109 protein-coding genes (1 of these 109 only partly in view) are annotated in these 115,343 nt (G+C 52.2%); 28 read left to right on the top strand and 81 right to left on the bottom strand.

Translation table 11 applies throughout. The features are described 5' to 3' along the window. Window positions 1-23 precede the first annotated feature (23 nt). From PGRAT_RS34665 to PGRAT_RS16715, 4 genes are all read right to left on the bottom strand, one after another. Entirely contained in the window at window positions 24-755 is a 732-nt protein-coding gene (locus PGRAT_RS34665; RefSeq protein WP_051424674.1) for a M15 family metallopeptidase, read from the bottom strand. 1,123 nt (window positions 756-1,878) lie between these two features. Next, window positions 1,879-2,235, bottom strand: coding sequence for a hypothetical protein (locus tag PGRAT_RS16705; RefSeq protein WP_025703353.1), 357 nt, complete (start codon window positions 2,233-2,235; stop codon window positions 1,879-1,881). After that, window positions 2,225-2,593, bottom strand: a complete 369-nt coding sequence (locus tag PGRAT_RS16710; protein WP_025703352.1) for a hypothetical protein — start codon at window positions 2,591-2,593, stop codon at window positions 2,225-2,227. The genes PGRAT_RS16705 and PGRAT_RS16710 overlap by 11 nt, the downstream gene beginning before the upstream one ends. 12 nt (window positions 2,594-2,605) lie before the next feature. Then, window positions 2,606-2,935 (bottom strand): hypothetical protein, encoded by a 330-nt coding sequence (locus PGRAT_RS16715; protein WP_025703351.1) that lies wholly within the window; start codon window positions 2,933-2,935, stop codon window positions 2,606-2,608. Between the two features lie 62 nt (window positions 2,936-2,997). Between PGRAT_RS16715 and PGRAT_RS34915 the strand changes: the two genes are divergently transcribed. The 3 genes from PGRAT_RS34915 (at window position 2,998) to PGRAT_RS16730 (ending at window position 4,923) form a co-directional block, all read left to right on the top strand. Beyond that, window positions 2,998-3,297 carry a hypothetical protein gene (locus tag PGRAT_RS34915; protein ID WP_025703350.1) on the top strand — a complete coding sequence of 100 codons (300 nt, stop codon included), beginning with the start codon at window positions 2,998-3,000 and terminating at the stop codon, window positions 3,295-3,297. 5 nt (window positions 3,298-3,302) lie between these two features. Further along, entirely contained in the window at window positions 3,303-3,719 is a 417-nt protein-coding gene (locus PGRAT_RS16725; RefSeq protein WP_025703349.1) for an ImmA/IrrE family metallo-endopeptidase, read from the top strand. A gap of 73 nt (window positions 3,720-3,792) precedes the next feature. After that, complete coding sequence (locus PGRAT_RS16730; protein ID WP_025703348.1) at window positions 3,793-4,923, top strand: site-specific integrase; 1,131 nt, start codon at window positions 3,793-3,795, stop codon at window positions 4,921-4,923. 118 nt (window positions 4,924-5,041) lie between these two features. Here PGRAT_RS16730 and glnA read toward each other — a convergent pair whose 3' ends face one another. The 14 genes from glnA to mutS form a co-directional block, all read right to left on the bottom strand. After that, a complete protein-coding gene (glnA, locus tag PGRAT_RS16735; RefSeq protein ID WP_020431139.1) occupies window positions 5,042-6,370 on the bottom strand; it encodes a type I glutamate--ammonia ligase in 1,329 nt (442 codons plus the stop codon). Between the two features lie 30 nt (window positions 6,371-6,400). Next, window positions 6,401-6,811, bottom strand: a complete 411-nt coding sequence (locus tag PGRAT_RS16740; RefSeq protein ID WP_019910684.1) for a MerR family transcriptional regulator — start codon at window positions 6,809-6,811, stop codon at window positions 6,401-6,403. A gap of 292 nt (window positions 6,812-7,103) precedes the next feature. Beyond that, complete coding sequence (locus PGRAT_RS16745) at window positions 7,104-7,319, bottom strand: hypothetical protein (protein WP_025703347.1); 216 nt, start codon at window positions 7,317-7,319, stop codon at window positions 7,104-7,106. A 16-nt stretch (window positions 7,320-7,335) separates the two neighbouring features. Continuing rightward, on the bottom strand, window positions 7,336-8,589 hold the full coding sequence (locus PGRAT_RS16750) for a methionine gamma-lyase family protein (RefSeq protein WP_025703346.1): 1,254 nt from the start codon (window positions 8,587-8,589) through the stop codon (window positions 7,336-7,338). 377 nt (window positions 8,590-8,966) lie between these two features. After that, complete coding sequence (hflX, locus tag PGRAT_RS16755) at window positions 8,967-10,256, bottom strand: GTPase HflX (RefSeq protein ID WP_025703345.1); 1,290 nt, start codon at window positions 10,254-10,256, stop codon at window positions 8,967-8,969. Window positions 10,257-10,316: 60 nt separating this feature from the next. Beyond that, a complete protein-coding gene (locus PGRAT_RS16760; protein WP_025703344.1) occupies window positions 10,317-11,288 on the bottom strand; it encodes an AAA family ATPase in 972 nt (323 codons plus the stop codon). Window positions 11,289-11,432: 144 nt separating this feature from the next. Continuing rightward, window positions 11,433-12,092: a YdcF family protein gene (locus PGRAT_RS16765; RefSeq protein WP_025703343.1), complete on the bottom strand. Its 660-nt coding sequence runs from the start codon at window positions 12,090-12,092 to the stop codon at window positions 11,433-11,435. 1 nt (window position 12,093) lies between these two features. Continuing rightward, a complete protein-coding gene (locus PGRAT_RS16770) occupies window positions 12,094-12,648 on the bottom strand; it encodes a ribonuclease FAU-1 family protein (RefSeq protein WP_020431125.1) in 555 nt (184 codons plus the stop codon). Window positions 12,649-12,848: 200 nt separating this feature from the next. Next, complete coding sequence (locus PGRAT_RS16775; protein WP_025703342.1) at window positions 12,849-15,548, bottom strand: transglycosylase domain-containing protein; 2,700 nt, start codon at window positions 15,546-15,548, stop codon at window positions 12,849-12,851. 138 nt (window positions 15,549-15,686) lie between these two features. Beyond that, window positions 15,687-15,926, bottom strand: coding sequence for an RNA chaperone Hfq (hfq, locus tag PGRAT_RS16780; RefSeq protein ID WP_025703341.1), 240 nt, complete (start codon window positions 15,924-15,926; stop codon window positions 15,687-15,689). 19 nt (window positions 15,927-15,945) lie between these two features. Beyond that, window positions 15,946-16,926, bottom strand: coding sequence for a tRNA (adenosine(37)-N6)-dimethylallyltransferase MiaA (gene miaA / locus PGRAT_RS16785; protein WP_025703340.1), 981 nt, complete (start codon window positions 16,924-16,926; stop codon window positions 15,946-15,948). Next, entirely contained in the window at window positions 16,916-17,695 is a 780-nt protein-coding gene (locus PGRAT_RS16790) for a class I SAM-dependent methyltransferase (protein ID WP_025703339.1), read from the bottom strand. Before PGRAT_RS16790 ends, miaA begins: the two co-directional genes overlap by 11 nt. Window positions 17,696-17,736: 41 nt before the next feature. Then, a complete protein-coding gene (gene mutL / locus PGRAT_RS16795) occupies window positions 17,737-19,827 on the bottom strand; it encodes a DNA mismatch repair endonuclease MutL (protein ID WP_042266908.1) in 2,091 nt (696 codons plus the stop codon). Between the two features lie 300 nt (window positions 19,828-20,127). Next, window positions 20,128-22,968, bottom strand: coding sequence for a DNA mismatch repair protein MutS (gene mutS, locus PGRAT_RS16800; RefSeq protein WP_025706560.1), 2,841 nt, complete (start codon window positions 22,966-22,968; stop codon window positions 20,128-20,130). Window positions 22,969-23,651: 683 nt separating this feature from the next. On the opposite strand from mutS, the gene PGRAT_RS16805 reads away from it, so the two are divergent. Both PGRAT_RS16805 and PGRAT_RS16810 read left to right on the top strand, forming a co-directional pair. Next, entirely contained in the window at window positions 23,652-23,849 is a 198-nt protein-coding gene (locus PGRAT_RS16805; RefSeq protein ID WP_025706561.1) for a GNAT family N-acetyltransferase, read from the top strand. A gap of 220 nt (window positions 23,850-24,069) precedes the next feature. Next, window positions 24,070-24,345: a hypothetical protein gene (locus PGRAT_RS16810; protein WP_042266910.1), complete on the top strand. Its 276-nt coding sequence runs from the start codon at window positions 24,070-24,072 to the stop codon at window positions 24,343-24,345. A 103-nt stretch (window positions 24,346-24,448) separates the two neighbouring features. On the opposite strand, the gene PGRAT_RS16815 is transcribed toward PGRAT_RS16810, so the two are convergent. From PGRAT_RS16815 to PGRAT_RS16850, 8 genes are all read right to left on the bottom strand, one after another. Beyond that, on the bottom strand, window positions 24,449-25,879 hold the full coding sequence (locus tag PGRAT_RS16815; RefSeq protein ID WP_052415719.1) for a putative amidoligase domain-containing protein: 1,431 nt from the start codon (window positions 25,877-25,879) through the stop codon (window positions 24,449-24,451). 187 nt (window positions 25,880-26,066) lie between these two features. Continuing rightward, window positions 26,067-26,624: an outer spore coat protein CotE gene (locus tag PGRAT_RS16820; RefSeq protein ID WP_025704568.1), complete on the bottom strand. Its 558-nt coding sequence runs from the start codon at window positions 26,622-26,624 to the stop codon at window positions 26,067-26,069. 224 nt (window positions 26,625-26,848) lie between these two features. Beyond that, complete coding sequence (locus tag PGRAT_RS16825; protein WP_025704567.1) at window positions 26,849-27,871, bottom strand: HD-GYP domain-containing protein; 1,023 nt, start codon at window positions 27,869-27,871, stop codon at window positions 26,849-26,851. Between the two features lie 229 nt (window positions 27,872-28,100). After that, window positions 28,101-29,096: an aromatic acid exporter family protein gene (locus PGRAT_RS16830; RefSeq protein WP_025704566.1), complete on the bottom strand. Its 996-nt coding sequence runs from the start codon at window positions 29,094-29,096 to the stop codon at window positions 28,101-28,103. A gap of 161 nt (window positions 29,097-29,257) precedes the next feature. After that, complete coding sequence (locus PGRAT_RS16835; protein WP_425311852.1) at window positions 29,258-30,052, bottom strand: ABC transporter permease; 795 nt, start codon at window positions 30,050-30,052, stop codon at window positions 29,258-29,260. Between the two features lie 38 nt (window positions 30,053-30,090). Beyond that, window positions 30,091-30,870 (bottom strand): ABC transporter ATP-binding protein, encoded by a 780-nt coding sequence (locus PGRAT_RS16840; RefSeq protein ID WP_025704564.1) that lies wholly within the window; start codon window positions 30,868-30,870, stop codon window positions 30,091-30,093. 116 nt (window positions 30,871-30,986) lie between these two features. Next, on the bottom strand, window positions 30,987-31,994 hold the full coding sequence (locus tag PGRAT_RS16845; RefSeq protein ID WP_025704563.1) for an ABC transporter substrate-binding protein: 1,008 nt from the start codon (window positions 31,992-31,994) through the stop codon (window positions 30,987-30,989). Window positions 31,995-32,187: 193 nt separating this feature from the next. After that, window positions 32,188-32,856 carry a hypothetical protein gene (locus PGRAT_RS16850; RefSeq protein ID WP_025704562.1) on the bottom strand — a complete coding sequence of 223 codons (669 nt, stop codon included), beginning with the start codon at window positions 32,854-32,856 and terminating at the stop codon, window positions 32,188-32,190. A gap of 138 nt (window positions 32,857-32,994) precedes the next feature. Between PGRAT_RS16850 and PGRAT_RS16855 the strand changes: the two genes are divergently transcribed. Next, the gene (locus PGRAT_RS16855) at window positions 32,995-33,234 is read left to right on the top strand and encodes a hypothetical protein (protein ID WP_025704561.1); all 240 of its coding nucleotides are present in this window, start codon (window positions 32,995-32,997) and stop codon (window positions 33,232-33,234) included. A gap of 98 nt (window positions 33,235-33,332) precedes the next feature. Here PGRAT_RS16855 and PGRAT_RS33750 read toward each other — a convergent pair whose 3' ends face one another. Beyond that, window positions 33,333-33,473, bottom strand: a complete 141-nt coding sequence (locus tag PGRAT_RS33750) for a hypothetical protein (protein ID WP_167337232.1) — start codon at window positions 33,471-33,473, stop codon at window positions 33,333-33,335. Window positions 33,474-33,802: 329 nt separating this feature from the next. Between PGRAT_RS33750 and PGRAT_RS16860 the strand changes: the two genes are divergently transcribed. Then, window positions 33,803-34,429, top strand: coding sequence for an FMN-dependent NADH-azoreductase (locus PGRAT_RS16860; RefSeq protein WP_025704560.1), 627 nt, complete (start codon window positions 33,803-33,805; stop codon window positions 34,427-34,429). Between the two features lie 192 nt (window positions 34,430-34,621). On the opposite strand, the gene rsgA is transcribed toward PGRAT_RS16860, so the two are convergent. From rsgA to PGRAT_RS16880, 4 genes are all read right to left on the bottom strand, one after another. Beyond that, window positions 34,622-35,713 carry a ribosome small subunit-dependent GTPase A gene (gene rsgA, locus PGRAT_RS16865; protein ID WP_025704559.1) on the bottom strand — a complete coding sequence of 364 codons (1,092 nt, stop codon included), beginning with the start codon at window positions 35,711-35,713 and terminating at the stop codon, window positions 34,622-34,624. A gap of 526 nt (window positions 35,714-36,239) precedes the next feature. Further along, window positions 36,240-36,911: an HAD family hydrolase gene (locus PGRAT_RS16870; RefSeq protein ID WP_025704558.1), complete on the bottom strand. Its 672-nt coding sequence runs from the start codon at window positions 36,909-36,911 to the stop codon at window positions 36,240-36,242. Between the two features lie 136 nt (window positions 36,912-37,047). After that, window positions 37,048-37,506 (bottom strand): DUF3939 domain-containing protein, encoded by a 459-nt coding sequence (locus PGRAT_RS16875; RefSeq protein ID WP_025704557.1) that lies wholly within the window; start codon window positions 37,504-37,506, stop codon window positions 37,048-37,050. 121 nt (window positions 37,507-37,627) lie between these two features. Continuing rightward, window positions 37,628-38,224 (bottom strand): DUF2087 domain-containing protein, encoded by a 597-nt coding sequence (locus tag PGRAT_RS16880; RefSeq protein ID WP_025704556.1) that lies wholly within the window; start codon window positions 38,222-38,224, stop codon window positions 37,628-37,630. 190 nt (window positions 38,225-38,414) lie between these two features. Here PGRAT_RS16880 and PGRAT_RS16885 point away from each other — a divergent pair, with 190 nt between their 5' ends. Both PGRAT_RS16885 and PGRAT_RS16890 read left to right on the top strand, forming a co-directional pair. Next, on the top strand, window positions 38,415-39,401 hold the full coding sequence (locus tag PGRAT_RS16885) for a YpdA family putative bacillithiol disulfide reductase (protein ID WP_025704555.1): 987 nt from the start codon (window positions 38,415-38,417) through the stop codon (window positions 39,399-39,401). A gap of 80 nt (window positions 39,402-39,481) precedes the next feature. Beyond that, window positions 39,482-39,925, top strand: a complete 444-nt coding sequence (locus PGRAT_RS16890; RefSeq protein ID WP_025704554.1) for a DUF441 domain-containing protein — start codon at window positions 39,482-39,484, stop codon at window positions 39,923-39,925. An 85-nt stretch (window positions 39,926-40,010) separates the two neighbouring features. Here the strand turns inward: PGRAT_RS16890 and PGRAT_RS16895 are convergent, their stop codons facing one another. The 3 genes from PGRAT_RS16895 to PGRAT_RS16905 form a co-directional block, all read right to left on the bottom strand. Beyond that, a complete protein-coding gene (locus tag PGRAT_RS16895; RefSeq protein WP_025704553.1) occupies window positions 40,011-40,565 on the bottom strand; it encodes a hypothetical protein in 555 nt (184 codons plus the stop codon). Next, window positions 40,562-40,981, bottom strand: coding sequence for a MerR family transcriptional regulator (locus PGRAT_RS16900; protein WP_025704552.1), 420 nt, complete (start codon window positions 40,979-40,981; stop codon window positions 40,562-40,564). The genes PGRAT_RS16895 and PGRAT_RS16900 overlap by 4 nt, the downstream gene beginning before the upstream one ends. Before the next feature lie 170 nt (window positions 40,982-41,151). Next, entirely contained in the window at window positions 41,152-42,951 is a 1,800-nt protein-coding gene (locus tag PGRAT_RS16905) for an ABC transporter ATP-binding protein (RefSeq protein WP_025704551.1), read from the bottom strand. A gap of 221 nt (window positions 42,952-43,172) precedes the next feature. Here PGRAT_RS16905 and PGRAT_RS16910 point away from each other — a divergent pair, with 221 nt between their 5' ends. Beyond that, complete coding sequence (locus PGRAT_RS16910) at window positions 43,173-43,688, top strand: hypothetical protein (RefSeq protein WP_025704550.1); 516 nt, start codon at window positions 43,173-43,175, stop codon at window positions 43,686-43,688. A 222-nt stretch (window positions 43,689-43,910) separates the two neighbouring features. Here the strand turns inward: PGRAT_RS16910 and PGRAT_RS16915 are convergent, their stop codons facing one another. Beyond that, window positions 43,911-44,228, bottom strand: coding sequence for a HesB/YadR/YfhF family protein (locus PGRAT_RS16915; protein WP_025704549.1), 318 nt, complete (start codon window positions 44,226-44,228; stop codon window positions 43,911-43,913). A gap of 532 nt (window positions 44,229-44,760) precedes the next feature. Here PGRAT_RS16915 and PGRAT_RS16920 point away from each other — a divergent pair. The 3 genes from PGRAT_RS16920 to PGRAT_RS16930 all read left to right on the top strand — a co-directional run bounded on the left by PGRAT_RS16920 (window position 44,761) and on the right by PGRAT_RS16930 (window position 50,122). Then, window positions 44,761-46,509 carry an ABC transporter ATP-binding protein gene (locus PGRAT_RS16920; RefSeq protein WP_025704548.1) on the top strand — a complete coding sequence of 583 codons (1,749 nt, stop codon included), beginning with the start codon at window positions 44,761-44,763 and terminating at the stop codon, window positions 46,507-46,509. Between the two features lie 109 nt (window positions 46,510-46,618). Beyond that, complete coding sequence (locus tag PGRAT_RS16925; RefSeq protein ID WP_156124069.1) at window positions 46,619-48,709, top strand: ABC transporter ATP-binding protein; 2,091 nt, start codon at window positions 46,619-46,621, stop codon at window positions 48,707-48,709. Window positions 48,710-48,868: 159 nt separating this feature from the next. Next, window positions 48,869-50,122, top strand: a complete 1,254-nt coding sequence (locus PGRAT_RS16930) for a winged helix-turn-helix domain-containing protein (RefSeq protein ID WP_025707808.1) — start codon at window positions 48,869-48,871, stop codon at window positions 50,120-50,122. Between the two features lie 13 nt (window positions 50,123-50,135). Here the strand turns inward: PGRAT_RS16930 and PGRAT_RS16935 are convergent, their stop codons facing one another. The 5 genes from PGRAT_RS16935 to PGRAT_RS16955 form a co-directional block, all read right to left on the bottom strand. Then, a complete protein-coding gene (locus tag PGRAT_RS16935) occupies window positions 50,136-50,600 on the bottom strand; it encodes a hypothetical protein (RefSeq protein WP_025707807.1) in 465 nt (154 codons plus the stop codon). Window positions 50,601-50,640: 40 nt separating this feature from the next. Then, entirely contained in the window at window positions 50,641-51,351 is a 711-nt protein-coding gene (locus PGRAT_RS16940) for a hypothetical protein (protein WP_025707806.1), read from the bottom strand. Next, window positions 51,348-52,316 carry an ATP-binding cassette domain-containing protein gene (locus PGRAT_RS16945; protein WP_025707805.1) on the bottom strand — a complete coding sequence of 323 codons (969 nt, stop codon included), beginning with the start codon at window positions 52,314-52,316 and terminating at the stop codon, window positions 51,348-51,350. Before PGRAT_RS16945 ends, PGRAT_RS16940 begins: the two co-directional genes overlap by 4 nt. Window positions 52,317-52,510: 194 nt before the next feature. Beyond that, window positions 52,511-52,858, bottom strand: a complete 348-nt coding sequence (locus PGRAT_RS16950; RefSeq protein ID WP_025707804.1) for a four-helix bundle copper-binding protein — start codon at window positions 52,856-52,858, stop codon at window positions 52,511-52,513. A gap of 92 nt (window positions 52,859-52,950) precedes the next feature. Continuing rightward, window positions 52,951-53,988 (bottom strand): CobW family GTP-binding protein, encoded by a 1,038-nt coding sequence (locus tag PGRAT_RS16955; RefSeq protein ID WP_025707803.1) that lies wholly within the window; start codon window positions 53,986-53,988, stop codon window positions 52,951-52,953. Between the two features lie 273 nt (window positions 53,989-54,261). Here PGRAT_RS16955 and PGRAT_RS16960 point away from each other — a divergent pair, with 273 nt between their 5' ends. The 5 genes from PGRAT_RS16960 (at window position 54,262) to PGRAT_RS16980 (ending at window position 58,726) form a co-directional block, all read left to right on the top strand. Further along, entirely contained in the window at window positions 54,262-54,777 is a 516-nt protein-coding gene (locus tag PGRAT_RS16960) for a MogA/MoaB family molybdenum cofactor biosynthesis protein (protein ID WP_025707802.1), read from the top strand. 221 nt (window positions 54,778-54,998) lie between these two features. Continuing rightward, a complete protein-coding gene (locus PGRAT_RS31700; protein WP_025707801.1) occupies window positions 54,999-56,039 on the top strand; it encodes an ArsR/SmtB family transcription factor in 1,041 nt (346 codons plus the stop codon). A gap of 30 nt (window positions 56,040-56,069) precedes the next feature. After that, on the top strand, window positions 56,070-56,873 hold the full coding sequence (locus tag PGRAT_RS16970) for an ABC transporter permease (RefSeq protein WP_025707800.1): 804 nt from the start codon (window positions 56,070-56,072) through the stop codon (window positions 56,871-56,873). Between the two features lie 15 nt (window positions 56,874-56,888). Further along, window positions 56,889-57,914, top strand: a complete 1,026-nt coding sequence (locus PGRAT_RS16975) for an ABC transporter ATP-binding protein (RefSeq protein ID WP_025707799.1) — start codon at window positions 56,889-56,891, stop codon at window positions 57,912-57,914. Then, window positions 57,911-58,726, top strand: a complete 816-nt coding sequence (locus tag PGRAT_RS16980) for an ABC transporter permease (protein ID WP_025707798.1) — start codon at window positions 57,911-57,913, stop codon at window positions 58,724-58,726. The genes PGRAT_RS16975 and PGRAT_RS16980 overlap by 4 nt, the downstream gene beginning before the upstream one ends. A 172-nt stretch (window positions 58,727-58,898) precedes the next feature. Here PGRAT_RS16980 and PGRAT_RS16985 read toward each other — a convergent pair whose 3' ends face one another. The 16 genes from PGRAT_RS16985 to PGRAT_RS17060 all read right to left on the bottom strand — a co-directional run bounded on the left by PGRAT_RS16985 (window position 58,899) and on the right by PGRAT_RS17060 (window position 79,620). Next, complete coding sequence (locus tag PGRAT_RS16985) at window positions 58,899-59,501, bottom strand: DUF1349 domain-containing protein (RefSeq protein ID WP_025707797.1); 603 nt, start codon at window positions 59,499-59,501, stop codon at window positions 58,899-58,901. Further along, window positions 59,498-60,697, bottom strand: coding sequence for an MFS transporter (locus PGRAT_RS16990; protein ID WP_042266920.1), 1,200 nt, complete (start codon window positions 60,695-60,697; stop codon window positions 59,498-59,500). The genes PGRAT_RS16985 and PGRAT_RS16990 overlap by 4 nt, the downstream gene beginning before the upstream one ends. Window positions 60,698-60,710: 13 nt before the next feature. Next, complete coding sequence (locus tag PGRAT_RS16995; RefSeq protein WP_025709120.1) at window positions 60,711-61,739, bottom strand: ROK family protein; 1,029 nt, start codon at window positions 61,737-61,739, stop codon at window positions 60,711-60,713. A gap of 137 nt (window positions 61,740-61,876) precedes the next feature. Continuing rightward, window positions 61,877-64,183: a thiamine pyrophosphate-dependent enzyme gene (locus PGRAT_RS17000; RefSeq protein WP_025709119.1), complete on the bottom strand. Its 2,307-nt coding sequence runs from the start codon at window positions 64,181-64,183 to the stop codon at window positions 61,877-61,879. Window positions 64,184-64,209: 26 nt separating this feature from the next. After that, window positions 64,210-65,220, bottom strand: a complete 1,011-nt coding sequence (locus PGRAT_RS17005; RefSeq protein WP_042266923.1) for a 2-oxoacid:acceptor oxidoreductase family protein — start codon at window positions 65,218-65,220, stop codon at window positions 64,210-64,212. A 525-nt stretch (window positions 65,221-65,745) separates the two neighbouring features. After that, window positions 65,746-66,978, bottom strand: coding sequence for a family 8 glycosyl hydrolase (locus tag PGRAT_RS17010; protein ID WP_238326925.1), 1,233 nt, complete (start codon window positions 66,976-66,978; stop codon window positions 65,746-65,748). Between the two features lie 410 nt (window positions 66,979-67,388). Continuing rightward, a complete protein-coding gene (locus tag PGRAT_RS17015; protein WP_025709114.1) occupies window positions 67,389-68,861 on the bottom strand; it encodes a nicotinate phosphoribosyltransferase in 1,473 nt (490 codons plus the stop codon). Between the two features lie 25 nt (window positions 68,862-68,886). Further along, the gene (locus PGRAT_RS17020) at window positions 68,887-69,420 is read right to left on the bottom strand and encodes a cysteine hydrolase family protein (protein WP_025709113.1); all 534 of its coding nucleotides are present in this window, start codon (window positions 69,418-69,420) and stop codon (window positions 68,887-68,889) included. Window positions 69,421-69,432: 12 nt separating this feature from the next. Beyond that, complete coding sequence (locus PGRAT_RS17025) at window positions 69,433-70,203, bottom strand: NUDIX domain-containing protein (RefSeq protein ID WP_411830761.1); 771 nt, start codon at window positions 70,201-70,203, stop codon at window positions 69,433-69,435. Between the two features lie 49 nt (window positions 70,204-70,252). After that, window positions 70,253-70,669, bottom strand: a complete 417-nt coding sequence (locus PGRAT_RS17030; protein WP_420329549.1) for a YlbF/YmcA family competence regulator — start codon at window positions 70,667-70,669, stop codon at window positions 70,253-70,255. A 60-nt stretch (window positions 70,670-70,729) separates the two neighbouring features. Next, window positions 70,730-72,337, bottom strand: coding sequence for a tRNA (N6-isopentenyl adenosine(37)-C2)-methylthiotransferase MiaB (gene miaB / locus PGRAT_RS17035; RefSeq protein ID WP_025709107.1), 1,608 nt, complete (start codon window positions 72,335-72,337; stop codon window positions 70,730-70,732). Between the two features lie 1,059 nt (window positions 72,338-73,396). Then, window positions 73,397-74,491 carry an NADH:flavin oxidoreductase gene (locus PGRAT_RS17040; protein ID WP_025709105.1) on the bottom strand — a complete coding sequence of 365 codons (1,095 nt, stop codon included), beginning with the start codon at window positions 74,489-74,491 and terminating at the stop codon, window positions 73,397-73,399. A gap of 178 nt (window positions 74,492-74,669) precedes the next feature. After that, window positions 74,670-75,515, bottom strand: coding sequence for a rhamnulose-1-phosphate aldolase (gene rhaD / locus PGRAT_RS17045; protein WP_025709104.1), 846 nt, complete (start codon window positions 75,513-75,515; stop codon window positions 74,670-74,672). A gap of 45 nt (window positions 75,516-75,560) precedes the next feature. Further along, window positions 75,561-76,817 (bottom strand): L-rhamnose isomerase, encoded by a 1,257-nt coding sequence (rhaA, locus tag PGRAT_RS17050; protein WP_025709103.1) that lies wholly within the window; start codon window positions 76,815-76,817, stop codon window positions 75,561-75,563. 160 nt (window positions 76,818-76,977) lie between these two features. Further along, window positions 76,978-78,441: a rhamnulokinase gene (gene rhaB / locus PGRAT_RS17055; protein ID WP_025709102.1), complete on the bottom strand. Its 1,464-nt coding sequence runs from the start codon at window positions 78,439-78,441 to the stop codon at window positions 76,978-76,980. A gap of 27 nt (window positions 78,442-78,468) precedes the next feature. After that, a complete protein-coding gene (locus tag PGRAT_RS17060; protein ID WP_025709100.1) occupies window positions 78,469-79,620 on the bottom strand; it encodes an iron-containing alcohol dehydrogenase in 1,152 nt (383 codons plus the stop codon). A 362-nt stretch (window positions 79,621-79,982) separates the two neighbouring features. On the opposite strand from PGRAT_RS17060, the gene PGRAT_RS17065 reads away from it, so the two are divergent. Next, window positions 79,983-80,738 (top strand): DeoR/GlpR family DNA-binding transcription regulator, encoded by a 756-nt coding sequence (locus PGRAT_RS17065; RefSeq protein WP_025709099.1) that lies wholly within the window; start codon window positions 79,983-79,985, stop codon window positions 80,736-80,738. Window positions 80,739-80,851: 113 nt separating this feature from the next. On the opposite strand, the gene PGRAT_RS17070 is transcribed toward PGRAT_RS17065, so the two are convergent. Continuing rightward, window positions 80,852-82,141, bottom strand: coding sequence for an L-cysteine desulfidase family protein (locus PGRAT_RS17070; protein WP_025709098.1), 1,290 nt, complete (start codon window positions 82,139-82,141; stop codon window positions 80,852-80,854). Window positions 82,142-82,377: 236 nt separating this feature from the next. On the opposite strand from PGRAT_RS17070, the gene fdhD reads away from it, so the two are divergent. The 3 genes from fdhD (at window position 82,378) to hydG (ending at window position 85,834) form a co-directional block, all read left to right on the top strand. Further along, window positions 82,378-83,196 carry a formate dehydrogenase accessory sulfurtransferase FdhD gene (gene fdhD, locus PGRAT_RS17075; RefSeq protein ID WP_025709097.1) on the top strand — a complete coding sequence of 273 codons (819 nt, stop codon included), beginning with the start codon at window positions 82,378-82,380 and terminating at the stop codon, window positions 83,194-83,196. A gap of 87 nt (window positions 83,197-83,283) precedes the next feature. Then, the gene (gene hydE / locus PGRAT_RS17080) at window positions 83,284-84,384 is read left to right on the top strand and encodes a [FeFe] hydrogenase H-cluster radical SAM maturase HydE (protein WP_081759047.1); all 1,101 of its coding nucleotides are present in this window, start codon (window positions 83,284-83,286) and stop codon (window positions 84,382-84,384) included. 34 nt (window positions 84,385-84,418) lie between these two features. Further along, on the top strand, window positions 84,419-85,834 hold the full coding sequence (hydG, locus tag PGRAT_RS17085; RefSeq protein ID WP_025709095.1) for a [FeFe] hydrogenase H-cluster radical SAM maturase HydG: 1,416 nt from the start codon (window positions 84,419-84,421) through the stop codon (window positions 85,832-85,834). A 325-nt stretch (window positions 85,835-86,159) separates the two neighbouring features. On the opposite strand, the gene hydF is transcribed toward hydG, so the two are convergent. The 11 genes from hydF to PGRAT_RS17140 all read right to left on the bottom strand — a co-directional run bounded on the left by hydF (window position 86,160) and on the right by PGRAT_RS17140 (window position 98,139). Continuing rightward, entirely contained in the window at window positions 86,160-87,473 is a 1,314-nt protein-coding gene (hydF, locus tag PGRAT_RS17090; protein WP_025709094.1) for a [FeFe] hydrogenase H-cluster maturation GTPase HydF, read from the bottom strand. Then, window positions 87,470-88,924 (bottom strand): aspartate ammonia-lyase, encoded by a 1,455-nt coding sequence (locus PGRAT_RS17095; protein WP_025709093.1) that lies wholly within the window; start codon window positions 88,922-88,924, stop codon window positions 87,470-87,472. The genes hydF and PGRAT_RS17095 overlap by 4 nt, the downstream gene beginning before the upstream one ends. Before the next feature lie 7 nt (window positions 88,925-88,931). After that, a complete protein-coding gene (moaA, locus tag PGRAT_RS17100) occupies window positions 88,932-89,996 on the bottom strand; it encodes a GTP 3',8-cyclase MoaA (RefSeq protein WP_025709092.1) in 1,065 nt (354 codons plus the stop codon). 48 nt (window positions 89,997-90,044) lie between these two features. Next, window positions 90,045-90,629, bottom strand: coding sequence for a 4Fe-4S dicluster domain-containing protein (locus PGRAT_RS17105; RefSeq protein WP_025709091.1), 585 nt, complete (start codon window positions 90,627-90,629; stop codon window positions 90,045-90,047). Beyond that, the gene (locus tag PGRAT_RS17110) at window positions 90,626-92,050 is read right to left on the bottom strand and encodes a [FeFe] hydrogenase, group A (RefSeq protein WP_042266927.1); all 1,425 of its coding nucleotides are present in this window, start codon (window positions 92,048-92,050) and stop codon (window positions 90,626-90,628) included. The genes PGRAT_RS17105 and PGRAT_RS17110 overlap by 4 nt, the downstream gene beginning before the upstream one ends. Then, on the bottom strand, window positions 92,050-92,694 hold the full coding sequence (locus PGRAT_RS17115) for a 4Fe-4S dicluster domain-containing protein (protein ID WP_042266930.1): 645 nt from the start codon (window positions 92,692-92,694) through the stop codon (window positions 92,050-92,052). The genes PGRAT_RS17110 and PGRAT_RS17115 overlap by 1 nt, the downstream gene beginning before the upstream one ends. After that, the gene (gene fdhF, locus PGRAT_RS17120) at window positions 92,691-94,835 is read right to left on the bottom strand and encodes a formate dehydrogenase subunit alpha (RefSeq protein ID WP_025707575.1); all 2,145 of its coding nucleotides are present in this window, start codon (window positions 94,833-94,835) and stop codon (window positions 92,691-92,693) included. Before fdhF ends, PGRAT_RS17115 begins: the two co-directional genes overlap by 4 nt. 133 nt (window positions 94,836-94,968) lie before the next feature. Beyond that, the gene (locus PGRAT_RS17125) at window positions 94,969-95,319 is read right to left on the bottom strand and encodes a Na-translocating system protein MpsC family protein (RefSeq protein WP_025707574.1); all 351 of its coding nucleotides are present in this window, start codon (window positions 95,317-95,319) and stop codon (window positions 94,969-94,971) included. Window positions 95,320-95,783: 464 nt separating this feature from the next. Next, window positions 95,784-96,680, bottom strand: coding sequence for a phosphogluconate dehydrogenase (NAD(+)-dependent, decarboxylating) (gnd, locus tag PGRAT_RS17130; RefSeq protein WP_025707573.1), 897 nt, complete (start codon window positions 96,678-96,680; stop codon window positions 95,784-95,786). 40 nt (window positions 96,681-96,720) lie between these two features. Beyond that, complete coding sequence (locus PGRAT_RS17135; protein ID WP_337588175.1) at window positions 96,721-97,464, bottom strand: glucose-6-phosphate dehydrogenase; 744 nt, start codon at window positions 97,462-97,464, stop codon at window positions 96,721-96,723. A 9-nt stretch (window positions 97,465-97,473) separates the two neighbouring features. Beyond that, window positions 97,474-98,139, bottom strand: coding sequence for a discoidin domain-containing protein (locus tag PGRAT_RS17140; protein WP_238326875.1), 666 nt, complete (start codon window positions 98,137-98,139; stop codon window positions 97,474-97,476). 119 nt (window positions 98,140-98,258) lie between these two features. On the opposite strand from PGRAT_RS17140, the gene PGRAT_RS34370 reads away from it, so the two are divergent. Continuing rightward, a complete protein-coding gene (locus PGRAT_RS34370; RefSeq protein WP_025707570.1) occupies window positions 98,259-99,116 on the top strand; it encodes an AraC family transcriptional regulator in 858 nt (285 codons plus the stop codon). Between the two features lie 5 nt (window positions 99,117-99,121). Here the strand turns inward: PGRAT_RS34370 and PGRAT_RS17150 are convergent, their stop codons facing one another. Both PGRAT_RS17150 and PGRAT_RS17155 read right to left on the bottom strand, forming a co-directional pair. Beyond that, the gene (locus PGRAT_RS17150; RefSeq protein ID WP_156124070.1) at window positions 99,122-99,364 is read right to left on the bottom strand and encodes a hypothetical protein; all 243 of its coding nucleotides are present in this window, start codon (window positions 99,362-99,364) and stop codon (window positions 99,122-99,124) included. Then, window positions 99,361-99,828: a hypothetical protein gene (locus PGRAT_RS17155; protein ID WP_025707568.1), complete on the bottom strand. Its 468-nt coding sequence runs from the start codon at window positions 99,826-99,828 to the stop codon at window positions 99,361-99,363. The genes PGRAT_RS17150 and PGRAT_RS17155 overlap by 4 nt, the downstream gene beginning before the upstream one ends. A gap of 249 nt (window positions 99,829-100,077) precedes the next feature. Here PGRAT_RS17155 and PGRAT_RS17160 point away from each other — a divergent pair, with 249 nt between their 5' ends. Next, window positions 100,078-101,184, top strand: coding sequence for a glycoside hydrolase family 88 protein (locus PGRAT_RS17160; RefSeq protein ID WP_025707567.1), 1,107 nt, complete (start codon window positions 100,078-100,080; stop codon window positions 101,182-101,184). A 368-nt stretch (window positions 101,185-101,552) separates the two neighbouring features. On the opposite strand, the gene PGRAT_RS34375 is transcribed toward PGRAT_RS17160, so the two are convergent. Then, window positions 101,553-101,912, bottom strand: a complete 360-nt coding sequence (locus PGRAT_RS34375) for a DUF4180 domain-containing protein (protein ID WP_025707566.1) — start codon at window positions 101,910-101,912, stop codon at window positions 101,553-101,555. Between the two features lie 16 nt (window positions 101,913-101,928). After that, window positions 101,929-102,468: a PadR family transcriptional regulator gene (locus PGRAT_RS34380; protein ID WP_238326874.1), complete on the bottom strand. Its 540-nt coding sequence runs from the start codon at window positions 102,466-102,468 to the stop codon at window positions 101,929-101,931. 679 nt (window positions 102,469-103,147) lie between these two features. On the opposite strand from PGRAT_RS34380, the gene PGRAT_RS33305 reads away from it, so the two are divergent. Next, entirely contained in the window at window positions 103,148-103,498 is a 351-nt protein-coding gene (locus tag PGRAT_RS33305) for a hypothetical protein (protein WP_156124071.1), read from the top strand. A 262-nt stretch (window positions 103,499-103,760) separates the two neighbouring features. On the opposite strand, the gene PGRAT_RS17180 is transcribed toward PGRAT_RS33305, so the two are convergent. Then, window positions 103,761-105,875 carry a glycoside hydrolase family 52 protein gene (locus tag PGRAT_RS17180; protein WP_025704726.1) on the bottom strand — a complete coding sequence of 705 codons (2,115 nt, stop codon included), beginning with the start codon at window positions 105,873-105,875 and terminating at the stop codon, window positions 103,761-103,763. 175 nt (window positions 105,876-106,050) lie between these two features. On the opposite strand from PGRAT_RS17180, the gene PGRAT_RS17185 reads away from it, so the two are divergent. Then, the gene (locus PGRAT_RS17185; protein WP_025704725.1) at window positions 106,051-106,968 is read left to right on the top strand and encodes a helix-turn-helix domain-containing protein; all 918 of its coding nucleotides are present in this window, start codon (window positions 106,051-106,053) and stop codon (window positions 106,966-106,968) included. 1 nt (window position 106,969) lies between these two features. Here PGRAT_RS17185 and PGRAT_RS17190 read toward each other — a convergent pair whose 3' ends face one another. The 8 genes from PGRAT_RS17190 to PGRAT_RS17220 all read right to left on the bottom strand — a co-directional run bounded on the left by PGRAT_RS17190 (window position 106,970) and on the right by PGRAT_RS17220 (window position 113,914). Then, complete coding sequence (locus PGRAT_RS17190) at window positions 106,970-107,224, bottom strand: hypothetical protein (protein ID WP_155990347.1); 255 nt, start codon at window positions 107,222-107,224, stop codon at window positions 106,970-106,972. Then, window positions 107,124-107,351 (bottom strand): hypothetical protein, encoded by a 228-nt coding sequence (locus PGRAT_RS34920; RefSeq protein WP_162165063.1) that lies wholly within the window; start codon window positions 107,349-107,351, stop codon window positions 107,124-107,126. The genes PGRAT_RS17190 and PGRAT_RS34920 overlap by 101 nt, the downstream gene beginning before the upstream one ends. Then, a complete protein-coding gene (locus PGRAT_RS17195; RefSeq protein ID WP_025704723.1) occupies window positions 107,281-107,547 on the bottom strand; it encodes a hypothetical protein in 267 nt (88 codons plus the stop codon). Before PGRAT_RS17195 ends, PGRAT_RS34920 begins: the two co-directional genes overlap by 71 nt. A 294-nt stretch (window positions 107,548-107,841) precedes the next feature. Beyond that, window positions 107,842-109,602, bottom strand: coding sequence for a glycoside hydrolase family 2 protein (locus tag PGRAT_RS17200; RefSeq protein WP_025704722.1), 1,761 nt, complete (start codon window positions 109,600-109,602; stop codon window positions 107,842-107,844). A gap of 58 nt (window positions 109,603-109,660) precedes the next feature. After that, a complete protein-coding gene (locus tag PGRAT_RS17205) occupies window positions 109,661-110,467 on the bottom strand; it encodes a carbohydrate ABC transporter permease (protein WP_025704721.1) in 807 nt (268 codons plus the stop codon). After that, window positions 110,467-111,357 carry a carbohydrate ABC transporter permease gene (locus tag PGRAT_RS17210; RefSeq protein WP_025704720.1) on the bottom strand — a complete coding sequence of 297 codons (891 nt, stop codon included), beginning with the start codon at window positions 111,355-111,357 and terminating at the stop codon, window positions 110,467-110,469. The genes PGRAT_RS17205 and PGRAT_RS17210 overlap by 1 nt, the downstream gene beginning before the upstream one ends. A 77-nt stretch (window positions 111,358-111,434) precedes the next feature. After that, window positions 111,435-112,796 carry an ABC transporter substrate-binding protein gene (locus PGRAT_RS17215; RefSeq protein WP_025704719.1) on the bottom strand — a complete coding sequence of 454 codons (1,362 nt, stop codon included), beginning with the start codon at window positions 112,794-112,796 and terminating at the stop codon, window positions 111,435-111,437. Between the two features lie 170 nt (window positions 112,797-112,966). Further along, entirely contained in the window at window positions 112,967-113,914 is a 948-nt protein-coding gene (locus tag PGRAT_RS17220) for an ArsR/SmtB family transcription factor (RefSeq protein WP_025704718.1), read from the bottom strand. Between the two features lie 170 nt (window positions 113,915-114,084). Here PGRAT_RS17220 and PGRAT_RS17225 point away from each other — a divergent pair, with 170 nt between their 5' ends. Together PGRAT_RS17225 and PGRAT_RS31705 are read left to right on the top strand one after the other, a co-directional pair. Continuing rightward, the gene (locus PGRAT_RS17225; RefSeq protein ID WP_042266937.1) at window positions 114,085-114,831 is read left to right on the top strand and encodes a YdcF family protein; all 747 of its coding nucleotides are present in this window, start codon (window positions 114,085-114,087) and stop codon (window positions 114,829-114,831) included. A 256-nt stretch (window positions 114,832-115,087) separates the two neighbouring features. Continuing rightward, window positions 115,088-115,343, top strand: the 5' portion of a protein-coding gene (locus tag PGRAT_RS31705) for a C39 family peptidase (RefSeq protein ID WP_162165062.1). Its footprint extends 320 nt past the window's final position; 256 of the gene's 576 nt are visible here — the first part of the coding sequence; the start codon lies at window positions 115,088-115,090; its stop codon lies off the right edge, out of view.

Raw genomic sequence — 115,343 nt, forward strand, 5'->3', positions numbered from 1 at the left:
AATCCCAAACGCTTGGGATTTTATTAATCTCCTTTCAGGCGGGCCAAGTCCAACCGGTACAATACTGTAAAAATCCGCGCCTCTGTTTTTGTTGCCTTGTCCGGTGTATCAATGACCGGATTACCGTTAAAAACAGAAGGCGTATCATGTAGCGCCTGAATGGCCTCCAAGGACCACTTTGGCGGGGTGGTATCTGTCAGCTCCAGGATTGCTCTACCCAATTCCTTAATCTCCCCAGCCTGCTGCAGAACCTGACCCTTTAGAGCATCCTTACTATTGGTCAGACCCGCCACAACTTCCGCCAGCTCCTTGATCTGCGTTTCCAGTACTTCAATTTTACTCATGTCTTCTTCCGCCTCTCCTTGTAATTTATCAATGACGGCATACGCCGCTTTTACCTGTGCTGCTGTTGGTTTTGCTCCAGATCGCAACGCGGACAGTACCAGTCCAAAGGTCATTTGAAAATGCGGATAATCCTTTATACTGGTCCAGTCTCCGCCCCACTCGAAACCCAGCGCCTTAGCTTGCTGGACAACCCCTTTCCAATCAGCTACCCTATCGCCGTTACCGTCCCGATTCATATCCCAGGAGACGTTACGACCATCCGGCTGCAGCAGCGCAAAATCTATAGCCAGACCGTAATTGTGATAGCTATGACCACCCCGGGCATTTGTGACAATTGGCCCCGGCTTCGTGCGGCCCTGCGCGTACAATGCGTCTTGCTTCGCGATGGTGCGCAGCCCTTGAGTAATCAATATATTGACTCCCTGGGCATAACAGTGTTCAATCATAAGATATTTAGTTGTATGCCAGTTTTCCGCGCGCCCCACAAGAGGTATATCCGCCGCCCATAGAAGCCTCCACTTTAAAGTAAAGAATAACCCTATTGTCTAGGTTGAAGGGCTTTGTAAAAGTGCCGCTCACCCCTATGTCAGTGTTACCATACCACCCTCCGTGATAATCGGAACCATCTTGACGGGTGGTTGAGGTTATCTGTCTGTTAATCCTATCGACAAACATACCGTCTTGTGCAGCAAACCAGCTTCCGCTAAAGCTTTCATATCCTCCTAACAATAGTTCATTGCCATGAATGTCCTGCAAGATTAAACTTTGCTTTTGGAAGATATTAGTGGAAGATTGATCTTGATTAATATATCCAGCATACGCTATATTTGTCCATCCGGCAGGTACTCTAAAAATTTCATAGAACCCTATAAGGGGGAGGGACACCCGGTCCTGGACTACTAAAGTTCACAACAAAAGCCCCGCCAAAGTATTCCCGAATATTCCCCGTCATATCACCGATAACGACCCCTGCACGAACATTATTGGGGACAAGACCCGGTACAGGTGCAGTCACCCAGGAATCTCCATTAAACCATCCTGCCGGCGGTCTGATGAAGAATCTGTCTCCTTACCATACAGTTACTGCGGTGCCTGGCATATGGTGGTTACGTGCTGAGTTATTAGCTATCCCTCCAGGAGTGCCAAATATATCTCCGCCCTCAAGAATGTAATTTGATCTAAGCCAGCCATCAACAGCTTGAAGTTGTGCTGTTGACACTCTTAATTCCCCTTCGCCCGAACCGCCTTTACGGTACCCCTTGCGCGGGTATACTGCCAAATCACCGTTACCCCATTTACCAGCTCCGAGCGCTGGGTCATTGTTTGATGTGATATGGGGCATCGTCCCCGTAAACTCGCCGTTATCGTTTGTAAAATTGTAGGGCTCTAGAACATGCGCGGGCTGGGCTGTACCATATCCCCCCGCGCTATCTGCCAAAAAATCCGGCCCTACTTTTCTAAAGGAATAAGGCTTGCCCGCCAGCAGGTTAAGGGTTGCCCCTTTGATCTTTCAAAGGTACTGCACCCAGCCCGTCAACGTTTAGTGTTGGGTTTGCTAGGTTGGTGTTCTGCGGAACTATCGTTACCCAAAAACCCTAAATACCCTGTGGGCTTTGGGGACAGCGACATTGTATAGTCTTTGTTACCTAAGGCGGGGCCGAAACCCGGCTGCCGAATGTAGTTGAGGTTTACTTGGTTAATAGACGCTTCAAGCCCCAAAACCCCGTTCTCAAGGTTATTCAGGTTCGCAGCATTCAACGGTGTTCCTGCCGCCAGTATCGTACCCTCTGCGGACACCAGCGTAACAGTGCCATCAGGGTTATTTTCTAGTGTATAGGTCCGGGGTGTCTCGACCTCTCGATCTTCCCAGGTTGTACGATTATAAGCCACAACGTTCCCTCCTATCCTTGATAATGCTGCCACAGCAGCAAAAGATTAAGTTCCCACCATTGGCATCGGCATACCCAAATAGCTGCTCTGGCGTCCACGGCAGATCTCTGCCTACCCATCCCACCGGTGTGTATGGCTGCCTTAATTTATCTAAGTTGCTTTTGATACGTTTAAAATCGTCTTCGAAGGGCACCCACCATTCATTTCTTGTTGTCACGCCGGGCATTATAGTTACTGCCACACCCTTCTCCTGCATGATAGAGACCATTTCTTTTATGTTGTTTTCTATCCTATCCATATCGTTGTAGGCGTAATAGTCACTTGGTTGCCAGTTGACTTTTGGTGTGAGCCAGGCCATCACCAGCCCCCCCTATCTGTACTTGGAAATCAGAATCTCAGCAGAAGCAAATTCTCCGCCCAGGTAACCGTAAACCCCGTAAGGCGTAAAGGTGGCGTTTATTGCGCCCATCTGTTTAGTGTTACCGTCAGGCAGCACACCACGAACGGCCACAATAAAAGTATTATCCTTCGTCCATGTGGTGTCGGGGTAGTTCATGTTAAAGTCTGTGGTATTGACAATATCCGCCTTCACTACGGTTATGTCAGGAATGCGACGCGCACCAGACCAAGCATGTCCATCAGAATCAACAGAAAATAATTTCTGTTCAAGGGCTTCAGAAATTCGACGAGATACAACCAATTGAACCGGATTACCTAGCTATTGATAGAGTTGCTAAGGCCCTCATTATGGAGCCAAAGGTATTGCGGAAAGCATTGAGTAGACAAGAACCACCAGGCTATGAGGGCCCAGAGGATGCTCGAAGCCTTGAAGAAATTTTCGCTAAAAATGATCTTAAAGAGCCATCAGTTCCTGAATGGGCTACTAAAAGGGACACTCGCGACTTTAAAAAGATGCTCGAGGAAGACACTCCTATCATGTTTGATGGCGTACCGATAAGCGAGGATGACAAAGAAAAGATCAAGCGCGTGATGGAGGCTATGTTTTGGGACGCGAAAAAGAAGAATAAAGAAACCTATGGACGTAAGACGAAGGGTGACTGACATTCATGGAGATAAATCGACTTATTCGAAGATTGCTTCGAAAGCATAAAACGAACTGTCCTTATCGCCTGGCCGCGGCTCTAAATATAGAAGTTTGGTTTGAGGATCTGGGTGAAGGCACACGCGGCATGTTCAGACGAACATTACGGCGCAAGTACATTGTTATCCACTCGGGGCTGTCGGAAGCTTGGAAACGGGTCATTTGTGCCCACGAACTTGCGCACCCCCTTCTCCATCCCGGGATCAGCCGTTTTTGGATAGACGAGCATACTTTTTTCTGTGTGGGACGCTATGAACGTGAGGCGAATTACTTTGCCGTTCGATTATTGACTTCTGGAGATACTGTAGAAGACGGGGATACGGTCTATAACCTATTTCACCGTAACGGAATCCCTGATGAAATGATTCAATTTTACATATAACCTTCGTGCTTTCCAGCTGTAAGGCTGTTTATTATACCATAAAATAGAACATATGTTTGTAGTGATGTAAATTATGGCAAGCTTTAAGAAGCAATCTACAGGATGGGAGTATCGAATACGTTACAAAGACCCTATCACTCAGAAATTTAAGGAGAAGTCGCAGCGAGGTTTTGAGACAAAGAAGGAAGCACAGGTCGCAGCAGCAGACGCAGAAAGTAAAATAGCAGAAGGCTACGAGCAAACAGACATCCCTCTAATCGTCTATCTTGAAGAGTATGTACAAGAGTATAAGGTCGGCACAGTCCGAAAAAACACATTAATCCAGCATCAGAATAACATTAAGAATCACATTAAACCGTATTTTCAATCAATTATGCTTAGAGAAGTAAAACCGATTGGATATCAAAAATTTTTAAATCATCTTGCAGAGAAATACAGCAAAAGTACCGTTGAAATTATCCATAATACCATGAACAGTGCATTGGAGAAGGCCGTGACTCTTGGGAAACTGGAAAAGAACCCGTGTAGAGGAGTTACAATTAAAGGGAGCGTCAAAGCGAAGGGTTTAAAATTCATCGAATCTGAGCATATACCCGCTTTTCTCCGGGCCGCTCACCAGTATGGTTACATCTATTGGATGTTTTATCGAATTTTGATTGAAACTGGCATGCGGAAAGGTGAAGCCGCCGCCTTGACATGGGATGACGTTGACTTGAAAGCCGGCACTATAACTATAAATAAGACATTGGATTTCAGCGCTGAAGACGAATCAGAACTTTTCGGGGATACCAAGACATTTAACTCGGAACGAACGATAAAGATTAGTCAGTCAATCATTCAGGATTTGAAACAGCACATAAAATATCAGAACCAAAATAAACTGGCCTGGAAAGGCTCTTACAAGCACAAGCTTAATCTGGTACTCTGCCGAGACGATGGTAATTTTATGCCGAAGTCATCATTATTCAATTCGTTTTCACGCATCCTGAAACGTGCCGGTCTTCCATCAATGCCGATCCACTCTCTGAGGCACACCCATGCTGTGTTACTCCTAGAGGCAGGCAATGATATGAAGTATGTACAAGAACGATTGGGACACGGTAGCATGAGAATTACTGCGGACGTCTATTCCCACGTTTCCAAAAAGATTGAAGAGAGCAGTATGGAGAAGTATGAGGCCCACATGAAATCCATCCTCGAATAGCTACCTCGAAATATTTGTGGGCATTTTGTGGGCACCATTAGTTTAAGGGTCCTTCACTACTCCCACGCCCACGCAAAGAAAAACCCTCAACGCTTAGAGCGTCAAGGGCTGCTTCATCCTAGTAAAGAGTCATGTACTGATCTCTTTCCCATTCGTGGACTTGGGTGCGGTAGATATCCCATTCAATTTCCTTCAGTTCGTAGAAGTGAGCCAAGGCATGTTCACCGAGGGCTTCGGTAATGACATGACTGCGGATCATTTCGCCCAGCGCTTCCTTCAGATCGGACGGCAAGCTTGGAATGCCTTCTTCGATCCGCTCTTCTTCGGACATCACATAGATGTTGCGGTCGATAGGAGCAGGAAGATCAAGCTGGCGTTTGATGCCGTCCAGACCTGCCTTCAACATGACAGCAAGTGCCAGGTAAGGGTTAGCCGCAGGATCCGGGTTACGGACTTCGATACGTGTGCTGAGCCCTCTGGATGCCGGGATACGGATCATTGGGCTTCGGTTGCTGGCGGACCAAGCCACGTAGCAAGGCGCCTCATAACCAGGCACAAGACGTTTGTACGAGTTCACTGTAGGGTTAGTGATGGCTGCAAAAGCACGTGCGTGCTTAAGAATGCCTGCCATGTAGTACCGCGCAGTTTTACTCAGACCAAGAGTGTCACTTTCGTCATAGAACACATTCTCGTTGCCTTTGAACAAGGATTGGTGTGCGTGCATACCGGATCCGTTCATACCAAAAAGAGGTTTAGGCATAAAAGTAGCATGCAGGCCGTGCTGGCGGGCAACCGTCTTCACGACAAGCTTAAAGGTTTGAATTTGGTCGGCAGCCTTGATGGCGTCAGCATATTTAAAATCAATCTCATGCTGGCCGGAAGCAACTTCATGGTGAGATGCTTCGATTTCGAAGCCCATTTCCTCCAGAGTCAGTACGATTTCACGGCGGCAGTTCTCCCCAAGATCCATCGGCGCCAAATCAAAATATCCACCCTGATCATTTAATTCCGTTGTCGGATTGCCTCTTTCGTCTGTTTTAAACAGGAAGAATTCCGGCTCTGGTCCAACATTCATCGCCGTGTAGCCCATTTCCTCGGCTTCCTGCAGACAGCGTTTCAGAATGCCGCGCGGGTCACCGGCAAAAGGTGTTCCGTCAGGCATGTACACATCGCAAATCAGACGTGCTACCCGGCTGTCCGTTACCCAAGGGAAAATAACCCATGTGCTCAGATCAGGGTAAAGGTACATGTCAGATTCTTCAATCCGCACATAACCTTCGATGGAAGAACCATCGAACATCATTTTGTTGTCCAGCGCTTTTTCCAGCTGGCTGACAGGAATCTCAACATTCTTAATCGTACCGAGCAAATCGGTAAACTGCAGACGAATAAAACGGACATTTTCATCCTTAGCGATACGCAGGATATCCTCTTTTGAGAAGCTCACTTTACCCTCTCCCTTTCACGTCTCTTTGTATTATTTATTAAAAAACCGGGATAGCTCGCCTTGAATAAGAGACACTTGTCCCGGTCTTTTACCGGAAACCAGTTCCTGCTTCAGTAAACGGTGCAGCTGTGAATCAGACAGCTCTCTACGTCTAACCTCTGTGTCAGGGGTAATGACTGTAGCTTCTTCGGATTCCTTCGAGACGGGATTCATTACCTGCTTGATGCCGGCAATATTAACTCCCTTCTCAATCAATGCCTTGATTTCCAGTAGGCGTTCCACATCATTAAATGAGAACAAACGCTGGTTGCCGGATGTGCGCGCGGGCACAATCAGACTGTGCTGCTCATAATAACGAATTTGTCTTGCCGATAGATCAGTTAGCTTCATTACGATTCCTATAGGAAATAATGCCATATTTCTGCGGATTTCATCACCCATGACTCATCCAACCTTCCAATGATCTTTTTCTCATCTCATTGTACATTTCCTTATTTGGCGTGTCAATGGTGTGTAAGATATTCTCACAAGATTTTATGTAACCTTAAGAATTCAAGTAAAGTGAGTGTAAGCTAAAACATAACACGACCTCCGAAGTATATCACAGAGAACGATGCACAAGCAAAAGATAAAGCGCTTAGAATAACCTTGATTCAGCAATAGTTCAGGAGACAAAAAAAGTCCCCACCGGCCAAGCCGGTGAGCAAAATTAGGTTCAGGGCAACCGAAGCTCTTAATATGTACCGTCTCTGTGAACGGATTCATACCGCTCCCTGATTTCAAGATTTTTGGCATGATTGTATAAATCCAGCGCGATAATCCCTCTGCGGGCCAGTTTTACCAACAGGACAAAAGCATAAATACCCAGCCCCACACTAACTATCAAAATCAAGAAAAACAGGATGCTAAAACCACCAGCGAAAAAAAATCCCGGTTGTTGGGTTACCATTATTTTATCCCCTTCTCTATAGCAATTTACGGTCTCTCATGCTCTGCAGCGCCATCAATACTCCATATTTCACGTGGGAATAGGTTAATCCGCCTTGCATATAGCCGATATAGGGTGCACGGATCGGGGCGTCCGCAGATAACTCCAAGCTGCCGCCCTGGATGAAGGTTCCTGCCGCCATGATGACAGGATGCTCGTAACCCGGCATATCCCACGGCTCGGGAACGACATGGCTGTCCACGGCTGCGGCGCGCTGGATTCCCTGGACAAATGCGATCAGGTGCTCTGGTCCGTCAAAAGACACGGCCTGGATCAGATCCGTTCGCGGCTCGTTCCAGCCCGGCTTAGTCGTAAACCCGCAGCGCTGGAAGACGGCAGCGGCAAAGATGCTGCCTTTGACTGCCTGCCCTACCGTATGCGGGGCCATGAACAGCCCCTGGTAGAGGCCGCGCGTTGTTCCCAGCATGGCGCCTACTTCACCACCGATGCCAGGCGCTGTAAGCCGGTAAGCCGCAAGTTCCACAAGTTCCTGCTTCCCGAGGATGTAGCCGCCGGTTTCAGCGATTCCGCCGCCGGGATTTTTGATCAGCGAGCCTGCTACCAGATCCGCGCCTACCTGTGGCGGCTCAAGCTTTTCGGTAAATTCGCCATAGCAGTTATCCACAAAAACGATGACATCCGGTTTCAGGGATTTGACTTTTTCCACCATTTCACCAATTTCAGCGACCGTGAAGGACGAACGCCAATCATAGCCGCGCGAGCGCTGAATGCCGATGACCTTGGTCTTGTCATTAACAGCAAGAGCAACCTCTGCCCAATCGATCTTCCCTTCAGCAGTCAAAGCTGTTTCGCGGTAGCCAATGCCGAAATCAGCCAATGAGCCTGTGCCGTCACCCGGTTTGCCGACCACCTTGTGCAGCGTATCATAAGGTCTTCCAGTGATGTACAGCAGTTCATCTCCGGGACGCAGCACGCCAAAAAGCGCTGTTGAAATCGTATGTGTGCCTGAAGCAAAATGCGGACGTACCAGCGCCGCTTCCGCTCCGAACACCTCGGCATAGACAAGATCCAGCACCTCCCTGCCCCGGTCATTGTAGGCATACCCGGTGGAGCCGGCAAAATGAAAATCACTTACCTGCTGACGCTGGAAAGCTTCAATAACCTTCCACTGATTATGATCCACAATCCGGTCAAGCGATTTCACTGCACTTTCAATCTCCTGCTCTGCGGCCTCTGCCGCCTGTAAAATATCCTCCGCAAAAACTGCCATTCCCAATGTTCTCTCCTTATCTGTACCCCTCTATATAAGTTGAACTTTAGTTTTACATTGAAGGGTATAGTCGTAACTGCGGGAAATGTTTGGACTTCCAGCCGCTGTTGTCGTAAGAATTTCTTGATTTGAACCGCCTTTTGCGGTTGAAATCCGGTGACTGATTATGCTTACGATGCGAGCTTTCCTACGGAAAGCTTTCAGGCGGCCGCCAACGCTCTTCCAGTTCCAAACTTCCCCTCCGCACTTCTACCCTTCCTATGAAATTTTCTAGTCCAACTTATATAGCGATGGAATCTATAACTGTCCAGCAAGAAGAAACGGCCGATACACAGCCGTTTCTGAAGGAAGTACCTTGGTTCAATACAAGCCCGGATCTATTCCTGCTCCACATATTCCGACAGCTTGTAGCTCCATTTTCCATAATCCTCTTTGTTCAGACGCACTTGATATAAAACGTCATTGTCATCCACATTCTGTTCCAGCACCTCTCCCACACGGTAAAGCAGTGAAGAAAGATCTCCACGGTCACCGGGAATACGAAAGGTCAGTGTATCTCCAGCCAGCTCGTCGGCAATCATTTCAGTGATCCGGGTCAAATCGTCCGGGTTAAAAGCGCTAATTTTCAAAAATCCTGGTCCCGAAGGCAGCATCTGCAGCTGCTCAGGCCGGCAAATATCACTTTTGTTAAAAAGTACGATTTGCGGTTTCCCTGCCGCCCCAAGCTCCTGCAGAATGGACTGCACAACCTCCATCTGCTCCTCCCTCATCGGAGAAGAAGCATCCACCACATGCAGCACCAGATTGGCCTCATTGACCTCTTCAAGCGTTGCACGGAACGAGGCTACCAGATCATGAGGCAGATTCTGTATAAATCCTACAGTATCAGTCAGGACGACTTCTTTGCCTGCGGGCAGCTGCAGCACACGCGAGGTAGGATCGAGGGTCGCGAACAGCTGGTTCTCAATATAAACATCGGCATCTGTAAGCTGCTTAAGCAGCGTTGACTTGCCGGCATTGGTATATCCGACCAGCGCAACCTGAACCGCGCCGCTCTTGCGCCGGCGTTCCCGGTGCAGCTCACGCGTTTTGACCACTTCGTCCAGCTGGCGTTTCAGTTCGGTGATCCGGTCACGGATATGCCGGCGGTCGGTTTCCAGCTTGCTCTCCCCCGGACCTCTGGTTCCGATTCCCCCGCCAAGCCGGGACAGATTTTTGCCATGGCCGGATAAGCGCGGCAGCAGATAGGACAGCTGTGCCAGCTCCACCTGAATAATGCCCTCCCGCGTTTTGGCCCGGCCTGCGAAAATATCCAGAATCAGCTGGGTACGGTCAATAATCTTCAGGTCCAGCGCCTCCTCCAGGTTCCGTACCTGTGCACCCGAGAGCTCCTGGTCGAAGATAGCCGTATTGGCCCCGAGTCCGTCAGCGGCCATCCGCAGCTCCTCTACCTTTCCTTTGCCAATGAACCACTTGGAATCCGGGGTTTCCTTGTTCTGGCGGAGAACATCCAGCACTTCAACGCCGGCTGTCTCGGCAAGCTGGACCAGTTCCTGCAGCGACAGCTCGGGATCAATGCCGGTGCGTTTGATTTTGTCTGTAACCAGACTGACCAGAATAGCCCGGTCCTGTATTTCTGTTTCGGTATCGTGGGTGGTGATTGCCATGAATTACATGCTCCTTGTCCTGTGCACTTAAGATGTGTATCGTCCGTGGTGAATAGCTGCCTACAGCTTAAAATCTTCTGTGCGGAGTGTCATCAGCTCCTGCTTGCCCGGGCTGTTGCTCTCATATTGATTCAGCAGCCGTACCGCTTGGGCACGCACTGCTTTTTCTATAGAGTTGCGAACATAACGCGCGTTGCTGAAAGCATGGAGGCTCTCGGTCTTTTCCAGCAGCAGATGCTGCTTTAGTTTGAGTATGGCCTGAGGCATCAGAATATAATCGCGTTCTTTGGCCATCAGCTCTGCAATCTGCAGCAGCTGGTCTATGGTGTAATCCGGAAATTCCACCTGAATGGGGAACCTTGAGGGCAAACCGGGGTTACTCATCAGAAAATAATCAATTTCACTGGAATACCCCGCCAGAATCAGCACAAATTGGCTGCGGTGATCCTCCATGGATTTGACAAGCGTGTCAATGGCCTCTTTGCCAAAATCCTTATCCCCGCCGCGGGCGAGACTGTACGCTTCATCAATAAAAAGAATGCCTCCAAGCGCCTTTTTCACCAGGTCCCTTGTCTTCTGGGCCGTATGCCCGATATATTCGCCCACCAGATCAGCTCTTTCCACTTCGATCAGATGCCCTTTGGTCAGCACCCCCATCCGCTGAAACAGCTTGGCGACAATTCTGGCTACCGTAGTTTTGCCGGTTCCGGGATTTCCTTTGAAAACCATATGATAGGCCTGGCCGCCGCTGGCAAGTCCCGCATCGCTGCGCATCTTGGCGATCTGCAGCAGGGCATAGATCTCGAATACCAGCTCCTTGATATTATCCAACCCAACAAGTGCATCCAGTTCGCGGTTAAGCTCCTGAAACAATTCACTGTGTCCGTTGTTTTTGGGGGGTGCGGCCTGAGCAAGACTGTCTGCAGCCGCGTGGCTTACCGCTGGTGTATCCTGATTCCGCAGCACAATATTAATTTGTCGTGACGGTCTGCCTTCCTCCCGTCCGCTTGCCGCCGCTACACGTCCGTTCACCTTGTTCACCTCATTATCCAGGGCTGACTTTACCTATACCTTATATCAAGTCTATTCCGCTAACTAAGGTCTTATTAGCAGTTTCAGAAACTTCTGGACAAATTAAGATGCAGGATTCTGGAAAGCTGCGCCCGGCTTGCTTTTTCACAGGAAAAGCTGCTGCATCTTCCATTTCGTATAAGCCAAAATCTCACGGGTCTTGTACTTTAGCATCGACATCACCTGTGAATCGGTGAGCCCCAGCTCAGGACGGTTGTAATTCAGCTCCTGGGCAATTTCAAGTGCACGCTGTCCGTGAAAAGTATGTGTAATAATGACTGCTGTATTGAAGCCTTTCGATTGCATTAGCTTTTGACTGAACTTGAGATTCTCATAAGTGCTGGTAGACTTGTTCTCGAGAATGACCGCGTTCTCCGGAACACCCTGCTCCACCAGATAGTTCTTCATCCCCTCTGCCTCGGTATACTTATAATCTGCCCGGTCCAGACCGCCAGATACAATAAACCGGGGGAATATGCCTTCCCGGTATAGTTTCAGCCCATAGTCAAGCCTTTCCTTTAACCCGGGACTGGGTTTGTCACCCCACATTGCCATGCCAAGAATAATGCCAACATCCGCTTTCTGCATAGGATTCGTCGTCGCAGCGCTATTAATGCGGCCAAACACTGACGCGCACCAGAGCAACCCGGCGGCGATACAGATTACCAGTAAAATGAGCAGATTTCGTTTCAGCCGGAAACGCCGGCCTCTGCGCGATACTTTGCGTATCGGGGATGAACCTCTTTGATAGACATACCAATCCATTTTATTTCCTCCTGAATTCTCCGTGATGGAACAATTCGGCACGATGCTTCAAGGAAAGAGAGAAATAAGGAAAAGCATGAGCATCTATGCTGCGAAGAATACTGCTTGCTGTAGCCCAGGCTAAATTATAGTCACTGTCCGTAATATCCTCACGTTCCAGGGCTTCCTCCAGCTCGTCCTCATCCAGCAGAAATACCTCTCCATTCCACAGCACCACAACATCCAGATACAGATCATCGAACCAGGGCACACCTTGGTCGGTAACCCCTTGAACCTTGCAGGTATCAATGTACCACTGCACGATGTTTTGCCGCTCGTCGAACATTGCCGTCACAATATAGTGGCTGTCCTTGGGAAAATACTGCAGCCATGAGTACCCTTTGTCCGCTATGCGGTATGTATGCCTGCCGTAGCTCTTCCACAGCGGTTCCTTCAGCCCGTAAATTGTATACAGGGTGATGTATCCGCTGAATTCCCGGCTCTCCACATAGCGGCAGGCAAAATGGCGGCGCGTAATCCGGCGCCAGTTGGCCCGGTCTCCGAATTTACGTTTCATATGAATGACCCTCTCAAGAAATGGTGTATTCAGCTTAACACATTTGCCAGATACACTCAAAACATCCCTTGTAAATTACGGCAGATGATGCTCTTGAAAGAGGTAATGTAAAAAGCCCCGCCAGCCGCAGTCTCCGCATCATCCAGGAGATTCACAGCTGCCGGGGCAGGTGCAGTTCATTTGTTTTGATTGAGATTCAATTACTGTGTGGCATTGCCTTCATCCACGAAACCCGAGGAAGGATCCGTGCCGGGATCTGTAGCCCCCTCGGTACCCGTGTTGCCGCTGCCTGCTCCGGTCGTGACAGCCGGATCAACCGGGGGAATAGTTGCCGGAGGAGGTGTCGGCGAAGCTTCGGGAGACTCGGAAGGAACCCCTCCGCTGCTGCCGTTACCACCGGGGTTGCCGTTGCCGGAGCTGCCATTTCCTTGATTCCCGTTGCCCTGGTTGCCATTTCCCGGATTCCCGTTCTCCCCGCCGTTGCCATTCCCGCTGCCGTTCCCATTGTTTCCGTCCGGGTTTCCATTATTTTGCCCGTTTCCATTATTGCCGCCATTCCCCGTCCCATCGGTTGGAAGATTCGGATCAATCGTTGCCTCCGGCTCCTGTGTCGGTTGTTCATCCTGCACCTCAACCGTGACGGTCGCAGAAGGCTCGCTTTCCGCATCGAGCGCCGGATAATAAGCCGTGACATAATACTCATAGGTCAAGCCGGGCATTGCACTGATATCCCCGACACTGGCCGAAACGGTATTCAGAAGCGGGCTGAACTCTGCTTCCGAAGTTTCGCGGCGGTAGATCCGGTATTCCACACCTTTGGCAGAGGCAGGCTCCCAGCTCAGGTTGACCGTCATGGTAGAGGCATCATAGGCTGCACTCAGACCACTGACAGGCTGTGCCGCTTCCGGTGTTGCTGTCGGTTCCGGCTTGCTGACACCTTCCGGCTGCGGGAACGACTTCGCCGGTACGCCTTCCAGAGCTTCCTCCATGACCTTGCCCCAGAATGCCGCAGCAAGCGGACTGCTGTTCTTCAGCAAATGTTTTTTGCTTGGTTTGTCATACCCCATCCAGACCGCAGCCGTCCATTCCGGCGTGTAGCCGACAAACCAGACGTCCCGGTTGGAGCTGATGCCGTCGTAGCCGCTTTGCGTGGTACCGGTTTTGCCGGCTACGGGACGGTTAATTTTAGCTTTTTTACCTGTGCCGTCTTCTACGACCTTCTGCATCATCTCAGTCATCTGGTAAGCTGTATTCTCGCTCATGACCCGTTCCGGTTTGGTATTTGCTTTGTAGACGGTATCTCCTTCGCTGTTGGTGATCGATTTGATCGAATAGGCCTCGCGCAGGTCACCGCCATTGGCAAAAGCGCTGTAGGCTTGAGCCATTTCCAGTGTATTCGTACCTTCACTCATCCCGCCAAGTGCCAGCGAGAGGTTTTTGTCCTCGTCCTTCAGCTTGATCCCGAGCTTTTTGGCGAACTGGAAGCCGGTATTGACCCCGATTTCGTTCAGCAGCCATACGGCCGGGATGTTCTCCGACTTCGTCAAGGCAGCCGTCATGCTGATGGTTTTCGAATAGCCGTGCATGTTGTTCGGGCAGTAAGTGCCGAAGCATTGCTTTTCGTTGCTAAGTACGGAATTATTGGTGAATTTTCCGGATTCGAGCGCAGGTGCGTATGCAACCAGCGGTTTGAAGGATGAACCCGGCGAGCGTCTGCTGCCGTCCACCCGGCTGTAGCCTTTTTTCTCATAATTCCGTCCGCCAAGGAGGGCCACGATGCTGCCGTTCTCCTGGTTGATAATCGTCATCGAGCCCTGCACCAGCTCATCGTCGGCGCTCTTCTCAAAGTTATCGCTGTCGGCAAAAGCTTTTTCCACCGTCTCCTGGGCATGTGCGTCCATGGTCGTATAGATTTTGTATCCGCCGATATTCAGATCATCCTCAGTCAATCCGAATTTGTCTTCCGCTTCATCAACCGCATAATCAATAAAGGCCTGGTAACGCTGTTTGCTTTCCGGCGGCTTATAGTTGTAGTTCACCGCTTTGGCCTCGTCCATCTGCTCCTTGGTAATGTAGCCTTGCTCATACATCAGCTGGAGCACCACACCGCGCCGTTCCTTCGAAAGCTCAGGATTACGCAGCGGGTTGTAGCGGGATGGCCCCTTAGGCATTGCAGCAAGCGTGGCCATCTGCCAAACCTTAAGTTTGTTCAGATCACTTTGGCCAAAATACCGGATGGATGCCGCCTTGATCCCGTAAATGGTGCCGCCGAAGTTGATGCGGTTCAGATATTTAGTAATAATCTCTTCTTTGGTGAATTTGTTCTCCAGCGCCACGGCGATCGAAACCTCGGTCGCTTTGCGGAAGAAGGTCTTATCCCGGGTAAGGAAAATGTTCTTCGCCAGCTGCTGGGTAATCGTACTGCCGCCTTCGACCATGCTTCGTGCAGCAATATCCTTCACTGCCGCCCGGCCGATCGACCATAGATCAACGCCGCTGTGTTCAAAAAAACGCTTATCCTCTGTAGCTACAAAAGCGTTGACCAGCAGCTTAGGTATATCGTCATACTCTACCGGTTCACTTTTCTCCAAAGCCAGCTCGCCGATCAGCTTCGCATTCCGGTCATAAATCTTCGTTGTCTCGTTAACCGTGAGCTTATCGATGTTCTCATCCAGCAGCTTCTCGCCGTTCAGCATGATGAACAAGTAACCGCCCAGCGCGCAAAAAATCGCCAGCGCCGTGGTAAAAAACAGCGTCCACAGCACACGCTTCTTGGTTAAAAACTTCTTCTTCTTGGATTTCCCTTTGGGATTGGGATTGGGATTTGCATTCGAACTCGTACTTGATGACTGTCCTCTGTTTCTATTGCGGTTCGTCCTGGATATATCGTCTCTGGACATGGTACCTCCTGACTCCCTCTCGGAACGTTCATGATATTGAGTGCACGAATGAAAAGAACAACCTTCACAGGTTGCTCTCTCGCACTCTCTATTCAAACGATTTATAAGCAAAAAGGTTTCGCTTTAAGACTGTAAATCTTATTCTTCGCTTCCATTGTCCTGCATGAGCGATACGCTGCGTTGCGGGGTAAAGGTGGAAATCGCATGCTTGTACACCATCTGCTGGCGGCCGTCACTGTCGATGACAATGGTGAAGTTGTCGAAGGCTTTGATGATTCCCCGGATTTGAAAGCCGTTGGTCAAATATACTGTAGCAGGGATATTCTCTTTGCGCAGTTGGTTCAAGAACGTATCTTGGATGTTAATGGACTTGTTCATATGACGTACCCCCAATGGTTCAATTAGATTGTTCAGAAGTATATTCAAGACCTGAGAGAAACTTTCCTGCTATTATAGCACGGATTTTTTCAAAATTCTCTGAAAAGTTTTGGCTCTCATCGACGTCGATCCACTGAATCTCCTTCATGTGGCGAAACCATGACAACTGTCTTTTGGCGAATCGGCGGGTATCGCGTTTGAGAAGTGTCACAGCCTCATCCAGCGTCATTTCTCCCGCGAGGTATGCGGCAATTTCCTTGTAGCCCAGTCCCTGCATGGACACAAGGCTTCTGCTGTAGCCGCGTTGCAGCAGTCCTTCCACCTCTGCGACGAGTCCGTCCGCCAGCATCTGGTCAATTCGGTCTTCAATACGTTTATATAGTATTTTCCGGTCCATTGTCAAACCAATCAGGCATAGTTCATAGGGAGATTCCTTTTTCTGGCCTGCATGGGATGCCGAAAGAGTGACCTTGGTCTGATGATGAATTTCCAGCGCGCGGATGATCCGGCGGCGGTCATTCGGGTGCAGTCTGGCTGCGCTGGCCGGGTCTACTGCAGCCAGCCTGGCATGCAGCGCCTCAGCTCCATGAGCCTCTGCATAGGCATCCTGCTCGCTGCGGAAGGCTTCATCCGCCACAGCTTCCGAGAAGCGGAAACCGTAGCACAGGGACTCAATATAGAGCCCGGTGCCGCCGACTATAAAAGGAAGCTTGCCTTTGCGGCTGATCTCTTCGATCAGCTTCGTCCCCTGCTCCTGAAATTCAGCAGCAGAATAAGCATCCCGGGGATCATGGATATCGATCAGATGATGGGGAATTCCCAGCATTTCCTCCGGTTTGATTTTGGCTGTCCCAATGTCCATCCCCCGGTACACCTGCATCGAATCGCCAGATATAATCTCTGCGTCATAGGCCTCAGCCAATTCAAGGCTTAACCTGGTTTTGCCGACAGCTGTCGGGCCAAGCAGCACCAGAACCCTGCGTTTTGTCTCAGTTGTCAATGGATATCACCCCGTACGATGTTTTGGCGCTGGCCCGCAGCAGCTCGGTAAAACCAAGCCGGGAGAATTCGCCGCTTAAGGCTTTTTCTTTCAAAAGCACGGTTTTGCGGGCGACCCGGACGGCCTCGGCGACGCTCTCCGCCCTCAAGGCAGCTGCATTCGCGAACTGGCGCAGAGGCGATATCGCTGCCGAATCCGTCAAAGGCACACGGAACATGGGATCAAAATAGACGATATCTATACTGTTGTCCGGCTGCTCCCGCAAGTAAGCAAGATGGTCGCTGTGCTCCACACGCACGCGGCGCAGTGCCTCATTCACTTTCTGCTGTCCCGAGATGTAGTGGCTCATTCCTTCAAGCAGCAGCGCACAGAGCGGCAGGGAGCTCTCCAGCGCAGTGACTATGGATGCCTCGCCACCGTACACCGCAAACAGCAGAGAATCGCTGCCAAGCCCTGCCGTGCAGTCCAGCACACTGTCGCCTGGAACCATCCGGGCGGCCTCCAGCATCGGGTCCGGCTCACCGCGGATAATCCGTTTGGCCCGGACAAAACCCATGCTGGGGTGAAATTCCATCGGCGGCATGCCCGGTGTAATCAGCCGTACAGCGTCCTGCAGCACGACCAGAATCTCCCCGTCACTGTAGCGTTCCGCCATCTTGGACATGGACAATTTGCCTCTTGGCGCATACATTGTACCGGTTCGTTCTGCAAGGCTTTTGGCCCGCATTTCGATTGCCGGGATCGGGTCAAAGCCCGTTGTTATAATCATGTTGCCTCCGTTCCTGCTCACAACAAATTCAGATAAATCAGTTACATTACCCGCTTGAACAGCTTCTCCAAATCATACGCGGAAAAGGATACTACAATCGGCCGTCCATGCGGGCAGGTATACGGCTGGCGGCAGGCAGCGAGCCGTGAGAGCAGCGACTCCACTTCATGCTCCGTCAGCTTCTGGTTAGCCTTGATCGAAGCCTTGCAGGAGCAGAGAATCGATGATTTCTCGCGCAGCTTCGCAAGGTCAATCGACCGCTCGCTGAGGACCCATTCCGCCATCTCTTCAATCACGGCTTTCTCGTCCCCCTCCGGGAACCAGTATGGCAGGGAACGGACCAGGAAGGTCTGGCCTCCAAAGTGTTCAAGATAAACACCTGCCTGCTGGAACCAGTGCAGCCGCTCGCTGAGCTGTTTGCTCTCCGAAGGTGTGAACTCCAGTGTAATCGGCAGCAGCAGCTCCTGCGAAGCGTCCTCGGGACGTCCGAATTTCTCATAATAATATTCGTAATTCACCCGTTCATGCGCTGCATGCTGGTCAATCAGATACAATCCGCTGTCATTCTGGGCAATAATATAGGTTCCGTGATGCTGGCCGATATAGTTCAGCTCCGGAAACTGCGGCAGCCCGGCTTCCTCATTGCCGGGAGGAGCATACAGCTCCTCCGCTGACGGCAGCTGTCCCCTTGCGGAATTCGCCGGCGGGTATTGGCGGTAGCTCTCGCTGCCCGCCCCCTCCCGCCGCTGTGCAGCGGCCTGTGGAGCGCTGCCGCTGTATGCAGCCGCCCGTTCCCGCGACTGGGGATTCAGGCCGGAGCTGCTGCTGTACGGCGCAGCTTCGCCTGCGGCTGCGCCAGGCAGCGGGGCGCCATTACCGCCGCTGCGGACCCCATCCAGGGACTGCTGCGGCAGGCTGCTGAGCGGCCCCGGGGAACGGGGCGGCTCACTGCTGCCCGCTCCAGCACCACCGGGCGCTGGAGCGGGCCCGGTCCGCGGATAGCCGGGCTCTGCGCTGCTCCGGCCCAAGGCCTCTTCCTGAGGCGGAGGCGGAACAGCGCCCTTGGGAAAGGCAAATTGCTCCTGGATAAAGGAGCTGCTGCCCTTGGCCCCAATGATTTCTTTGCCCGGCCGGGGAATAAGGCTCTGTCCCATCAGAACCTTGCGGATTTCCTGCTCAACGAAAGCGTAAAGCTCTGCCTCCTTGCTGAAGCGGACCTCCAGCTTCGCCGGATGTACATTGACGTCGACAAGAGAGGGGTGCATTTCCAGCTGCAGCACTAGCAGCGGGTAGCGGTTGATCGGCAGGAGCGTATGATAAGCCCGCATAATCGCCGCATTCAGCCCGTTGCTGCGGATGTAGCGCCCGCCGACAATCGTAGTGACCGCGTTGCGGTTCGAACGGGTCCACTCCGGGCGGCTGACAAAGCCGGAAATCCGGTAATCCGGGTCTTCCGCGCTAAGCGGCAGCATCGCCTTGGCCGCAGAGGTGCCGTACACGGCGGCAATGACCTGCAGCAGATCCCCGTTGCCCAGCGTATGCAGCAGCTGATTGCCGTTGTGATGCAGCGTGAAGGAGATGGACGGGTGCGCCAGTGCCACACGGTACATGGTGTCGGAGATATGCCCCAGCTCCGTTTGTACGCTTTTCATATATTTCAGCCTTGCCGGAGTATTGTAAAATAATTCCCTTACCGCAAGATCACTGCCCTTGCCGGAGGGCTCGTCCTCATTGCGGATCAGCTTGCCTCCTTCGATGTCCAGAGCCCTGCCCTTGCCGTCCTCATTGCTTGAAGTAAGCAGGGACAGCTTCGACACGGAAGCGATACTGGGCAGGGCTTCCCCGCGAAATCCGAGGGAGGTGATTTGAAACAAATCCCTGCCGTTTAGGATTTTGCTCGTCGCATGACGGTAGAAAGCCGTCTCGCAATCCTCGGGATCAATACCCGAGCCATTGTCCTTTACCCGGATGCTTTGCAGCCCGCCTTCCTCCACAGACACTTCTATGCGGGTGCTTCCGGCGTCGATGGCATTCTCCACAAGCTCCTTGACGACCGAAGCGGGCCGCTCCACCACTTCCCCCGCGGCAATCTGGTTGGCAATATGCTCATCAAGCACATGAATTTTGGCCATGTTCATTTCACCTCGCGATTTAGCTGTTATAGATCTCTTTTGTAACACCCGGTGATACCTATAAGTGCATTTTCAGCAATTAAAAGGATGCTCAAACTGATATTTTCAGTGATAAATGTACCCGATGCAGTTAAAATTGGCGAAAAGCCTTTTTTATTAGAACCATTTAATGGAAACCCAAGGGAAAGTCCTTAACTCCAGCATGAAAGTTAGCCTACCTGAACAAATTCCATGCATAAGAGATGATAAAAAGCCTGCAATCATAAAAAGATATAATCGGAAAGGATCAGCAGGAGCTCCTTAAAGCTCCTTGGCCTTCATCTTCAACTCGTTCAGCAAGCCCATCGCCTGCAGCGGCGTCATGTTCATGAGGTCTGCGCTTTGCACGGCGGAGATGAGCTCTTTAACCAGCGGATTCTCCTTGGCCGCCGGAGCGGCTGCCCCGCCCTTGCGGTTCTTGCGCGGTTCTTCCTCCCCAAAAATAGAGAGCTGGACAACCTCATGGTCCTCCTCCGCTGCGGAAGAGGCAAGCGAAACGGCCGTTTCTAACCGGACAGCCGCCAAGGCAGCATCGGACGAACCGCCGCCTGAATGTACTGAACCGCTGCGCGTGGAGGCATAGGCTTGGCCCCCGGCTGCCGGGCCTTCTCCGGAATCCGGCGGCACAGCCAATGCCTGATTCTCTTGAATACCCTGCCCGGTATGTTCAGTATAGCCTGAACCATAATTGAGCGAAAGCGTTCCCGGAGGGGCAGCCTGCTCAATACTCTGAAGCAGTCCATACGCCCGGTCAATAATGCCTTCGGGAAGGCCTGCCAGCCGGGCGCAATAAATCCCGTAGCTGCTGTCAGCCGCTCCCGGCACGAGCTTGCGCAGGAAGTTGACTTTGTCGCCGCTTTCCTGTACAGCCATCGAGTAGTTGCGCAATCCCCGGAGACTCTGCTCCAGGTGGGCCAGCTCATGAAAATGTGTCGAGACCAAAGCCTTGCAGGCGATGGTGTCATGCACATATTCGATCACCGCCTGGGCAATCGCCATCCCTTCGCTTGTTGAAGTGCCCCGGCCCAGTTCGTCGATGATGATCAGGCTGCGCGCCGTTGCTTTTTCGGTCATGACCTGGATATCCGCCATCTCCACCATAAAGGTGCTCTGGCCGCCGATCAGATCATCCGCTGCTCCGATCCGCGTAAAGATGCGGTCAATCAGCGGAACCTCCGCACTGCCTGCCGGAACAAAGCAGCCAATCTGGGCCAGGATGCAGATGAGGGCAACCTGGCGCATATAAGTGCTTTTTCCTGCCATGTTCGGGCCGGTGATCAGGAGAATATTGCCTTCTTCCTTGCTGAGCGTGCTGCCGTTGGCAATAAATGCCGCATCCTTCAGCACCGCCTCCACAACCGGATGCCGTCCGCCTTCCAGCCGCAGATCATAGCCTTCAGACAGCTTAGGCTTCACAAACCGGTGCTCGGCGCTGACCGCCGCCAGGCACTGGTACACATCGATCTCGGCCACCTTTTCGGCTAATGCCTGAAGACGGGGAATCTGCGCACTGATCCGGTCACGCAGCTCGATAAAGAGGCTGTATTCCAAATCGGTCATTTTGTCCTGTGCTTCCAGGATCAAGGCTTCCTTCTCTTTCAGCTCCGGTGTAACGAAACGCTCGGCGTTCGCCAGCGTCTGCTTGCGCTCATATCTTCCTTCCGGCAGGGAAGACAGGTTGGAACGGGTGATTTCAATATAATAACCGAAGATTTTGTTATAGCCGATCTTCAGGGACTTGATCCCCGTGGCCTGGCGCTCCTTGGCCTCCAGCTCGGCAATCCAGCGTTTGCCGCTGCTGCTGGCTTCCCTCAGCTCATCCAGACGTTCATGGTAGCCTGTACGGATAATTCCGCCATCCCGAACCGATACCGGAGCTTCTTCAACAATCGCCCGGTCGATATCCTCGCGCAGCTCGGCACATTCATCCATGCTGGCGCCAATCTCCCGCAGCGTCGCCGAGCCGGATGCGATACACATGTCCTTCAGCGCCGGAATTTGGGCGAGCGACAGCTTCAGGGCATTCATGTCACGGCCGTTGGCGCTGCCAAAGGCGATCCGTCCAACCAGCCGCTCCAGATCGTAGATCTCTTTGAGCGCTCCGCGCAGATCCTCCCGCACGATAAACTGGTTGTACAAATAATCGACCGCCTCCAGCCTCCGTTCAATCGGCGCACGCTGCAGGAGCGGCTTGTCAATTCTGCGGCGCAGCAGACGGCCGCCCATCGACGTTTCGGTACGGTCAAGCAGCCAGAGCAGCGAGCCTTTTTTGGAACGCTCGCGCACGGTTTCGGTCAGCTCCAGATTGCGCCGGGTGAACGGGTCCAGAATCATATAATTCCCCGGTTCATACGGCGAAATCTGGCTCAGCTGGCCCAGGGAGCGCCGCTGGGTTTCGCTCAGATAGGAGATCAGCAGTGCGAGGCAAAGGCCGCGCTCTTTCTCCAGACGCACCCAAGCGGCTTCACCGAACTGGCGGCGGGCCAGCTCTTCCTCGCGCTTCTCCCACGGAGTATAGACAACCGGCTTCGCAAGCAGCGAGGCTTCACTCCGCAGCATATCCAGCAGCGCGGCATCCCCGATAATCTCGGCCGGTTCATAAATGCCGATTTCATCCCTGAGCCATTCGGCACCCGAGAGCACAGAAGTGACATACAGCTCACCTGTGGTCAAATCACAGGCAGCGAGTGCCATCATCCCGTCCTCTTCAGTCACACAGACAAGGTAATTGTTGTTTTTATCGGAAATGATCTTGCCGTCCATCACCGTGCCCGGTGTCACTACGCGGACAATATCACGCCGGACCATCCCCTTCGTTACTGCCGGATCATCCAGCTGCTCGCAGATGGCGACCTTGTAGCCTTTTTCAATCAGGCGCTGTATGTACCCCTCGGCGGCATGGTAAGGCACACCACACATGGGAATGCGCTCTTCGCCTCCACCCTCGCGGCCTGTTAATGTGATCTCAAGCTCCTTTGACGCAAGAATCGCATCCTCAAAAAACATTTCATAGAAATCGCCCAGACGGAAAAAAAGGAAAGCGTCTTTGGCTCCTTCCTTCACTTTCAAATATTGCTGTATCATCGGCGTATAATTTGCCATCGTTAACCTCCATGCCTACTTCATACTGTCCTCTATTATAGCAGAAAGTGGTCCGGCAAAGTTACCCCGGCAATGCTCTCCATAAGAGCTGCCTTGCTGTGTATAGAAAACTGCCCTAATGAAAGACAGGCTGAAGACCACGTAAAATCAATGCAAGCTTAGGGCAGCACGGGTTATAAAGGCGTGCTTTTGATTCAGATGCAGTAAAATCACTTAGTATGCTGAATTCCTAAAATTGTCAAGCAGTAGCAGCCACACCGTCCTTTTGGATTAGATGAACTTGTAATTAAAAAGGGGGCGAAGTGCGGAGAAAAAATTAGGATACTTACGGAGCGCGGTAGCGTCCGTCTGAAAGCTTTCGGCAGGAAAGCTCGCATCGAAAGCATTAACAGTCTGCGGATCTCAACGGCAAACGGCGGTATAAAACAAGAAATCTGCAGATGGGCAGCGGCCGGAAGCCCAGACATACCCCGGAGTTACGACCATCCCCCGCAATGTAAAGCTAAAGTTGATCTTATATAGTATAAAATCATTGCAGCAGGATACAGTTGCGATTCCCGTAACAGGCCCCAATCTCTGGGACGTGCAGTGCTGAATCGCTATATGCATATCGCGTACCATGGCGGGCTGGTCAAGCCTGGTGCGCGTGATTGCCACAGCATCAGGCTATAGCAGAAAGCTCCATGTCAGCTATGGCCGTAGCCACACAACCCGCATACAGAGGGCAGGGATTGGCCAGCCAACGGGTTGCCCGCTTAAGTGCCGATATGCTGCATGAAGGCAGAACTCCCTGCCTGTTCTACAACGATCCGCAGGCCGCTCTGATCTACCGCAAGCTTGGATATCAGGATATCGGGTTCTGGACGATGCTGTATGTATGATTACCGGTAAAATCTGGCCGTAAAAAATGGGGCGGTCTTCAAATGGCATCCTATGACGGGCAGCCCCAGCCCTTACCATAGTCCGGAAGAGACGCATCAAAGGTAAAAATACCTTTGATTTGCCTGCAACGGGCGTTAAGGCACCATTCAAAGGTAAAAATACCTTTGATCTGCCCTGCAACGGGCGTTAAGCACCATTCAAAGGTAAAATACCTTTGATTTGCCAGTGACAAGCGTTGAGGCACCATTCAAAGGTAAAATTACCTTTGATTTGCCTGCAACGGGCGTTGAGGCACCATTCAAAGGTAAAAATACCTTTGATCTGCCTGCGACAGGCGTTGAGGCACCATTCAAAGGTAAAAATACCTTTGATTTGCCTGCAACGGGCGTTAAGGCACCATTCAAAGGTAAAAATACCTTTGATTTGCCACTGACAAGCGTTGAGGCACCATTCAAAGGTAAAAATACCTTTGATTTGCCAGGTGACAAGCGTTGAGGCACCATTCAAAGGTAAAAATACCTTTGATTTGCCTGCAACGGGCGTTAAGGCACCATTCAAAGGTAAAAATACCTTTGATTTGCCTTCAACGGGTCGTCTACTATGCCAATTCCCGCCCACTCGATCGCCATTTGCCGCACCACAGCCCGCGGATGTCGCGGGACTCATCCCAGGTCTGTTCCGCGGCAATACAGCTGAACAGCGGTTCTATATAACGCGCCGCCTGCGCATAGCCAGGCAGCGCGCGCAGCTGCGCCGCAAGCGGAGGCAGCGCGGCGCGCAGCGGCGGTTTGTCGCCGCTATAGTAGGCGGCATGCAGGTCTTCCCGGTCGAGCGGGCGCAGCGTGAGGTCTTCATAACGGCTCACAATCAGGTGAGCCAGGAAGACCACTCCTTTGGCGATGACCGGGGACACCAGGAAGCTCGGCAGGGTCCGGTATTCAAAGCCGCCATGCGGCTGAAGCCGGAAATCGCCGAGCCCCCCGTACCTCGGACGCCGTGCCGCCGCACAGTCGTCCTCCAGCAGCAGCAGCGGCAGCGCGAGATAGTTGTCGAGCGCGCGCAGAAGCGGCGCGCACAGCGTCACGCCGCTGAAGTGCAGATGGCCGCCGAGGGCCCAGCCCGGCAGCGGCATACCTCCCGCCCGCCAGTACAGCGAGCGGTCGGGGATGAGCCGGTCCGCCATGCGCGCGGCGGACATCAGCTGCGCCAGCAGCGCGCGCGGTTCCCCGCGCGGCGCAGGGCGCAGCTCGGCGACCGGGAACGCGCCGTGCGTTCCCGGAGGCCCGGCGTCGCAGCCGGCGACGCCGTCCATGGGCAGGTACCGCGACGCCGGCACGGCGCGGCCTGTGGAGGCCCGGAGCAGGAGGAACTCCGGGTCCATGCCCATCAGCAGCCCCGGACGGCCGGGCTGCTCCAGAGCCAGGGAGCGGGCCAGCGCCAGCGAGGCCGCGCGGTATGGCTCCGGCAGCACCCCGCCGGAGCCTGCCCGAAGCGGAGTAACCTTGTCGACCCTGTAGCGGCGGCCGCCCAGGGACTTCAGCAGCACCTCTCCGCTGTCGAGGCCGAGCGTATACAGCGCCCGCACCGCGGTATCCCGCATTTTTCCCGCCGCGCCGCGCTGGCGGCCGGGAGATGCCGGGACTTCGGATCGGCTATGCCGCACTCCGGTTCCCCCTTCGCCCTGGAGGCCGGGCATCCACTCTTGACCGTGCAAGGCGATATCCGCCGAGCCATTTCCCTCATCCGCTCCATTCCACCGCATCACACCCGCATGGATGACAGGAGGCAGAGCGGCCGGCTTCATCGCTGCCCCCGTTCCAAGCGGCTGGATTTCCAGCACCTCCAGGTTAAATACACGGACCCGGTAATACTGCTTGTACGAATGGGCCGACACAGACTCTCCGGCAGTATCCTTCCCCGGTCCCGAACCTTCTGCCGGCACCAGCAAGGTTACCAATCCGTTGCGCCTCAGCCTCTCTTCCCGCTGGGCAGCGGACAATAGCAAGTATGTAGGAAGCCCCTCATTCATAACTCCTTCTCCTCCTGGATTTTTTCCGCGGGCAGGACAGCATCGTTCTCTTCATTGTACCGCTGCCCCGCGCGGAAAAATAAAAAAAAATAAAAAAGGAGGGCATTCGCCCTCTTCGCCGCCGCCCCCACTACATATAATGGATTAAAACCCACCCGATATCAGTTGGCGGCGGCGATTCTCTTCCTTACAGCTCATCATCCAGGGCGTCAGGGTCCAGATCATCATAATCGAAGCTTTCACCGTCAAAGTCATAATCCTTGTCTTCCGGATCGTCACTTTGATCGCTGACATACACGCGGACCTTGGTTTCAGCCACCAATTCCGCCTCGAATTCCCGTTCTACGCGAAGCGTCACACTGCCGCCGCCCGGAGAGACGCCTGCTTCCACACAGTTGGGTTCCTGCGTTGCCTCCGCAGAGACCTCTACCGTAGCAGCACGGTGTCTCGGGTCCAGGTACGACAGCGGAATGAGCTCCACATAGGAGACCGTTTCCTTGGCTACCTCTGTCTGCTTGTTTTTGTCGTACGAGTACCAGATGTTTACATCGTAAGTACCGATTACTTCGATTCCGTTCCCGGCGGCAACCGCTTCGTACTGGTGGTTAATAATCCAAGCCCCCAGAATACTAGTCGGATGGTGTGGCGGAGTCACGGTATGGGTTGCTGTAGAGAACTTACGACCTTTGCCGCAAATTGCCTTCGTAATGATCTCCCTTGTTTGACGTTTATGGCTTAATGACATCTTTGAACCTCCTCCATACAATCATTCACTATCAAGTGTATGCACGTTCTGGGCATTTGTTGATTGTTAGAGTAGAAATAAATTTGGGTAAGCCCTCAGAGGAGCTTTTTTAACAAGAGTCATAGTTCATTTTATTGTGAAATTTGCCCGGATATGAATAGATCATTTAATCCTCTCGCAAACAGCCCCTGTAGATCCTCTACAGGGGCTGTTGCTGTTCTTGGTTATTGCGGGATTACACGCACAATTCCAAGGTGTCTGTTCTTGCTGAGATCAATGAATTCCTCCCCGATGTTTACCAAAGGGCGAAGCGGGTCATGCGCCAGAATCATGATGATTTTGCCCATTTGTCCGTCTGTTAACAGCACCTCGTTGCCTATCATTGACTGCATTAGCTTGCTAATAAAAACACCGCAAATATAAGGATCAAGCTTTCCGAAGGAGTAGTCCTCCATCTGGGTAAGAACTTCATAGAGCGGTGCCGCCTCGCTGTAAAACCGGTCTGAAGTCATCGCATGAAAAATATCCGTAACGGCTACAATTTTGCTGAAGTCCGTTATCCGGTGTCCCAGTACTCCGAACGGATAACCGCTCCCGTCCATTCTTTCATGATGCTGCAGCGCGACAAGCGCCTGCATATGTGTCGTGCCCGGTGTATCTCTGACCAGCTCGTAGCCATGCGTCGTGTGTTTTTTCATGATATCAAATTCTTCATCCGTCAGCGGCCCCGGCTTAGTTAAAATTTCAGCCGGGATCATAATTTTTCCGATATCGTGAAGGGTTGCAGCAATGGTCAGCATGCCCAGCTCCTCCGGGCCCAGCTTAAGCCACTTCCCCAGAAGTGTTGATAATATGCCTACAGCAACATTATGTCTGTATGTATAATCATCTTTGGTCTGCAGTGCAGCCAGGATTCCGAAGAAGTCATTCTTCTCGCTTACCTGCTGGATAAAAGGAATAACTTCATTTTTGAGTTCAAGCATCGGCAGCCGCTTGCTCTTGGTATAGCGCAGCTGATCAAAAATATTCTCCATAGCTGCCGTACAATCATCCACGGCCAGTTGATAGAATGCTTCGCTGTCCAATTGAATGACATCATGGGGCTGGAGGATAATCCGATGCTGGGTGATTAACCGGACATGCTCTGAGCTCAGAAGCGTCAATGCGGGCAGTACAAATACGCCGTTGTGATTAAAGAGGTTGTCTACTAGCTGTTTGCCGATATATTGTTCGTTGCTGTTGTTCACCTTCGTCACCTGCCAGTGCAGAATTCACACCCCGTGAATTAGCTGCTGTAATTGGAATATGTGCCGATCCGTTCATTATGATAATATAGTATATCCCGCTTTCCTGAAGCCTATATGAATGCAGCACAAAACAAACACTCACATGTTGTTCATATATCTCTTATCGTAATTTCACACGAAAAGATGAATACCTAATTCTTCCTTATTGCCATCATCACCTAATTTCTTTCTAGACACGGGAGTTTCCTTTTGCCGGCACAGGCCGTTTCACCGGTTTGATATCGACCGGCATCTTATATCTCTTGGCGATGTTGAGATATAACGAGAGCTCGCGGCATAATTGCAAAATAGCTGAACGCACTTCGAATTCCTCGCGGGTTTCCGGCAGCTCCATCCCCTGAAATTCCTTCTCCAGCGCATCAAGCAGTTTTTCGGTCCGCCCGGTATATTCCTCAGCCAGCACATCATTGCTCAGCTGATCGAACAAATCCGCAACCATGTCTCCGTGAGGGAGCTGACGGTAGACCTGCGAGAGGAGCTGCATCATGTTCTGGATCGATTCCAGCTGTTCCTTCCGCATGTAAAAATACACATTCCATGCCTCATCCGGATGAATGACATGGTTCTCCATTTCCCTGGCGGCTGCCGTAAGTCCCCGCTGGACCGCCTCCCCTGCGCCGATCAGTTCCTTGCCGTCCCAGAGATACCCTGGATCACGCAGCGTCCGCGCCATTTGCGTAAATATCACCGAAAAATAACCGTCCACTTCTTTGCGGATTCCAGCAATGACGCTGCCGGTCTGCGGCATATAGATCAGATTGACCAGACCGGCCGACCCCAGGCCTACGAACAACAGCTCTATCTGCTGCAGCAGAACATGTACAGACAGCTCGGCTTGTCCAAAAACCCGGAAAACAATAACGGAACTGGTCACGATTCCTTCCTTGTAGCCCGATTTTACAATCATTGGGAATCCTACCAGCACATACAGGCCCAGTACCCAATAATGAAATCCGAGGAAGAAAAACAAGATGCAGCCGAAAAAGAGTCCCACAAGAGAGGCCAGGAAACGCGCCGTGATGGTGCGCAGACTCCTTTTTCGTGTCGTTTCCACACCTAGAATCGCAAGCAGACCCGCACTTTGCGCGTTGGGAATGCCCACAGCGGCTGCCAGCAGGATCGACAACAGAGTCGCAGCCGCCGTTTTGATAATTCGAAATCCCATGTAATACCTCTCCTTGCGGGCTTGATAAGTCCTGTCTCCTCTGGTCAGCTTCCTTCGAAACATCAACTGGAAACACAGGCTTATAATGTTGGCTATAGTCTTCAGGTAAAGATATAGACATGGTACAAGATTTTGCGGACCGGCACAATATGACATAATTCTCACCGCCGCGACAAAAGCAGCTTTTCCACATAAACCACCAGCTGATACATAGCTGTAGCCACAGCCGCAATAATCAGCAAGCTGGACATCACCAGTGTGAAGTTGAACACCTGAAAGCCGTAAATAATCAGATACCCAAGCCCGGATTTGGCCACCAAAAATTCACCTACAATCACACCCACCCATGACATGCCTACATTGACCTTCAGCGTGGAGACCACAGTGGGAAAAGAAGAAGGCAGAATTACCTTGTTAAATACCTGCACCCGTGAAGCTCCGAATGACCTTGCCACTTTCACCAAATTCGGGTCAACACTACAAAAGCTGTTGTACACCACAAGGGTGGTTATAATCACCGTAATAGACAACGTGGTCACCACAATCGCCGTAAAACCCGCACCGAACATCACAATAAAAATCGGTCCCAGCGCTACCTTCGGCATACTGTTAAAGACGACCATATACGGATCGAGCACTGCAGATAAAAAAGGCGACCACCAGATGATAATGGCTAGAAGTGTGCCAAGCAGCGTCCCGAGCAGAAAACCCACAACCGTTTCCCCAACCGTCATGCCCAGATGCGGCCACAGACTGCCGCTGATCATATCGTTCCAAATTTGCCCGAAGACCTTGGTGGGATAGCTGAACAGCAGCTCATCGATCCAGCCCAGCCGGGCTCCGGCCTCCCAGAGAGCAAAAAACAGTACCAGCAAACTGCCGCGGACAGCCATGACCCGGTTGTGCCAGCGCCGTTTTTTCTTCTGGTGCTCTCCATGCTTCTCTTCCAGCCACAGTGCACGGGAGGCTGCGATTTCAATTTGTTCAACCGACTTCACAACTTTTCCCTCCCTGCCAGCTCCATTTCCTTCCATACCTCATGAAACAGCTCCGCAAACCCCGGCAAGTCCCGCGCGTATAGCGGGGGTGTGCTCCGGATCGCTTCGGGCACGGTAAAGATCCTGCGGATCTTTCCGGGATTCGGCTGCAGCAAAATCACCCGGCTGCTGACAGCGATTGCCTCGGACAGATCATGGGTCACAAGAATAGCCGTTGTCCCGCGTCTGCGCAGCGTTTCGGACACCAGATCCTCAAGCTGTAATTTAATTTGGTAATCCAGCGCAGAGAAAGGCTCATCCAGCAGCAGCAGGCCCGGATTGGTGGATAGTGTCCGCACCAGTGCCACCCTCTGGCGCATGCCCCCGGACAACTGGGCCGGGTAAGCATATTCTTTGCCGGCTAGCCCCATCTCACCCAGCAGCCCGATTGTTTTCTGCCGCGAGATTTCGTTCAGTCGTCCAGTGAGCTCCAGACCGAGCAGGGCATTGTCCAGAATCGTCCGCCACGGAAAAAGATAATCCTGCTGCAGCATGTAGCCCACTTCAGGCGAAGGGCCGCTGACCGTGTGTCCGCTCACGAACACCTCTCCGCGCGAGGGCTGCAGAAGTCCGGCGATGATCGACAGGAGTGTGGTTTTGCCGCAGCCGCTGGGGCCGACCAGACTGACGAACTCTCCGGCTTCCACGTGTAGGCTGAAATTCTCGATGGCAAGCGACGCCTCGCGGTCCCCCAGATAGGCATGCGTCACTTCCTTAAGCTGCACAATGGGAAGCATATCGCCCCTCCTAAAAGTTTTGTAAGCTTCTGCTCCGGTGATTCACTTCGTACAAAACTCGCTTCGGAAGCATCCGCTTAAGTTTTTTGCAAGCCTCAGCTCCATTACAGGTACGCTCATTTCACGCCGGCCCCTGCTTTCTCGGCAAAACTGTTGTCGACGATCCTCGCTTCCGGAATACGTTCCTTTAATTCACCGGCGTTATCCATCACATCCTGCAGATTGTTCCATTCTTTGCCGTCGATAACCGGATTTACTGCATAGGTATCCTGCTCTTTGTAGCGCTTAACCGAAGAGGCCAGAATATCCCGGTCGGTATTCTCAAAATAAGGCAGGATTGCATCGGCAATCTCCTCCGGGCTATGCTCCTTCACCCAAACCTGGGCGCGCTGGACGGCATTGGTGAATTTCTGTACCGTATCCCCGTTTTTGCTGATATAGCTCTGTTTGGACATAAAGACTGTATAAGGCAGATAGCCGCTTTCCACTCCAAAAGACGCAACCACTCTGCCGCGCTGTTCACGCTCAAAAATGGAGGCCGTTGGTTCGAAAAGCTGCACATAATCCCCCGTTCCGGAGGCAAAAGCACCGGCAATGTTAGCGAAATCAATATTCTGAATCAGCGTAAGATCCTTTTCGGCATCGATGCCTTTCTGCAGCAGCGTAAAAGCGCCGGCCATCTGCGGCATACCGCCTTTTCTTTGGCCGAGGAAGGTACTCCCCTTCAATTTGTCCCAGTTGAAGTTCGCATCCGCCTTCCGTGCGAACAGGAATGTGCCGTCACGCTGGGTTAACTGGGCAAAATTGATTACAGGATCATCTGCTCCCTGCTGGTACACGTAAATTGAAGTTTCCGATCCGACAAGCGCCACATCAATGGCCCCGGAGAGCAGGGCCGTCATTGTTTTGTCTCCGCCCGGGATTGTCTGCAGCTCTACCTCCAGCCCTTCATCCTTGAAGAAATTCTGTGTTAATGCCACATATTCAGGCGCATAAAAGACCGAACGGGTGACTTCACCGATCTTCACCTTCACCGCAGCCGAGTCACTGCCACAGCCGGCAAGGACAGACAGACACATGGTGAGGATCATGAGCGACAGTGAGATTTTTTTTCTGAGATTCATCCTTCATTCTCCTTTCTTCCCGGGTCTTCGCCCTTGCTTAAAGCATATGCTCCTGTCTAAAGATTGGTTAACTGACATGTAGTGCAGCGTTCACGATACTCCTAGCCGGACTGAGACACCGCAATTATGTAAGCGTTTTCATAATAATGCTTTACAAATTAGTTCGAACTCACACTTCCACCTTGCTCAACGGTTATTCTCCATTAGATACCTCTAAGGGCTGCAGCAGCCATCTATAAATGATGGAGCTTAGCTGAGGTCTGGTCAGCGGCACCGCAATCATCCAGTCTTCCGATTCCCTGCCGCTGACGCGCACCAGCCAGCTTCCGGAACTATTCTCCATATACGAGGCGCGCTGAAAAGACCATGCACCCTCATGCAATGAACAGAGCTTAAGCTCTCCCTCTGCCGTCGGACTCTTCATCACGTTGGCCAGCTGCGGGGAATTTACAACATCTCCTGTCTCGGCTGTCAGCCGTTCAGTCAACAGGAACAAAGTATAAGCATCCGCTTGCTCCTGGAGTTCTTCATACTTGTGTCTGGACATCAGCAATGCAGGCGAATCCGAAGGACTGCTGTATGTAAACTGAAAGCAATTCAGAAGATAAAAGGATGCACGCTTGATCTCTTCCGGAGTCTTTAATTCACAGTCGAAGGCATCCGTATCTTTCAGGTGGGATAACAGCACTGCATCTTTAAAAACCTGCAGACATAAATCCTGCGTATATTCCCCTTCGCTGAATTTCAATCTGCAAATCCTGTCCGCTGAGGCTGCCTTTTGCAGCACCTCTTCAACTTCTGTATTCCCTGATGTTTCAGGGAACAGAAAATGCGCTAAATATAACTTATCATTGTTATTCACATCCAAGTTTCCTTCCCGGAAAGGCTTCAAGCTATAAGTCTTGTAATCTTTATGTTATCATAAGCTAATTTTAAGGTAAAATTAAGAAAGTAAAGGTATGATCTATAACATGAAATACTTGTAGCGAGGTGATTTCAAATGAGAATGCTCATCACATTTCAGAACAAGATTGTACCTGTGTACTTCACTACAGAAAATAAACAGCCTACACAAAAAGTACTTCGATTGCTAAACAGCACGCTGGAACTTAAAATTCAAAAGGGCAAAAGCGCCCTGCAGAAATGTTTGAATTCTCTGATCAGTATCGAAATTAAAGGCTCTGAAGCTATATTGCACAGTTACAGTGAAAATGATTCATTGGCATTATCCCTCTATTAAATAGAGGGATATTTTTTTGCACAGGAAAAAGAGCACCTCCCTCCCAAAGGAAAATGCTCCATATATAGTGCCGGATCCTCACTTCACCAACGGGTTGGTCAGCTGATTCGCTCAGGGTATTTATTCTCTTGCTTTTCCGCCTTTTGAATCCGCAGCTTGAACAGCTTCACCAGATTTCGCCGGGTACGCTCTTCCTGACAGCTGTCCAATTTTTTAATGATGAACCGGTCAATGGACATGTCACTCGCTCCTTTTATTGTTGGATTCTGTTGCAGCCAGAACTGAGAGGAAATCCTTTCCTTATTCCTTGTAACACCTATATAACCGGGTCCCTGCCACGTTAAACCTGGGTGTAAACACAAAAATAACCGTGCGAAAACTGCGGAACTACATCTTGATCTTTCAAAGTAAAAAAGCTGCCATCTGCCCGGAGATATGGTATCTGCACAAAAAAAAGTGCTTTGGTGCAAGCAGATAATTTTTTTACCCGACGGATATTTACAAACAAATAATTAAATGCTATATTAATTATAGTTAATAAATATTATATATCTAAGGAGAAATCATAATGTCAAACGTACTGTTCGTTAAAGCAAATAACCGTCCGGCAGATCAAGCAGTGAGTGTACAACTTTACAACGCCTTCCTGGCAAGCTACAAGGAAACTCATCCTCAAGATGAAATTACAGAACTTGATTTGTTCGCTGAACAGCTTCCTTACTATGACAACACACTGATTACAGGGATCTACAAAGCCGCTCAAGGATATGAAGCTACTCCAGAAGAAGCTGCAGGCGCTGCTACTGTGAAGAAATATGTGGATCAGTTCCTGGCCGCAGACAAAGTAGTCTTTGCCTTCCCGCTGTGGAACATGACAGTTCCGGCTGTACTGCATACTTACATCGATTACTTGAGCCAAGCGGGTGTTACCTTTAAATACACCGCTGAAGGTCCGGTTGGACTGATAACAGACAAAAAAGCAGTGATTCTGAATGCCAGAGGCGGCGTTTATTCCGAAGGTCCTGCTGCCAGTGCAGAAATGGCTGTTAATTTTGTGGCAGGCATGTTGAACTTCTGGGGCTTCAAAGAAACTACCCAGGTTATTATCGAAGGACACAACCAGAATCCGCAGCAATCTGCAGAAATTATCGCTAAGGGCCTGGAATTGGCTAAAACTGCCGCTGCATCGTTCTAAATTGCCAGGAGCGCTAAAAGTCCGGTTCTTATTTAGTCATCCGCACTTTTTACAGACATCTCCTTTTTACATCAGCCGGACTTTTATTTATATATAGTTTGGCAGATTGCTTCTTCAAGAAGCTCCGCCGGACAAAAGATAAGGGACCCCCTGCAGCTATTATGGGCTGCAGGGGGTCCCTTTCTACTTCCCTCAATATTCGTCCAGTTCATGCCGCCAGTTTGAGTTTCGGGTACGCGGACCCGCAGACTTTGTAACAGCAGCAGCAGTTTTCCGCTTTTGCTTCACTTCTTTGCTGCTCTGATACTTCAGTTCCCGCTGGGTTTTCCGGTAATTCAAGAGCCGTTTCTCCTCCAGCTCACCGCTGGCTATAGCCTCAAGTACTGCGCAGCCATCTTCATGTTCATGCCTGCAATCCCCGAAACGGCATTCGGCTGCCAGCCTGGTGATGTCGCCGAAAGCAAGGTCGAGTCCCCCTTCATCCTCCCATAACTGCAGCTCGCGCATTCCCGGAGTGTCCACTATGATGCCGCCATCCGGCAGAACAAACAGTTCCCGGTGGGTTGTCGTATGACGTCCCCGGCTGTCATCCTCTCTTACATCCTGGGTAAGCTGAAGACGTTGGCCGCTGAGCCAGTTGACCATCGTCGATTTGCCGCAGCCCGAGGAACCGGTAAGGGCCACGGTCTGACCTTCGCCGATATAGGGCAGCAGGTCTTCCCGCCCGTCGCCCAAAAGCGCGCTAACTGCATGGATGGCTACACCGGGTGCCACGCGCTCCATCTCGGCGATTTTACGTTCTGCATCCGGGCTCAAGTCGGATTTGGTTAACAAGATTACCGGATTCGCCCCGCTGTTCCAGGCCATGATCAGGTATCGCTCCATCCGCCGGACATTGAAATCATCATTTAGGGCACTGACCAGAAATAAAGTATCCACATTGGAGGCAACGATCTGCTCCTCCAGTGTATTTCCTGCAACCTTTCGTGAAATCACGCTGTGCCGGGGCAGGACACCGTGAATGACGGCATGCTCCCCGCCATCCTGCATCGCCAGAACCACCCAGTCCCCGACGGCCGGGTATGCCCCGGAGTCTGTCAGTGAATGTCTGAGTTTGCCGGCCAGTTCACCCCATGTCTCCCCATTCTCCGCCATGACCCGGTACTTGCTGCCAAAGTCGCCCACGATTCTTCCCGGAACATACCCCTTCCCTTCATTCCCAATAATCCTTTCATTCCACTTGCTTTGCCAATTCATATTCCAGCCATATTGTTCTATTGTCATTATTGCCTCCTGAATTTTTAACTTTTTTTGGTAATTTCTGCATTACAACCTGTCTGCTTCTGATTCTGATTCTGAACCTGCTTCACGTTTTCCCGGAACACAAAAAGCCGCCGGAATCCCTCATTCCGGCGGCATCTCCTGCAGAACCAGTCTTCTGCCACAGGCAAAAGACAAGCTTGCAAAAGCATTGAACGAAAAGTACGGCCCCTTCCCGCATAGCGGGACAGGCCGGTATTTTCCGTATGTGCACAGGTACAGCTATACCTTACTGCCTCATGCACATGCAAAAAAGCCGCCGGAACCGATACGGTTCCCGGCGGCTCTAAAAGGCATCATAGAGCTGGCCCGCTAAGCTGCAATTCTTACACTGCAGCCGCTGTTCCCGGAAGACACGTATCACAAGCAGTATTCAACGATAACGAAATAACCGTATAAACTGACATATAACATCGTCTCCTTCCGAACTAATATGGTGTAATGATAAACGGAGCTGCATTATTTTGTCAACCCGCAAGTCTCATCCCGGCTATAAAATAGACTTCAGCTCATCAAGCTCATGAATGGTTTTCCACGGGTGTGCATCCAGCTTATCATCCCACGGATGGTTGCGCTTCAGCCAAATCGTCTCCATCCCTGCACTGGCTGCACCCCAGATATCATTCACCGGATGATCTCCGATGAACAATGTTTCCTCTGCTGTTGTCCCCATACGCTCAAGGGCAAGGCGGTAGATCTCCGGATCCGGCTTGCTGATCCCGGCCTCCCCGGAGATGATGATGGCCTTGAAGTAACCCCGGAGCTTAAGCAGGTCGATTTTGCCATCCTGGATATCCTTCTGGCCGTTCGTGACCAGCCCGAGCGTGTAGCCGCGCTCCCGGCAATATTCCAGCATCTCTACGGCATGCTTCATAAGCGCTCCATGGGTGATATATGTTCTGTCATAATAAGCCCGAATATCCGCAGCAGCCATTTTCTTCTTCCAGGGCAACACATCGCTGAGTTCGGCAAAAAAACCATCCTTATTCCGGTATCCGTCCGCATCTCTGACGATGATATCTTCCACGGTGCGCTCCGCCTCTTCCGGGTCCATATGCCCGAGGAAATCCTGTACGAACTTCCTGCTGAAGCTGCGGAAAGTATGGTCGCGGTCCATTAATGTATTATCCAGATCAAACAGTAAAGCTTGTACTTTTTCCATTCCAAGTTCCCCTTATCCCTTGATTTCGTTCCGTAACCAGTCAGAAATCCATTGTACTATGGGGGAACGCGCAAAGAAAAGACCATTCCGCAAAAGAGGTCTCCCCCTCCAGCTGAACAGTCTGCTAATTTGTAAATCATTGCTCAAAATGCTCCGGCCGATGCGTAAGCATCATCTCTTCCTCGGTAATATACAATGGAAAAGGCGGCGTTTCCTTCAAATATCGTTCCGTGGCCAGCAGCCGGTAGTGAACCTCGGGCAGCCAGGCATCCTCAACAAGCGGAAGCTTGCCGGTATCGCTGATGTAGTTATCGACAGCCGATTGAACCAGGTCGAGATAATAGGGCACTAGCTTGTCAGACTCCTCAAAAATCTCAAAGGTTTCGCGTGACATATAGAACTTTTGCTCAGGTACTCCGCCTAAGTAGCGTTTGAGCCGGCTTAAGTCAATACTTTTATCCTCCATCATCAGGGCCGTGCGGTTGATAGGTGCGGGCATATCTTCTTCAAATTGCCTTACAGCCTGTTTGATCTGCGGCAAGGTAACAGTGGGGGGGACAGTGGGCATATTCTTTTTGGCGCGCTTGAATATCATACTGAAAGTCTCCTTTCGAAGTATATGTCAGATAACGCTTACAATTCCATTTTATTCGTTATTCAGACATTTAATCAGCTTGCCAGCCTTTTGTCACAAAAAATACCCAAATTTTAGATCATTATTTGACATTTTCCCAATGTGTCCACAACTCCGGCGGATTCAGCTCATAGTGATCATTCTCGCGGTACATAAATTGATGCATAATGAACTCACGGCGAATGGTCGCATAATCCTCGTGAAACGGCTTGATGAAATCGTTGATTTCTTTTTCCGTATAGACCACACCCGGTTCCAGCTTCTCGGCCAAATATTGCAACGCAATTAGCTTCTTCTTGTATTGTGAGGGAATCTGCCGCAAACGGCCGTCTTTGGCGAAGAAATTGCGCAGCACTGATTCCTTCAGACTCTCATCCGGAGACACCTTCTCCAAGTCCTCCACTCCTCTGGCAAAAATAAATTTCAGTGAAGCCTCTGATCCGGCCTGGATAAACTCGGGGTTCAGCGCAAAATAAACCGTGTTCTTCTCCCTCCGCTCTTTGATGAGCGCAGCTTCCCGCAGCTTGGCGGCATGATGGGTAACGGTAGGCTGCGACAAATTCAGCTTCTCGGCCAGGGCCTGCCCGTGAACTTCCCCCTTCGACAGCAGCAGCAGAATCCGCATACGCGTAGGGTCGGACAAGGCTTTGTGGTAATTGACAATTTTCTCAAGCTGCAACAGGGTCACTCTCCTATAAATACAGGCAGATTTATAAAATCATTAATTTAGATATATATCTAATTATATACCATCCAATGATCCGGAGCAAGCAAATTCACCGGAATTGCCGGGAACCATGGCGAAAATTTAATATTTAGGGTACGCTTTATAGTAAACGCAATTTATTCTCCGGGAGGTTCACCGTTTTATGAAAGATGTCATCATTATCGGGGCAGGCCCTTGCGGACTATCCGCCGCCATTGAATGCCAGCGCCGCGGGTTGTCCAGCCTGATCATCGAAAAAAATTTTATTGTCCATTCCATTTACCTCTATCCGACCAATATGCAGTTTTTCAGCACCACCGCACTGCTGGAAATCGGGGATGTGCCCTTCACTTCACCGAATGACAAGCCTTTCCGCCATGAAGCACTGGTCTACTACCGCCGAGCTGCGAAGCAGCATGGGCTGGACATTGCCGCTTACGAGGAGGCCCTCTCTGTGAATCCGCTGGAAGATGGGACCTTTGCTGTACATACCCGCAATAAACGCGGGGAAACTTATACCCGCACAGCTGCCAGCGTAATTATTTCCACGGGCTATTTCGATCAGCCGAACCTGATTGGCATTCCGGGAGAAGAGCTTCCCAAGGTCACCCATTATTTTGGGGAAGCCCATCCGTACACAGGAATGAAGGTTACCGTCATCGGGGGCAGCAATTCCGCTGTCGATGCGGCACTGGAGCTGCTCAGGGTTGGTGCCGAAGTGGATATGGTATACCGGGGAGCCAGTATTTCGGAGAACATCAAGCCTTGGGTGCGCCCGATCTTCGAGAGTATGGTGGAGAAGGACAAGATTGTTCTGCATCTGGAGTCACGGGTAACTGAAATCACACCGGGCTCGGTGCATATCGCCGGGCGGAACGGCGGGGTTAAAGAGCTGGACAACGATTTTGTGCTGGCCTTAACGGGATTCAGACCGAGCCGATCGCTGCTGTCCTCAGCCGGAGTAAGCATGGACGAGACCCAGGAAAAGCCGGCCTTCAATCCCGCCACCATGGAGAGCAATGTGCCCGGACTGTATATCGCTGGCGTCATTGCCTCCGGACGCAACGCCAATGAGGTATTTATCGAAACCGGACGCGGGCACGGCAAGCTGATCGCAGACCACATTATTTCCAAACGTCTGGCCGACTAGCATCCAGGGTCTCATAAACTCCGTGTCCGGTCCATAATATAAGCATTGTGTGTATCTTAGAAAAGGAGTGTACCGCCTCCATGGATATTACCTCTTTACTGCTGCTAGGTTTTGCCGCACTCGGCATCATCAGCAAAAATTCACCGATCACGATAGCGATGGTCGTACTGCTGCTGCTGCGTGTGCTTGGACTTCAACAGACATTTCCCTGGCTGGAAAAGTACGGCCTGACAGCCGGGATCATTATCCTGACAATCGGCGTAATGACACCTCTGGCCAGCGGGAAAATTTCACTGGACACCATCTGGCACTCCTTCCTGCACTGGAAGTCGCTCGCAGCCATCGGCATCGGCATGCTGGTCGCCTATCTCGGGGGCCGGGGCGCTCTGCTGATGGGCAGTCAGCCCACCGTTGTCGCCGGGCTGCTGATCGGCACCGTACTGGGTGTCGCTTTCTTCAAGGGGGTTCCGGTCGGACCGCTGATTGCCGCCGGGCTTCTGTCTCTGCTGATCGGCAGAGGATAGAGCTTGTAGCTGCTGACTATAAAAGGCTGCCCGGACGCTTCCAAAAAGCGCCAGGCAGCCTTTAATCTTTTACAAAATATTATGATTATCCCTCGATGCTGTACTGCTTCTCCATTTCCGAACGGTAATGGGGATCGTACCGGATTTGCCTCCGCGGAGTGCAGTCAAGCGGCTCTCTGTTGCTGCCCTGATCACCCGGATGCTTAGGGTTATGCCATTGCCGTTCCTTGACTTTTCTGACGATTTCATGATCCATAACGGGCGGCTCCGCCTCTTCTTCGTCTAAGATCATCAGCGGCACAGCAAATGAACGGGTCCATTCCTCGCCACTCCCCCCGATGCATGACACAGTAAAGATAAGCTCTGTCAGTCCGGGGCTAACCGGCTGCAGCGTATAAATCTCGAGCAATAGTTCGCTTGGCGCATTTGCGGACTCCAGGAACATCTGACCGTCTGCTCCAACGGGGCATGCTCCCGCATCTCCATTCCAAAAAACCCCTTCAGGAAGCTGCATCCCGGCTGCGGCACGCTTCACGCCGGCAAGCGGCGGGAGCTTGACCCAAAGATGATTGATTCCTTCTTCGTGCTCTAGATAGGACTTGGCGAAGCGGAACTCCACCTGGAATGATTCTCTAATCATAGCTCCTTCTCTCCTCTCAGCAGACAGGTGACCGCCTCAATCATCTCTGACCTCTGTTCCGGCGTGATCTGCGGGCTTACCGTGAGCATCACATCGTCATTTATAACCAGTGTCTCATGCTGCAGGATGTGCTGCGGCTGGTAGAACCTGAGCCGTGCGCCAAGGCTGGCAATTTCCTCACGGGAGAGTGCTGCCAGCTTCACTTGTATATCCGCCAGGCTTTCGCCGCTTTTGGATAAGGTCAGGATAGCCCGCAAACATTCCAAATGCCTGTCGGTATATACCCTTTTATTCCCCACTAGCTCCAGAGGCGGCAGCATGCCTATCTGCGTATAATACCGGACGGTTCGCAAATTCATGTCTGCATCCTCCTGCTGGAGGATATCAGCCAGTTGCTTGCCAGTATACACTTTCATCAGGTTCATCTCCTGTTAGGGTTTGATTTTCCGCCACAAGTTACATATAAGTGTGTTGGTTACAGTATACTGTAACCAACACTAAAATGCAATATCCTTGCAGGGAAGATCAGATTGGAACAGAAAAAACAATCAGTGGTGATACGGGCAGGGGAACGTTATTAGGCAGATCAGTTTTTCCGCAAAAACTGATCTTCTGATGCTTCTAAGTGATTTACTTTTTTGGAATCCAGCCGCTGCACATTGAACAGCCGGGCGTAACTGCCGTCCAGAGCCATAAGCTTCTCATGGGTTCCCCGCTCGGTTATCTCACCGTGCTCCAGCACGACGATCTGGTCAGCATGGGTAATTGTCGACAGCCTGTGGGCCACAATCAATGTGGTACGCTCCGAAGCCAGAGATTGCAAGGCCTGCTGAATCAAGTGCTCCGATTCCAGATCGAGCGCCGAGGTGGCTTCGTCAAGAATCAGCACCTTGGGGTCCTTCAGGAAGACCCGGGCGATGGCGACACGCTGCTTCTGTCCTCCCGACAGCTTCACTCCCCGTTCACCGACCTCAGTGTCATACCCTTCCGGCAGCTGCATGATGAAATCATGGGCATTCGCCGCCTGAGCAGCTGCGATAATCTCCGGTTCCCCCGCTTCTGGATTGCCGAACAGAATATTGTCCCGCACCGAGCCGCTGAACAGGAAATTGTCCTGCAGCACCATGCCCACGGCCCGCCGCAGGCTCTCCTGCGTCAGTGTTCTGACATCCTGACCGTCCATACGCAGGCTGCCTTCAGTAATGTCATAGAACCGCGGTATGAGGCTGATCAGGGAAGACTTCCCTCCCCCGCTCATTCCGACAAAAGCCACTGTCTGTCCCGGCTCAATGCTGAGCTCGATATTTTTGAGTACCCAATCATTCTCATCATTGTATTTGAACCACACCTTCTGGAACTCTATAGCTCCAGCCGGTGCCGCCAGCGGTTTGGCTCCCGGCTCATCGATGATATCATACGGCTCGTCCAGGAGCTCCATCACCCGTTCCAGCGAGGCGGAAGCCTGGGTCAGCACCGTCGAGGAATTAATCAGCCGCCGGAGCGGTGCATACATCCGGTCCAGGTAGCCGAAAAAGGCCACAAAGGTTCCCAGCGACAGGTTTCCGTGAATGACCTGATACCCCCCGTACCCGATCACCAAGAGCGGTGCAATGTCCGTCAGGGTATTGATGATGGCGAACGTAAAAGCGTTCCAGCGCGTCTGGGCCATCGCTTTTTCCAGAAATCTGCCGTTGATATCCTTGAACTGCTTCTTGTCCACCCGCTCCATCGTGAAACTGCGGATGATCGCAATTCCCTGTATCCGCTCATGCAAATACCCTTGGATCGCCGCCAGGGCCTGGGAACGGTCTTTGGTCAGCAGTTTGAGCCGCTTATAAAGAGTATTCACCGCAATGCCGTACAGCGGCAGAATAGCAATGGACACAAGGGCCAGCACAGGATTCAGATAGAACATAAAGGCCAGGGCGAACACCAACGTGAACATATCCAGCCAGACGTTCATCATCCCGACTTCCACGAGATTTTTGCTCTGTTCGACGTCATTGATAAATCTGGAGATCGCTTCACCGACCTTGGTATTCTGATAATAGCGGAGAGAGAGCCGCTGCAGATGTCCATACAGCCTGTTCCGCATGTCAAACAATACTCTGCTGGTAATCAGTTGGGCAAAATACTGGCGGTAATACTCCACCGGCCCCCTGATAATCACGAACAGCACAAGGGAGCCCCCGAGCACCGTCATCAGCTTCGACACCCGCTCCGGAGCGGTAAGCGCCGGATTGTTCAGCAGGTCATCTACCACATACTTCAGGATGAGCGGCAGAGTCAGCGGTATGCTGAACTTGATCATGCCAATGAACAGAGTAAGCACAATCCATTTCATATAAGGCCGTACAAAAGTATAATAAGATTTCCATTGCTTCACAGAATGTAACGTCCTTTCTCTTTACCGTGTTGATTGGGTACTGTTGACATTTGCGCTCCACAGTGTTTTTATATTTTTAAGTCCATAGGTACGCGTGCAACTCTTCAAAAGTGTGTTGTACATCACCATACTGCCGGTAAAAAACGCCGCTGTCGATTCACAATGTACAGTTAGCAGGCGTACTAGTACGATTGCAGTACCCGAACTTCAGGAGGATAACGATGTCCAGACAATTTGTGACCGAAGCCGTCATGATGGCAATTTACGGCCAGCTTCTCGTTCCGCGGAGCCCCGTAGAATATATAGTGCCTTACACTACCGTGATGGAATTATACGAACTGCGGGACAGCGATGAGCCTCTGATGAGCCATGCAGAAGATGACCAGCATGTGAAGCTCAAAATCCGTGAACTCATAGCGTACTTCGAGGAGCCGCTGAATTCCAAGAAAATTAACCGCTGCCTGAACATCCCCTGGGCCAAAAGCTCAGGCATTCTGCTGGGCAGCCACGCACAGATCACCATTATCAACGGTGTTGATAACGCAACGTATGGCGAAGCTTTCGATCCCATCGAAACGGAGCTGCTGCTGACCTCCCAGCGGGAGAAGGTGCCGATTCTAACCGATCAGTTCGAGCTGATCCAGCGCATCATTGAAGGCGGGGTCCCTGTTCAGGTGTATGATATTGATGATTTTGACTTCGCGATGGAGGAAGAAACCTTCCGCAGCTCGCACTAATGCTTCTGCAGTTCAGCATGCGGGAGCGCCATACAAAAAGCCCTGCCTTGTGGCAAGGGCTTTTTTGTCAATATAAGAATTTATATGCGTTACGCAATCAATGTTCCTTATATTTCCCGCTGAAACCGGTACCTGAAAGCGATACTCTGTATCGCTGCTTCGGAAGCATAGGCTCCTTAAAAGGACGGCCCAGCCTTTTCTGCTTCCATGTAAGAAAACAGCTTATTCCTGTAGAACCCCGGCTGCCGCCTCAGGCTCATAGACATATTCAATATCATCTTCAGCTTCCGAATACACAATGGACAGGCTATAACCCTCCATATACCAAAGATCCTGCTCCTCCATATAAAAAACAATTCCCGCCTGCTCCCTCTGTACAGCAGGGCGGCCAGGAGGCTCATTCGCAATCCCCAGCGAAAAGCCCGAATGCAGTCCGCCTCCCGAGCTGTAGCGGGGAAATAAACGGATATATGCCCCGTCCTGCAGCGAAAGTTCCCGCTTGAACCAGGCGGCGGCCTCATTGCTGATTAACATCTTCATCTTTTTAAGCACCTCCCGTATGGTTTAATCATACTGAAATTATGGCAATATTCCAAATAATTTAAGCAGAACTCGTTCTACGGCTGATTCGCTATCTATCCAAAATTACATTTGACAATTCTTTAGGCCGGGTGATAAACTCGGAACATAACGAAGCGTCTTCAAGTTATTACCAAAATTAATGAAAGGGGTGAGCGCGGTGTTTAACCTTGTACCTGTATTTTTCACAACCATTGTCGGCAGTAATACACAACCGAATACCGAAGCAGCCCCGGCAGTGGAAACCTCCTGAGACTCTAGCGTATTACGCGTAGCGCTTGAACTCGGGTTAGGCAACTCTCCTCCATGTCTCTGTGCTGCAATACAGCACCGTGGACATGATAGCTGATGTTAATGACAGGCATATCATCCGTTACCGGATGGTATGCCTTTTTGCATGCTGGTATTAATTAACACTTTCATTAATCTGAACAGGCAAGAATGTTTACAAACAAGCCGACAATCATTTCAACCCGAAAGGAAGGGATTTCCCTTGTTCTCCGTTCTCCGCAATCTCGGCTGGTTTTTCCGCCGCGAAAAGAAACGCTATGCTATTGGACTTATTTTATTGATTGTTGCAGGGGTTCTGGAGCTTCTGCCTCCCCGTCTGCTGGGCAATGCCATTGATGACATTGTCAGCGGTTCAATAACCGCAGGCTCGCTCATGAAGTATATCGGCATGATTGTGCTCATGCTGCTGATAATCTATTGGATCACCTACATATGGATGCACAAGCTGTTCGGAGGGTCCAACCTGGTAGAGCGTCTGCTGCGCTCCCGCTTCATGAATCATCTGATGACCATGACCCCTTCGTTTTTTGAACGCAACCGGACCGGTGACCTGATGGCCCGCGCCACCAATGATATCCGGGCTGTCTCCGCAACCGTGGGTTTCGGAATGCTTACGCTTGTCGATTCGACGATATTTCTCTCGGTTGTGCTTCTGGCCATGGGCTTCCTGGTCAGCTGGAAGCTGACACTGGCCGCCGTGCTGCCGCTGCCTCTCATCGCAATCGCAATGATCTTCTACGGCAAAGCCATTCATGACCGCTATAGTCTGGCGCAGGATGCCTTCGGTGATATGAACGATCAGGTACTGGAGTCGGTATCCGGGATTCGTGTCATCCGTGCCTATGTGCAGGAACGTCTTGACGAGAAGCGTTTTGGGGAGATTACGGATGATGTGTACCGCAAGAACATGGCCGTTGCCAAGGTCGATTCTTTCTTCGAGCCAACCATCCGGCTGTGTGTAGGGCTTAGCTACGTCATCGCCCTGACTTACGGGATTTATCTGGTTTTCCGCAATCAGATTACGCTGGGCGACCTGGTCTCCTTCAATATGTATCTCGGGATGATCGTCTGGCCGATGTTCGCTATCGGCGAGCTGATCAACATTATGCAGCGCGGCGGAGCTTCGCTGGAGCGGATCGACGAAACGCTGAATTCGAAGCCGGATGTGCAGGATGCGGCCCATCCGGTTCCAGTGGCGCAGCCGACCTCCATCGAGCTGAAAGACGTCACTTTCCGTTATCCGACCTCAACGATAGATAACCTTACCGGGGTCAGCTTCACGCTCACCCAGGGCCAGACTCTCGGCGTGGTCGGCCGCACCGGCAGCGGTAAATCCACACTGCTTAAGCAGCTCCTGCACGAATATCCGACCGGACGAGGCGAAATCCTGATCTCGGATGTTCCGATTGACAAGATTGCACTTGACCAGCTTCACAGCTGGATGGGCTATGTGCCGCAGGAACAGATCCTGTTCTCCAAATCGGTGCGCGAAAATATCCAGTTCGGCCACCATGGCGCCAGCGATGAACGGATTATGGATGCAATCACAGCTGCGGCATTCCAGAACGATCTCGGCACCTTGTCCGACGGTTTGGATACCCTGGTGGGTGAACGCGGCGTTTCCCTTTCCGGGGGCCAGAAACAGCGTGTCTCCATCTCAAGAGCATTCATTGCCAATCCCGATATTCTGATTCTGGATGATGCACTTTCCGCTGTTGACGCACGGACCGAAGCCAGGATTATCGAGAATATCCGTGAGGAACGGGCAGGCAAAACCACATTAATCTCTACCCACCGCCTTTCCGCTATCGAGCATGCCGACCAGATTGTCGTGCTGGATAACGGTAAGATTATCGAACGCGGCACCCATCAGGAGCTGCTGGACATGAACGGCTGGTACCGCGAACAGTTCGACCGCCAGCAGGTGGAGAACAACCTGACCAACGAATAATCATATCCATTAAACTTAACCATCTCCGTGTAACTTATGCCCAGCGATGCCAGTTCAGCATGAAGCGGCGCAGATGTTATGCATACAACACATTCAGGAGGTGTCACCGTTGACACAGAGTACAGGCAAACGCCTGCTGCAGTATGCTTTAACTGCCAAAAAGACGTTTATCGCAGCCCTTTTGCTGCTTACCATCGGAGTGGCGGCCGAGCTTGCAGGCCCTTTTATCGCCAAGAGCATGATCGACAACCACATGCTGGCCATCGAAAAACCATACTTCCAGACCTCCTCTCCCGAGGAGGCAGCTGAGTATAAGAATGCCTATTACAAACGCGGTGACCGCTTCGCAGCGGATGAAGCCAAAGGCCAGGAAATCCGCCTGCTTCAGGCAGGAAAAAGCTTTTATTTCATCAATATGCCGGTTGCCCAGCCCGATGGGGAGCGGACCTTCCGCGATGGACAGCTGCATATCCAGCGTGGAGACACCGAAGCCGTCTACCCGGCGGTGAAGCTGTCGGCGGATGAGCTGTTTTCCTTCTACAAACCGGAGCTTCCCGGAATCTATGAGCTTGTAGGCTTGTACGCTCTATTCCTGGTCATCTCGATCTTTGCCGAGTTCGGCAAAACCTATTGGCTGCAATCCTCGGCCAATCAGGTCATCCGCAAGCTGCGGACCGATGTGTACGCGCATATCCAGCGGCTGCCGGTATACTTTTTTGACAATTTACCTGCGGGCAAGGTGGTGTCCCGGGTAACGAATGATACGGAAGCGGTAAAAGATCTGTTCATCGCCGTATTGTCCAACTTCAGCACAGGGATTATCAATATTATCGGCGTATATGCCGCACTGTTCCTGCTGGATATCCGGCTCGGCCTGGTCAGTTTGTTCATCGTGCCGATTGTGATTCTCTGGATCGTGCTCTACCGCAAAATAGCCACCAAATACAACACGATTATCCGCTCACGTCTCAGTGAGATCAATGCGATTATCAATGAATCGATTCAGGGGATGTCAATCATCCGTATTTTCCGCCGCCAAAAGCAGAGTACGGAAGAGTTCGAGAAACTCAACGATGATTATTTGAAATATCAGAACAAAATGCTGAATTTGAACGCCTTCACATCCCACAACCTGGTGAACTCGCTGCGCAGCCTTTCTTTTGTGCTGGTGCTGTGGTATTTCGGTTTCGGCAGTCTGGACGGTTCCACCTTTGTATCACTGGGTGTGCTGTATGCGTTCGTCGATGTGCTGGGACGGATGTTCCAGCCGATTACGGGGATGGTCAACCAGCTCGCCAACCTCGACAGTTCTATGGTTTCAGCAGGCCGGGTGTTTACGCTGATGGATGAACCGGGCGAACCGGTTACTGATGGAACCATGCCGCGTTACAAGGGAAATGTGGTATTCAAGGATGTCTCTTTTGCTTATAAAAAAGACTTCGTCCTGAAGAACATCTCCTTCGAAGCACGCCCCGGCGAGACCGTTGCCCTCGTCGGCCATACCGGCTCCGGCAAAAGCTCGATCATCAACCTGCTGTTCCGCTTCTACGATCCGCAGCGCGGAACCATTACGATTGACGGCCAGGAGGTCAAAGGCATACCGAAGCAGTGGCTGCGCAGCCACATGGGCATCGTATTGCAGGACCCTTACCTCTTCACTGGCACCATCGCTTCCAATGTAAGCCTGGGAGACGGGCGGATCTCCCGCGAACGTGTGGAGCGGGCGCTGCAGGAGGTTGGCGCCGATAAGCTGCTGGCCCATCTCCCCCATGGCTTTGATGAGCCCGTTGTGGAAAAAGGCAGCACGCTGTCAGCTGGTCAGCGCCAATTGATTTCCTTTGCCAGAGCGTTGTCCTTTGATCCGGCGATTCTGATATTGGATGAAGCCACCTCCAATATCGACACTGAAACGGAGAGCCTGATTCAGGAAGCGCTGGAGGTGCTCAAGAAAGGCCGCACCACCTTCATCATCGCCCATCGGCTCTCCACCATCCGCAGCGCAGACCAGATTCTGGTGCTGCACCATGGAGAGATTGTGGAACGCGGCAGCCATGATGAGCTGATGGCCCTCGGCGGAAGATACTTCCGCATGTATCAGCTGCAGCTGGGGGCAGGAGCAGCCGGCGGACCCGAGCTGCCGGCTCCTGCGGCGGTTCAGCTGTCCGGTGCACCCCTGCGGCCATCGGTCAAGCAGGTATAACGCAGCGGCTGTTATCCCGCCAAAACGGGAAACACGAAGGGTTAACAGCAACTACACTCCCCCTGATGCAGGAATTAGCATCAGGGGTTTTTTACTTGCTTGTACAGAGAACATTTGTTCCGTATAATAGGAATAAATCAAAAGAACGGGGTGGAATTCGTGATCACTTATTCGCTCAGCAAGCGGCAAGCCCGGCTTTTCCTGCTTCAGCATCAGCGGCTCATATCCAGAGGCCTGTCCCCTGGTAAGGCTGCCGTTTACGACTACGTCCGCCATGTGGGCTGCATACAATATGATCCGCTCAGCATTGCCGGGCATAATCATGAGCTAGTGCTGCAGGCGCGGATTCCCGGCTTCGTCCCGGAACTGGCCTCGGAGCTGCTCTACAAGGACAGGCTGCTGATCGATGGCTGGGACAAGAATATGTCGATCTACTGCACGGAAGACTGGCCGTACTTTCAGCGGCGCAGAGCGATGGCGGCAGAACGTTATCAAGGGAATGAGGCGCTTGGAGCCATGGTGTCGCATGTCCGGGAAGAACTGACCCGGCGGGGTCCCCTCTCTTCACTGGATCTGGAGAGCAGAGACAAGATCGATTGGGCCTGGGCTCCGGCGCGCCTATCGCGTGCAGCCATGGAGAGTATGTATTATTGGGGCGAACTCACTGTACATCATAGGGTCCATACACGCCGCTATTATGATTTCAGTGCGAAGCTGCTGCCTGAGCATCTGCTTGACGCCGAGGACCCTAATATGACACCTGAACAGCACTACGACTGGTATGTGCTGCGGAGAATCGGCAGCATCGGCCTGCAGTGGAACAAATCCGGAGACGGATGGCTTGGTATCGCAGGTCTGAAGAGCAAGGAGCGGACAGCCGCGATTGAGCGTCTCCTGCTAAGCGGCTTACTCCGGGAGGTCCGTGTTGAAGGGGTAAAGCTCCCGCTCTATATGCGCACAGCGGATGCCCCCGGATTGGAAGAGATTCTGCTGCGCAGAGATACCGCAGATGCAGCCGGAGCTGAAGCCGGTGCCGATTTCGCCGCCGCACTGGCTCCGCTCGACAATCTGCTCTGGGACAGGGAGCTGATCCGGCAATTATTCGGATTCACCTACCGCTGGGAGGTGTACAAACCGGTTGCTGAACGGGAGTACGGCTATTATGTGCTGCCGCTGCTCTTCGGAGACCGTTTCATTGCACGGTTTGAACCAGTAATGGATAAGAAGAACGGGGTACTGAATATTCTGCGCTGGTGGTGGGAGCCGGACACGGACTTAAGCGCGGAGATGATCCCCGCGCTCACAGCAGCTCTTGGTTCGCTCGCGAAGTGTACGCGGGCATCGTCGGTCCGGTTCGCTCCCGGAGTGGCAGAGCGCAATGGGCTTCAGGAACTGGAAGCCCGTCTAATATAAAGGGAGGTGCAGTTCAAATTAGAGTTTCCTCTTCAATTCCAAGCTTGTTGTACAGCTCGGTGCAGTAACCCTGGAGCTTAATCTCTAGCCTGCGGGCTTTATTCTTGAACCGCTTCAGTTCACGGATCATTTGTGCTCTGCCGGCCGGCGTGAAGGTTTCCTGAATCCGTTCCTTGAAATAGTCATGTACAATATGATTACGCTGCTTCCATACGGCCTGCAGCTGGTTGGTTTCCTCTTCCGAAAAAGGAAAGTGATGCTGGATTTCTTTGATGAGCTGGCCGAGTGAATTGCTCAGCTTACGCTGATACAGTTCCGCAAGATCCGCTTCTGTTGGCGTTTCCCCCTGAGACAGCTTTGTAAGCAGCAGCAGGTTGGTCAACTGCTGCTCCAATGCCTGGCAGTAATAGACGGCTAGGCCGAAATAAGCAAATAGCTCTTTGGATTGTTCACTCTCCGGTACTTGTGTATCCTTCATCGTTCCTCCCATTCCTCCTTCTATCTATGAATTCGTGTCCTCACAAGCTTTTGCGGTCGTCCATCCGGCTGGAGCGGTATAAATAAAATCCGATTAACAGCATTATATAGACCAGTGCATGCAGGAAGGCCCCCATTACCCGCATCAAGGGCAAGCTATCGGCATTCATCAGGACATCCATCACCGGAGCTGCCGGAGGAAGCAGGAGATGTACAAATGGGCCTGGGATGAGTGCGCTCATCTTGCCCGCACCAATGGAGATGATAAGAACCGTAAGTAAAAGACCGGCAGCATAGCTGGTTTTGGGTACCCAGGCAGCCTGAAGGTACAGAGAGACAGCCATACCTAACAGACCCAGCAGGAAATGGCCGGCGAAGGCGAGTGTCATTCTGTATAGACCTGCCGGTTCATCAAAATGTCCGGTAAGCACCGGATAGGTTACAATCAGCAGGTCAAGCAGCAATATAAACAGACCCAGGGTAAGCAATGTACCGAGGTTATATCTCCACTTGCTTCTTGCCTGAACTATCGATACCTGGCGCTGTACCGGATGCTCGTGATTCAGAAAGCTTAACCCCATCCAGGCAGAGCCGGCAAAAAGGATAATGGCTGTGGCTGCATAGCTGTTCATTACAGGATTAGGGGTATAGGAATAGAGGATCAATACCGCAATAATTGTACCGGCAACAGGCCCGAAGTACCGCTGGGAAGCCGTATAGCTGCGAAGCAAATAGACCATAAGCGCTCTCATTCCGCAGCTCCCCCTTTGGCCGGCTTGGGGTCCATCCATTGCTCCAGGCCGCCTGTACTCAAACCGCCACATGGCTCTACAGACACTACTGATCCTCCTGCCTTCAGCACCCGGAGAAGATAGCCGTCTGCCGCTCCAGCCTCTATAGTCACTCTTAGATTGTCCCCGGAAGCACCATCCGGTTCCTTATGTATCGAAATAATCCCGGACATCCCCAAAATGTCCTCTTTACATTGCTCTGAAATGTTATTACAAACTATGTAAGCAGCGGGTGCAACCCGCATATTTTCTTCGCCATGGATAATCTTGACGGTTCTGCCAGCCTGCAGCACATGTACGTTGTCTGCCAGTGCTTCTACTGTCTCTGGCTCATGTATGGAGAACACCAGTGCTGTCCCCCTGCGTTTCAACTCCTGCAGCAGCCCAATCACTGTATGCTGCGCGGGAAGATCCAGACCTGACATCGGCTCGTCCAGCAGCAGCAGCTGCGGCTGTGTAAGCAGACTTTGAATCAAATTCACTTTTTGCAGCATTCCTTTGGAGAATCCGGCCATACTCTGCCTGCGGAACTCTTCCAGATGAAAGACACCCAGCAATTCTGTCACTCTGGCTTCTGCTGCAGCAGATGTAAGACCCGCGAGTTTGCCCATACAGAGCAAATATTGCTCTGCCGGCAATTTCAGCCCCGGAAAAGCTTCAGGGGCATATCCTATAATTAATCTGCGCTCATACCGTACCAATGTGCCCGACGAAATCTTCGTCAATCCGGCAAGTATGGACAGCAGTGTGCTTTTGCCGGAACCGTTCCTTCCGATCAGAGCCGTAGCCGTTCCGGATTCCACGAGCAAGGACACTTCACTCAGCACAGGACGGCGGCCATAAAACTTCGTGGCACGGGTAAGCTCAATAAGTGGCGAAGCATTGCCCTCATCGCGCCTCTGTGTACTGAAACCTGCAAGGGTCATTCCGTTATCATCCCCTTAACGTTCTTCCTACACTTAATTCGCCGGGGCTGCACCAATTTCCTTTTAAGATAAACAGATTGATTACTATGAAACCAAATAAAGCAAAAAACCAGATGCCCGCAGTATAAACTGCCGGAACCTCTGGTTTTGGGATCATGCTCTTTTTCAATATATAAAAATGGATCGGTAACAAACTAAGCGTACACTTCTACCGTATCGCTGATCAAACGGCAGGCTTTCGCAGCAGCACGGCAGGCGTTAATGCATTCCTGGCAATGTGTGTGTATATGTTTACTGCTCTCATCGGCACAGCGTTCGCAGATTTCTGCGCACAGGCGGAGAATTTCTGCAACGAACGGACTTTGACGGGTCATGGCCTGCACAGCGAAGGAGCAGATATCCGCACATTCCCGGTCCAGTCTGATGCTTTCTCGAAGCGACGCAAGATCATATTGTTTCAGGCTTGAGACGTAGCTATAGTTACAGGCGTTCATAGTTTGGATACAAGCATCGATGCACTCCTGATATTGAATTCGGGTCATAGCCTTTAACCTCCTGCAATTTTTATAGGGTATGCCTATGTATTAACCTGCAAGAAAAGGAACGAACCATTCTCCCCGGGAGGGGAGCACGGCTACAAACTTCTTTTTACAACAGCCGGCCTGGCCAGAATACGCTTCTCCAGCTGGAGAAGCCGGGTCCGCAATTCTAGGGAAGAAAAGTGTTCACCGATGAATACCGCCACATCCGGCACTTCCCCCTGAGGAGTGATTTTCATAAAATCCGCCTCTCTGTAGGCATATTGGAAGAGAAAGCGGCTGGAGGTATCGCTGAACGTGACAATCCCCTTCGCGCGGTACACATCCCTTGGCAGCTCCTTCACAAACTGCTCAAATTCCTCACTGTTCACAGGGCGTTTGAAGTAGTGGGTATAGGCCATTACATGGTCATGGGAACCATGCACCGCAGCCCCAGTCTCACCTGCTTCACCGGCATATTCAGCCTGACCCTCTGCAGCCTGCACCTCATCTTCTTCCTGGAAGCGGGCTTCGGCATGGATGCCCCCCATCCCATCAAGCAGCGCTTCCGGCTCCAAATCACAGCGCACCGCAGGCAGGATTTCCGCATAGGCATTCCACTTGCGCAGGATTGCGGTGATCTCCTCCGCTTCCTGTGGGGTTACGCGGTCGGTTTTGTTCAGGATCAGCACCGATGCGCAGCGGATCTGCTCCTGCATCAGCCGGTAGGTCGATCCTTGCTGGGACCGGTACAGCTCAATAAGATGTGCGGCATCCACGACCGTGATCAGACCTTTCAGCTCCACCAGCTGATACAAAGAGATTTCAGTAACCGCATCGACAATCTCCAGCGGGTTAGCGGCCCCGGTAGCTTCAATGACCACAACATCGGGTGACTCTTTTTTAATCAGTGTAGCCAGCTCTGTGCTGAGATCGCCGCGGATCGAGCAGCAGATGCAGCCCCCGAGCATTTCGGCCATCGGCACCGACTGTTCGACCAGCAGTCCGTCCAGGTTCACCTCTCCCAGCTCGTTCATGACGACCGCCGGCTTTAGCCCCTGGGCTTTCCAGTGATCCAAAAGGCGCTGCAGCAAGGTGGTTTTGCCGCTTCCAAGAAATCCCGACAATATATAAACCGGCATAGCCTGTTCCATGTTTCATCTCTCCCTGCACAAAATTCCGTTATGGTAGCGAGTGTACTACAAGTACCTTTGCGGTGCAAGGCACCGGACAAGTAGAAACGGCTACACCGTCGTAAAAAGGACGGGACCCGTTTCAGCGGGAAATAGAAGGATATTTATAGCGCGAAGGCTATAAATTATATTTTGAGATACGAAGTTGGCCTTCCCTCTGCTTCCCCGGCTTGTCTTTGCGCCAGCCATCCCCTATCATGAGAAATACATTGATGCAAAAAGGAGTTGGTCCGCTTGTCATCCGTAGATGAACACCGGCACGAAGCGCCCCAGAGTGTGGCCTGTTATGTGATTACGGTTTCGGACACCCGTACACCGGAAACCGACACAGGGGGCGCGCTGATCCGAACCATGCTTGAAGAAGCCGGATATGTGGTTGCCGGCAGTACAATTGTCAAGGACGACTATGAAGATATCCGCGAGCTGGTCTATAAAAGCTCTGTCCATTCCGGCATCGAGGCCGTGCTATTGACAGGCGGAACGGGGATATCACCCCGGGATACCACTTATGAGGCGGTGGCCTCTCTATTGGACAAAACACTTCCCGGCTTCGGAGAAATCTTCCGGCTGCTCAGCTTCACCGAGGATATCGGCTCCGCTGCGATTCTTAGCCGGGCGATTGCCGGCACCATCGGCAGCACGGCAGTTTTCTCCATGCCCGGCTCCACCGGCGCGGTCAAGCTTGCTATGGAGCGGCTGATTATTCCTGAGCTGAGGCATGTTATGCGGGAGATCTACAAAGGCACATAATCGTTACCTCAGATTTGAAGGCCAATCCCTGGCCACAATTAGAAACCCCAAACTAAGGCGAAAGAACCAGGCGTGCTCAGAGAGCTGCACTTGGTTTTTTCGCCTTTTTTGGCTAGAGTTAGAGATTTAGTTGACATCCTGGTCTGTTCTACTTATACTATTGAACACTTTTCGCGAAAGTGGTTTTTGATTAACTAAATGGTTAATCGGAAAGGAAAGAGATGAGCTCACTCCAACAATTGCAACGAAACGTCAAAACTGTCGTCAGTCCCTTTCATGAGCTGCTGTGCAGCCTGCATGTTCTATACCAGCCGGAGCATCATCCGAAACGCCTGCAATGGGCCAGGGATATAAAACGCAAAATGCCCTCTGCCCTGCTGGAAGGCATATACACCCTGGGACGATTATCGGATCAATGGATGGCATTAATGCTTCCCGGCCGCAGCGGTGCACCGCTGCAGGCAACTGATGGAATTAACCTGCTTAAAGACTTGCCCGATGCTGAATTCATTCATCTGCTGCTGAACAACAAAGTTACTCTGGGCACTATTCTGGAATGGCAGCAAGGAAGCGGGAGGGCAAACCCCATTGGAGATGACAGGCCAGATGAAGCCGGCAAATATCTGCTTCAGCATACGGCTTCTATCCGCAAGCAGCTGATTAAAACCCTGGAGACGTATGAACAGAATTACTTCTGCAAGGAATGGGACTATGTGATGCCCTGGATCAACACGGCTGCTGCCCAATTTCAAGAGTCCTTCTCCCGTTCTGCGGAAAAAGCGCTGAATACCCTTCATCCCCGTCTTCATGCCGCAGAAGGGAGGATTACGGCGCAGAAGGCGGTGACGTACTATTTTGCCTATGAAGATTTGCAGAATGTGTATGTGCTTCCTTCCACCTTCATCTTCCCGCACCTGCTGATCGATTGGACAGCAGACAGCCTGGTGCTGCCGCTCGCCGTGGATATTCCCGGATTGCCCTGCAGCGAAGCCCCGCCGGAGGATCTGCTTCGCCAGTTCAAAGCCCTTGGCGATGCCACACGGCTGCGGATTCTCAAGCTGCTCTGGCAGGGCCCGCATTGCACAAAGCAGCTCTCCCCCATTCTGGGAATCTCGGAGGCCGCCGTATCCAAACAGTTGAAGCTGCTCAGTGAAGCAGGACTGGCAGGAGCCGAACGCAAGGGGAACTATTTGTTTTACACCAGCCATAAAGAGGCCTTCGACAGCTTGATTGTTCTGCAGAGGCAGTACCTTGAACAATAAGACCCATCACCATAAAGGAGTTGTCCGCCCGTGTGGCAAACCGTTTTTGCAACAGCAGCCAGGAACCAGAGAGCAAATCTCAGAGCCTTTCCCTGGGCTTTTACCCTGGGTCATATGATTGAAGGCGGGTATCTGGTCCTCGTCTCCTACTTCTCCTATGTCTATCTCATTCAGGGGGATCTGGATAACAGATTCGCACTCTATGCCGGAAGCGGCAATTATCTGGCTTATGCCATCATTGGCGGAGCACTGAATGTATTCTCCGTCAGCATGATGATGAATGTGTCTAGAGCACTTATTACTGAATGGCGGGAAGGCACGCTGGAAGCGCTGCTGCTCTCCCCCTCCAGCCGGAACGGCTATTTTCTGGGCACGGCCCTTCAGCAGTTTTACCGCAGCGGTATGGTGCTGCTTGCTGTACTCGTATTTGGAATTTTAGCGGGAATGCGTCTCTCTGCACCACATCTGCTTTCGGCGGTAATAGGCGGGTTGCTTTTTATACTCTCCTGTTATGCCATGGCTCTGGTGCTGGGGAGCATCATGCTGTATTCACGGGATACCTATATCGTTCAAAATACATTGTTTGCGGTGACCACGCTGCTGTGCGGCTTTCAGTTCCCGAGACAATATTTGCCCGGATTTCTGCAGACAGCCGGCGAGGTGTTCCCGCTGACCTCTTCCCTCCAGCTTCTGCGGAGAACCCTCCTTACTGGTGAAGCGATCCCGCTGCGTGACACATTGCCGGCACTTCTGCTTAGTGTGGTTTATATAGCGGCGGGGATGTGGAGCACGCGTCTGGTGGAGCGTGGACTATTTGAGAATCACCAAGCATGAAAGGAATGAGGAAGCATGATCCAAATGAATGAAGTCACCAAAATATACGAAACCAAAAACAGGCTCGGACTTTTCCGTGCGGAGACCCGGACCGTGACCGCTGTCCAATCCCTGACAATGAGCATCGGCAAAGGTGAGATTGTAGGTCTGCTGGGCCTGAACGGCGCAGGCAAAACCACAACCATCCGCATGCTGTCCACTCTGCTTGACCCCACCTCAGGGAGCATTGAGATCGACGGAATGCCCATGGCAGACAACCGCCGCTCAGTGCAGCAAAAAGTCAACATGATTGCCGGAGGCGAACGCATGCTGTACTGGAGGCTCACCGGCCGGGAAAATCTGCACTATTTCGGCCGGCTCTACGGGCTGAATACTGCGAAGATCCGCAGCCTGAGCGACTTGCTGCTGGCCGAAGTGGGACTCACGGCAGCGGCAGACCAGCCTGTGGAGCAATATTCCAAAGGGATGAAGCAGCGTCTGCAGATTGCCCGCGGTCTGATCAATGATCCGGAGTATTTATTTTTGGATGAACCTACACTTGGTCTGGATGCGCCGATTGCCAGACAGCTTCGCGGCACTGTGCGCAGCCTCGCCAAAGAGCATGGCAAAGGCATCCTGCTGACCAGCCATTATCTTCAGGAGGTCGAAGAGCTGTGTGACCGGGTCTACGTACTGAACCGCGGCAGGCTGCTGCTATGTGACAAGCCTGACGCGATCGTCAGGCAGGTTGCAGGCCTGCAGACCGCCCATCTGCAGGTTAGCGGCTGGAATGAGGCATTGCGGCCGCTGCTTCAGGAGCACCTTGATAAGCTGGGGCATCCCGCAGAGCTGATCGGCGGAGTGAAGGATATTGACGGAATTGCCGGCAGCCAGGACGGCGATTCCTACCGAATCTCCGTACGGTCCACTTCTGCCGACATGCTGATTACCGAGCTTCTCCCCTGGACGGCGCAATACGGACTTCGGATTAACAGCTTCGCTTGCGACAAGCCTAATCTGGAGGACGCGATTATCCTGCTCTCAGAAGGAAGGGTATCATGAATACGGACTTATGGCCCACCACTTTAGCCGAGCTCTCCAAACAGCGCCGTAACCGTTCCAGAGGCAAGTTTGTTTTCTTTTCACTGCTGCTGTGGCCGGCACTCGGCTTCCTGACCTCCTACTTCACGATGAAGCCATACCGCAGCGGGGCAGGATCTGTGCTCTCCCGGATCATCCCGGATGAGCGGATTCCCTTATTTTTACTGAGCGGTTATCTGGTTTTTCAGCTGTTCTGGACAGTAGTTGAGGCTGCCTGGTTGTTCGAGCAGGAACGCAAAGGCGGCACTGTGGAAGCTGTCTTTCTTACACCTGCACCCAAAATGGCTTTTCTGTACGGACGTTCCCTATATTCCCTGTTTCACGGGATCTGGATGTTTGCGGTCTTTTCGCTGCTGACCTTCCTGTTCGTCTCCGATGCTTCTACCGTGAATTGGATCGCCCTGATTCCTGCCCTGCTGCTGATTATGGCGGCGGCAGTCATCTGGGGCGCACTGCTGTGCGCAGTCTCGCTGTTCTCCCGGGAGTCTTCGTTTCTATACTACATATTCCAGACACCGATGGAGCTGTTCGGCGGGGTTCGCATACCTCCTGCCGTATTCCCGGTCTGGGCGACCGGGCTGTCCGCGCTGTTTCCGGTCACCTACAGCCTGATTCTGGTGCGCGGAGCCTTGTACGGCCATATTGGTGCTGGCTGGTGGCGGGCATTGCTTATTTTGCTGGCAGGCAGTATCTTGCTTGTCTTCTGCACACGTTATGTGCTCTACCGTGCTGAAAAACACGCCCGAAAGAAAGGGAATTGGACTTTATTCTAAAAAAGGCCGGATCAGCCCGCTTCCTGCGGATGCTGATACCGGCCTTCGGTTACCCCGTCAGCTAAATGAACAAAAATGCACCTTAGAAAGGCGCAAAACTCAATCCCTGCATTGGTTCAGGTTTTGTGATCAATTGGGTGATCCAAGTCAGGGATGTATGCGCCGGACAAGCTCAGGCCACGGGAGGGTCAACATGGATATCTGTATCAGGTGCCGTGTTTACCCACCGGGTGAACGTGACCTGCAGACCTGCACGGGTAGGTGCGCACACGAACGGACCTGCCTTTTTCCCTGTCTCATACGGAAACCGCGCCACCCGGATCGTGCGCCATGGATGGTTCTCTGTTCTGGCCCTAATCACCACTGCATCATTCAACCGGGAAGCCCGGATGGTCACCACCCCGCCCGACCATTCCGGTACAGGCGACAGCGACCAGTCCGAATATCCGTCCGTTACGACTGCACCGATATGCGGCACACCGTCATTCAGCTCAATACCGGCTTTGATCCACTCTGTGCTGCTATGCCACAGCATAATCCCCGCCTGGTCATACAGCTCTGTGAACCCCTGGAGTGAAAAGCTAACCTCCACTGCGTCACTGTCTTCCCAGGATGCCAGCAGCGCATGCCCGTTGTCATGCTGGAAGCCGTACATCGTTTGTTCCCAATAATCGCTGCCTTCCGCTGCTTCTACAATAAAAGTTCCATCCAGAACCTTGGCGGATACCGGCTCATTGCTCCAGACGCCACTCTGCCAATTCACAGTTTTCCTCACATCGACACCTCTTCTTTCCGGTTCTTCATTACCGCGTTAATTTTCTCAGAGCTTATCAGCATTACAATAATATATCCCACCAGCATAAACGGAAGAATCATAAATGAGCTGCGCGCGGCAATCCATCCCAGCATAGGAGGCAGAAAAGCGCCTCCGGTATAGGCCATAGCCATCTGATAGCCCATGATTTTCTGGGAATTCTGTTTACCGAAACGGGCGGGCGTCTCATGCAGCATACACGGAAAGATGGGAGCAGCGCCAAGGCCTACAAGAATAAATCCGAATAAGGAAAATATAGCCGGCAGCGGCAGGACCAGCAGCAGCGCCCCCAACAGAGAGACCAAGATGCCGGTGCGGATCAGCTGGCGGTTATTAAAACGGAAGGTAACAAAACCGGTGATCAGCCTCCCTAAGGTGATCCCCCCGTAATAAAGCGACACCCAGCCGGCAGCGGTTGCTGCAGACAGCCCTTTTACATTGACCAGAAAGCTGCTGCCCCAGAGCCCAAGCGTTGCCTCTACCCCGCAATAAAAAAGAAAGGTAATCAGCGCAAGCTTCACGCCCTTGATGCGCAGCACCCCTGTCCCCGGAACCTGCGGCGAAATAATCTCCTGCTGAATTTGCTCTGCAGGTGCCTGAGCTGCGGGCTGAGCACGCTTCCAGAGCGGCAGCGCAATGAACAACACCACAACCAGAGCGAACTGAATCAGACTGACTGTCAAAAAACCGTGCCGCCAGGACTCACCTGCAGCAATATAACGCGACATAATTATCGGGCCCAGCATAGCGCCTACCCCCCAGAAGCAGTGAAGCCAGCTCATATGGTGGGCTTTGTAGTGAGTAGCCACATAATTGTTCAGCCCGGCATCAATAGAACCTGCACCGAGTCCGAGCGGAAAGCTAAGCACTGCCAGCCAGAGAATCGAAGGTGAATATGAAAAGCCTAGTAAAGCAACCGCCGTAACGGCAACGCTTATAAAAGTAACCTTCCCCGTACCCAGCTTATTCAGCACCGCACTGCTGGCCAGGCTGGAGACGATTGTACCTGCAACAACGATCATGGAGAGCAGGCCCGCCGCATCCACCGGTGCCCCGAAATCCGGGCGCATCATCGGCCAGGCCGCTCCAATCATGGAATCCGGCAAGCCAAGACTGATAAAAGCCAAATAAATAATAATCAGAAAAACCGTAGCCATAAATGTCTACCACCTATGCTTCAAATTTGGTCAATTGCAGCCCCGTCTCCAGGGTTGCGAGGGTTGAAACGATCATGCCATTCAAATAATCCGCGGCAAAATCCGTGCTTAGCACAATCTGCGGAGCCACACCGGGCGGCAGCAGCCCCGCACATAGCTCCACAATGCCGCTAAGATGCTCCACCTGCAAAAAGCTGCCGTACAGCACAACAGCGTCCGGGTTCAACACGCCGCTGACCGTCGCCGTCAGTCTGGCGATTGCCTCCATCATCCCTGCCGGTGAAGACTGCCACTCGCTGCTGCTCCATGGAATACCCAAAGGGATATTGGCTACCTCACCGGCAAAACCGCTTCTCCCTCTATGGAGCTTGCCGTTAATAATAATGCCGGCCCCTGGCGGAAACCGGTCAGGAAAGTACAAATAAACCGCCGAAGCCGCCGCTTCCCTCCCCGTTCTGCTATAGTATCCGATCGCCGCCGCATTCACATCATTTTCAATAATGACCCGCTTCTGGCAGCGTTCCCTGAAATACTCTGCCACAGGAATACCGCGCAGGGCCTCATAATCAGACAACACCAGCCTTCCACCCGCTTCTGCGCCGGGCAATCCGAAGCCGATCGCCTGGATAGCAGGATACCGGTTAAGCAATTCATCAATAATGACTTCGAAACAGACCAAATCCACCTGCTCTACAGGCCGGTTTGCTTCATACAGACAGCGTCCAAAAAGTGTAACCACCGTACAGTGGATACAGATGCCCCCGTGCTTTTCAAAAGGGAACAGGATCAGCGCCAGAGCATGCTCATCATTGTATATGTATTGCTGGGCAGGTCTTCCCCCGCTGGATGAAATCTGCCCCGCGGCCAGCACCTCATTCTGCCGGACCAGCACCTCAAGCACGGAACCGGCGGTAACAACGCTGAGTCCCGTGTCCTCGGCGATCTGCCGTTTGGTAGCCTGTTTGCGTTCCTTCAGGACGCGCCGCACCAGGTTGATATTCACTTCCTTGATAACTAGAGCATTGCCCCCGATGTTCTTCATCTGCCCTCACCTCATTATTATATTACTTTATAAAAGCATTATAATAAATGGTTTTTTTTCGCGTGAGAATATAAATAAGCCCGGCAGATGATTGCTGCCAGGCTCATATTTATAAATGAGTACAGTTATTATAAGTTCTACAAATCGGGGTGCTCGTGTTTGGCTTTGAGACGGGTCCAGCGGCGCTGTACTTCACTTTCGAAAGCACGCAGTGCAGGTTCGTTCTCCGGCTTAAGCAGATGGCGGGTTTTGCCCATCGTTTTCAGCCATGCAGAAACTTCAACACGTTTGTCTTTCTCTTCCGGATTATACGTAATCGTTGTTGTGCCCCGCTCTACTTCATAAAGCGGGAAGAAGCAGGATTCTACCGCCAGCGACACAATATCTGTACCGTCTTTGTCTTCACTCATCCAGTTAAGCGGGCAGGCAATGAGGATCTTGCCGTAGACCAGACCTTCATTCTGTGCGTACCACTGGGCTTTGGCTGCCTTTTTGAGCAAATCCTGCGGATAAGCCTCACAGCCGGTGAACACGTAAGGGATATTGGTTGCGGCCATAATCTGTGCCGTATCCTTATGCTGGGTTACTTTACCCTGCTGTGTTTTGCCGATGCTTGAAGTCGAAGTACGGTGGCCGAGTGGTGTGGAATACGACTGCTGGGCGCCTGTATTCATGTATCCTTCGTTGTCGTACTCTACAATAATCATCTTGTGGCCGCGCAGTGCTGCACCGATAGCCGGGCCCATACCGATGTCCATCCCGCCGTCACCAGTAACCATGACAAAGGTGAAGTCTTCCTTCAGGCCAAGTCCATCCAGCTCACCGCGGCGTTTGCGTTCCCAGAACATCTCCACGACACCGGACAGCGTAGCTGCACCGTTCTGGAACAGGTTGTGGATGAACGTCGATTTATGTGCTGAATAAGGGTAGCCGGTAGTCGTAACCATCGCACAGCCTGTATGGTACAGTGCCACGATGTCTCCTTCGATACCCTTGAAGAACAACTCCAGCCCAGAGAAAATGCCGCAGCCCGGACATGCCCCATGTCCCGGGGACAAGCGTCTTGGTTTCTTCATCAGGCTGCGGACCGGCGGAACCTTCACACTAAGCTTGCCTGTCTCTTCATTCTGCTTCACGGTGATCAGGCCTGTCTTGAGGGATTCGAAATCCATCGGCTTCAGCAGACGCTTAGGCGCATTCTCCGGCGTTCCCGGATTGTGGCCGTAGTAATCAAACGGAATTTCCACACGGTCAGCAGCTGCTGCATCCATTGCCAATTGGAAGAAATGATGTCCGTCTTCGGCGTAGAAGTCTTTGCCGCCCAGGCCGTAAATACGGCTGATTACCTTCGTAGTGGTATTGCCATATGTGAACAGCGCCGCTTTGATTTCGTTGACCATGTTGCCGCCGTGTCCGCCGACAGAATCCGCACGGTCTCCAACCGTAATAGCCTTCACATTCTTCAGCGCTTCAGCAATTTGCTTCTGCGGGAATGGACGGATCATGTTCGGGGAGATGGCACCGGCTTTGATTCCTTGCAGGCGAAGCTGGTCGACCACATCCTTGATGATCTCCGAAGCGGAGTTCATCAGGAATACAGCAACATCGGCATCTTCCATCCGGTACTGCTCAATCATCGGATAGTGGCGTCCGGTCAGCTCGGCGAACTCTTGGGCAATCTCTTCGAATACTTCACCGGCATTGTACATGGCAACGGATTGCTGGTAACGGTTGTTGATATAATCAGGTTCGTTCATGTACGGGCCAACAGTTACCGGATTGTTGCGGTCCAATGTATCTGTAAAGCCCGCAGGAGGCTGCTCGCCTACGAACTTATGAACATCCTCGCGGTGGGCAAAAGCCTGGACACGGCGTTTCTGATGGGACGTGAAATAGCCATCGGAAGCGACCATGACCGGAAGGCGGACCTTCGCGTGCTCAGCCAGCTTCAGGGCCATCAGGTTCATGTCATAGACGGATTGGGGGTCCCGGCACATCAGAATCGGCCAGCCGGTATTCAGGGCAAAATATAAGTCAGAGTGGTCACCATGAATGTTGAGCGGGCCTGAGATCGAGCGGCAGATCAGGTTCATGACCATAGGCATGCGCGTACCTGCTTGTACAGGCATTTGCTCCAGCATGAACATATAGCCTTGGGCGCTGGTAGCGTTGAAGACACGTCCGCCCGCAGTAGATGCGCCGTAACAGATCCCCGCAGAGCTATGCTCACCATCTGAAGGAACAAGCATGATGTCATGCTGTCCGCTGGCTTTCATGGTGTCCAGGAATTGGGCAACCTCAGTCGATGGCGAGATAGGGAAATAACCCATCACATGATAGTTGATCTGATGGGCGGCATAAGCAGCCATTTCGTTGCCGGATTCATATAGGAATTTCTGCTCCACTTTGGCAGAGCCTACTTCTTTTTCATAATCGATAGCCATTATTCATTCCACCTTTCTTCCGAGTATTAATCCTGGGTAACCAGATCAAATTGGTGGTGCACTGTGTGGCTGTCCGCATAACCTTCCTTCTCACGCTGGCTTGACAGCGCCGAGGTTGGACATGCGCCCACACATTTCAGGCAACCCTTGCAATATTGATAGTCGATGCCTGTCAGGAACATTTGCGAACGGCCCTTGCGGTCAATCCGTTCTTCCCATACAAAGCACTGATCCGGACATACAGTATCGCACTGGGCGCAGTGAATACACGATTCGTTATCATAAGCCGGGAGCATACCGGAGCGTGAAATGCTGAGATTCTTCAGGAATGTGCTGCCCGGATTAATAATCGAGCCGCCGATCGGCTGGGTATCGTAACCCAGAACGCCAATATCGGAACGGACATATTCAGGCATGCTGTCCCCGGCAGCCAGCTCAAACTTCATAAATTGCACTTCATTATAGCCGCGCTCAAACGTCGTAATGGCCGACTGGACGGCCTGCGGATATTTTTTGCCGAGGGATTTCTCAATAACACCCTTCATGGTTTCGGTATCAAGGAATGGACAGAGCCGGAACAGCGCGCCCAGCATCGCCATATTTACCCGGTTCTTCTCTTTCAGCGCAATGCTGGTTCCATCGATCACGGCAATGGTTCCGGCCTTCATCTTCAGCAGCTCTTTCAGCTCATCCGGCGATTTGGCCGAATTCACCAGTACCGTGCTGTGCTCAAGGATACCGCTGGTCACGTTGACTGTCTTGGCCAACGCTTCATGGAACACTCCCACAACATGCGGACGTTCTACCGGCGAGGTATCACGGATATGCGTGTTCAGATCACAGAAGCGGATATGTGCCTTAACGGCAGACCCCTTCTTCTCCGAACCGTAAGAAGAGAAACTGACACCGTTCAGTCCGGCACCGACCACTCCTGCTTCTGCTAGCATCTTGCCTGCCAGGTTCGCACCCAAGCCTCCAATGGATTCCAGACGAATCTCGAAAAATCCAAGATCGTTAACGATTGGTAATTGTACCACCGACAAAACCCCTTTCTAAGTGTCAAGTAGAATAACATCCTTATGACTTTTTCAACGATTGTAACTTGATTTCGCAGGTCGCGAAGTGACAAATCTTGCATTTTCCACGCTTGGGGAATCACAATAATTTATGGATTTCAATCGATTTCTTTATACGCGACAGTGCTGCGTTACTTTAATAGAAGATAATCTTCCATAAAAACGACAAAATGTGAACATTATATGTCAAACTGCATTTCCCAAGTCAAATGTGGAACGAATGTCACCCTTAATTTAGCAATAAAATTAAAAATTAAGATGTTAAATTTGTCACATAAAACATGATAAATATCACAGGCCGGAAACATGTCCCGCCTATTTTCCCCGTATCTAAAATGCCCTCGTCCTATCTGCGGAAACAATTGTATGATGGGCATTCTATTCACAACAAAAAAGGTCAACCGGAAGTTTATGACTGACCTATTAATCGAAAAAGCCCATCCGCTGCCGGATAGGCCTGTGCTTTATTGCCCGCACATCATTTAATTAGTAAGTCCACCAGTTACCGGACATCACAATCATAGAGAACAGCTTGATGCTGTCTTCATAGTAGTCTTCCGCCGCACTGCCGGAGGTATGGCTCCAGACTGAATTCAGCCAAGCCTGGTTGGCCGAGGATGTCATTGCACTAACGCCAAAGGGGGCATAAAATGCGCCGCTGTTGTAGCTTCCGAACGTCGAGCCATTCAACTTGTAGCCGTCCTTGATACTGCCCGGAGAGCTGTTGACCTTCGTTTTAATCCAGCTGTTCATCTGATTCAACTGGTTCAAGGCTCTGTTATCTCCGGTTAGCAGGTAATCCGTTGTAATGCGCCAAGGTGTCCGGCAGGAGTTATAGTTGTAATTTCCGTCATTTGCATCTTCCAGGAAGCCCGCCGCCGCCGGCTTGTAGACGCCGCCCGAGTACACGACAAAGTCAGGCAGGAGTCCGGTGCTGGAGCTGTATCCGCTGTAGAGGCTGTTAATAATGGTGTAGGTTTTGTCCGTTACGTTCTGCCAGCGGGAATCTCCGGTCGCCGCCTGGAAGGCTTTGAGATGATTCAGCATGAAGTCCGAAGGGCGTGTGGCCGTATTATACGTGCCGCTGTTAGCCCAATCCCCGAGCCGGATCGTCCACTGGCTCTGGTTAATTTCGTTATCCATAATAGCGTTAATAATATTATTAGCTGCCTGCAGATAGTTGACCGTACCGCTGCTTCCCCATTGTTTGTCGGCTAGAAGCAGCGAGAAAGCGATGTCCATGTCTCCGTCGGTCGCGGAATCTTCGCCTTCAATGTTCTGAAAGCTGCTGTTTTGCTTCCAGGACATCAGATAAGGGTCGATGGAGCTGGGATGCGCAATATAATAGTTATATAAGCCGTTGTAATACGTCTGGGCGTTGCTGTCGTAGCCGGCCATCAGCACCGTGAACAGCATGCCATAGCCATGAGCTTCCGATACCGTTTCCCCTGCCGAGTTATATTTGACATAATATTTGCCGGTGCCGGCCGGCTTCAGATATGCCGCTTTCCACGCATCCCATTTCGTCTTCACGGCATTGTCCATCACCGTTTGAGACACATTATTCGGTTTGATCGTCCCGCTGGTATACGTGGTATGCTGGGGAAAGGGTTTGTTCACCGCTGCAAAAGCTGAGCCCGCAGGCAGGATAAAGATAGCCAGACATAACAATACGAAGGATTTCCAGTGCCACATACGCTTCCCTTGATTTTTCATCATCAATCACTCCTCAAAGTTTTGTAGACATCGGCTTCAAAAAGCTTTGTGCAAAACTCGCCTTGGAAGCATACCCTTTGCCAGTAACATTTCGGATAATCGGTAATGCAGTCTGGTTCCTCACCTCCCTGGCAGCATCAGATTGGCAGCTTGCGGCACACAAAAGTTAAAGCGCTTTAACTTTTGTGGCAAAAAAAACAAACAGTCCCACACGGCAAGAAAATTGTAAATTAGTACATAATTAATATATTATTCCAGTCTATCGGTGTCAATACGTATATTGTCCTACGAGAGAAATTTCCGGTTCATTCAACAGATAGCGGCACTGTCAAAAACCGAGTATTGCCGGTACAAAAAAGCTGTCCCTATAGAGAAATCCTACTACAGGGACAGCCGTCATGTCCTAACTTAGCTTAAATTCCAGTGTTCGGCTCATCGTTCAGGTCCGGCATCATATGCTCGGCAATCAGCTGCTGCTTGCGGGTCCAGACCCGCTCGCTCAGATTAACACGGTACACTTCGGGATTCAGCTTGCGCAAATACTCCGGCCAGAACAAATCAATCTGCTCCTGATGATAACGGCGGATTTCATCGAGAACCGGCAGCTTGTAGACCTGAAATCCGTTCACAAAAATCGGCTCCAGCATCGATACCGCCTCATATTTCTCCACATATTTCTGCAGGTAGGGATGCAGCGGATTGAACAGCTTCAAGCGGGCACCACTGCGCGGTTCCTGCTCGCCAGGGAAGCTGATATAGTCGGCCAGGGCCTTGCCTTTGGGACCGACGATCCGGAAAACTTCCTTTTTGCCAGGCGTAGATACTTTCTCCGGGTTGGAGGATATCTTGATCGTCGGCACCATTTCGCCGGTAGGCGATTCTATCTCGACAAGCTTGTACACACCGCCCAAGGAAGGCTGGTCTGAGGCAGTGATGAGCTGTGTCCCCACCCCCCATGTGTCAATTGCCGCTCCTTGCGACTTCAGGTTCATGATTGTATTTTCGTCCAGATCATTGGAGGCTACGATCTTCACATAGTCCAAACCTGCCTCATCCAGCATTTTGCGTGCCTGAATGGACAAATAAGCCAAGTCTCCGCTGTCCAGCCGGATGGCGTTCATCCGCTTGCCCGCCGCTTCCAGCATCTTCGCTGTATTGATCGCATGCGGCACACCGCTGCGGAGGGTATCGAAGGTATCCACCAGCAGGGTGACGCCATCCGGCATCACCTTGGCATACGCATCAAAGGCCTCCTGCTCGCTGGCAAAGCTCTGTACCCAGGAATGGGCATGGGTTCCCTTGGTGGGAATGCCGAACTTTTTGCCGGCCAGCATGTTCGAGGTGGCATGGAAGCCGCCGACATAAGCCGCGCGGGCGCCCCAGACAGCCGCATCCGCTTCCTGCGCACGCCGGGTGCCGAACTCCAGAAGCGTATCTTTCGGAGCCACCTGCTTAATCCGGGATGCCTTGGTGGCAATCAGGGTCTGGTAGTTCATGAAGTTCAGGATAGCCGTCTCCACCAGCTGCGCCTCCATGATCGTACCCTCAACCCGGATCAGCGGTTCATCCTGGAATACCAGCGCCCCCTCTTTCATGGAATAGATACTGCCCTGGAAATGGAACTGCAGCAGTTCTTCCAGAAAAGCAGGCGCATAGTTTTCTTCCTGCTCCGACAGATAACGGATATCCTCTTCCGTAAACCGCAGCTCGGAAATATACTGGGTGATACGCTCCAGCCCGGCGAATACGGCAAAGCCGTTGCCGAACGGAAGCTTGCGGAAATAGGCTTCGAACACCGCTTTCCGCTTATGGCTTCCATTCATCCAATGGGCGTACATCATATTGATCTGGTATTTGTCTGTATGTAGAGCAAGTTCTCTCCTCAAATCCTCATCTCCTAGCTATTCTTCTCTAAACTACCGTCGCTCCGAGACTTCCGCTGAAATGTCCCAGCGCCCAGAGATGCCCTTCCGGATTGAAGCTGGCCACGGCATCCTTGTGAACAACAATGCCGAAGCCCTTGTTATAGGCATCCACTGCCGTATGGAGGACACAAATATCCGTGCAGACGCCAATCAGGTGCAGTTCAGTTATGCCCCGTTCACGCAGCTTCAGTTCCAGATCCGTGCCGCAGAAGGCACTATAGCGTGTTTTGTCCATCCAATAGATGGATTCCCGGTTCTGTTCGTAAACGTCTTTGAGGCTGCCGTATAGCCCGCGGCCTGCGGTATCCCGCAGATTATGCGGCGGAAACAGCTTGGTCTCCGGATGGTAAGGATCATTCTCCTCATGCAGATCCACCGCCATAACAACATAGTCGCCACTGTCAACAAACGCCTGCGTCAGTTCGCTGATCCGCGGTGCGATATCAACACCGGGCTGTCCCACCGGCAGGCTGCCGTCCACAAAATCTTTAGTGAAGTCAATGATGATCAAGGCTCTCATTCCGATTACCTCCTAAGTATAGATGGATAACAAAGGCTCATGATCCGTGAACATATAGAGCTGTGCCGGACGCTGCGAGTACTGGTTGGAGCTGACCGGATTGCCGGCTTCATCCCGTACTTCTTTTAATATACCCTGGCGGCTGCGGGTTGAAGTGATTTTGCGGATAAAATTAGGCTCCTTGAATTCAGGCACGACAGTCTGGATCACCTGATACAGCTCGCTTAACGTAAAATGGTGCGGCAGAAACTGCCGGGCAATCGTCGTCTGCAGCATTTGCTGCTGAATCCGCAAATAGGCATCGGTAATAATGTCATGATGATCAAAAGCAAGCTCAAGCTCCTCAAGCGCTTCCTGCAGCGTGAACAGCCCCACCTCTCCCGCATCATCGGAAGCCTGTCTGTGTTCCAGCATCCACTCCTCCACCAGCGCAAAGAACGCATGGCTGATAATCCACCCGCGCGGATCACGTCCGGGCTTACTGTAGACACCCAGATACTCCAGATGTCCGCCGTCGACACCCGTTTCTTCTTTCAGCTCACGGGTCGCGGCATCATAGATAGATTCATCTTCCTGGCAAAAGCCTCCGGGCAGCGCCCACATCCCGGCACAAGGCCATTTTTTGCGTTTGACCAGCATCACCTTCAGTTCGCGCAGCGGAAGTGTCTTGGTGACGGTCTTCCGCTCGCGTTTGGTCAGCGTAAACATAACTATATCGGCCGGAACCCCATCCGGTGTGCGGTATTTTTTGACGTTATAGGTTTGTTCCTCGTTCTCGCTCACAATGAATCATCCTTTGCCGCTGCTTATTTATAAGTGGTTCATCCTTGATTTAATCCCCGCAGGTCGAAGGAGGAGCTTCCGTACCCGCTTCGACATTGATTTTCTCGGAGACGGTGTCCCGGATTACAGAGATCACCAGCTGCAGCAGATAGTTGATATCGCTCTGGCTCTGCTGGAACTCATTCACAACCGGAATCCCGTCGATTTCATCCTGCAGCACTTCAATTTCACGCTCGATCTTGGCAACCATTTCCTTGTTCTTGAAGCTTTCGAACGCTACAATCTCTTTCTGCTTCTTCTTGATGGCTGCAATGAGGCTCTGCACCCGTTCATGATTCTGAATTTTTTGTTCAGCCTGCTGGAAGTGTTTCACTTCCTCGCTGGTGGAAATGAGTGAAGCAAGCTCTTTGGCCTTGCCCATAATATCCTCCCGCACAATCAGGTCACGGGTATTGTAGGTCTGCATGCCGTAATCGTTCAGACGCGGTTCTTCCTGGCTCACTGCTATCGCCCCATTCCTCTATGATTATAGAATTGACACGGCCTCCGCCATGCAATCCCCCTTGATGTACCATGTCTTCGTATCCGTAATTCTAACCTGCACAAAGGTGCCGATCAGTTCCTTCGGCCCTTCAAAATGCACCAGCTTGTTGGCCCGGCTGCGGCCGGACAGCACATTCGAATTGTTTTTGCTCTCGCCTTCCACAAGCACCTCGACGATCTCCCCAAGCATCCGGTCATTGCTGATCCGGCTCTGCTCCTTAATCAGATCATTCAAACGCTGCAGGCGTTCACTCTTCACCTCTGGCGGCACATTATCCTCCATCGAGGCTGCTGGCGTCCCTTCGCGCGGTGAATAAATAAAGGTATATGCCATATCATAGCCCACTTCGCGCACCAGCGACAATGTATCTTCGAACTGCTCTTCGGTTTCGCCAGGGAACCCGACAATAATATCGGTAGTCAGCACGGCGTTCGGGACACTGGCCTTGATTTTTTGAACAAGTTCCAGATACGTTTCGCGGCTGTATTTACGGCTCATTTTTTTCAGCACGGCTGTGCTTCCCGACTGTACCGGCAGGTGGATATGCTCCGTCAGGTTGCCGCCTTTGCCGAGCACTTCAATCAATCTATCGTCAAAATCACGGGGATGCGAGGTCATGAAGCGGATGCGGGGAATATCGATCTTCCGCATATCGTCCATCAGGTCCCCGAATGTATAGTCTATATCTGTAAAATCCTTGCCGTAGGCATTTACATTCTGTCCCAGCAGGGTGACTTCCTTGAAGCCTTGGCGGGCCAGCTCCCGCATCTCGGCAATGACATCTTCAGGCCGGCGGCTGCGCTCCTTGCCCCGTGTGAACGGCACAATACAGTAGGTGCAGAACTTATCGCAGCCGTACATGATATTCACCCAAGCGCGCATCCCCTCCCGTTTCTTGGGCAGGTTCTCAATAATGTCGCCTTCCTTGGACCAGACCTCCACGACCAGCTCTTTGCTGAAGTACGCTTCCTTGACCAGCTGCGGCAGGCGGTGAATGTTGTGGGTACCGAAGATCATATCCACGAATCCGTGCTTGGACATAATCCGGTTGACCACGCCTTCCTCCTGGGACATGCAGCCGCAGACCCCAAGCAACAGGCCAGGCTTCTCCAGCTTCAGATTCTTGAGGTGACCCAGCTCCCCGAACACCTTGTCTTCAGCATTCTCGCGGATGGCGCATGTGTTCAGCAGAATGATATCCGCCATGTTGCGGTCTTCGGTACCCATGTAGCCCATCTGCTCCAGAAGCCCCTTCATAGTCTCGGTATCATGCTCATTCATCTGGCAGCCGTAGGTAGCTATCGAGTAATAATGCTGTTTGTGGCGGTTGATCTCTCTGAACTCTTCCATAATCTTATTCGTTTCCACATTGTCGAAATTAATAACCTCTATATCCTGCTTACCCCGGCGTTTGCCTTCCTTGTAATCCGGATTCGAGTTGATCTGAACCGTGCGGCCCTTGATCCGGTAGGTCGTTTTGCCCTCTTCTTCACTGATGACTTTGGCATCAGAGAAATCAAAATACTTGGAGTAATCCTTCGAACCACCCTTGCCGGATTTTAAGTCCGGTGAGTTATTCCCCGTCGTCATGGTTTCACGTCCTTTATTCATGAAGCTCTGCAGTATTTGCAAGGCTAATTTTGTAATACTCAAGTAAAAATTATAGCATAAATCATCCATTCCGGTAATCGGTGGGCGGCAGGCCATTCCATTTGCCCGCATCTGCCCATTTCTAGCGAAATCAAAAGGTGAGGTATTTTTACCTCTGATTTCACTGTAGGCGGGCCTCTTGGTCAAAGGTGAGGTATTTTTACCTCTGATTTCGCCGCAGACGGGCCACTTGGTCAAATATGAGGTATTTATACCTCTAATTTCACTGTAGGCGGGCCTCTTGGTCGAAGGTGAGGTATTTTTACCTCTGATTTCACTGCAGACAGGCCACTTGGTCAAATATGAGGTATTTATACCTCTAATTTCGCTGTAGACGGGCCTCTTGGTCAAAGGTGAGGTATTTTTACCTCTGATTTCGCTGCAGGCAGGCCACTTGGTCAAATGTGAGGTATTTTTACCTCTGATTTCACTGTAGGCGGGCCTCTTGGTCAAAGGTGAGGTATTTTTACCTCTGATTTCGCTGCAGGCAGGCCACTTGGTCAAATGTGAGGTATTTTTACCTCTTTTCATTCAGGCGCCCACTTCTGGTCAAATCAAGGCCGTTGTTACTGGACAAACCGGACTGCGGTACGCTCGCCCACATAGCAAGATTAGAGCATCCGTTGATGACGGTGCAACTTCGCGGGAGTTCTTCCGGACACGATGGGCTCCCCTTCATGACCCAACTGCCGCTAATGTGGACTGGAAAACGTTATTTGACAGGGGTCGCCCATTCCGTCCTTCCGCAGGACAAACAGACTGAGGTTCCTCTAATGGACGCTTTTATCCTATTCCTTATTTCCCTATACTCCTATTCCCCTATTTCCCTATTCCCCACCGCCACTCCGCTGAGAAGCCCTAACCTCCTTCACCGCTTATATCATCCGAATCTCCCAAAATGTCCACACTTTTAGCCGTTGTATAGTTTCCTAAGGAATTCAAAAAACCGCCCTGTTCGGAGCGGTTTCCAAGGCAAAAGCTGCCTTCCTGCTTGTGTGATTAATTAAGTGTTCTCGTCGCTTCGGGAGTAAAAGCAATAATTTCGTCTTTTCTTCCGCTCTGCACCTTGGCTGGCCATGCAGGATCACTAATGAGTGCTCTGCCAACAGCTACAAGATCGAACTCTGCGTTCTCCAGCTTTTCCATCAGCCGGTCCAGATTGTCTTCTTCATTTTGCTCTGTTACTGCGGAACCGAATTCACTGTTCAGTCCTACAGAACCCACGGTAATCGTGGGTTTGCCGGTGATTTTCTTCGTCCATCCGGCCAGATTCAGCTCGGAGCCTTCGAATTCCGGCAGCCAGAAACGGCGCGTAGAGCAGTGGAAAATATCCACACCTGCATTGCTTAGCGGAGTCAGGAACCGGGCCAGTTCTTCCGGCGTCTGTGCCAGCTTGGCCGTATAGTCCCCGGCTTTCCACTGCGAGAAACGGAGAATGATCGGGAAATCCGGCCCCACCGCACGGCGGCAGGCATCGATGATTTCAACGGCAAACGTTGTCCGTGCCTCCAAGTCGCCGCCGTACTCATCGGTGCGCTTATTGGTTTTCTCCCAGAAAAATTGATCGATCAGATATCCATGCGCCCCGTGCAGCTCAATGCCGTCAAAGCCCACAGCCTTGGCATCCGCGGCTGCCTGCGCAAAAGCAGCGACAATCCCGTCGATTTCCTGCTTGGTCATCGGTTCTGTAATCTTCTCACCGGCCAGGTTCAGCCCGGAAGGACCGATCGGCAGCGCGTCCACATTCGGCAGCTCGCCAACCGTACGGGCCATGCCGACATGCCAGAGCTGTGGAACGATTTTGCCCCCGGCAGCATGAACCTCTTCCACCACTTTTGCCCAACCCTTCAGAGAAGCTTCACCGTGGATATTCGGGATATTCTGGTGGCTGACGGCAGACGGATGGTTAATTGCTGTCCCTTCCGTAACAATCAATCCAACTCCACCTTCGGCACGGCGGCGGTAATAAGCAGCAACATCCTCACCCGGTACGCCATTGGGCGAAAACACACGGGTCATAGGGGCCATCACGATACGGTTGGCTAGTGTCAGGCTTCCTGCCTGAAAAGGGGCAAACAATTTATCGGTATTCATATCCAGCCTCCATTTCACAATATAATTACTTTAAGTAAGCATATTATGACTTTTGTAACGGGCAAAAGCAAATATGTTCTTCCAAATTTATCCACAGCAAAAACCGGGATGCAGCAGTTACCTGCTTATCCCGGCGCTTGAATCCAATGTAACCTGTATTTTGCTCTAAATAAGGATTCTATACTTCCAGAATCCCTGCTTTTGGCGTTACGCGGAATGCCGCGGCCAAATCGGCCAGCTGCCGGTCTGTGATCTTCTGCTTGATTTCCCTGCCGCCGATCAGGTTGTAGACCATTGCCGCTTTTTCAATCGTTTCCACCAGGCCAAAAGTTGCGTCCATCGTTGCCCCGGTGACAAAAATGCCATGCTGCGGCCAGATCACTACACGGTAATCTTTCATTTTGTCGGCAGTCGCCCTACCGATTTCACTGCTGCCCGGAACCATCCAAGGAATGACACTGACACCGTCCGGGAAGACGACCAGACATTCCGTGCACATTTCCCACAGGGTTTTGGTGAATTTCAGCTCATCCAGATCATGGGTGAATGTCATGGCGATGACATTCGTAGCATGGGTATGCAGCACAATGCGGTGTGACGGATCTACCTTCAACCGCTCAATGTGGCTCATGAAATGCGAAGGCAGCTCGCTCGTCGGCACTGCGCCGCTCCGGAGACCCCACAGCACTTCCACGCTCTCCCCGCTGCCGCTGACACGCAGAACACCGAGATTCGCTTCCGGATCTTTGATCACATTGCGGAAGTATTTGCCCGAACCTGTGACAATGAAATATTTGCCGGCCAGCTCCTGAACCGGAAACGTCAGTTTAATCGTCCGCTGCGGCTCCCGGATGTTGATATACCGGGCTACCTCCTCCTCATCCAGCAAGCAGCTCACATTGCCGCCGTTCAGCTCATCCCAGCCCAGTGACCACATGTGGTGGGTGATTTCCGACATCTCGCGGATAAACGGGGCTTCCACGCTTGCGATATAACCTTTGGATTCAATTACGGATGCGCTCATATGTGTTCTCTCCTTTATATGCATGGCGTTCAATCATATCCGCCCTTATCTTGCAGACAGCACTTCCTGCTCATAGCGCTTCACTTCAGCCAGCCACTGCTCGCGGACAGGTGTATTCTGCGAGGCACAGTAATAATCCCAGACCGCACCGAACGGATAGGACTTGAATTCTTCGGCCAGGGCCAGACGGGAGGTATAATCTCCAGCCAGCTCAACCGCCTTCAGCTCTGCCACCGGCTCCAGCATGGCCCGCAGCAGTGCCTTGATGGTGTTGCGTGTGCCGATGACCCAGGCGGCGATGTGATTGATGCTGCCGTCAAAAAAGTCCAGGCCGATATTCGTGCGGCCCAGCAAATCTCCACGGACAAGCTCGCGGGCGATTTCGAGCAGCTCGTCATCCATGGTGACGACATGGTCGCTGTCCCAGCGGACCGGTCTGCTGACATGCAGCAGCAGTTGTTCACTGAACATCAGAATAGAAGACAGTTTATTGGAAATGACTTCGGTCGGATGAAAATGCCCGGCATCGAGGCAGATTGCCTTGCCCCGGGTCAGCCCGTAGCCCATATAGAATTCATGAGATCCCACAACATAACTCTCTGAACCAATCCCGAACAGCTTGCTCTCTACCGCATCAATGTTGAACTTCGGATCAATCTCCTCACTGAACACTTCATCCAGCGATTCCTTCAGGCGCATGCGCGGAGCCAGCCGGTCTACCGGGGTATCCTTATAGCCGTCCGGCACCCAGAAATTCGTCACGCAGGGCTGCCCCAGCTCGCGGCCAAAATATTCAGCAATCCGGCGCGAAGCCTTGCAGTGCTGAATCCAGAAGCTGCGGATCTCCTTGTCAGCATGGCTTAAGGTGAATCCGTCTGCCGCTTTGGGATGAGAGAAACAGGTCGGATTGAAATCCAAACCCAGCCCCTGTCCCTTGGCCCACTCTACCCATGGCGCAAAATGACGCGGCTCAAGCTTATCCAAATCCACCTGCTCTTCCGTGTCGGCATAGATGGCATGCAGATTCACCTTGTGTTTGCCCGGAATCAGCGACAAGGCCTTCTCCAAATCCTTGCGCAGCTCATCCGGCGTACCCGCACGCCCAGAATAGCTGCCGGTTACTGCAATCCCTCCGCTCAGCTCTTTATCTTTAAAAAGAAACCCTTTAACGTCATCGCCCTGCCAGCAGTGCAGCGAAATTTTGATCTGTGCCAGCTTCTCCAAAACTTCATCCACCTGGATTCCATGGGCTGCATATAATTTCTTTGCCTCGTTATAACTATTGATGATGCTCTGATCCATGCTGCAACCTCCTTAAAGTTTTGCGGGCATCTGCCCCTTGACTGGCCTGGATTCAAATCCCGCCCCGAAAGCATCCTCATCGTTTCGTGGCAGCTGCTCCCTGATAACACTACGTTCAACACTCCATTCGTAAGTTTTGCTTCGTTTACGGATCTGCTTCCTAATGAATTACCGGGACATGTAGAGCCCCCCAGCGGTCCAGCAGCGCTTCCAGCTGCGGAACAGGACGCGGGGTATAAGAGATAATGGGAAAAGAATTTCCGATGATCGCTCTGGCTTCGGCTATATTGGCAACAGAACCTACATGAATCAGCTGAACCGCGAGATTTCCCAGTGCTGTTGATTCCGTGGGGCCGGCCAGCACCTCTCTGCCGATAACATCAGCAGTCAACTGGCACAGCAGCGCGTTATTCGCCCCGCCGCCGACGATTTGCAGCACCTCCACCGCTGTTCCCGTAAGCTCCTCCAGCTCCTGCAGATAACTCCGGTAGGACATGGCCAAGCTGTCAAATATACAGCGGGCGAGTTGTCCCGGTGTTACCGGGACAGGCTGGCCGCTCTCCGCACAAGCGGAGCGGATTTCCTCAATCATGTTGTCCGGATTGAGGAAACGCGGGGCGTTGCACGGGATCAGACTGCGGAAGGCTTCAGCTTCTCCGGCCAGCCGGGCCAGCTCAGCGAAGCTGTAGCGTTCTCCGTCCAGCCTGCGCACTTCCTGGATCAGCCAGAGTCCCATGATGTTTTTGAGGAACCGGTAGGTGCCGAAGGCTCCCCATTCGTTGGTGTAATTCGCCGCCATCGCCTGCGGATTGTTGATCGGGTAGTCAAGCTCCACACCCAGCAGCGACCAGGTGCCGCTGCTGACGTAAGCTGCAGACCGGCCCTTTTGCACGGGTACACCAAGCACCGCAGAGGCGGTGTCATGCGTAGCAGCGCAAATCAGCTGGCAGCGGGGCAGATCATACTGACGGACAAGTGACTCCTGGATAAATCCAAGACTCTCACCCGGAGCCGTCAGCGGGGCAAACTGCTCTCTGCGCAAATGGAGAAGCGACAGCAGCTCGGAGTCGAAATCACCCGTCTGCAAATTCAGCAGTTGCGTAGTAGAGGCATTTGTAGCCTCATTGATCTTCCGCCCGCCTAATCTATAGTAGAGATAATCAGGCACCAGCAGAATTTGATCCGCTTCGGCCAGTTCTTTGCGGTCATGGGCATATAATTGATATAAGGTATTAAAGGTTAATTGCTGAATCCCTGTTTTGGCATACACTGTTTCAGGTGAAAGGATGGCAGCCACTTCCTCCATGACACCCACCGTACGGCGGTCACGGTAAGCATACACCTCCTGGATGCGGCTTCCATCCGCATCCAGGAGCACATAATCCACCGCCCAGGTATCGATGCCTAGCGTACACTCCGAGATGCCCAGTGCTTTGGCTTTCTGGAGTCCAACGATAATCTGCTCAAATAAATAATCAATATCCCAGAAGCAGGAGCCCTCGCGCTCCTTGAAGCCGTTGCTGAAACGGTGGATTTCCTCAAGGCTGAGCTCCCCTTCCTTGAGCGTTCCAAGCAGCAGGCGGCCGCTGGAGGCGCCGATATCGGCGGCGATATGTTTGTTCATAGAAGCTCTCCTTACTTAAAGGTTGTTCTAGAGAATTTTGAGGAACAGGGCAATCACTTCTTCTTTGGTTGGAATGAACGGATTGCCGGGTGCGCAAGCGTCCTTCATCGAGTTCTCTGCGAGCAGGTCAAGATCGACCTCATTTACACCAAGCTCAGACAATTTGGACGGAATGCCCACTTCCTTGGAAAGTGCTTTGATCGATTCAATCACGAATTCAGCACATTCCTTATCGCTTTTCCCTTCAATCTGGAGTCCAATGGCCTTGGCAATGCTTCTGAATTTCTCCGGCACATGCTTCGCATTTTCTTCTTCCACGTAAGGCAGCAGCATCGCATTGCATACACCATGCGGCAGATCGTATACGCCGCCAAGCTGATGGGCCATCGCATGCACGTAGCCAAGTCCGGCATTGTTGAATGCCAGCCCTCCGAGGAAAATGGCATACACCATTTGCTCCCGGGCTTCAATATCATGGCCGTTCTTTACCGTCCGGGCCAGATTCGCGAAGATCAGCTCCACCGCAGCCAGCGCGGTTGCATCGGTTACCGGATAGGCTCCGGGTGTAACCAGGGCTTCGATGGCATGGGTCAGCGCATCCATCCCGGTAGCCGCGGTAAGGGCGGCCGGTTTGTCGATCATCAGCTCGGGATCATTGACCGAAATGGTGGCGATGCTGTTTTTATCAACCATAACCATCTTCACTTTGCGTTCTTCATCTGTGATGACGTAGTTGATAGTGACTTCGGCGGAGGTGCCGGCGGTTGTATTAACCGCTATTATCGGCAGTGATTTATTTTTGGATTTGTGCACGCCTTCATAGTCTTTGATATGCCCGCCGTTGGTGGCGATAATCCCGATGGCCTTCGCTGTATCCTGCGGCGAACCGCCGCCGATGGAGATCAGATAATCGCAGCCCTGCGCATTCAGGAAAGCTACGCCGTCATGGACATTTTTACACGTAGGGTTCGGTTTGACTTCATCATAGAGAGAATATTCTATTCCCGCTTCATCCAGTACTGCCAGCAGTTTGCCGGCTATGCCGCTCTTGACCAGAAATTTGTCGGTGACCACAAGCGCCTTCTTCAGCTTCAATTCCTGAATGTAAGGCCCAATCTCCTTCAGACAGCCTTTTCCCATAATGTTGGTGGACGGAACATAATAGACATGAGTACTCATTGATTGACCAGCCTCCCAGGCAATTTGTTAAAATGGTGGATCATTCATTAATGTTCTTCTTCGCAAGCTGGAAGCTCTATGCGGCTACGGCGCCTCAGGCTGGCCACTGAGTACAAAACAGCCGGCCGGCTCCGGCACCTCTCAAAAAGGTATCGCTTACAAACAAAGCATTAACATCCTCATCGTATCCCCACAAATCTTTGTTGTCAACAAATAAAATATAAATTATGTTGTTTTTATTTGTTTATTGTCTGTTTTGCAAAGAAACATCTATAGTTCACCTGTGGTTTTAGTATAATTCTTGCAAAACACAGATATTTAGGTCTATAGTTATTCCATATAGCTCCGGAAAGGTGATACATATGCTGGCAGCCGAAAGACGCAAAAAAATCATAGATCTTGTGCATCAGGATAAAAGGGTGCTCGTCTCCGATCTGAGCCGGATGTTCGAGGTAACCGAAGAAACGATCCGCAGGGATTTGGAAAAGCTGGAGAAGGACGGCATTCTAAGCCGGACTTACGGCGGGGCGATGCTGAACAGGCATACCAATGAGGACTTGCCGTTTGTGACGCGCAATGCGCTTAACACCGATATGAAACGCAATATTGCGCTTAAGGCGCTGGATCTGATTAACGATGGAGATACACTGATGGTGGACCCCAGCTCTACTGCCTTTGAGTTTCTAAAGCTGCTGGGCAACAAAAATAATCTGACTGTCATTACAAATTCCATTAATATTCTGCATGAGTTCGCCAGCTCCGGCATGAATATCATATCCTCCGGCGGTTCACTGCGCCATCGTTCACTATCCCTGGTCGGGCCGGTCGCCCATGATACTATCCGGCGCTACAACGTGGATACCGCAGTCATCAGCTGCAAAGGCATCGATATGGAGCGGGGAATTACTGATTCTAACGAGCCGGAATGCGAGTTGAAGAAACATATGCTGCGCCAGGCCCAGAAGGTTGTGCTTCTCGCCGACCATACCAAGTTTGACAAAACAGCGTTCACCAGGCTGGTTGATCTTAGCAGCATCGACGTGCTCATTACGGACCGCCGGCCTGCGCAACCCTGGTTGACACGGCTGGCTGAAGAAAATATCGAGGTATTGTATTAAAAAGACCGCCCGGTCCCCTGCCATTTGTTGTGCAGGGAGCCGGGCGGTCTTTTTTGAACATCTGAATACACGGGCTTCGTTCAGGAACGGCACATTCGTCTTTCGTTTGCCGCCTACATCACTCCGCCTTTGGAAAGCATGATATTTAAAATCGCAGTATCGGTATCCGCCAGCCCTTCCTGAACCAGCCGCTCCATGTTGCGGATCGTATCTTCAACCTCTTCGAATATAACACCGTCCTTCGTAGTAGGCGCAATGTCGTTCATCGCCAGTGTGGCTGCCTGGATGGCTGCATTGGTGGAGGTGGAGATTTTCAGCGCACAGGTTGATTTCGCACCGTCGCAGATCATACCTGACAAGGAAGCTATGGTATTCTGTATTCCATGCTTGATCTGTGCCAGGCTGCCTCCCATAAGGTAAATAATTCCGCTGTTCGCCCCTACCCCGCCTGCAATTCCAGAACCGCAAAGCGGCGAGAGACGCCCGATGTAATGCTTGATGTGGACAGTGACGAGATTGCTCAGTGCAAGCGCACGGGCCAGCATTTCCTTGTCCTTGCCGAGAAGCTCTGCCAAGGCAATCACGGGAAGCGTGCAGGCGATCCCCTGATTCCCGCTGCCCGCTGTAGTCATCACCGGCATTGCGCTCCCGTCCATCCGCGCATCGGAGGCCGCTGCCGTCGCAGCGATGATCCGGCTGGCTATATCATTCCCGAACAAATTCACCGCTGACTTCTGGCTCATCTTCTTGCCCACCTGCAGACCATAATTGCCCCGCAATCCCTCTTCAGATATAGCTTTGTTCATTCGGGCGCCTTCCAGAAGAAAGCTTATATCCTGGAATGGAACCGCATCGATAAACTCGAAGATCCGGTCAACAGAACCGGCATAGGCCCCGGAATCCGATAGTCCCGGCTTGCCGCAGTCTGCTTTGGATTTAGGCGGAGTGATCTTTTCCCCGTCCAATGCCAGGAAGTCTATATGGGTATGCTCCCCGGCAATAATGGCAGTTGCCGTATGGTTCGGGGAATACACCCGGGCTTCAATATATAATTTCTCGGGAGTGTCCTTCAGCTCTACTTCCAGAAGCCCCCGGTCAAGCAGCTCATTGGCCTGCTTCAATTCTGCCGGAGTCAGGTTAGACAAAATTTCGAGCTCCTTATGGGAACGGCCTACTACCGCACCGAGCGCTGCCGCAATGGGGAGCCCGGTCTGCCCGGTACCGGGAATGCCTACCCCCATAGCATTTTTAATAATATTGCCGCTGAGCTGGAGCTTGATGAATGTGATTTCTTCCTTCAGAAGCTCTGCCGCCAAGGAAACAGCGTAAGCAACTGCAATCGGTTCGGTACATCCTTCAGCCGGAACTACTTCCTTATGCAAAATTTCCAATAAGCTCGACATATGGATTCTCCTACTCTCTTTTTCCTCTGTTCTCTCTGTTCCAGAAGTTTATTTCTATATAGTATATCAGCAGCAAGCTCCAGGGAACCCCTTATCTGGTCCTGCAGCCAGGATTGTGAGATCTGAAATTGACAGGCTTTGGAAAACGTGATGTAGTAGGGTTTAGCAGTATAGTAATTTTTAACATTTTAAGTTATTTTTACATCTCTAAAATTTTACATATTGGGAGGATACCCATGGAACAGCATTCGGAACAGCATGGAAGCATCATCCGCTACCGCAGCGGCCGGCTCAGCCGGGAAGAGGATACGATTGTGGCGGAGCACCCGGTGACAGTCAAAATTAACGGCGAAGAATTCATTACCCTGGTTTGTACCCCGGAGTATATCGAGGATATGGTTGTCGGATATTTGGCATCGGAAGGCATTATCCGGGGAATGCAGGATATTCAGCAGTTATGGACGCAGGAAAAAGAAGGCTTTGTACATGTAACTACAGACCGTTGGAACCCGCTCCACCGCCAGCTTTTCGCCAAACGTTATGTCACCTCCTGCTGCGGGTCCAGCCGCCACGGGTTCGTCTATGTCAATGATGCACGGACCGCCAAAAGCAAAACCGGAGTTCATACGCTGCTTACTTTTGATGATTGCTTCCGCCTCATGGATGAGGTGCTTAGCGGCGCAGAGCTGTTCCACCGGACTGGTGGCGTACACTGCGCCGCACTCTGCAATACGGAAGGGGTAGTGCTCTCCCGCACGGACATTGGACGCCACAATGCGCTGGACAAAATTTACGGTCACTGCCTCAAAACAGGCATCGATCCCAGCAACCAGATCATCGCCTTCAGCGGCCGCATTTCTTCGGAGATATTGCTCAAGGCTGCCAAAATCGGCTGTGAGATCATTTTATCCAAATCCGCTCCTACGGGCCTGGCTGTTGAACTGGCAGAGCAGCTGGGGATCACCGCAGTAGGTTTCATCCGGCAGAATTCCTGCAATGTATATACGCATCCCGAGCGGATCAGCGACCTGGGACCACTGGAAATGAAACTATAAAACAAGCAATTTCAAGCATAAAACTCACTGTTCTGTAAATTTACTTTTGTTACAATATTTACAAGCCGTGTAAAACGTCAAGTGATCATGATTGGACAGCCGAAGGGGGAATGCACAACGTACCCGATATTGGAACAATTAGCGTCTGGCGGATCTGTGAGTCAGCAGGAATTGGCTGACCTGATCAGCCATCTTGATGGAGATCTCCGAAGGCGGCTGCATGATCTGGCCCATAAGACAAGAATTACAGCCTACGGTACAGCCGTTTACTTGCGCGGACTGATCGAATTCTCAAATATATGCAAACAAAACTGCCTGTACTGCGGCCTGCGTTCCGGCAATAAAGCCGTAAGCCGTTACCGTCTGCAGCCGGAAGAGATTGTGGATTGCTGCCGGGAGGGCTACGCCTTGGGCTACCGCACGTTTGTGCTGCAAAGTGGTGAAGACGACTGGTATACCACGGAAAAGCTGGTGCAGTTGATCACATCGGTCAAACAGCTGTACCCTGATGCTGCGCTGACCCTTTCGGTCGGCGAGCGGGATGATGAGTGTTACACAAGGCTGTATGCGGCGGGTGCAGACCGTTTTTTGCTGCGTCATGAAACTGCCTCTGCCCCACTGTACCGTGCACTCCATCCTACGATGGAGTATTCGGACCGCCGGGACCGCTTAAGCTCCCTCCAGCGGATCGGCTATCAGGTAGGAGCGGGATTCATGGTCGGCCTGCCCGGGCAGACTGCTGCCGACTTGGCGGACGATCTGCTGTATCTGCAGGAGCTGCAGCCGGATATGATCGGCATCGGGCCTTTTTTGCCGCACCGGGATACGCCGCTTAGGGACGAGCTTCCGGGAACGGTAGAGAACACGCTCGACATGATTGCCCTGGCCCGGCTGATGGTGCCGGATGCCCTGATTCCGGCGACTACCGCGATGGGCACAGTCCATCCGAACGGACGGGAGCTGGCGCTGCAGGCTGGAGCGAATGTCTTGATGCCCAATCTTTCCCCAATGTCCGTACGCGGCAAATATATGCTCTACAATAACAAAATCTGTACAGGCGACGAATCCGCCCAGTGCAGGTTCTGTCTGGAGCAGCGGGTGAAGTCCGCCGGCTTCCATGTGGAAATGGGACGGGGCGACAGCTTAAAGCATCTCTCCCGCTCCCTCCAGGAACATAGATTCACCTGATCCTAAAGATAAACACAGAAAGAAGTGGATAAGAGTGAGCAAAGTGAATGAACGCCAGACGGCGGATTTTATACAAGACGAGGAAATTATGGAAGCCTTGCAGTATGGCGCGGATGCAGCAGCCGACCCGCACATCATAGCAGCCATCCTGGAAAAAGCAAAGGCCTGCAAGGGCTTAAGCTCCCGGGAAGCAGCCGTGCTGCTCCATGTGGAGGACAAGGAAACGCTGGAGCAGTTGTTCCGGGTATCCCGGGGCATTAAGGAACAGATATACGGCAACCGGATCGTCCTGTTTGCACCGCTGTATGTCAGCAACTACTGTGTTAATAATTGTGTATACTGCGGATACAAACATTCCAATTCGGAGTTTGCGCGCAGCCGCCTGAATGCTGAAGAGATTGCCGAAGAGGTCAAGGTCCTCCAATCGCTTGGACATAAAAGACTGGTACTTGAGGCCGGCGAAGATCCCCGCAACTGCTCCATCGACTACATTATTGACTGTATCCAGACCATCTATGACACCAAGCTCGACAACGGCAGCATCCGGCGGATTAACGTTAACATTGCTGCAACCACCGAGGACGATTACCGGAGACTGGCGGATGCCGGAATCGGCACCTATATCCTCTTCCAGGAGACGTATCACCGGCCCAGCTACCGGCATTACCATCCCCAGGGACCCAAAACTGATTACGATTGGCACACGACGGCCATGGACCGGGCCATGCGCGCCGGCATAGATGATGTCGGCATTGGGGTTCTGTATGGCCTTTATGACCATAAATATGAGACCATAGCCATGCTGAAGCATGCTGAGCATCTCGAGCAGGCCTTCGGCTGCGGCCCGCATACGATCTCTGTCCCCCGCTTGCGCGCAGCCGAGAACGTGAATCTGGACAATTACCCCCATCTGGTCAGCGATGCGGATTTTGCCAGAATCGTTGCGGTGCTGAGAATGGCTGTACCCTATACCGGGATGATCCTGTCCACCCGCGAGGATTCTGAATTTCGCGATCAGATCATCAGGCTCGGCATCTCACAGATCAGCGCAGGTTCAGCGACTGGTGTCGGTGCCTATAGTGTCAATAAGAACAAGGAAGATACTCCGCAGTTCACTGTCGGCGACCACCGCTCGCCCATGGAAATTATCAAAAGCCTGTGCAAGGACGGGTATGTGCCCAGCTACTGCACAGCCTGCTACCGGGAAGGCCGTACCGGTGACCGCTTCATGCAGCTGGCCAAATCGGGGCAGATTCACAATGTCTGCCAGCCGAATTCGCTGATGACCTTCCAGGAGTACCTGCTGGATTATGCCGATGAGGAAATGCGTGCCATCGGTGAGCAGACGATCCGTGAGAATCTGGAGCGCATTCCGCGGGAAGGCGTCAAAAAAGCTACCCGGGAGCAACTTCAGCGGATTCATGCGGGGGAGAGGGATTTGCGGTTCTAGCGTGAATGTGCCGGAAGAAGAGCTGACATACCGGAATTGAGAAAACGGCTGCGCCGCCCAACAATGGGCAGTGCAGCCGTTTAAGCAGGATTGCCTGGGGGAGCTGAAGTTCTTCTCACGGAGTTGGCTGTTCCCCGGTATGTGCTATACCATTTAAACTTGAAAGTGCAGAAATGAAGGTTACGAATTTCAATTTATCATCTCAAACCGTACACCTGCATTAACCCCAACGAAGAAATAACACCATTGGATACAATAAAAAAGTAATGAGATCCACTTAATCAGAGTCTCATTACTCTTGAATTCCAAACAGTCGCCGCCTACTTCAGGCTATGGGCAGGGACATGGTATCCGGCCTCCGGCTTTGGCGGGCATTGCCGGAATCACCATCCTCCCAAGCCAGCATAGCCGACGGGAACATCTCAATGGCCCGGGGAAAAACACCCTGTACATAGGCGATAAACACACCGTAATTGACAATCGGCACACCGGCTGCTTCCGCTTCATCCAATCTCCGCAGCATCGCCCTGCGGTTCAGCATGCAGGCACCGCAGTGGATGATCAGCGAATACTGCTCCAGATCCGCAGGGAATTCACTCCCTGCCGCATGGTCGATAATCAGTTGTCTGCCCGTGATCTCCCGCAGCCAACGGGGAATCTTGACAGAGCCGATGTCATCGGACTGACGATGGTGCGTGCAGGCTTCGGCAATCAGGACCCGGTCCCCGTCTTTCAGTCTGGTGATGGAGCGTGCTCCGCTGACCAGCCGGGGAAGATCCCCTTTGTACCGGGCAAACAGAATGGAGAACGAAGTAAGCGGCACATCCGGAGGTGTATCCGCCTGAACCTTCAGAAATACCTGTGAATCCGTGATGATAATACGCGGCTTGCCGGTCAATTGGGACAGGGTGTGGCTCAGTTCCTGCTCCTTAGTGACCACTACCAATGCATCACATTCCATAATATCGCGGATGGTCTGCTGCTGAGGGAGAATCAGCCTTCCCTTCGGGGCAGCCTTGTCAATCGGCACCACCAGCACGGCCACTTCGCCGGGGCTCAGCAGATCCCCAACCAGCCGGAAACGCTGCTCCTCCTGGGCGAGACTTTCTGCTGCCGCCCTCTTCAGCGCCCCGATTCCGCTTCCGCTCAGTGTACTCACCGGGAACAGCCGGATGGAAGAGCCGGCTTCCAGCAGCGAGGCTATCCAGTTGCAGCGTTCTTCGAGCGACGGCGGGTCAGAAGTGATCCGATCGATTTTATTTAGTACAATCATAACATTTGTTCCAGCTGCAGCCAGGCTCTGCAGCAGTTCCCTTTCGAAATCCCCCGCTCCTGCCTCTGCATCTACCACGAGGATCGCCAAATCTGTTTTTTTCAGAACATGCAGTGTTTGGCGGATACGTTGCTCACCAAGCTCCCCCGTGTCATCCAGCCCCGCAGTGTCGATCAGTACAACCGGACCTGCCGGTAGCAGCTCCATAGGCCGGTACACGGGATCCGTTGTCGTCCCGCTTACCGGGGAGACGATGGACACTTCCTGTCCGCAGAACGCATTAATCAGACTTGATTTGCCGGCATTACGGCGGCCAAAAACGGCAATATGCGCTCTTTCTCCACGCGGAGTATCATTTACGCTCATTCTGGGATGAGCCTCCTTCCATGTTCAACACCGGACTGTCCACTGCGGCCGGGAATCCCCGGCTTGGTCACCTCCAGCGGATGCAGCACCTCTTGTATCTGTTTCCCGGTCATCCATCCGCCTTCCAGCAGAAGCTGCTCCAGGGGACGGCCGGAAGCGGCCGCCGCCTTGGCAAGTGCTGCAGCATTGTCATAACCAAGATAGGTGATCGTAGCGGCAGCCAGCACCCCGGAACGCTCCACATGCTCCAGGCACCGGGATTCATCCAGCTTGAGGCCGGTCAAGCAGCGTTCCCGGAACAGTGCAATGCCGTGGAGCAGCAGCTCCAGGGATTCCAACAAGGCCTCGGCAAGTACGGGTGTGAATGCGTTCAACTCCAATTGACCGCTTGCCGCGGCCAAGGTTACAGCCGTATCATTCGCGATCACCCGCATCGCCACCGAGCCCAGCATCTCGGCCATGACCGGATTTACCTTGCCCGGCATGATCGAGGAACCTGCCTGCATGGCAGGGAGAATATATTCACCGATCCCTCCGGCCGGACCGGAAGACAGCAGCCGGAAGTCGTTTGAAATTTTCAGCAGATTGACCGCTGCAGCCTTAAGCAGACCGGATACTTCTACGAATACATCCATATTCTGTGTCCCGTCCATCGGAAAATCGCTGCGGCAAAGGCCCAGCCCCGTTAACTCGCGCAGTTCATCAGCTATGGTATAAATATACGTTAGCGGCGCGTTCAGTCCCGTCCCTACAGCCGTTCCTCCGATATTGATTTCCCGCAGCCGTTCCTCGGCCTTGTACAGCCGCCAGCGGTCCCGTGCAGCCGCCTTGGCATAGGCGCCGAAGGATTGCCCCGCCAGAATCGGCAGTGCATCCATCAACTGGGTCCTTCCAAGTCTCAGCAGGTCCGCATACTCATGTTCCTTCACCTGGAACGCTTCCTGAAGAGAAGCCAGCTCTTCGGCCAGTTGCCGCAGGAGCGGGATGACAGCAATGCGCAGCGCAGTGGGATAGACATCATTCGTCGACTGATGCAGGTTCACATCATCAATGGGATGGATGATGCTGTAATCCCCCTTTGATCCGCCCAGCAGCTCAATGGCACGGTTGGCAATAACCTCGTTCACATTCATATTGCTGCTGGTCCCCGCTCCCCCTTGATAGGCATCGACGATCAAATGCGCGTCCAGACCGCCGTCCAGAATCTCTTCACATGCCGCAAGAATGGCCTGAACCTTCTTCTGCGGCAAGGCAAGGTTTCGCCCGTTCACCTTGGCCGCTGCCTGTTTGACCCTGGCGATCGCATGCATCAGCTTCGGGTTCGCCGGCCGTGCTCCGGCTGCGAAGTTCTCCTTTGCCCGCGCGGTATGAATGCCGTAATAGGCATCCTGCGGCACAGGCAGGCTGCCCAGTGCATCGCACTCCATCCGGTACGCTGAGGAATCCGTCATCCCTGACTCACCCGCCAATCTGTGACATCTGGCGGACGGTATTCTCCTGCAGCGGACGGGGGGAACCACTCTCCGTAAGCCCGTCCGGCATTTCATGCCGCCCGGGCTTGTGCTCCAGCGACCGCAGGAACAATTGCTTCAGCTGTTCAGACTTCCCGATAAACGGCCTTACATTCCATTCGTCATTCCAGTACAGGCAGGGCTTGATATGTCCGCTGGCCGTGATGCGCAGCCGGTTGCAGGTCATGCAGAAATGCTTGCTGACCGGGTCGATCAGCCCGAATTGTCCCGCTGCTCCCTCAATGCGGTAATACCGGGCCGGCCCCGAATCTGATGTGTCCATAGTTAAGCCGTGACCGAGCGCCGCCCCATGACCAGGATCAGCAGAGCTGACCGGCTCAAAAGCCCAGCCCGCCTTGGTGCAGCGCTCCAGTATTCCGCCAAGCGGCATATATCCTGTTTGCCAGCCCTTCGTTCCCCGGCCGATCGGCATATATTCAATGAACCGGATATCCAGGGGATATTTCAGGGTCAACTGCAGAAAGGATTCAATTTCATCGTCGTTCACCCCTTGCATGACAACCATATTCACCTTCACCCGCTGGAAACCTGCATCCAAGCTGCTGCCAATGGCGTGAAGCACCTTCCCGACATCTCCTCCTCCGGTAATCCTGGCGAAGCGTTCCGGCTGGAGGGAGTCCAGACTGATATTGACATCGGTCAGTCCGGCTTCACGCAGCACCCTGGCTTTGGCAGCCAGCAGCATTCCATTCGTTGTAAGACCTATGCGTTCAATCCCGCTTACCGCATGCAGACGGGCTACCAGCTCCTCTAACCGCGGTCGCACCAGCGGTTCACCGCCGGTAAGCCGCACCTTGGTTACACCCATATCTGCAAGCACGGCCACCACCGAGGCAATTTCATCAAAGGACAACGGCTCGGGTGAAGAAGCTGCGCCCGCTTGGTCCGGTCTGCAATACTCACAGGACAGATTGCAGCGTTCGGTTACGGAGATGCGTACATAATTGTGTATACGGCCAAAGGAATCAGCCAAAGCATGGGCATCAGACAAAACATTCACCTTGCTTTCTAATGTGGTTCAATTTCGGTGCGGATCAATTCAGAACCGGATAAGTCCGCCGAACTGCTGAAGTGTCTGTGCACTGGCCGCCCTTTTGGCGGCGGTGTCCATTGATACATCATCGGGAACCACAAGCTGAAGCGCATGCGTGGGACAAATCTGTACGCATGCCGGACCGCTCCCGCTTTCTTCACACAAATCGCATTTGCTGGCAACCAGCCGCTCTTTACGCGCCAATACACCGGTTGCGTTCGAACGCAGTCCTGGCTGTAATTGCTTCTGCCCGCCCCGGAACTCGGGAACCATAGCAATCGCTCCAAATGGGCAAACCAGCATACAGGTCTTGCAGCCGATACAGGTATCCTGGTTAATCGAGATACTGCTGCCTAGATTGGTTATCGAGCCATTGGGACATACATTGGCGCAAGGAGCATCCTCGCACTGGCGGCACTGCACAGGGGCAGTCACCTGTTCGGTCTCCATGACCCTCAGCCGGGGATAAAAGTCCGGATTCTCTTCCTGCTGCAGGAACATATTATCCGCGGAATGAGCGGACACGCAAGCCACCTCACAGGTATGGCAGCCAATGCACAGACCCGGATCGGCGATGACAAAACTGTTCATATTCTTCCTCCTTCACGTCCAGCGCTTATTGGGGAGACGGCTTTCTCCCTGGATTGATACGTCGTATGGAGCAGATGATGGGGTACATGGCCCAGCGGCTCCCCCAGGAAATCTTTATATAGCTTGATAATGGCCGGATTCTCATGTGATTTTCGTACCTGCTGATGGGAATCATGGCGGTAGACTGAGCTTTTTCTGGCCTGATAGGCACTCTTGCGCATGGTCTCCAGCAGCAGCTTGGGTTGTCCGCCTCCGCTGACACAGCCTTCAGGACAGCCCATAACTTCAATAAAATGATAAGGACACTGGCCTGCCTTCACCTGATTCAGAATCGCAGACACATATTTAAGCCCGGCGACGACAGCTACCTTCAGTTCCAGCTCGCCCAGCTGCACCGTTGCCGTGCGGAGCCCTTCTTCGCCTCGGACAAAATCCAGCTGGAGGTTCGGGATCGTCTCATGCGTCACCAGTTCATACCCGGTGCGGATGGCCGCTTCCATCACCCCGCCCGTAACCCCGAAGATCGATCCCGCCCCGGAATATAAGCCCAGCGGTGAATCAAACGACTCATCCGGCAGGTTCATAAAGTCTATGCCTGCATCTTTAATCAGGTGGGCCAGCTCCCGGGTGGTGATGACTACATCGACTTCCCGGAGACCGTCAACCTCCATCTCTTCACGGCTGCACTCAAACTCCTTGCAGGTGCAGGGCATGACCGCCACACTGTAAATCTTCGCCGGGTCCACCCCGTCCTGCTTGGCGCCATAGGTTTTGACGAGCGCACCAACCATTTGCATCGGCGACTTGCAGCTGGACAGATGGTCAAGCAGCTCCGGCGCAGCTGTCTCTGCATGCTTGACCCAGGCCGGGCAGCAGGAGGTGAACATGGGCAGGCGCTCACCCGACATCACCCTTCCGATCAGCTCCGTCCCTTCCTCCATAATCGTAACATCCGCACCGAAGTTGGTATCATAGATCCGGTCAAACTTCAGCCGCCGCAGGGCGGCAGCCATCTTGCCCGGGGTCAATGTGCCCAGAGGCAGGCCGAATTCCTCGGCCAGCGAGACTCTGATGGCCGGTGCGCATTGCACCACCTTATAAAGCGCCGAATCTGCCAGCGCACGTTTGACTCCAAGCGCTTGGCCGGTGGAATAGGCCGCGAACAACGGCTCCCGCACACTTGGCAGCTGTCCCCTCTGCAGCCGCTTGGCCTTCAGGCCATCCGCAGGCTCCAGATGGTCCGGGGCATAAGCGGTGCATATCTGCACGCACTGTCCGCAGATTACGCAGCGGTGCGCATCCACTTCCTGGGGCCGGCCCGGTTCGCCGATGATGGCATCCACCGGACAGACCGCTGCGCAGCGGCGGCAGCCGGTGCACAGCTCCGGATCAATATGAATGATAGGCTCGCTAGAACGCATTAGAATATCACCCCTTCTCTGTTCAAGCTGCGGGAGCTGCCCGTCCCCACCTCAACCAGCTGCAGCGCCTTTTCCGGGCAGACGGCAACACAAGCGGGGTAGGGATTACGGTCTTGAGCCGCAGCGGCTGAAGCCCCCCTGCCGCCGGCATCCCCCCCGGCAGCAGAGCCTCCGGGGATTTCCGTATTCCTGCACAGATCACATTTGTAGGCCGTGATCCGGGTTTTGCGCTGCAGCTTGCTGTCCCGGCGTTCCTGCAGCAGCGGCTGCGGCAGCTCCGCTCCGCCGCTGTACGCTTTGTACAGGCTGATCGCCCCGAACGGGCAGGCCAGTGCACAAGCCTTGCAGCCGATGCAGGCTTCCGCGTCAATGGCAATGACCCCGTCCTGCTGACGGATCGCCTGAACCGGACAGGCTCCCGCACAAGGGGCGTTCTCGCATTGCCGGCATTGAACCGGCATCGTGAAGCTGTCGGTGCGGATAACATACAACCGGGGAAGTACCGGCATCGTGACAGTGCCGACTGCAGTGCCCACACCGTTATCACGGTTATGCACCGCGAAGCAGGCCAGCTCACAGGCCTTGCAGCCGATGCATTTGGCGGCTTCAGCAATAACCAGCGAATTGGAAGAGGCATGGTTCATTCCGGTACCGCCCCCACCAGCATCTGCTTTCTCAGCTCCGCGTACTGTTTGCGGATCGAAGCTTCGGCCTGTGCCTGGTCAGATATTGCTTCAAGCCGTATCGCGCAGTATTTAAATTCCGGTGTCTTGGAGACAGGGTCCAGATAATCAACCGTCAGCTCATTGCAGGCCCCGATCCAGAAATGATAGGTCATGTAGGTTGCACCTTTTTTGATCCGGCCGCTGACCTGCGCCCTGGCCATGATTTGGCCCCGCCGGGAATAGACCTGCACCAATTGGCCGTCCGCTATGCCATGCTCCGCCGCATCCTCCAGACTGATCTGGATGTTCCCCGGCTCATCGGACAGCTGGCTGAGCGCCCGGCAATTGCCGGTCATCGTGCGCACGGAATAATGCCCAACCTCCCGGACTGTGGAGAGGGTCAAAGGATAATCGGCATCCGGCTGCTCCAGCGGGGCTCTCCATTCACAGGCGAACAGCTGTCCTTTGCCGCTTGGCGTGGTAAATCGGTTCCCTTCGTACAGGTAAGGGGTCCCCGGATGATCCTCGGAAGGACACGGCCACTGAACTCCTCCAAGTGCTTCCATCTTGCTGTAGCTGGCTCCGGCGAAGCTTGGACACAGCTTCCGCATCTCATCCCAGATTTCCTCGGAATTCTTATAAGCCATCGGGTAACCCATGGCCGTAGACACTTCACTGATGATCTGCCAGTCCGGCTTCACCTTGCCGGGAGGGTCGATCGCTTTACGGATGCGCTGGAATCCCCGGTCGGCCGAAGAATAGACGCCGTCATGCTCGCCCCAGGAGGTTGCAGGCAGAATCACATCGGCGTGCAGCGCTGTTTTGTTCATGAAGATATCCTGGACAATCACCAGCTCCAGCTGATCCAGCGCCTCCCGCAGCTCGGCGGCATTCGGGTCGCTCTGCACCGGATCTTCACCGAAGATATAGTAAGCCTTGATTTTGTTCTCCTTCAGGATGAGATGCGGCACCTCTGTCAGCCGGTAACCTGTCTTATCCGGAAGGGTTGTGCCCCAGGCCTTCTCGAATTTCTTGCGGATTTTGGCATCCTCCACAGACTGGTAGCCAGGAAAGACATTAGGCAGCGCGCCCATGTCGCAGGAGCCCTGCACATTATTTTGACCGCGTACCGGACCAATCCCGACACTTTCTCTGCCGAAATGTCCGGTCAGAAGCGCAAGCGAAGCCAATCCCTTGACCACATCCACGGCCTGGGCAAACTGGCATACTCCCATACCGTAGAGAATCATCGCTTTGTCGGATTTGGCATATTGGCGCATCACCTTACGGATATCTGCCGCCCGCACACCGGTTATACTCTCTGCATATTCAGGTGTATACTTCTCCACATTCGCCTTGTATTCATCGAAGCCCTGAACAAAATTGGAGACATAATCCTTGTCATACAGCTCCTCTGTAACAAGCACATGGCCAAAAGCGTTCACCAGGGCCATGTTCGTCCCGCCCTTCAGGGGCAGCCAGGTGTCGGCAATCCGTGCCGATTCGGTCTTCCGGGGGTCGGCAACAATCAGCGTGGCCCCCTTCTGTTTCGCTTTTACAATTCTTCTGGCCACAATCGGGTGGGTAACGGCTGCATTATAGCCAAAAATCAGCAGCAGATCGGTGTCTTCAATTTCCGGAATCGAATTGGACATCGCCCCGTCTCCCAGCGAATACGTCAGTCCCGCAACAGAAGGACCATGGCAGACCCTCGCACAATGGTCGATATTATTCGTTCCGATGGCCGCCCGCATGAACTTTTGCATGACATAATTGGCCTCATTGCCCGGTCCTCTGGCCGATCCTGTGCCCATAATCGCATCCGGTCCGTATTTTTCCTTGATCGCGGTAAGCTTCTCGGCAGTAAATCCTATCGCCTCTTCCCACGACACCTCTTGAAGCACGCCTTCCTTGCGGATCATAGGCTTGCGGAGGCGGGAGGTCAGCAGCTGCGGATCATTCAGGAAATCCCAGCCGTAATGGCCTTTCAGACAAAGATTTCCCTCGTTCGTCCGGCCATCTGCAGGCTCTGCGCCCACGACCTGTCCATTCTCGACTAGTAAATACAGCTGGCAGCCGCTGCCGCAATAAGGGCATACAGTTAATATTTTATTTTCCAACTCTTGTCACCTCTCCTTGTGAATTTTTGCACAATATTTACAACAAAAAATAAGCCAATACAAAGCATACTGTTCCATACACCGTGTAATGGCTTATTAAAAAGCGAAGTGACCCCAGGTCCTTTCTCTCTAATCAAACCGATTTATTAAGTTGTATGATGACGCTCCGGCCTTCATGATTCAGATCGCAAAGTCTCCAAGAATATGAAAACCTGCAGCCTACTGTCTCTATCATTTCCTCCATAAAACCGCGCTCCAAATAAGGCTTCAGCACCTTCCAGTACTCCGTAACAAGATCAGCCGCGCCCTCCTTAAGCAGAATCTCCGACAGACTGGAGAGTATCCCCTTGATCTCAATAGTGATCTGCGACTCATTATCCAGCTTCACCTTCACATTCTCCGGCCCTTTCCCCCGGTAATGCTTCACAATCTTCACGGCAAGTCTTCTAATCTTCTCCTGGTATTCAAAATCAGCCTCAGACATCCAAACACCCTCACCTGAGCATTCCTTTATATGGGATTTCTTATAAGCAATTCATATGTTAAACCCATCCATAAATGTTGTCAATTGATAAAATCGCTCCGTAAAATGAAGTCCGCTGTTTACCGACCACTGGTTACGGTTCTGCTAGTGCAGAAAATTGGAGTTCTCACTGCTGTGGATCTGCACTCCCCAAGTTGGGCTGGTGCCCGTTGGAGCGCTAATTGCATTTCGTGCAATTAAAAGAGGATGGATCCGCCTTTTTTCAGCGCTAAAGGTATACAGTTAGAAATGGCGTTTGACTGCGTTTTTGTTGATTGAGTGCTGAGCATTAACAACATTACTCACATGTTGCAGAGGAGATGTCCGCCGGAAAAGCAAAAAAACCTGCAGCACCGGAAATCTGCAGGTCTTCAGGATCGATAGAATGCCCAGTAAAAAAAGCATAAATCTCCTGTTCAGATAACTTATTCCTTCGTTTCCACAGCATGGCCGCCGAACTCATTGCGCAGGGCTGCAACGACTTTGCCGGTGAAGGTGTCCGTCTCCAGCGACCGGTACCGCATCAGGAGCGCCATAGCGATGACAGGTGTTGCAGCCTGCAGATCGAATGCAGTTTCCAGCGTCCATCGGCCTTCCCCGGACGAGTGCATAACCCCTTTAATCTCATCCAGCCTGGCATCCTTGGAAAAAGCGCGTTCCACCAGTTCCATCAGCCATGAGCGGATCACGGAACCATTGTTCCACACCCGCGCCACTTGTTCAAAATTATAATCGAACCCGCTTTTATCCAGCACCTCGAAGCCCTCACCAATGGCAGCCATCATCCCGTATTCAATCCCGTTATGGACCATTTTCAGAAAATGTCCGCTGCCCGGCTTGCCGGCAAACAAATATCCGTTCGGGACAGCAGTGTCCCTGAAAACCGGCTCTGTAACTGCCCAGGCTTCCTCATCGCCTCCGACCATGTAACATGCTCCATTACGCGCGCCTTCCATTCCGCCGGAAGTTCCTGCATCCAGGAAGTAGATTCCCTGCTGCGCAAGCTCCCCGTGGCGGCGGATAGATTCATTAAAGTGAGAATTCCCGGCCTCAATAATAATGTCTCCCTTGGATAACAATGGCGCCAGTTCTTCAATTACAGAGTCGACAAACGCATGCGGCACCATAATCCAGGCGATCCGCGGCGGCTCCAGCTTGGAGATCAGCTCGGCCAGACTGCCTGCTGCAGCCGCACCTTTGGACTCAAGCTCCGCAACCGCCTCCCGGTTTACATCAAACGCAACAACCCCGTGTCCATGGTCCAGCAGATTCTGTCCCAGATTGGCGCCCATTTTTCCTAATCCTATCAATCCGACTTTCATGAATATCCCCCTCCGTTTGTGTTAGTTAACCTGGAATTCCTCATGCTCCCGGACGTACAGCTTCCGAATCCGCAGCATGAACGGCAGTAATACTATTGTGTGCATCAGACGTTGGTTCATCCAGCCACCAGTGGGCGCCGCCCAGCAATTCATCCGCAGCCGCGGGTCCGTTGGAGCCTGCAGGATACAAGTGCAGCGGAAGCGTGCCGTCAGCCGTTGCTTCTATAATCGGTTGAACCCACTGCCAGGATAATTCCACTTCATCCCAGTGGGCAAAAAAAGTGGCATCGCCCAGCAGCGCATCATAAATAAGGTTCTCATAGGCTTCCGGCAGATCCGGATTAGCCGATTCATGCTTGATGCTTACGGGTTCAAGCTGCCCGTGCTGGCGCGGATTTTTGGTATTGAGCTGCAGCGGTATCCCTTCGCCGGGGCCGATGTCGATAATCAGCAGATTCGGATCCAGATTCAGCCTGTTCAGGTTATGCAAGTCATTAAACGGTTCTTTGAACTCTATAACGATCCGTGTCGACTTCTCTTTCATACGTTTGCCGGTACGGATGTAGAAAGGCACTTCATCCCAGAGCGGGTCATCAATATACAGGCGGGCTGCGATATAAGTCTCATTGCTGGAAGACGAATCGATTCCCGGCTCGGAGGTATAGGCGTCCACAGGACGGCCGTTGATCTCTCCTGCTGCATATTGGAGACCTGCTGCTTGGCATGACATTCGTTGTTCCCGACATCCATTGTTCCGTGCAGTGCTGCCGGACGGAGTCCCCAAGGATCAGCCTTACGGTCCGTACACCTCGAACTCCCGGAGGGAGTAGCCATATTGTGTCGCCCTTTCGGTCCCGTACATTCTTACATAGCGGGTCTGGACTGGATTGAAGGTGATTTTCTCCAGTCCGCCTTTACCGTCAGTGGTGTATACAAGTGTCCAGTCTGTTCCATTGCCCGATATCTGGATCTGATAACTTTTTCCGTACGCCGTGTCCCAATACAAATGCACTTCATTAATGGTCTTCATGCTGCCAAGATCTACCTGCAGCCAACCCGGATCAACAGCACGTTTGGTGCCTGCCCGCGTCGACAGATTCCCGTCGAAGGCCAGCGGCGCCGAATCCACCGCATTGTCGTTCGAGGAGATGACCGCCGGGTGCAGCCGCGCCAGATTAGTTCTTGGCGCCGGCGCCGGCTCCGGATTTTGCACAGGCAGAATAGTAACCCCGCCATAATAAGCCCGGTCGGTGAAGTTCATCTCCTGCAGCGTGGTTGCCGGAGTGGTTGACCCTGGCATGTACACGTTCTCAAAGGTAAGGTTTGTAATCAGGGCACCTTCCTGGCCCTCGATCTTGGCGTAACTCTCGCCAATATCACGCACCGTGATGTTTTTGACGGTTACACCGGTCACGGGTCCGGCCCCATTGCCGCTGCTGTTCACTGTGAAGAGGGTCATCCAGGCACTGTTGTCATCATTTTTGCCATTGATGTCCTCTACTTTATTAGCGGTTACAGCTGTAAAAAGTTATACTGGGTTATACGGAAATGTTTATATTTTGTCATGATGGAGGCTTTATGAAACAGCTGTTCGAACCAGTCATTTTTACGGACCGCAAGTCGCTGATTTGGGACTATCAGATATATACTGACGATCATTACAAAGGGTACTACCATTGGCACCAGTGCTGCGAGGTCATGTACGTTCACGGCGGCCAGGGCAATGTTGTCGTGAACCAGCAGATGTACGAGATCCGCTCCGGGATGCTGTTCTTTTTTCAGCCCTACCAGCTGCACCGGATTTATTCCGAGGTTTCCCGCGAGTGTCCTTTTGTGCGTACAATTTTTTATATCGATCCGCACACCGCCGAGAATCTGCTGTTGGGCTTTGCCAAACGCAAGGCGGTCTTCTCCGCTCTTTGGCAGGGCGAGAATACCTCTTGCGGTTTTGATCTGAGCGGCAGCGCCGAAGCGGTTGATTGGATCTACAAGAATTACAACCAGTGCCGCAACAGCGCCGTGGAGGAAGACACCGAGGATATTACGATGATGCTCCTTCAGCTGCTGAGCTGTCTCGGAACCGGGGAGAACTCCCTCATTCAACCGGAGGAGCGGCGGAACCTCCGCTATTCCGAGCAGATTATGGACTGGATCGAGGAGCACTACCAGGAAGAAGTCAACCTGGAGCAGCTTGCCGCCGAGACACATTTGTCCAAGTCCTATGTCTCCAGAGTCTTTCATCAGGAAACGGGCGGACGCCTGGTGGACTACCTAACGGCCCGGCGGATCAAACAGGCTTGCCGTTTGCTTAGTACAACCGATTTGCCGGTGGAACAAATTGGCATCGCAGTCGGTTTTCCGAACGCTTCCTACTTCAACCAGCTCTTCAAAAGAGTCCTCGGAACCACACCCCTGAAGTACAGAAAAAATAATTAAGACGTTTATTCATGTTTGAACACCACATTGTGCGCATAGGCATTCAACAGGATAAGATCTGTGCGTGCATCTTCTATCTGTTCCCCGCCCAGCTGCAGGTTAATGAATTCCACCCCGTTCACGCCCCGGTCTTCATCGTACCCGTAAATCCGCGAAGGCTGGCCCCCTCCCCCGTTGAAGCTGACTTTGCGAAAGGACACTTTTTCGATCCCCGCACCCGGTTCAGGGTTGTAATCCTTGTTTTTCACCACCCGCAGATCAAACAGCTGTCCATGCTCGATCCGTTCAACCCGGATGTTGCCCGGCTGAACCAGATGGACCCCCGCCCATCCGGCTGCGGTTCCACAGCCTCCAAGGGATTGGCAAAAAGGGGCAGATTCCGGAACCGGCCGCCGTTAATCTCCACCGAGAGCTTTTGCGGCCCGTTCAGCTTGAAGCTGATTGTGCGCCCGTCGTGGCTGCAGTCTACTGAACGTGAGGCGGGGGAAATATTCACATGTTCAATCTCAGTATAGAGGCAGACGATTTCTACCTCTGCTTCCCCCTCCACATCAAAAAAAGCCATCGATTCCGGACGCACCTCATGCATGTCCACTTTAACCTCATACACAAAAATCGGCTGCCATCCGCCTCCCGCTGTTCTCACCTTAACCCGGTAATCCTCCCGCCCCGGAATATGTTCCGGGGTCTCATATACCTTCAGCTGACTCATTCTCAATGAACCTCCCTGGATATGCCCTGTTAAGAGTATACCGCCCTCTCCCACTCCGTAGTTTGGCTGGGTTATACAGAAATGTTGATATTTTGTCGTGGTAACAGCGCTGTCATTGTTCAGCAGGATTTCTATACTCCTTCAGGCAGGATGACAAGATTTCGATATTTTGGGATATCAAATTGCAACTTTCTTCAATGGCTTCACGATATACTCAGGACACAATCTTAAATATTGGAGGCATCCGCAATGAGCACAGCCTATTGGCAGGAAATTATGGACAAACTGGATACGAAGGTAACACGCATGGCCCGACAAATCGGCGGCAAATGTCCGCATTATGCCGGTGAAGACGGCAAATACGATGATATGGCTTCCGACTGGTGGACCACCGGCTTCTGGCCCGGCCTCCTCTGGATCATGCATGATATGACCGGAAAAGAATTATATAAAGAAGCCGCCTGGCATTGGGACGCGACTCTGGAGGAATGGTTCGTTAAACCGACGGTGGAACTGCATCATGATGTGGGTTTTCAGTTTCTGCCTACAGCCGTCATCAAACATAAGCTGACCGGTGACGAGGATGGTCTGCGCAGAGGAATTGAGGCCGCAAATTTCCTGGCTGCGCGCTATAATCCCGTAGGCAAGTTCATCCGCGCCTGGAATGAAGACAAATATGGCTGGGTTATCATCGACTGTATGCTGAACATCTCGCTGCTCTTCTGGGCCAGCAAGGTTACCGGCGATCCGCGATACAAGCATATTGCAGTCAGCCATGCGGAAACTGCCATGCAGTACGGTGTCCGCGAGGATGGCTCTACGAAGCATATCCTTTCCTTCGACGCGGAGACCGGCGCTTATATAGAGAACTTCGGCGGACAGGGGTATTCGCCGGAATCCTGCTGGAGCCGCGGGGCCGCTTGGGGACTGTACGGATTCGTCAATACGTACCGCCATACCGGGGATGAACGCTTCTTGAATACCGCCAAACGGATCGCCCATTACTTCATCGCTGCGCTCCCTGACGATCAGGTTCCCTACTGGGATTTCCGTACCGGAGATGACGGGCGCAAGTACAAGGACAGTTCCGCTGCAGCTATTGCCGCTTCCGGCCTGCTGGAGCTTGCCGATATTGCCCCGCCGGGGGAAAAGAGCCTGTACGCCAATGCGGCGGAACGAATTCTCCGCTCACTGACAGAGAATTATGCCACTTGGGATCAGCCGGAGCATGAAGCGGTCCTCACCAAAGGAACAGGCAGCGGAGATTCCTTCATTGAAGTCTCCCTGATCTATGCAGACTACTACTATATTGAAGCTGTAGCGAAGCTAAACGGATGGAAGCACCGGATATTTTAGTTCAGGTTCAGGTTTGCTCCTGAGCGAGCAGCATTCATCTGGAAGCTTGCAGCTGTAGACACACCAATCGCCTTGTCCCCGAAATAGAGGGCAAGGCGATTGGTCTTAATATTAAGTGGGGAGGCAGTTCACTATGTAAAATTCCCGATAAATCCCCCAAAAACTGTTGCCTTTACATTGGTAGCGGTATCCGTATTAGTAGCGGCATCGGCATGAGCATCATCCTCGGTATCGGGATTCCATCAGCAACTGGAACTGCAACTGCATCGTCATCTGAATCCGCATCAGTATCGGGATTGGCGTGCCTTGCCCTCCATGCTATTTTAAATCCAAATTATATAGGGAAGTAGATCCCTCCCCTGTCATCTCTAGCCCAACAGCCAAGCCAATGCCTCTGTCTCACTGACAAACACCCGGAAGTCCTCGCCTTTGTTCAATTCGGTCAGCAGTTCTTTGAATCTGCCTTGAGTGGTCTCCTCAGTGCGGATTACGGCTGCAGCCTTGATGTGATAGTTGATCAATTTCTGCAGGGCTGTTCCTGCAAGCCCTGTTCTGAGATTATAAAATTCGTCAGAGAGCGTTCCTTCGTGAAGCAGCAGTTTATAGCTGTTATGCTCAAAGCACACCGAGATAAGATCGAGCACATCCTGCTCTGTGCGCAGCGGATGATCATCAGGGCGGCAGAGGATATAGCCCTGTTGTTCTTTTTGAATGGATTCGATTTTCATATACACTACCTCCTGATCAAGTTAGCCCCAGCTCATGGCGCAATTCCGCAAGCCAGGTCAATTCATTGTTGTAGGTTGAAATCAGATTGCTGTGAATCAGCTTCCATAGCGTGATCCCTTTCCCTTCGTTCACATCATGATCGCTGCCAGCCTGGCCTTTCAGAAGCAATAACTGTGTGCGCACTTCCTGCTCATATCCCGCCAGCAGCGCGTTCAATTCATCCGGGTTCAGCAGATCCGCCCAAGCAAGCTGGATAAGAAAGGTCTTCTTGAACTCCGGCGGCTCCGGTGGAGCAGCCACCCACTTCCGCAGCTCGGCGAGGCCGGCCGATGTGACAGTATAGATTTTTTTGGAGGGCGAGCTGTCCTGGTGCCGGACCTCATTAGTTACAAACCCCGCGTTCAGCAGCTCCACCAAGGCTTTGTAGATTTGATTGTTATTGCCGGACCAATACAGGAATGAGGATTCCTGTATGAGCTTTTTGAGATCATACCCGGTCATCGGCTTATGGCTCAGCAGTCCTAGAATAGCGTGATTGATTGAGATAAGTTCCACCTCCACTCTCTACATCAGTAACATATGTTAACTGTAACATACATAATTCTATAAGTCGATAATGACTTTAGACTTCAGAGTTGAGTTTTGAGTTTTGAGTTTTGAGTTTTGAGTTTTGAGTTTTGAGTTCAGATTAATGAATGTAAAATCAGCAGAGCAACAACCAACAAGGTACTGAACAGCTGCGCCGTTCCTCTGGGACTGCGCAGCGTCTTGGATTTCAGTCTAGCGTTACCTGGAGAACGAAACCCCATGACTCCTTCGGCAACTCCAAGTGGAACAGGGTAACTCATTTGCTTGAATACACTGTTCACCGCAGATGAAGTGGAAAAAGTATCACTAATTTGCTTGAGCATCGAGTAACCCGGCAGGCTAAGTGGAAAAAGGTACACTAATTTTACCCAATTAACTCTAGATAAGGGAATATCATAGTATTAGGTTTACTTTTTCCACTCAAACTTCACGATTGTTGATTTCTGAGGAATTTAAGTTTACTTTTTCCACTTCGCTTGCCACCACGGTGCTCCAACTCCACTCATTTCGCCATTAGGCAAGGAATACGACCTTACGAAGGTTGCTTTTTCCATTTAAACTACATTATTTTTAATTTCAGATAAAATTAGTTTCCGTTTTCCAACTAACGCTTGCGAAGAAGCTGGTGAGCAATGCGCTGATTGGAATGAGGGAGCTAGACCGGCTGCCCCCTCAACTTTATAGCTTCAAAGAAAAGGGCATACCAGCCGCTGCTGCTTCAACAACGGCATTTCTGCCGTTGTTTCCGGGCATACCGGCCACTGAAGCTTCAACAACGGCATTTCTGCCGTTGTTTACGGGCATACCGGCCGCTGCTGCTTCAACAACGGCATTTCTGCCGTTGTTTCCGGGCATACCAGCCGCTGCTGCTTCAACAACGGCATTTCTGCCGTTGTTTCCGGGCATACCGGCCGCTGCTGCTTCAACAACGGCATTTCTGCCGTTGTTTCCGGGCATGCCGGCGTTTCGGTCCACATTCGTCCTTCAGACGAACTAAACTAAAAGCCCCTTATCTCCTTACACACCTTGTCCACAACATAAAAAACATTAATTTCCTAAACAAAAACAAAACGGCTGCCCCATCCTTCCCATGACAGAGCAGCCGCTTGATTTTTTAGTTAGTTTGCCTGCTTGAACTCGGAAGAAAGCCTAAGTGTACATCGTGAAACTTAATTTACCCCTCTTTTTCCGCTACACCCTCTTCAGGTAGACTTTAGTGTCATTTAATGAAACTAATGCCTTTTCAACTTCAATTATAATTATTGCTCATCCAGCCACAAAATAGCTGTGACCCCGCGCGGATAATATTTGCTCCCCGTGATCTCACCGGAGATGATCTGGTCGCTCCAGCTCCAGACTGAAAGTTCCGGATGCGTAAGCCACTCCACATGTGCCCGGTCCGCTTCACTGCCGCTCTCTGTCCACTCCAGGCCCAGAATCTGGCGTGCGATGAACTGGCTCAGATAGATTTTGCTAAGCCAGCTGTTGTTGCTGGTGGAAGAGATTTTCCAGCCGCCGTCTTCGAACAGGCAGACTCCCTTGACGAGCACCGCCTGCAGGTGCCGCTCCAATGCGGCAATATATCCGGCAAACCGCCCTTCACGCTCAAGCGCTTCTCTGCAGCCGGTATAATACGGGAATATAAGGCCTTCGATGGCCGGGATGATCTTGGAGTCGTTGCCTTCGCCGATCACTGCCGGAATGTAGCCATCCTCTGTAACACTTGCCACAATCGTTGCGGCGCAGCGTTCAGCCTGATCGCCAGCGGTACTTGACAGCTCCGGCTTTCCTGACTCGCGGAAGATCTTTTCCATCGCAAGATAAGCCGCCCAGCATTTGCCGGCGAGGTAAATGTTGTTCCGGGCCTGCCCCAGCGATACATCCAGGCTGTCATAGGTCGTGATTTCTGCCCCGCCCATCGTGCGCGAGCTGTCCAGACCCATGACGCCGTTGCGCTGGCCGGGATCGGGATGGTCGCGGTTGACCATGCTGGTGAGGCAGTCTTCCAGCACGCCCAGATTCCGTTCCATCCAGGAATGGTCCCCCGTATGCTCCAGGTATACCGCCGCACTCAGTACCCAATTGACAAGCTGTTCATGGGTCATATGTGAAAAGCACCCGTTAATGCCATACATCTCATAAGCCGAATATCCGGTACGCGACACCGCGTTGGCCACTCCCATATCATGAGTAAAGCTGATGCCTCCGGGATATTCCGTCTTGCTGCCAGGGAAGCGGACAGTATCTGTATAGCTGTACCGCTCCACGAACATATCCAGTTCATTGCGCACGGTCCACGGATTCATCCGCAGCTCATAGAACAGCTGGTCGACCGTAAGGTCGAAGGTATTCATCATGCGGTATTCGCCTTCGTTCACGATCCAGAACGGTTTATGATTGTAATCGAGCAATTGGGTAGAACCGTAATAGCTGCGGATGGCATGGGCAAGCATGAAGGTCTGGTCTTCGCTGAGCCCTGATTCCTCCAGCATGGCATTGGCTTGTACGGCCTGCCGCTTAATCTCCTCAAAGTGTCCCAGAGCATACTCTGCAACAGACTCCACATTACTGAAATAACGGTTATAGTAGTAGGATGCGTCCATCCCTGTAGTCACGAAGCCGGAGCGGTGGAAGCAGACAGCGAAACGGTAGCATTGCTTCACACCCGGCGGAACCTCCATCACTTGCGCGCCTACCTGGCCCAGACCAAAGGTCCAGTTCTCCTCCAGCTCAGCCAGCAGGATGTCTTCCATTGTGAAATGCAGTGCCGATTTCACGCCGGTCCCCTGCTCTGCGGCGATAGCCACAAATCTGCCCTGGCCTACTCCGGTTAGCCCGGACTGCATATCATCCAGCCGTCTCATCGCGCTGTAGGGATCATTGCCCTGGTAGCCGAAAAAGGCGCGTCTAGCCGATGGACTTGCGGTATTATCCACTTCCAGCTCCACCAGAAGTGCCGGAAGCAGAATCTGCTTCAGCTCCTCCTCAGAGGCCGTTTCCGGATCGGGGACCGCCCTTACCGGTGAGTAAATGCGGAAGGCAAGATCCCCTGCCGACCAGCTGTCTGTGCTGAGGCTGAAATTACGGGTAATCTCTTCATCCGCGAACGGATGGAGAATTCTTGGCTTGTCCGGATTGGGATCTGGGTTTTCAATATCGTAGCGTTTGCTCTCATCATCCCCGCCCTGTTCATGAAAAGGCATTGTATCATAACCATTGCCGTCTTCTCGGGCAAGGCCGATAAATATATTTTGTCTGGGCGGCTTGCCGGCTTCCAGATCGAAGCCGCCTGCGGCTCCTTTGAACCCCAGGGTAAAGCTCGCAAAAGCTCCAATGGGTGAATGATGGGCATTGTAAAATTGATTCTTTGGCATAACGTCAAAGCACTCCCTCCAGCTATTTGCCGGCGCTGCCGGACTCTATCTCTATGTTAGCTATCCCCCCGCTCCTCTAACAGGTTCAAAGCCGCCTATTATTTGGGCAAATCAAACGAATGAATCCGGCTATGCTATAATAAATCCATATATTCCAGTGAAAAAGAGGATATCCATGAACGTGAACTTTCCCGGCATTGAACATTCTTTGGACGGCCGCATGTCCCCGGATCTGCAAGCGGCTTTTCACATCTACGCCGCCCATTGGCGCAAAGTCAACGCGCAGTGGCAGTACCCCGAGCATACTCACCCGATGTTCGAAATCAACCTTGTGTTGCAGGGAAGGCAGCACATGACTGTCGGCGGGCAATCCTATTTGCAGGAATGCGGGGACATCCTGTTCATCCGCCCCGGAGTCAGACATGCCAGTCTAGGAGCTGACTCTGCCGAAGAAATGGCCTATTATTGCCTGCATTTTGATATCGATGATCTGTCGCTGCGGCGCGCACTCCTGACGATGGATGCCGTCAGTCTCAGCGGCGAATCGTCCGTGCTGCTGGCGATCCGCTCAGCGCTGGATCTGATGATCCGCACGGCGCTTCTCACGGAAGCAGAAGTTGCCCAGCGGAACCGGCTGGTGAGGCTGAATGCCTCCCTGCAGCTATTCGCTGCACTTAGCGCATGGGTGCTGTCCGAGACCCCTGCGGCCACGCGCAGCGCGCAACCCGGGATTACGGAGAATACCGTCGCTCTAGCGAATGCAGTCGAAGGATTACTGCAGGAATCGGTCTTTACAGCTGCAGCAACCGGCAGCAGAGGCGGCGGCATTGAGGATATTGCCGCGCGGCTGGGCTACAGCCCCAACCACTGCAACCGGGCATTCCGGCACATCTACGGAATGTCGCCCAGACAATACCTGTCCGGTCTGATTATCCGCCACGCGAAGCTGATGCTGCTGGATAACAGCCTGTCCGTCGAGGCCATCGCCCACCGGCTCGGCTATCGCGATGTCTCCCATTTCAGCAAGCAGTTCAAACGCTGGACCGGCCTGCCGCCCATGTCTTACCGCCAGTTGACAGCAGAGTCCATATAGTTCACAGGAGCGAGACGGGCTCACAGCGGTTGTCACTAAAAAGCGGAGAGCTTAGCCTGCCTATATGATATGAGTACAAAACTACGCCGCAGCTGTCTCCCGACAGAAGCCGAACCGTTGCCAGCAGGCCGGCAGCCAGGATAGGCACCTGCTCCTTATCCAGTGATTTGAGCGCTTCTGTAAGTGATGCTTGAGCCGCCGTCCATTCGGATACCGTTACAGTCATCTCCTGAATACCCGGTTGATCTGTCAACACCCGGTTGAGTCCGTAACCGGGTGTTGAGCGCTTTCAATGCACTGCGGTAGGATTCGTCAGCTTCCTCCATTCCGTTTACCGGCCGCCCGATGCCAATCGAGACCTGGAGCTTCAGGTAACTGTTGATTTTGTGATGGAGATCCCAGCGTGGACGCCGCTCCTTTGTTGCCGTCGGTCAAGAGCTCAAGCTGCTCCTCTACCGTTATGGAATGATTTTTGCGTTCATAGGATTGGAGCATTTCCTTGTTGCGCTCTTCTTCGGATTCCTGGCGGATGACCGCCACGGCCCGTCCCACCACCTGCTCCAGCTGGCCAGTGTTCACAGGTTTGACAATGTAGTCCAGTGCCCCCGCCTGCCGGGCATATGAAAACTCCTGGTAAGCGCTTATAAAAACAACCTTGACCGGACGTCCCGACTCATGGATATCCCGGATAATATCAATGCCGCTGAAGGATTCCTACTTTACTGTAACATGCCAGTCCCGGTGCAGGGATGAAGCTTTTTAAGGTGGAATAGCAGTTTTTATAGAATTCTGTACTCCCCGGCAAAATAGAAAAGACGGCTCCAATTCAACTAATGAATTGAAGCCGTCTTATTTGGGGACAATCCTCTAAATCTAACCCAGATTGATCTCACGGATCTTGCCGAGCGGAACCTTTGGCTTGCGGTCCTCCGTCAGAAGGCCGTTCACTTCCTGCTGCACATCGCTTACCTGGGTGTAGCAGTAGCCGCTGATGTACGGCGTAGCTTTAATTGCCGCAGTAATCGCCTGGAAGCGCTCGAGGAAATCCTGCTCGGTCTTTACCTGATTTCCATAGCCCCAGCCGCTGTCCGTCTGAAAGGCAATGCCGCCGAACTCACTGATGATGACCGGCTGTCCTTTGTAGGCATACCCTTCGGCCCAGGCAAATTTGTAGTTATTGAAGGAGATCCCATTATTAACGATAGAATTTTGGTCGGCATAAGTGGCCAGAAATTGTTCTCCGGCTTCTACATAATCATGCAGGGTTAAAATATCCGAAACGGTATGCTCCCAGCCGTCGTTCGTCACGACAGGACGGTAAGGATCAATCGCTTTGGTCAGATGATAGATGCCCTCCGTGAATTTCTGCTGTCTGACATCCTTGGCAATGGCGGATATTCCCCACGATTCATTGAAAGGAACCCAGGTAATGATGCACGGATGATTATACTGCTGCGGCACAATTTCCAGCCACTCTCTGGTGAAGCGTTCTACAGCAAGATCATTGAATTCATAGGTGGCAGCCATTTCCGACCACACCAGCATCCCCTTCACATCGCACCAGTACAGAAACCGGGCATCCTCAATTTTCATGTGCTTGCGCAGGCCGTTGTAGCCCATTTCCGCAATCCAATCGATGTCGTCGATCAGTGCCTGCTCATCCGGCGGTGTCAAATGGCTGCCGGTCCAGTAGCCCTGATCCAGAATCAGACGCTGGTATAACGGTCTGTTATTAAGCAGAATCTGGCCGTTGTCAATGGAGATTTTACGAATGCCGAAATAAGAATACACATGGTCTACGCTTTCCTCACCGCGAAGCAGCGTGAATTCAACGTCAAACAGATTGGGTGCCTCCGGCGACCACAGGCATTGCAGCCAAGGCCCGGCAGCTTCATGCAGCACATCCACCTCAAGGCTCACCAGATCACGGTCAATACCCAGACTGAACCGCTTCACCTGCCGCCCTTTCAGGGAAATCAGCGTATCGATTGTAAGCTCCAGCCCATCTGTAAGGCCTGCGATGCGGAAATCGAAACGGATCATATGCCGGTCCACATCCGGCGTCATTTTCACGGAATCGATCCGTGTTTCGCTTACGCATTCCAGCCAGACGGATTTCCATATCCCGGTCGTCTGCACATAGAAGCATTCAAAGCTGTCGGAGATCCAGCGCTGCTTGCCCCGGGGCTGGGTGCGGTCCATGCTGTCCTCCGCTTTGAGCACAATCCGGTTGGCGGCACCGAACGTCACAAATGGGGTAATGTCAAAAGAAAAGGCGGCATAACCTCCTTCATGCAGGCCGACATAGGAGCCGTTCACCCAGCATTTTGCCCGGTAATCCACACCCTGGAAATGCAGAATCGCCCGTTTCCCGGCGTTCTCCGCCGGAAGCTCCAGTGTCCGCTCATACCAGACATTGGGATGAAATTCCTGAATGCCGATCCCGCTGGCGGCCGTTTCATAAGTGAAGGGAACCGTAATCTTCCGGGCCTCCGGGAACGCGGCATACCATGCCTCCGCCTCTCCGCGATTGCCATCATCAAAGCTGAAATTCCATTCTCCGTCTAAATCGAGCCATTCCTTGCGCACAAACTGTGGTCTGGGGTAATTGGGAATATAAGATTTTGTCGTCATGAAACTTACACCTGTCCTCTCCATATTCTCTGGTTAAAATCTGTTTGTATCAAAATGGTTAGCCTTTAATCCCTGACATACTGATTCCTTTGACAATCTGGCGTTCAAAAATAACGAAAAGCACAATGATCGGGATCGAAGCAATCGCGTTGACGACCATCGGCTTGACGTAATCCTCGGAGTACTGGCTGATCAGGGTCGGAATGCCCATCGGCAGGGTGAACAGGTTATCGTCGGTGATGGACAGGAACGGCCAGAGAAAGTTATTCCAGGAACCAATGAATGTCAGGATAGCCATAGAGGCCAGCGCCGGGCGGCAAAGCGGCAGCATGATGCGCATGAAGATCCGCCAGCTTCCTCCCCCGTCGATCTGGACACTCTCCAGCAGGTCGTTCGGAATGCCGTCAAAAAAGCTTTTCAGCACAATGACCGCAACGGGGGAAGCCAGCGCCGGAATAATTAACCCCTGGTAGGAATTCAGCAGATTCATATCCTTCGCCACCTGGTACAGCGGAATAATCGTCGCTTCACCGGGAATCAGCAGCCCGGCCAGCACCACAAAAAACATCAGTGTGCGGTAACGGAACGGAATTTTGGATAAGGCAAACCCGGCCAATGCTGCAGCAGCTACGGTCAGCACTGTCACAAAAACAGCGACAAGCAGGCTGTTCCCGATCCAGTTCGTCAGCTTGGTGCCGCTAAGGATTTCCTGATACACCGTTAATGAATAGGGCGGAGTGAACCAGTCCACCACAGTGATGATCTTCATGCCCTCTTCTTTGACCGATACGAACAGCATCCACACCAGCGGCCCCGCGAACAGCACGGCCATAAATAATGAAACCAAACGGTAGAACCATTTCATTACATATCCGCTCCTTTGCGGTTATTCATCCAATATTGCAGCGCCGACAATACCAGCAGAATCACGAACAGCAGATAGGACATGGTCGCCGCATAGCCCAGATCATTGCTCTTGAAGCCGGTCTGATAGATCAGCTGGATAATCGGCCGGGTCGAATCGAGCGGTCCGCCGCCGGTCACAATATAAATCTGCATAAACACCTTGAACGAAGCGATAATCTGCAGCATAGTAATCGTCTTCGTAATCGGAGCCAGATAGGGAAGTGTAATCCGCCAGAACATCTGCCGGTCCCCCGCTCCGTCAAGGCGGGCTGCCTCGTAAATTTCGTCCGGAATTTCCTGAATCGCTGATAAGTGCAGAATAAAGTTGAAGCCTACTGTCCACCAGAGGGTAATCAGCGTAATGACTATCCAGGCAAGACGGGTCTCGGTCAGCCAAAATATTTCCGTATCCCCGGGAAGCAGATGAATTAAATGGAGTACAGAATTCACCAGGCCGGTATACGGCTGGAATACGAACAATCCCAAATAGGAGGCTACCGCGACGGACAGCACACTGGGGATGAAGAAAATACTGCGGTAAAACTTTTGCAGCACGGACTTCCGGTTGGCGATCAGCGCCAGTGAAATAGACAGCACAAGCATAGTCGGTGTTGTCAGCACGACGAAGATAAGCGAATGTCCAAGCGCTTCCCAGACCTCCCGGTCCTGCAGCACCTTGCTGTAATTGTCCCAGCCCAGAAATTCCATTTTGCGGATTAGGGTCCACTTGTAAAAAGTCATTTCCACGCCTTTGAACATCGGCCAGATGGTGAACAGGCCATATACAATCAGAAAGGGAAGCAGGAACAGCAGCGCCTGCGCATCCGCCCTCCAGTTTTTCATTTTCATTCAGGTCACCTCTCCCCAAAACGGCGTACAGGCCTAGGAATCACCGCCTTCAGACCTGTGCATGGCCGCCTGCATGGCTATTTATCCAGCTCTTTCTGCACGCCTGCCTCCATTTTGTCCATCGCTTCAGCCGGCTTCATCTTGTTGGCCCATACTTCATTGAGGATTTTGAAAGAGACATTATCACGGATCTGCCAGGTTTTGGTCGACGGTTTGTTGAATTTCACGGTACTGGCAACAGCGGCATAATCGCTGCGGTAAGGCATGTCTTTGTATTCCTGCTTCTCCAGAACCGAGGGTTTGGAGGGAATATGGCCCGCTTTTGCCCAAATCTGCCCGTTTTCGGCTACATAGTCGGCAAAGATCAATGCAGCTTTTCGTTTGGCAGGGTCTTCGGACTTGGTCAGCGGCAAAATAATCGTGTGGGAATCGCCCCAGGTCGCTTCCTGGCCGAACAGCTTGGGAATCGGCATCGCTCCGAACTCCAGCCCCTTCGTCGTTTCCCAGGTTCCGGTTGCCCACACGCCGGTCATCATGGTCGCCGCAGTACCGCTCTGGAAGTTTTTGTAGAAGTCAGGATCGTTTTTCTTGATATAGCCTTCAGTGAACAGCTTCTGAATATATTCAGCCGCCTGGATGCCTTTCGCCTTGTCGATTTCGGCTTTTTTCAGATCATCGGATACCAGATCATTGCCGCCAAGCTGCGAATACAGCGCCCACCACAAGCGGTAAGGGTCGTCATTGGAATTAGAAAGGGCAAACGGGGTGGTTTTGGCCGGAAGCTTCTCTTTCAGCGTCTTCAAGAAGGCCAGGAAACCATCAGCAGACTGCTCAAGCACCGGTTTGCCGTCATCGCCCAGCAGCCCCGCTTCCTTCAGCAGTTTTTTGTTGTAGTACATAATGAAAGGATGGGTATCAATCGGCACGGCATAATGTTTGCCGTCCACAACCGTTGCATCCAGCAGGTTCTGATTAAATGTCGCCCAGTCAACGCCTGCTTCTCCGGCCACTGTGTCCAGACCGGTTACAACCCCCTGGTTGATCAGATCCGGCAGCCGGGAGGTGTGGGAAATGCCGATGTCAGGCCCGTTGCCGTTGCCCACGGCGGTAATCAGCTTGGTATAGTATTCCGCCCAGACGAGCTTTGTGTTCTTCACCTTAATATCAGGGTGGCTTTTGTTGAATTCATCGACCAGCTTCTGCATGTTGTCCCCGTCACCGCCGTCGAACAAGGTCCAGAATGACAGGTTGACGGCTTCACCGCTGCCTTCAGTTTTTGTATTCCCCCCAGTGCTGTTATCCGCAGATGGAGCGGGGCTGCTGCCAGTGTTGCCGTTCGCAGCGCCTCCTGCATTGTTATTGCTGCCGCAAGCACCGAGTACCAGTGAAGATGAGAGCATGAAAGCCAAGGCCAGAAAACCGGTGTTTCTTTTCTTCATTCCTGTCTCCCCTTTATTGTAATCTGGATACAAAACGATTTATTTGTTTTATTACATTTATTTTGTATCTAATGACGATTATAAGGAGACTAAATCATTATGTCAACGCTTTCATTTGGATTTTTAGTAATAATGGGCATGAAAAAACCATTAGTTACAGATTAACTGTACTAATGGTTCTGATCTTCTTCGTCACGGGTAAAGCTCAGCTTCATCATAATCTCCTGGGCATGGTCGCCGAAGCTCCTGCCGAATAAATTGACGCCGCCTTGATGAATAGACTCCGGATTCACACCAATGCGCAGCCGGATCTTCGGGCTTTGGGTCAGATTAAGCTGGCTCAGGCTTACATCCGATACTTTTTCCATATCGAGCGTGGTCTTGTCCCTGTCGACCCTCCATGTCTTGAGCAGCCCGTATTGTGTGGAAGAATCCCACCACCAGGCCGGATTCAGCTTGCCCCGCCTGCCCCCGAAGTCACCCGGGCTTGTCCACATGCCAATCTCGACCCCGTTGATCCATACCGAAATGTCCGACGGCCAGTTGTTGTCGTAGTTAGGCGCTTCTGAGCAAATTTCCATCGACACTTCCAGCGACTCGACTCTGACGCCCTTCGGCACTTCAACCGGGAGTAAATATTCGAGATAGCCTTTACGGAACCAGATAATCTGCGCTCCCACATGCTTGGGATGGTAGAAGCTCGCCGGTTCATCCTCGCGGATCAGCATGGCTTCCGCATCAGCCATGCCGCAGGTCGGCGAAACATCGCAATCGCTGTAATGGCCGATCGGCACCTCAATTTCATAGACACGCACAGCCCCTTTGGGTACAGACTTCTCCTCGTTCAGGGCAATATGTATATCATCGTAATTGCGGCTGCACACCTTCATCGCCCCGCGGGAAGCGGGCAGCAGCTCCGTATTGATCAGCCGGGCCGCTTCCAGCACCTTCACATTGTTGGCTACCGTCGATACAGGCAGCTTCAGCGCCTCGGCGATTTCAATTACGTTCAAATTCCGCGAATTCAGCAAATGGAGAATATCGACCCGGGAGCGGGTCGACAGCGCATGTGCAACGGCCACCAGCTTCTCCGGATCGTCAAAACCTAGTTCAAGCACAGGCTACACTCCTTCGAACCCTAAGTAATACCATAATAGTACGTGCTTGGAGTCACAAAATCAACCAATGTTCTCCAGAAAATAAACCGGTCTTGCGCCGCAGCCTCTGGGCCTTACTCCTATGCTCATGGTACAATACAACCAGAAATATACATAATGAGGTGAACCTGATGATCTATTTCATAAAATTTGTGTACAGCTTCGTGCTGCCTCCCGGACTTTTCGTCATCCTGCTGCTGGGGCTGTCGGTCTGGCTGTGGCGGCGCAGCCGCCGCCCGGCTCTGGCTCTGCTTGGCGTTACTCTCCTGCTTTATCTCTCCATGACTCCCTGGATCAGCAAGCTGCTGATGGGCGGGCTGGAGTACCAGTATGATAAGCCTGAGCTGCTGCAGGGCGATGTAATCGTCGTACTGGGGGGAGGAGCCACTTCCGGAACCCCGGACATTGACGGGGAAGGCAATTTATACGGCTCGGCGGCCAACCGGCTGCTGACCGCAGTGCGGCTGTACCGCCAGACCGGACTGCCGGTCCTGTTCTCCGGCGGCCAGGTCTTTCCCGACAGCGGCAACGAAGCGGATATCGCCAAGCGGCAGCTGATCGGCCTTGGTGTTCCCGGGAGCAATATTCTGGCCGAGAACCGGTCGCTGAATACCGAGCAGAATGCCGTTAATACCGCAGCGATGATGAACAGTAAGGGGCTTCGCCACCCCATTCTGGTTACCTCGGCCTTTCACATGCCCCGGGCCATGGCCTTGTTCAAGGATAACGGACTGGCACCGCTTGCCTATCCTGCGGATTACACCGCCAGCCGGGGAAGCGAACTGTATCCGGCTATGTTCACTCCTTCTCCCGGTGCAATGAATAATACCGGAACGGCACTTAAGGAATACCTCGGCCTGCTTGCCGCCCGTTTCTGATGTCCCTGAGAAAACAAGATATTATACTAACTCCAATATAGAAGCAGCGGCAGCCATGGACAGGAAAGTAATGTCTTGACTGCCGCTGTTTTATTGAACCCAAGCAGGGAATGACTGCCCCAACTGCTTGAATTCACGCAGGAACTCTTGTCAGAAATATAAAAAATTATAAATATTTACATATAAGTATATATGCAGTATACTTCAAATGGCCTTGAAAGGTATTTTATTCCATTTAAAGGAGTAGATGCATTCTATGCAATCATCTTCAAGAATGAAGTTGACGCTTGTTGGAAGTTTTGTTTCAGTTTTTCTTTTTTCTTTTGTTTCCCAGGCGTATGCGACCAATCTAACAGGTTACCCTGCAGCAGCACAGGCTAAAAGTAATTGGTGCTGGGCTGCGGCTGGCGTTTCCATTCTTCAGTATTACGGAATCTCCGTAAGCCAATGTTCTTTTTATGATCATGTGAAGGGAACCTCCGGATGTGCAACAAATGAGAGTGAAACTTATG

This window comes from Paenibacillus graminis, from assembly GCF_000758705.1.
In the GTDB taxonomy this organism is placed as follows: domain Bacteria; phylum Bacillota; class Bacilli; order Paenibacillales; family Paenibacillaceae; genus Paenibacillus_AQ; species Paenibacillus_AQ graminis.

Bases quoted from the DNA above. Each gene is read 5' to 3' on its own strand.
- PGRAT_RS17205 (WP_025704721.1), bottom strand. From the start codon at position 110,467: ATGAAATGGTTCTACCGTTTGGTTTCATTATTTATGGCCGTGCTGTTC.
- mutL (WP_042266908.1), bottom strand. From the start codon at position 19,827: ATGGCCAAAATTCATGTGCTTGATGAGCATATTGCCAACCAGATTGCC.
- PGRAT_RS16900 (WP_025704552.1), bottom strand. From the start codon at position 40,981: ATGAAAGTGTATACTGGCAAGCAACTGGCTGATATCCTCCAGCAGGAG.
- PGRAT_RS16995 (WP_025709120.1), bottom strand. From the start codon at position 61,739: ATGAAGAACATCGGGGGCAATGCTCTAGTTATCAAGGAAGTGAATATC.
- hydE (WP_081759047.1), top strand. From the start codon at position 83,284: ATGATTGGACAGCCGAAGGGGGAATGCACAACGTACCCGATATTGGAA.
- PGRAT_RS16840 (WP_025704564.1), bottom strand. From the start codon at position 30,870: ATGCTTCCCATTGTGCAGCTTAAGGAAGTGACGCATGCCTATCTGGGG.
- PGRAT_RS16745 (WP_025703347.1), bottom strand. From the start codon at position 7,319: ATGGTAACCCAACAACCGGGATTTTTTTTCGCTGGTGGTTTTAGCATC.
- PGRAT_RS17070 (WP_025709098.1), bottom strand. From the start codon at position 82,141: ATGTCGAGCTTATTGGAAATTTTGCATAAGGAAGTAGTTCCGGCTGAA.
- rsgA (WP_025704559.1), bottom strand. From the start codon at position 35,713: ATGACAATAGAACAATATGGCTGGAATATGAATTGGCAAAGCAAGTGG.
- PGRAT_RS16935 (WP_025707807.1), bottom strand. From the start codon at position 50,600: ATGAAGGATACACAAGTACCGGAGAGTGAACAATCCAAAGAGCTATTT.
- PGRAT_RS16885 (WP_025704555.1), top strand. From the start codon at position 38,415: ATGAAAGATGTCATCATTATCGGGGCAGGCCCTTGCGGACTATCCGCC.
- PGRAT_RS16950 (WP_025707804.1), bottom strand. From the start codon at position 52,858: ATGACCCGAATTCAATATCAGGAGTGCATCGATGCTTGTATCCAAACT.
- PGRAT_RS17095 (WP_025709093.1), bottom strand. From the start codon at position 88,924: ATGACGGATTCCTCAGCGTACCGGATGGAGTGCGATGCACTGGGCAGC.
- PGRAT_RS17155 (WP_025707568.1), bottom strand. From the start codon at position 99,828: ATGAGTCAGCTGAAGGTATATGAGACCCCGGAACATATTCCGGGGCGG.
- PGRAT_RS17060 (WP_025709100.1), bottom strand. From the start codon at position 79,620: ATGAGTACTCATGTCTATTATGTTCCGTCCACCAACATTATGGGAAAA.
- mutS (WP_025706560.1), bottom strand. From the start codon at position 22,968: ATGGCAAATTATACGCCGATGATACAGCAATATTTGAAAGTGAAGGAA.
- PGRAT_RS16710 (WP_025703352.1), bottom strand. From the start codon at position 2,593: ATGGCCTGGCTCACACCAAAAGTCAACTGGCAACCAAGTGACTATTAC.
- PGRAT_RS16855 (WP_025704561.1), top strand. From the start codon at position 32,995: ATGAGAATGCTCATCACATTTCAGAACAAGATTGTACCTGTGTACTTC.
- PGRAT_RS34370 (WP_025707570.1), top strand. From the start codon at position 98,259: ATGAAACAGCTGTTCGAACCAGTCATTTTTACGGACCGCAAGTCGCTG.
- PGRAT_RS16790 (WP_025703339.1), bottom strand. From the start codon at position 17,695: ATGATTATAACAACGGGCTTTGACCCGATCCCGGCAATCGAAATGCGG.
- PGRAT_RS16775 (WP_025703342.1), bottom strand. From the start codon at position 15,548: ATGTCCAGAGACGATATATCCAGGACGAACCGCAATAGAAACAGAGGA.
- PGRAT_RS16870 (WP_025704558.1), bottom strand. From the start codon at position 36,911: ATGGAAAAAGTACAAGCTTTACTGTTTGATCTGGATAATACATTAATG.
- PGRAT_RS17020 (WP_025709113.1), bottom strand. From the start codon at position 69,420: ATGAGAGCCTTGATCATCATTGACTTCACTAAAGATTTTGTGGACGGC.
- gnd (WP_025707573.1), bottom strand. From the start codon at position 96,680: ATGAAAGTCGGATTGATAGGATTAGGAAAAATGGGCGCCAATCTGGGA.
- PGRAT_RS17000 (WP_025709119.1), bottom strand. From the start codon at position 64,183: ATGGCTATCGATTATGAAAAAGAAGTAGGCTCTGCCAAAGTGGAGCAG.
- PGRAT_RS16805 (WP_025706561.1), top strand. From the start codon at position 23,652: ATGTCAGCTATGGCCGTAGCCACACAACCCGCATACAGAGGGCAGGGA.
- PGRAT_RS17040 (WP_025709105.1), bottom strand. From the start codon at position 74,491: ATGAATACCGATAAATTGTTTGCCCCTTTTCAGGCAGGAAGCCTGACA.
- PGRAT_RS17225 (WP_042266937.1), top strand. From the start codon at position 114,085: ATGATCTATTTCATAAAATTTGTGTACAGCTTCGTGCTGCCTCCCGGA.
- PGRAT_RS17065 (WP_025709099.1), top strand. From the start codon at position 79,983: ATGCTGGCAGCCGAAAGACGCAAAAAAATCATAGATCTTGTGCATCAG.
- PGRAT_RS16730 (WP_025703348.1), top strand. From the start codon at position 3,793: ATGGCAAGCTTTAAGAAGCAATCTACAGGATGGGAGTATCGAATACGT.
- hfq (WP_025703341.1), bottom strand. From the start codon at position 15,926: ATGAACAAGTCCATTAACATCCAAGATACGTTCTTGAACCAACTGCGC.
- PGRAT_RS16765 (WP_025703343.1), bottom strand. From the start codon at position 12,092: ATGGATTGGTATGTCTATCAAAGAGGTTCATCCCCGATACGCAAAGTA.
- PGRAT_RS16945 (WP_025707805.1), bottom strand. From the start codon at position 52,316: ATGACCCTTGCAGGTTTCAGTACACAGAGGCGCGATGAGGGCAATGCT.
- PGRAT_RS17180 (WP_025704726.1), bottom strand. From the start codon at position 105,875: ATGCCAAAGAATCAATTTTACAATGCCCATCATTCACCCATTGGAGCT.
- PGRAT_RS17110 (WP_042266927.1), bottom strand. From the start codon at position 92,050: ATGCGTTCTAGCGAGCCTATCATTCATATTGATCCGGAGCTGTGCACC.
- PGRAT_RS16740 (WP_019910684.1), bottom strand. From the start codon at position 6,811: ATGGGTGATGAAATCCGCAGAAATATGGCATTATTTCCTATAGGAATC.
- PGRAT_RS16915 (WP_025704549.1), bottom strand. From the start codon at position 44,228: ATGAAGATGTTAATCAGCAATGAGGCCGCCGCCTGGTTCAAGCGGGAA.
- PGRAT_RS16940 (WP_025707806.1), bottom strand. From the start codon at position 51,351: ATGAGAGCGCTTATGGTCTATTTGCTTCGCAGCTATACGGCTTCCCAG.
- PGRAT_RS16990 (WP_042266920.1), bottom strand. From the start codon at position 60,697: ATGGCTACGGTTTTTCTGATTATTATTTATTTGGCTTTTATCAGTCTT.
- PGRAT_RS17010 (WP_238326925.1), bottom strand. From the start codon at position 66,978: ATGATGAAAAATCAAGGGAAGCGTATGTGGCACTGGAAATCCTTCGTA.
- PGRAT_RS17210 (WP_025704720.1), bottom strand. From the start codon at position 111,357: ATGAAAATGAAAAACTGGAGGGCGGATGCGCAGGCGCTGCTGTTCCTG.
- rhaA (WP_025709103.1), bottom strand. From the start codon at position 76,817: ATGGATCAGAGCATCATCAATAGTTATAACGAGGCAAAGAAATTATAT.
- PGRAT_RS16815 (WP_052415719.1), bottom strand. From the start codon at position 25,879: ATGAATGAGGGGCTTCCTACATACTTGCTATTGTCCGCTGCCCAGCGG.
- PGRAT_RS16955 (WP_025707803.1), bottom strand. From the start codon at position 53,988: ATGGAACAGGCTATGCCGGTTTATATATTGTCGGGATTTCTTGGAAGC.
- PGRAT_RS31700 (WP_025707801.1), top strand. From the start codon at position 54,999: ATGAGCTCACTCCAACAATTGCAACGAAACGTCAAAACTGTCGTCAGT.
- miaB (WP_025709107.1), bottom strand. From the start codon at position 72,337: ATGACGACGGGGAATAACTCACCGGACTTAAAATCCGGCAAGGGTGGT.
- PGRAT_RS16875 (WP_025704557.1), bottom strand. From the start codon at position 37,506: ATGATATTCAAGCGCGCCAAAAAGAATATGCCCACTGTCCCCCCCACT.
- PGRAT_RS34375 (WP_025707566.1), bottom strand. From the start codon at position 101,912: ATGAAAATCGAATCCATTCAAAAAGAACAACAGGGCTATATCCTCTGC.
- PGRAT_RS17200 (WP_025704722.1), bottom strand. From the start codon at position 109,602: ATGACGACAAAATCTTATATTCCCAATTACCCCAGACCACAGTTTGTG.
- PGRAT_RS33305 (WP_156124071.1), top strand. From the start codon at position 103,148: ATGAGGGAGCTAGACCGGCTGCCCCCTCAACTTTATAGCTTCAAAGAA.
- PGRAT_RS17125 (WP_025707574.1), bottom strand. From the start codon at position 95,319: ATGTCTGAGGCTGATTTTGAATACCAGGAGAAGATTAGAAGACTTGCC.
- PGRAT_RS16725 (WP_025703349.1), top strand. From the start codon at position 3,303: ATGGAGATAAATCGACTTATTCGAAGATTGCTTCGAAAGCATAAAACG.
- PGRAT_RS16980 (WP_025707798.1), top strand. From the start codon at position 57,911: ATGAATACGGACTTATGGCCCACCACTTTAGCCGAGCTCTCCAAACAG.
- PGRAT_RS17185 (WP_025704725.1), top strand. From the start codon at position 106,051: ATGAACGTGAACTTTCCCGGCATTGAACATTCTTTGGACGGCCGCATG.
- PGRAT_RS16895 (WP_025704553.1), bottom strand. From the start codon at position 40,565: ATGATTAGAGAATCATTCCAGGTGGAGTTCCGCTTCGCCAAGTCCTAT.
- PGRAT_RS16750 (WP_025703346.1), bottom strand. From the start codon at position 8,589: ATGGCAGTTTTTGCGGAGGATATTTTACAGGCGGCAGAGGCCGCAGAG.
- hydF (WP_025709094.1), bottom strand. From the start codon at position 87,473: ATGAGCGTAAATGATACTCCGCGTGGAGAAAGAGCGCATATTGCCGTT.
- PGRAT_RS16820 (WP_025704568.1), bottom strand. From the start codon at position 26,624: ATGTCATTAAGCCATAAACGTCAAACAAGGGAGATCATTACGAAGGCA.
- PGRAT_RS17140 (WP_238326875.1), bottom strand. From the start codon at position 98,139: ATGACCCTCTTCACAGTGAACAGCAGCGGCAATGGGGCCGGACCCGTG.
- PGRAT_RS16910 (WP_025704550.1), top strand. From the start codon at position 43,173: ATGTCCAGACAATTTGTGACCGAAGCCGTCATGATGGCAATTTACGGC.
- PGRAT_RS16830 (WP_025704566.1), bottom strand. From the start codon at position 29,096: ATGGGATTTCGAATTATCAAAACGGCGGCTGCGACTCTGTTGTCGATC.
- PGRAT_RS33750 (WP_167337232.1), bottom strand. From the start codon at position 33,473: ATGTCCATTGACCGGTTCATCATTAAAAAATTGGACAGCTGTCAGGAA.
- PGRAT_RS16770 (WP_020431125.1), bottom strand. From the start codon at position 12,648: ATGAAACGTAAATTCGGAGACCGGGCCAACTGGCGCCGGATTACGCGC.
- hflX (WP_025703345.1), bottom strand. From the start codon at position 10,256: ATGGCAATCACCACCCACGATACCGAAACAGAAATACAGGACCGGGCT.
- rhaD (WP_025709104.1), bottom strand. From the start codon at position 75,515: ATGAGCGCATCCGTAATTGAATCCAAAGGTTATATCGCAAGCGTGGAA.
- PGRAT_RS16975 (WP_025707799.1), top strand. From the start codon at position 56,889: ATGATCCAAATGAATGAAGTCACCAAAATATACGAAACCAAAAACAGG.
- PGRAT_RS16845 (WP_025704563.1), bottom strand. From the start codon at position 31,994: ATGAATCTCAGAAAAAAAATCTCACTGTCGCTCATGATCCTCACCATG.
- PGRAT_RS16860 (WP_025704560.1), top strand. From the start codon at position 33,803: ATGTCAAACGTACTGTTCGTTAAAGCAAATAACCGTCCGGCAGATCAA.
- PGRAT_RS17215 (WP_025704719.1), bottom strand. From the start codon at position 112,796: ATGAAGAAAAGAAACACCGGTTTTCTGGCCTTGGCTTTCATGCTCTCA.
- PGRAT_RS17115 (WP_042266930.1), bottom strand. From the start codon at position 92,694: ATGAACCATGCCTCTTCCAATTCGCTGGTTATTGCTGAAGCCGCCAAA.
- PGRAT_RS17105 (WP_025709091.1), bottom strand. From the start codon at position 90,629: ATGAACAGTTTTGTCATCGCCGATCCGGGTCTGTGCATTGGCTGCCAT.
- PGRAT_RS16890 (WP_025704554.1), top strand. From the start codon at position 39,482: ATGGATATTACCTCTTTACTGCTGCTAGGTTTTGCCGCACTCGGCATC.
- PGRAT_RS17160 (WP_025707567.1), top strand. From the start codon at position 100,078: ATGAGCACAGCCTATTGGCAGGAAATTATGGACAAACTGGATACGAAG.
- PGRAT_RS17030 (WP_420329549.1), bottom strand. From the start codon at position 70,669: ATGCAGACCTACAATACCCGTGACCTGATTGTGCGGGAGGATATTATG.
- fdhD (WP_025709097.1), top strand. From the start codon at position 82,378: ATGGAACAGCATTCGGAACAGCATGGAAGCATCATCCGCTACCGCAGC.
- rhaB (WP_025709102.1), bottom strand. From the start codon at position 78,441: ATGAACAAACATATCGCCGCCGATATCGGCGCCTCCAGCGGCCGCCTG.